Genomic DNA, 112,359 nt, shown 5'->3' on the forward strand with positions numbered 1-112,359 from the left:
GGCGCGGGCGCACTGGTGATGATCGCGACATGGGAAGTCATGACCCCGTACGCGTGAGCGTGGTGAGTCCTCAGCCGATCGTCGAGGCTGGTGTCGTCGGCTTGCTCTCGCAGCACCGCGACCGGGTCGAGCTGGTCCCGGCACCTCGCGCGGGAGCCCAGGCTGACGCGGACGTCCCGGTCGAGCCCGACGTCGTGCTGTACGACGCCATCGGGTTGCTCCACGGGGACGCCGACGACTTCGACTACCTGGTCGACCACACCAAGGCCCACGTCCTGGTGATCTCGCGCGACCTGCGCCCCGACCTGGCCGGCCGGGCGCTGCAGCGCGGCGCGCAGGGCTACTTCTCCCTGGGCGTGGACAACGAGGAGCTCCTCGCCGCGGTCGACTCCGCGGTCACGGGATGGGTCGTGGGCGACCCGGGCGAGGACCCCACTGTCGGCTCCGGTGTCAGCGCAGCGGCCGCGCTCCGCAACGGCAACAGCGTGTCCTTGTCGGGTCGAGAGGCGCAGACGCTGGAGTTCATCGCGCAAGGGCTCAGCAACAAGGAGATCGCTGCGCGGCAGTACCTGTCCATCAACTCGGTCAAGACCTACATCCGGACGGCCTACCAGAAGATCGGCGTCGCGACGCGCGCCCAAGCCGTCAGCTGGGCGATCCAGAACGGCATCGACCCGGGACCGGGCGGCCGTCCCGCTGATGATCGCGAGAAGTAGCGCCGCCACGCCCGGCGGACCCGCTCGACACATGAACACCTGACCGTTCGGGCACCCCACAGTCACCACGCGCGACTTGGGTGATGTCTCACTCCATCTGGCCGGGTGGCTCGAGCTCGAGCTGGTCGTGACCCGTCGCCCGTCCAGGGAGGCGGGTCACGATGCGTTGGTGGTAACCAATTCGATACGGACCCGTTCCGTTTCGTGGTAGGTTCCCCGCGTGACGACGACCGGAGCCGACCTGGCGGAGGAGCCCCGACGGGGTCGTCCGCGGGACCCGAGCCGCGACGGCGCGATCATCCAGGCCGCGATCGACATCCTCGTGCGCGACGGATACGACCGGCTCTCGATGGAGGGCGTGGCCGCCGCAGCCGGTGTCGGCAAGGCCACGGTCTACCGCCGGTGGAGCAGCAAGGCCGAGCTGGTCATCGACGCGATGGCGACGCTCAAGCCCGCCATCGACTCCATCGACACCGGCTCGCTCGACGGCGACATCGAGCTGCTGGTCGCCGCCTCCTGCAGCCCGAGCTCCCAGCTGCTGCTCCAGGTGATGGTCAGCGTCTGCTCCGCCCTGCCTCGCGAGCCCGACCTGCTCGAGGCCTTCCGGACCCGCTTCACCGAGCCTCGCATCGCGCGCATCACCGCGATCCTCGAACGCGCACGGCGGCGCGACGAGCTCGGCCCCGACGTCGACGTGGCGATGGCCGCGAGCCTCGTCCCGTCGCTGATGCTGCAGCGCGTGCTCATGACCGGCCAGCCGGCCGGGCGCGCGTACGCCGAGCAGGTCGTGGGCAGCGTGCTGCTCCCGGTGCTCGGCCGACCCCCACGACCTGTCTCGACGACCGACACGGAGACCACCCCATGACCGATGCACCGCCCTCGAACGCGACCCGCAACGGCGGACTCGCCCTGGCCGTGATCTGCGTCGCGCAGCTCATGGTGGTGCTCGACGCCACCGTGGTGAACGTCGCGCTGCCGAGCATCCGCGCCGACCTCGACTTCTCGCTCGACAACCTGACCTGGGTCGTCACCGCCTACTCGCTGGCCTTCGGCGGGCTCCTGCTCTTCGGCGGACGTACCGGAGACCTCTTCGGTCGGCGGCGGATGTTCATGATCGGCATCGCGATCTTCGCGGGCGCCTCGCTGGTCGGCGGGTTCGCCACCAGCGAGACGATGCTGATCCTCGCCCGTGCCGCTCAGGGCGCCGGTGGCGCGATCGCGGCACCCACCGCGCTCGCACTGCTGGCCACCACGTTCACGGAGCCGGCCGCACGCGCCCGTGCCTTCGGGGTGTTCGCGGCCATGGCGGCGTCGGGCGGCGCGCTCGGCCTGCTGCTGGGCGGCGTCCTGACCGACTACGCCAGCTGGCGCTGGGCCCTCTTCATCAACGCCCCGATCGGGGTGATCGTGCTCCTCCTCACCCCGCGCGTGCTCAACGAGTCGCAGGGGTCGGGCACCAAGCTCGACCTGCCGGGCGCCCTCACGGTCACGGCCGGCATGTCGACGCTGGTCTACGGCCTGACCAAGGCCTCCACCGACGGCTGGGGTTCCACGACCACCGTCGTCACCCTCGTCCTCGCCGCGGCCCTGCTCGTCGCGTTCGTGATCATCGAGCACGTCTCGAGCCACCCCCTGATGCCGTTCCGGATCTTCGCCGACCGCAACCGCACCGGCGCCTACCTGATCATGCTGTTCCTGGCCGGGGCGCTCTTCACGACGTTCTACTTCCTGGCCCAGTACCAGCAGAACGTGCACGGCTGGAGCCCGTTCCACACCGGAGTCGGCTTCCTGCCCATGCCGGCGACGATCATGTTCATGTCCATCGTGGTGGTACGACGGCTGGTCCCGGTGGTCGGCATCCGTCCGTTCCTGACCGTCGGCCCGATCCTCGCGATCGCCGCGATGTACAGCTTCACGCAGCTCGACGCGAGCAGCAGCTACTGGCCCTTCCTCGGCTCGATCCTGCTCCTCGGCCTCGGCATGGGCTGCGCCTTCGTGCCGCTGACCATGACCGCCGTCAACGGTGTCGCGCCGCACGAGACTGGCCTGGCGTCGGCCCTGCTCAACACCGGCCAGCAGATCGGCGGGGCGATCGGCCTGGCCGCCTTCGGCACGGTCTTCGCGCACGCCGCGGCCGACCGCGCCGCCGATCTCGGAGCCGCGGCCGGCACCGCCGCGGGACAGGCCGACATCTTCGTGGCCGGTCAGCACCACGCCTTCCAGGCGGCCATCGTGGCGGCGGTGCTGGCGCTCGTCGCCTCGTTGGCACTGATCCGCGTCAACAAGGTGGCGCCGGCGGCGCCGCCGGCCCCTGCTGCGGCGCCCGCCCTCGCGGACTAGGTGTCGTCGGCCCCGTGACGAGCGACTGGGAGTTCGCCGACGCCTGGGTGTTCGCGGCGATCGCGGTCTACGACCGCCCGTGCTCGCTGGTGGAGGTCATCGGCGCGGCCGACTGGATCAACCACGCGGTCCTGCTCGAGGACGAGGTCGAGAGCGCGCTCGGCAAGCTCACCGGCTCGGATCTCGTGCGCGTCTACGAGGGCTGGACCTTCGAGCTGACGGACGAGGGGTCGAGCATGTGGTCCGGCGGGGTCCGGGACCTGCAGGCCCACCTCGACCAGATCGAGGAACGGCTGGCGGTCATCGAGCCGGGGCGGGGGAGCGTCAGGCTCCCTCGAGGCGTGATGGATCGAGCGCTGGCTGAGTATCGGAGTCGCTGACCGTCGACGCGTCCGTTCCCGCTGAGGACAGCAGGAGTTCCGGGTCCAGCTCCAGGTCGTGCGCGACAGCGTCGAAGATCGGGGAGGAATCCATGGTCCAACTTCCATCTGGGGACTTCGTCCGAGAATCCGTGAGTATGTGTCCTGTTCGTTGCCGAGCGAAACGTGGATTGGACCACACCGGCCGGTCAGCGCGCGACGCTCGCGTGGGCGTCGACCAGTGATGGCCCGTACCAGGTCAGCAGCCGGCCGCTGACGAGCTCCGTCGGCGTCCGGGCGAACGCCTCCGGGCCGTCGTCCGAGGTGAACACGTAGGGCTCGTCGGGCAGCAGGACGGCGTCGGCTCCCGCGCCGTCGACCTCGGCCACGTCGACCTGCGGGTAGCGGCCCTCGTGGGTCGCGAAGACGTTGTCCCAGCCGAGCCGGCGGGCCAGGTCGCCGGTGAACGTGCAGCCGCCGACGACCATCCACGGGTCGCGCCAGATCGGGATCGCCACCCGGCGCTCGACCGGCGGCAGCGAACGGCACCACAGGCCGCGGGCCTCGGCGAGCCAGTCCGGGCGCGGCCAGCCGAGGACGTCGCCGAAGAGCTCGTCGTACGCCGCGACCGCCTGCGGGACGGTCTCGATCTCGCAGACCCAGACCCGGACGCCGGCGTCACGCAGACGGCGTACGTCGAGCTCGCGGTTCTCCTCCTTGTTGGCGACGACCACGTCGGGGGAGAGGGCGCGGATGGCGGCCAGGTCGGGGTTCTTCGTCCCGCGGACCCGCGTGACGTGCAGGTCAGCGGGGTGCGTGCACCAGTCGGTCGCACCGACGAGCGCCTCCGACCGGGCTGACGCCAGGGCCTCGGTGATCGAGGGGACGAGGCTGACGACGCGATCGGCGCTCATACGTTGCGACGGTACTGGCCACCCACCTCGAAGAACGCCTCGGTGACCTGGCCGAGCGAGCAGACCCGGGCGGCGTCCATGAGGACGGCGAAGACGTTCTCGCCGGAGACGGCCGCCTCCTTGAGGCGCGCGATGGCGGCGGTCGCCTCGTCGGTGTGCGTCGCCTGGAAGGCGTGCACCCGGTCGAGCTGCGACTGCTTCTCGGTCTCGGTCGCGCGGGCCAGCTCGACGTGGTCGGGCGTGCCGTCGCCGGAGTCGGGCTTGCGGAACGTGTTGACGCCGATGATCGGCAGCGAGCCGTCGTGCTTGCGGTGCTCGTAGAGCATCGACTCGTCCTGGATCCGGCCGCGCTGGTAGCCGGTCTCCATGGCGCCGAGGACGCCCCCGCGCTCGTTGATCGCGTCGAACTCGGCCAGCACGGCCTTCTCGACCAGGTCGGTGAGCTCGTCGATGATGTAGGAGCCCTGGAGCGGGTTCTCGTTCATCGCCAGGCCCCACTCGCGGTTGATGATCATCTGGACCGCGAGCGCGCGGCGCACCGACTCCTCGCCGGGCGTCGTGACGGCCTCGTCGTAGGCGTTGGTGTGCAGCGAGTTGGCGTTGTCGTAGATCGCGATCAGCGCCTGCAGGGTGGTGCGGATGTCGTTGAAGTCCATCTCCTGCGCGTGCAGGGAGCGGCCGCTCGTCTGCACGTGGTACTTCAGCTTCTGCGAGCGCTCGTTGGCGCCGTACTTCTCCTTCATGGCCACGGCCCAGATGCGACGGGCGACGCGGCCGATGACGGAGTACTCCGGGTCCATGCCGTTGGAGAAGAAGAACGACAGGTTGGGCGCGAAGTCGTCGATGTCCATGCCGCGCGCGAGGTAGGCCTCGACGTACGTGAACCCGTTGGCCAGGGTGAACGCGAGCTGGCTGATCGGGTTGGCCCCGGCCTCGGCGATGTGGTAGCCGGAGATGCTCACCGAGTAGAAGTTGCGCACCTGCTGCTGGATGAACCACTCCTGGATGTCGGCCATCATCCGCAGCGAGAACTCGGTGGAGAAGAGGCAGGTGTTCTGGCCCTGGTCCTCCTTGAGGATGTCGGCCTGGACGGTGCCGCGCACGGTCCGCAGCGCCACCTCGGGGTCGAGGCCACGCTCGCGGGCCTGGTCCATCGCGGTGTTGAGGAAGAACGCCAGCACGGTCGGGGCCGGCCCGTTGATGGTCATGCTCACGCTGGTGGTCGGCGACAGCAGGTCGAAGCCGTCGTACAGCTCCTTCATGTCGTCCAGGGTGGCGACGCTGACGCCGGAGGTGCCGACCTTGCCGTAGATGTCGGGGCGCTCGTCGGGGTCGCGGCCGTAGAGCGTCACCGAGTCGAACGCCGTGGAGAGGCGGGTCGCCGGCTGGCCCTCGGACAGCACCTTGAAGCGTCGATTGGTGCGCGCCGGGTCGCCCTCGCCGGCGAACATCCGGGCGGGGTCCTCGTTCTCGCGCTTGAAGGGGAAGACGCCGGCGGTGAAGGGGAAGCGGCCGGGGACGTTCTCGCGCCGCCAGTACTTCACCAGCTCGCCGTGGTCGACGTACGACGGCAGCACGACGCGGGGGATCTGGTTGCCGGAGAGCGACTCGCGGGTCGGCTTCTCGGCGTACTCCTGGACGACGGAGGGCCACTCCTCGAGCTGCTGCTTCGTCTCCACCGGCAGCGCCTCGCGCGCCTCGGCGAGCTTCGCGAGCACCCCGCCCTGCTCGTCGTCGGCGAGCTCGGCGGAGACCTCCTCGAGGCGCTGCAGCCGGCGGGCCGCGTCGACGAGCTGCTCGGTCTCGGCGTGGTAGCCGCGGACGGTCTCGGTGATCTCGGCCAGGTAGCGGACCCGGTCGGTGGGGACGACCTGGCGGATGCCGGAGGAGTGGCGTACGTCGACCGGCGTCAGGACGCCCTCGCTCGTGGCGAGTCCCCGGTCGGCGAGCAGGTCGCGCAGGTGCTGGTAGAGCGCGGTGACGCCGTCGTCGTTGAACGTCGCGGCCGAGGTGCCGAAGACCGGCATGTCGGCGGGCTGCTTGCCGAAGGCCTCCCGGTTGCGCACCAGCTGGCGGCCGACGTCGCGCAGTGCGTCCTTGGCGCCGCGGCGCTCGAACTTGTTGATCGCGACCACGTCGGCGAAGTCGAGCATGTCGATCTTCTCGAGCTGGGAGGCGGCGCCGAACTCGGGCGTCATGACGTAGAGCGAGGCGTCGACGTACGGCAGGATCCCGGCGTCGCCCTGGCCGATGCCGGGCGTCTCGACGACCACCAGGTCGAACCCGGCCGACTTCACCACCGCGATCACGTCGGCGAGGTGGTCGGGCACCTCGTGGGCGCCGCGGGTGGCGAGGGAGCGGAAGAAGACCCGGTCGCCGTCGAGGGAGTTCATCCGGATCCGGTCGCCCAGCAGCGCGCCGCCGCCCTTGCGCCGGGTCGGGTCGATCGCGATCACGGCGATGCGCAGCTTGTCCTGCTGGTCGTTGCGGAAGCGGCGGACCAGCTCGTCGGTGAGCGACGACTTGCCCGAGCCGCCGGTGCCGGTGATGCCGAGGACCGGGGTGGTGTGCGCGGCGGCGGCCGAGCGGAGCGCGGCCAGCATGTCGTCGGGGAGCCGACCGGTCTCGGCGCCCGTCACGGCGCGGGCGACCGCGAAGCGGTCGCCGCTGATCACCTGCTCGGCGGTGACCTGGCGGGTGTCCCAGAGGTCGAAGTCGCAGTCGGCGACGACCGAGTTGATCATCCCGACGAGGCCCATCCGCTGGCCGTCCTCGGGGGAGAAGATCGTGACGCCGCTCGCGCGCAGCCGCTCGATCTCGTCGTGGACGATGACCCCGCCACCGCCGCCGACCACCTTGACGTGGCCGGCGCCCTGGGCGCGGAGCGACTCGACGAGGTACTCGAAGTACTCGATGTGGCCGCCCTGGTAGGACGACACCGCCACGCCCTGCGCGTCCTCCTCGAGCGCCGCGCTCACGACCTCCTGGACGGAGCGGTTGTGCCCGAGATGGATCACCTCGCACCCCTGGCTCTGGAAGATCCGCCGCATGATGTTGATCGAGGCGTCGTGCCCGTCGAACAGGCTGGACGCCGTGACCAGGCGGATCGGGTGCGTGGGGACGTGGAGATCGGGCATGGGCGGGGTCTCCCGGTGGTCGACGAGCGCGATTAGTAGGACGTCCTACTACTTGGATACTAGGACGTCCTACTAAATCCGTCACGTCGGCGGCCCAGGGCGCGGTGTCGACGGACGTGGTCCGTCCCCCAAGCCGGCTCCCAGTCCGCCCCAAGTGCCGGGCCGCAAGGTGCTCCCGAACCGAACATCGATCCCGGGAGCATCCTCGTGAACACCACCCTCCGACGCCGGTCGACCACCACCGTGGTCGCCACCGTCGCCCTCGCCGTCGCCCTCGGCACGGCTCCGAACCCCGCCGCAGCCCTCGTGCCGGACGTGCCGGTCACGATCATCGCGTCGCCGAGCACGCCTGCCGTCACCGACCTGGTCACCACCGCGGACGGGACGCAGTACGCCGGCATGTACAGCTCCAACGGCACGTACGGCATCTCCCGGGTCGCCCGGCACGCGCCGGACGGCGACTGGGAGCCGCCGGTCGAGCTGTCCCACCCGACCGTCCATGCGTCGGGCGCGGCCCTCGCCGTACGTCCCGACGGCGGTGTCGCCGCCGTGTGGGCGGAGTTCCCGGTCGGCAACCCGTCGGTCTGGTACGCCGACCGCGCCGCGGACGGCGCCTGGTCGACACCGGTCCGGCTGACCGCCGACGGACGTGACCCGAGGGTGGCCGTCGCCACCGACGGCACCGCCCTCGTCGTCTGGCGCACCGGTTCGACCTACCGGATCGCCAGCGCCGTGCGCCCGCCCGAGGGGGAGTGGTCGGCCCCGACGACCGTCTCGGCGGCCGACGGCTCGGCCGCCAGCGATCCCGAGGTGGCCTTCGACGGCGCCGGCAACGCGGTGGCGGTCTGGCAGAAGATCGCCGGCACCGGTCCCGGGATCTACAAGGTCCAGTCCGCTCGGCTCCCCAGTGGTGGCGCGTGGAGCGACCCGTTCGACGTCTCCGTGCCCCAGGCGGAGACCGCCAGCGAGAGCACGGTCGTGGTCGATCAAGCCGGGCTCGCGACGGCCGCGTGGGTGCAGTACTCCGCGGTCGACGAGCAACACCACATCGGACGGATCCAGTCCGCCGTGCTCGCGCCCGACGCCCAGACCTGGACCGCAGCGGTCGACCTCTCCGACGCGGACGCCGACGCCCGCACCGTCTCGGTGGACGTCGCTGCCGACGGCGTGGTCACGGCGGCCTGGCCGGAGGTGGCCGACGGTTCCACGACGATCCGGTCGGCTCGCCGTACGACGGGCGCCTGGTCGCCCACGGCCAGCATCGGCGCCGCCGAGCAGGCGATCACCGGTCGCAGTGAGGGGATCGCCCTCGACGTCGAGCCCGGCGGCCGGGCCGTCGCGAGCTGGATCCGAAGCACCGCGGACGGCCCGTGGGTCGTCCAGGTCGCCACGGCCGGCGCCGACGGCGCCTGGGCGACAGCCCGGCCGGCCACCACGGGAGGGATCGCAAGCCGTCCCTACGTCGCGGTCGACGGCGACGGGGACGTCGACGCGGTGTGGACCCACCTCGAGTCCGGCTACCGCGTGGCGGCCGCGTTCCTGGACCGGACGGCGCCCGTCATCGGCCAGGTGACGATCCCCGAGGCCGCAGGCACGGACGCCGAGGTCGCCTTCGCCGTCGAGGCGAGCGACCGGTGGACCGACATCGCCGGCGTCAGCTGGGACTTCGGAGACGGCGCGACCGGCACCGGCACCGAGACCAGCCACGCCTACGCGGCCGGCGGCAGCTACCCGGTGAGCGTCACGGTGACCGACGGGTCGGGCAACACCGCGTCGCGCTCCGGCACCGTCGTCGTCATCGACCCGACGCCCACGCCGACCCCGACGCCCACGCCGACCCCGGGGGCGACCGCGCCGAGCATCGAGTCGGCCACGCTCACCAGCACCCGGATCCGCGCCCTCGGCGCTCGGGTGAAGGCGCCGCGTCGCACCCGCCTCGAGCTCGAGCTCAGCGGACCGGCGACGGTCACGGTCACGGTCGCCGGCAAGCGCCGCGGGCTGCCGACCGCCACCGTCACCCGCTCGCTGCGGGCGGGCAGCTCGAGCATCGCCATCAGTGCCCGGATCGGGAAGCGCACCCTCCGCCCCGGTCGGTACCTCGTGACCGTCGTCGCTGCCAACGCGACCGGTGCGAGCAAGCCTGCGCGTGTCGTGCTGAAGGTGGTCAGGTCACCGCGTCGATGAGCGGGCGGGGGTCGGGGTCGTGCTCGGTTGCTTGCAGGATGACCGTGTCGGCCCCGGCGTCCGCGAGCTCGGCCACCCGGTCCGACACGACGGCGGGGTCGCTGATCTCGGTGTAGACCGCGACCTGCCGGTCCGGACCGACCAGCTCCCGCGCGCGGCGTACGACGGCGGGGTCGACGACCGAGTCGAGCAGGACGCCGTCGGAGACCTCGCCGGCCAGCGCCACCGATCTCGGCCCGCGGGCGCCGATGAGCAGCGTCGGCGGGGTCGCGGGAGGCCAGTCGAGCGCGACCCGGTCGAGGTGGACGTAGCGGCCGGAGACGTCGACCGTCTCACCGGCGAGGAGCGCGCGTACGGCGACGGTGTGCTCGCGCAGCAGCGTCATCGGGGACTCCACTGCGGCGCCGACCTGCGCCATCCAGTCCTGGACGCCGTGCCCGAGCACCATCGTCAGCCGGTCCGGGAAGACGCGCGCCAGGGTCGCGATCTCCATCGCGGCCAGCGCCGGGTTGCGCAGCGGCACCGGCAGCAGGCCGACGCCGACCCGCAGCCGGGTGGACCAGGCGAGGGCCAGTGCCGCGGCGGTCAGGCCGCCCTCGAGGAAGCAGTCCTCCCACAGCCAGAGCTCGGCGAGGCCGGCCTGCTCGGCGTACTCCACCACCGAGCGGAGCTCCTCGGGCGGTGACTGCGGTCGGAAGACGACGCCGACCGCGGTCACGACGCGACGATGTCCGGGACGACCCCGTCGTCGCGGGCGGCCGTGCGGGCGCGGTTCTCGGCCCGCCGGTCGACGAACTTCGTCGCCTGGGCGTCGAGCGCCTCGAGGAAGGCGGCGAGCTCGGTCCGCGCCTGCTCGCCCTCCGGGCCGAGATCGGTGCGGTCGAAGACGTTCCAGTGCCGCAGCACCGGCATGATCACGTCGTCGTGGTGGAGCCGCAGGTCGTAGATGCCGGCCTTCGCGATCATCATCGAGCTGCGCCGGAAGCCCGCCATCGTGGCGCCCGGCATCTCGAAGCCGATGACCTCCTTGGCGATCGCCTGCATCGTCGCGTCCGGCGCGATCTCCAGCGCCGCGGCGACGATGTTGCGGTAGAAGACCATGTGCAGGTTCTCGTCCTTGGAGATCCGGGCGAGCATCCGGTCGGCGATCGGGTCGCCGGTCACCTTGCCGGTGTTGCGGTGCGAGACCCGGGTGGCGAGCTCCTGGAACGACACATAGGTGACCGCCTCCAGCGCGGTCTTGTCGCCGGAGTCGTAGCCGGAGGTCATGTAGTCCATCCGGGCCCGCTCGAGCTCGACCGGGTCGACGCCGCGGGTGACGACGAGGTAGTCGCGCATGGCGATGCCGTGGCGGTTCTCCTCCGCGGTCCAGCGTCCGACCCACGTGCCCCACGCGCCGTCGCGGCCGAAGCGCGTGGCGATCTCGCGGTGGTACGACGGCAGGTTGTCCTCGGTCAGCAGGTTGGTGAACATCGCGGCCTTCGCCGTCTCCGAGAGCTGCGACTGCTCGGGCGCCCAGTCCTCGCCGCCGAGGAACGCGAAGTCGCGGCCCTGGCTCCACGGGACGTAGTCGTGGGGATGCCACTCCTGGGCGATCGCCAGGTGGCGGTCGAGGTTCTCGGCCACGACGGGCTCGAGCTCCTCGAGCAGGTGCTCCGGTGTGTTCACGTGGTCTCCCTCGGATGCTCGGCCCCGTCCTCGGAGACTAGCGCCCGGTCAGCGTGCCGGCACCCACCGCTCCAGGACGGAGCGCACCTCCGCGGGGGAGATCGGCTTGGAGAGGTAGTCGTCCATGCCGGCGGCCAGGCAGCGTTCGCGATCACCCTCGACTGCGCTGGCGGTCATCGCGATCACCGGGGTGTGCCGGTGATCGCCCTCGAGGACCCGGATCCGGCCGGTCGCCTGCAGTCCGTCCATCCCGGGCATCTGGACGTCCATCAGCACGGCGTCGTACGTCGTGACGGCGACCGCCTCGAGCCCGGCGGCGCCGTCGTCGGCGAGGTCGACCACGAACCCCAGGCTCTCGAGGATCCCGGCGGCGACCAGCTGGTTGATCTCGCCGTCCTCGACCACGAGGACGCGACCCCGCTGCGCGACCGGGCCGACGTCGTCCGACGGCGCCTCCGCGGGCGCCGCGGTGGCGAGCGCACCGACCAGCGTGGCGCGCAGGCGGGACAGCTGGACCGGCTTGGTCATCCGGGCCGCGATCCCGGCCGCGGCGGCCTCGGCCGGGTCGACGTCCGGTCCCGACGTCAGCAGCACCAGCGCCAGGTCGGCCGCCTCGGGGGTCTCGGTGATGCGCCGGGCGAGCTCCAGCCCGTCCATGCCGGGCATGCAGAGGTCGAGGACGCCGAGCTGGTACGGCGTACCTGCGGCCGCCGCTCGGTGGACGGCGTCCAGGGCCGCGACCCCGCCGTCGACGACGTCGACCGCCAGGCCCCAGGCCGTCAGCTGGTCGTGCAGGATCAGCCGGTTGGTCTCGTTGTCGTCGACCACGAGCGCGCGCAGGCCGCCGAGACCGCCGACGTCCGGCCGCGGGGCGGTCTCGACCTCGTCGCTCACGCCGAGCGGTACGGCGAACCAGAAGGTGCTGCCCTGCCCGGGCGCGCTCTCCACGCCGAGGGCCCCGCCCATCGCGGCGACGAGACGCCGGGAGATCGCCAGCCCCAGACCGGTGCCGCCGTAGCGGCGGGTCGTCGAGGAGTCCGCCTGCGAGAACGGCTCGAAGAGTCGCTCCGCGTCGGCGGGGTCGATGCCGATGCCGGTGTCGGACACCTCGAAGCGGACGACCGCGGTGTCGTCGGTCCGGTGGTCGAGGAGGACCCGGACGACGACCTCGCCGTGCTCGGTGAACTTCACGGCGTTGCTGGCGAGGTTGAGCAGCACCTGCCGCAGCCGGGCCGGGTCTCCGCGCAGACCCAGCGGGACCTCGGGTGAGGAGTAGGCCAACAGCTCCAGGCCCTGCTGCTGCGCCGGGTCGGCCAGGATGTCGGCGACGTCCTCCACGACGCGGACCGGGTCGAAGTCGATCGACTCCAGCTCGAGGTGACCGGCATCGATCTTGGAGAAGTCGAGGATGTCGTTCAGCACGGTCAGCAGGGCGCCACCGGCCGTCTGCACGCCCTCGGCGTACCGCCGCTGCTGGGCGTCGAGCTCGGTGGACAGCAGCAGACCGGTCAGGCCGATCACGCCGTTCATCGGGGTGCGGATCTCGTGGCTCATCGTCGCCAGGAACTCTGACTTGACCCGCGACCCCTCGAGGGCGGCGTCGCGGGCCGCCGCGAGCTCGATGCGGACGGCGCTCTCGGAGCGGAGGAGCCGGGCCGTCCGCACGAACGCGATGCAGATCAGCGCCAGCATGCCGACGAGCACCGCCACGGGCTTGACGTCCCGGCCGCGCGCCTCGTCGACGAGCAGCACCAGGGGCGGCACCAGGAGGGGTCCGATGGCGATGCCGAGCTTGCCGTACGGCGCCTGCCGCTGGACCTCCGAGGGCGACTCGGCCTCCGGGGGTGCCTGCGGCCGCAGCGTGGAGGACGCCATCAGCATCCCGCCGAGCATCCAGCCGACGTCGAGGACCGCCGAGACGTTGCCCGCCACGGTGAGGACCAGGTAGCCGAGGTCGGAGAGCAGCCAGCACGAGACACCGGCGGCGAAGCGGATCCCGATCGCCTCGCGAGCGCGCCGTACGCTCAGCGCCCGCAGCACGAGCGCCAGCAGCACCGCGTCGAGGACGGGGTACGCGGCCCGGACGACGCGGGTCAGGGTGGACAGCGTCGGGTCGGCGACGATGTCGTGGATGGAGAACGTCCAGAAGAGCAGCAGGATCAGGACGACCACGGTCAGCGCGTCGATCAGCGCGTCGGGGTCGAGATGCGTGGTCCGGCCCCGGCGGACGGTGGTGACGACCAGGACGGCCGCGCCCAGCCCGAGGTAGCTCGCGAAGTAGGGGAGGTCGGCCAGGGAGACGTCGGGCTCCCGGCCGCTCCACGAGTACAGCAGCCAGACCAGGTCGCCGACCGCGGAGCTGGTGAGCCCGGTCGCGACGAGTGCCGGGACGAGGCGGCGCTCGGAGGGGGCGGTGAGGGTGCCGATCCATGCCAGGGCGGGCGCGGCCCAGACCCCGAGCAGGTACGTCGTGTCGCCGAAGGGTCCGGTGGGCTGGACCAGGTGCAGGGCGATCAGCAGCCCCGTGACCGACCAGAGGGTCACGATCACGTGCGTACGCCGGTCGAGCTGCACCCGCGGCTCCCTTCCCCTGCGCGCAGCGTATCCGGGCCGCCGGGTATCGGTGGGTACCTACGACCGGTACCTAGAATCGGTGCCATGAGCAGCAAGCTGCGTCCCGGCGTCCGGGCACTCGACACGTTCCTGAAGGCGAACCCGGCGATGTCGGTGGCCCGGATGACCAACGAGCAGCTGCAGCGGGCCCAGACGGCCGTGATCCCGGACGGCGGGGTCACCTCGCTCTTCCTCGGGAAGCTGCAGAAGGGCGTCGACGTACGCTCGACCACCTTCGCGGCGCGGCACGGCGACCTCCCGCTGCGGATCTACACCCCGCAGGCCTGGTCGCGCACCGCGCGCCCGGTGGTGCTCAACTTCCACGGGGGCGGCTTCGTGCTCGGCAGCGCCCGCCAGTGTGACTGGAGCTGCAGCATCGTGGCCAAGGAGCTGGACGCGATCGTGGTGTCCGTCGACTACCGCCTGGCGCCGACGCACCGCTACCCGGCCGGTCTGCTCGACTGCGTCGACGCCCTGCAGTGGGTGGCCGAGCACGCACCCGACCTCGGCGGCGACCCCGGCCGGATCGGCGTGATGGGCGACAGCGCCGGCGGCAACCTGGCCGCCGTCGTCGCGATCATCGCCCGCGACGACTCCGGACCAGCGGTGGCGCACCAGGCGCTGATCTACCCGGTCACCGACATGACCGAGGCGCTGGCCGAGGACGCGTCGTACCTCGACAACACCGACCGCGGGATCGTGCTGTCCAACGAGGACATGGAGGTCTTCCAGGACTTCTACGTCACCGAGGCGGACGACCTCACCGACTACCGGCTCTCCCCGATCCTGGCGCCGGACCTCTCCGGGCTGCCGCCGGCGGTCATCGTGGTCGCCGGCCTCGACCCGCTGCACGACAGCGGCGTGCGCTACGCGCAGGCGCTGGCCGACGCCGGCAACGAGGTGACCGTGGAGGACTTCCACGTGATGCCGCACGGGTTCGTCAGCTTCCCCTACTTCAGCGTCAGCGCCCGACCCGCGATGGACGCGATCGTGGCCTCACAGCGGGCTGCCCTCTACTAGGACGGCCGCCCACCGCTCGAGCGCGGCTGCCACCGCCGCCCTCGAGATCGGCTTCGACACGTAGTCGTCCATCCCGGCGGCCAGGCATCGCTCCCGGTCGCCGTCGACCGCGCTCGCCGTCATCGCGACGACCGGGGTGCGCCTGCCGCCGGTCTCCCGGGACCGGATCTCGCGCGTCGCGGCGAGCCCGTCGAGGACCGGCATCTGCACGTCCATGAACACCACGTCGTAGTCCCGGACCGCCATGGCTGCCAGGGCGGCGGCGCCGTCGTCGGCCAGGTCGACCTCGTAGCCGCACGCGCGGACGATGCCCTCGGCGACGATCTGGTTGATCTCCCCGTCCTCGACGACCAGGACGCGACCGCGGAGGGGGACCGGCTCAGCAGCCGGAGGGGGTACGACGGGCGCGACTGCCGGGGTCGGGACGGCGGGTGCGTCGGCGCCGACGCCGAACGGCACCGCGAACCAGAAGCTGCTGCCGCGGCCGAGCTCGCTGTCCACGTCGAGGGTCCCGCCCATGGCGCCCACGAGCTGGCGGCAGATCGCGAGGCCCAGCCCGGTGCCGCCGTACCGGCGCGTGGTGGAGGAGTCCGCCTGCGAGAACGGCTCGAAGAGTCGCGCCCGGTCCTCGGCGTCGATGCCGATGCCCGTGTCGGTGACCTCGAACCGGACCGTCATGGTGTCCGCGTCGCCCGCGGGGACACCGGTGCCGTCCCAGAGGGTCGTGCGCGCCGTCGGCCGCGCACTGATGGTGACCTGGCCGCTCTCGGTGAACTTGACCGCGTTGCTGGCGAGGTTGAGCAGCACCTGCCGCAGCCGCGCCGGGTCGCCGCGGAGCCGGTGCGGCAGCGCCGGCGAGCAGGTCACGACCAGCCCCAGGTCCTGCGCGCCCGCCGACTCGGCCACCAGCATGGCGACCTCGTCGACCAGCCGGACCGGGTCGAAGTCGATGGTCTCCAGCTCGAGGTGGCCGGCCTCGACCTTCGAGAAGTCGAGGATGTCGTTGATGACCGTGAGCAACGCGTCCCCCGCCGTCCTGACGCCCTCGGCGTAGGTGCGCTGCCGCGGGTCGAGGTCGGAGGCCAGGAGCAGACCGGTCAGGCCGATCACGCCGTTCATCGGCGTGCGGATCTCGTGGCTCATCGTCGCCAGGAACTCCGACTTCGCGCGGGAGGCGTCGAGCGCGGCGTCGCGGGCGGCGGCGAGCTCGGAGCGCGCCTCGCTCTCGGACCGCAGCAGGCGCGCGGTGCGCACGAAGGTGAGGGCGACCAGCGCCAGCGTGCCGAGGAGCATCGTCGACGGGTTGATGTGCAGGCCGACGCCTGCCCCGAACGACCACAGGGCGGTCGGGACCAGCAGCGGCACGATCGCGATGAGCAGCTTGCCGAGGGTCCGTCGGTGCTCCGGGTCGAGCGGCGCCGCCGCGACGGGCGGCACCGGCGGGCGCAGGGTGGCCGTGGCGAGGACCATCCCGCTGAGCATCCAGCCCGCCTCGACGAGCGCCGAGTAGGTGCCCTCGATGGCGAGCAGGTAGTAGCCGAGGTCGGCGGCCAGCCAGCACCAGATGCCGACCGCGAGGGGCACGCCGACGGCATGCCGGGTCCGGGCGTGCACGAGGGCCCGCACCGCGAGCCCGATCAGCAGCGCGTCGAGGACCGGGTAGGCCACCCACGCGAGCCGGGCGAACTCCCGGTCGGTGTCGCCGGCGGCGAGCTGGTCGACCGTGCAGGTCCAGACCACCAGCACGCTGACCACGGTCACCGTGACCACGTCGAGCAGCGCGTCGGGTGCGTAGCGGCGGTCGCCGCGTCGGCCGACGGTCATCGCGACCAGCGTGCCGACCAGGCACAGGTAGCCGAGCAGGTACGGCGCGTCCGCGACCGCTCGGTCGCCGTCGTCGCCCGTCATCCAGGAGTGGACGACGAGGGCGGCGTCGCCGATCACGGCCAGGGTGAGGCTCGCGGAGAGCAGCGCGGGCACCAGCCGGCGACGAGGGGCGGCGCTCAGGGTGCCGGCCCACGCCAGGATGACCGGGATGACGTTGCCGAGGAGGTACGTCGCGTCGGCGGCCGTCCCGGAGGGCCCGGCCAGGTGGGTCGCGGTGACGAGGAGCTCGACCGCCCACAGGCAGCGCACGATCACGACGCGGTGGAGTCTTCCCACAGCGCACCCCCCCTCCCCGCGCACTTCCCCCATGACGAGGTGCCCTTCAGCGGCACCACCCAAACTCTTCGGCGCTGGCGCGCCTCACTGCTCAGCCGAGGACTGACGCATGTGGGCGGGGACGACGGCCAGGGCGGCGACGGCCAGCAGGGCGGCGCCGGCGAACACGTAGAAGCCCCACGGGTAGGCGATCCCGGCCGTGACGAGAGCACCGGTGATGGACGGGCCGACGATGGCGCCGACGCGGCCGATGCCGGCGGCGAGGCCGAGGGCGGTGCCCCGGATCTCGGGCGGGTAGAGGTGCCCGACGAACGCGTAGACCAGCACCTGGGCGCTGAAGACGAAGATGCCGGTGAGCAGCACCGCGGCGTACACGAGCAGCTCGTTGTGCATCTTGATGCTCAGCAGGGCGAGGAAGAGCGCCGCCAGGCCGAACCACAGGAGCACCGTCGGCTTGTTGCCGCGGGCGTCGGAGATGGTGCCGGCGAGCAGCAGGCCGATCACCGCGCCGATGTTGAGCAGCAGCAGGAGCGTGGTGCCGGCCTTGATGGAGTAGCCGGCCTCGCCCATCATCTTCGGCAGCCAGGTGTTGAGGCCGTAGACGAGCAGGAGCCCCATGAACGACGCGACCCAGAGGCCGAGGCTGACCCGCAGGTAGCCGCCGCGCACGACGTCCGCGAAGGTGGCCGACGGCTTCTCGCGCGCCTCGAGGAAGGTCTCGGACTCGGGGAGCTTCGCCCACATCACGGGCAGTACGGCGAGGCCCGCGACGCCGCCGATCACGAACATCGCCTCCCAGCCCCACGCATCGATCACCCAGAGCGCCAGGAGCGCGGTGACGACGGCGCCGACGTGGTAGCCCGTCATCACCCGGGTGACCGCCTTGCCGTTGCTGCCGGACGGCGCGTACTCCGACATGAAGGTCAGCGCGATCGGCAGGCACGCGCCGAGGCCGAAGCCGGCGAGCAGCCGCAGCGTGATGAAGGTGTTGACGTCGGGCGCGAACGCGACCGCGATCGTGAAGACGGAGAACCACGCGATGCAGGCGATCAGGGTCCGACGGCGTCCGACCCGGTCCGTGACCGGACCGATCAGGGCGGCGCCGATGCCGACGCCGACCAGGCCGATGGTGGACGCCGTGGTGAGGGAGGCGTCGGTGAAGCCGAGGTCGCCCGACTTGCTGAGCGTCGGGATGACGGCGCCCATCACGACGAGGTCGAAGCCGTCGAGCGCGACGGCGAGCCAGCAGAGGGCGACGGGCCAGAGGCCTCCGGCCGACGGCGTACGTCGGGCCGTGGCGGCGGGCCTGGTGGAGGTGGACATGGCGGAGCCTTTCCCGAGAGGTGTGTCCACACGGTGTCCCGAACGAGACGCCGCTCACACGCGACGCTTCCGCTGACCGGAAGTCGTGACCGATGGGTAACCTTCGTCACTTCTCGCGGTCGCGACATGCGAGGATCGCGCTCGTGAGCACGAGTGCGGAGACCAGTGACGTCATCGTGGTGGGCGCCGGCCTGGCCGGTCTTGCCGCCGCGGCCGAGGTGGCGGACGCCGGCAAGAGCGTCCTCCTGCTGGACCAGGAGCCGGAGCAGTCCCTCGGCGGCCAGGCCTTCTGGAGCCTGGGCGGGCTGTTCTTCGTGGACAGCCCCGAGCAGCGCCGGATGGGCATCAAGGACTCCCGCGACCTCGCGATGCAGGACTGGCTGGGCAGCGCCCAGTTCGACCGCGAGGAGGACCGTTGGCCGCGCCGCTGGGCCGAGGCGTACGTCGACTTCGCGTCCGGCGAGAAGCGCGCGTGGCTGCGCGAGATGGGCCACCGGACCTTCCCGATCGTCGGCTGGGCCGAGCGCGGCGACGGCCGTGCCGACGGCCACGGCAACTCGGTCCCGCGCTTCCACATCACCTGGGGCACCGGCCCCGGCGTGGTCGACCCGTTCGAGCGGCGGGTGCGTGAGCACGCGGCGACCGGGCGCCTGCGCTTCGGCTTCCGGCACCAGGTGGACGACCTGCTGATCGAGGACGGCGCCGTGGTCGGCGTCCGCGGCACCCTGCTGGAGCCCTCCGCGATCGAGCGCGGCAAGGCCAGCAGCCGGGTCGCCGTCGGCGAGTTCGAGCTCCGTGCGCAGGCCGTGATCGTCACGAGCGGCGGCATCGGCGGCAACCACGACCTGGTCCGCAAGACCTGGCCCAAGCGGCTCGGCTCGCCCCCGAAGACGATGGTGGCCGGCGTCCCGGCCCACGTCGACGGGCGGATGCTCGGCATCACCGAGGCGGCCGGCGCCCGGGTCATCAACCCGGACCGGATGTGGCACTACGTCGAGGGCATCCGCAACTGGGACCCGATCTGGGCCAACCACGGCATCCGGATCCTGCCCGGCCCGTCGTCCCTGTGGCTGGACGCGACCGGCAAGCGCCTGCCCGCGCCGTACTTCCCGGGCTTCGACACCCTCGGCACGCTGACCCACCTGCGGTCGACGGGCCACGACTACTCGTGGTTCGTGCTGACGCAGAAGATCATCGAGAAGGAGTTCGCCCTCTCGGGCTCCGAGCAGAACCCCGACCTCACCGGCAAGGACATCAAGCTCCTGCTCAGCCGGGTGAAGAAGGGAGCGCCGGGGCCGATCGAGGCGTTCAAGCAGCACGGCGACGACTTCGTCGTGGCGGACAACCTCGGAGACCTGGTGCGCGGCATGAACCAGGTCGGCGACAGGGCGATGATCGTCGAGGCCGAGCTGCGCGAGCTGATCGAGGCGCGCGACCGCGAGATCGACAACACCTTCACCAAGGACGCGCAGGTCACCGCGATCCGCGGCGCCCGTACCTACCGCGGCGACAAGCTGATCCGGGTCGCCACCCCGCACAAGCTGCTCGACCCGAAGGCCGGCCCCCTCATCGCCGTACGCCTCAACATCCTGACCCGCAAGACGCTCGGCGGCCTGGAGACCGACCTCGACGGCCGCTGCCTGACGTCCGACGGCACCCCGTTGCCCGGGCTGTACGCCGCGGGTGAGGTCAACGGCTTCGGCGGCGGCGGGATGATGGGCTACAACGCCCTCGAGGGCACCTTCCTCGGTGGCTGTCTCTTCTCGGGGCGTACGGCGGGCCGCGCGGCCGCCCGGGCGGTCTGAGCCGGTCCGTCGCTCAGTGCGCGCCGGTCAGGTTGAGGCCGACGACGCCGGCGACGATCAGAGCCAGGGAGGCCGCCTTGACCCAGGTGAAGGACTCGCCGAGGAAGACCAGCCCGACGACGGCCACGAGCGCCGTGCCGGCTCCGGCCCAGATCGCGTAGGTCACCGACACCGGCAGGGTCCGCACGATCACCGTGAGCAGCCAGATCGACCCCGCGTAGCCGGCGACGACGAGCACCGTCCAGCCGGGCGACGTGAAGCCGTCGGTCCGCGGGAGCAGGGCGGTGGCGACGACCTCGACGACGATGGCGAGGCCGAGGAGCACTGCGGTGAGCACGATCTGAACCTTTCGAGACGACGTAGCAGTCGCTACGTTTCGAGATCAAATGTAGCACTCGCTACGCTGGTCGGGTGAACCGTCGCGACGAGCTGCTGGACCAGGTCACCGACCACGTCCTCGAGCACGGGCTCATCGGGCTGACCCTGCGCCCGCTCGCAGCGGCGATCGGCACCAGCGACCGGATGCTCATCTACCACTTCGGCAGCCGTGACGGGCTGGTGTCGGCGGTCGTCGCCTGCGCGGGGGACCGCAGCGTCGTCGCCGTCGACGCGCTCCCCGCTGCCAGGTCGGTCAGGGCCGCGGTGAACGCCCTCTGGGCGGCGTACGGGACCGCACCGCTCAACGGGTGCATGGACCTCTACGTGCAGGCGGCCGCCACCGGGCTGTTCGGCAGCGAGCCCTACCTCAGCGAGGCGCGCGCCAGCAACGCGCGCTGGGCCGCCGCGCTCGGCGACTACCTCGTGCGCAGCGGTGCCCCGCGTCGGAGGGCGGGCCGGATCGTCACGCTGGTCGACTCGGCGCTCTACGGCTTCCACCTCGACCTCGCCACCGACCGCCCCGACGAGCTGGCGCGGGGCGTCGACGACCTGGCCGTGGCCGCCCAGCGGCTGGCGGACTGACGCGACCGGCAGGCGGTGGACTGCTCAGGCGTCCGGCGTGGCCGCTCGGCGTCGCCGGGACGTGGTCGACCGCGGCGGCCGGGCGCGCATCCGCTCGAGCACCGGCTCCAGCAGCGCGGTGAGGGCCGTGACGTCGTCGTCCGAGAGGGTGGCGAAGAGCAGGTCGCGCAGCACCTCGACGTGTCCGGGCAGGGCCTCGGTCAGCCGGGTCCGGCCGGCGGCGGTGATCGTCAGCGTGACGCCCCGGTCGTCGTCGGGCGACGGGCTGCGCTCGACCCAGCCCGCCTTCTCCATCTGGCCCGCCTGGTAGGTCAGCCCGCTGCGGCTGTAGACGACCTCGTCGGCGAGCTCGGTCATGCGCAGGCTGCCGGTGGGGGAGTCCAGCCCGAGGCGGGCCAGCACCTTGAACTGCACGTAGGTCAGGTCGGCGGCCTCGCGCAGCTGCTGCTCGACGTGGTGCCGCAGCAGGCCCGCCACGTCCATCAGCCCGAAGTAGGCGCGCAGCTGGGACTCGTCGAGGGGGAGGTCGTCGTACGGCTCGGCGAAGGTCACGCCTGCACCCTACGGTCGAATGTTCACATTCGAAACACTTGCTTCGAATTCAAAGCACGAGTACCGTCGGACATGTGCTTCGGATTCGAAGCATCTGGAACCCACTGAAGGAGCAGACCATGAAGGCGATCCGATTCCACGAGTACGGCGACCCGGAGGTGCTGCGCCTCGACGAGGTCGACCTGCCGCAGCCCGGGACGGGCCAGGTGCGGGTGCGCGTCGCCGCCACGTCGTTCAACGGCGTCGACGGCAACATCCGGGCCGGGCGCATGCAGGGCCCGATGCCCATGGCGCTGCCGCACGTCCCCGGCCTCGACGTGGCCGGCACCGTCGACGCGCTCGGCGAGGGCGTCGAGACGCTGGCAGTGGGCGACCGCGTCATCGGGTTCCTGCCCTTCGGTGACGACGGTGCCACGGCCGAGTACGTCGTGGCGGCAGCCGACGGCCTCGCCGCCGCCCCGACCTCCATCCCGCTCGCCGACGCGGCCGCCCTGCCCGTGGTCGGGCTCACCGCCTGGCAGGCGCTCTTCGAGCACGGCGACCTCCAGGCGGGGCAGCGGATCCTCGTCAACGGTGCCAGCGGCGCCGTGGGTGGCTATGCCGTCCAGCTGGCCAAGGCGGCGGGCGCGCACGTCATCGCCACCGCGAGTCCCCGCACCCGCGGGCAGGTCGAGAAGCAGGGGGCGGACGAGGTCGTCGACCACACCTCCGGGGACGTGAGCACCTCGGTCCGCGAGCCGGTCGACGCGCTGCTCAACCTGGCCCCGGTCAGTCCCGACCAGCTCAGTGCGCTCGCCGGCGTCGTCCGCGACGGCGGGGTCATCGTCAACACCACGGTCTGGATGCCGGCCCCGTCCGACGAGAGCCGCGGCGTGCGCGGCATCGACCTGTACGTCCGCAGCGACGCCACCCAGCTCGCCGAGCTGGCCGCCCGGGTCGACCGGGGTGAGCTCACGGTCGACATCGCCGAGCGCGTCCCGATGACGGACCTGGCGTCCGTCCACACCCGTGCCGCGGACGGCACGCTCGGCGGCAAGGTCATCGTCCTGCCGACGCTGGACCGGTGACCCCACCGCAACACTGAGCGGCCACAATGGCGGCCGTGACCGACCGCCTCGCCGCCGTACCCCTCGAGCGCATGCACCTGTGGCTGATGCTCGTGCTGACCTTCACCACGGGGATCGTGGACGCCGTCGGCTACCTCGGCCTCGACAAGGTCTTCACCGGCAACATGACCGGCAACGTGGTGATCCTCGGCATGGCGCTCGCCGGCGCGGCCGGCCTGCCGATCGTCGGCCCGGTCCTGGCGCTGCTCGGCTTCATGGCCGGTGCCGCGCTCGGCGGCCGGCTGCTGCGCCGGGCCGGCGGCGCCTGGACGCACCTGACCACCGGCCTCTTCGCCGGTGTCGGCGTGCTGATGCTCGCGCTGGCGGTCACGCTCATGGTGGCGGGCGAGGACCCGGAGCGTTGGCTCGCGCTGATCGTGACCACGCTGCTCGGTGGGGCGATGGGGGCCCAGGCGGCGACGGCGCGGTTCATCGCGGTCAAGGACGTCACCACCGTGGTCGTGACGTCCACGATCACCGGTCTGGCCGCCGACTCGGCGCTCGGCGGCGGCAAGGGCAGCGGCAGCGGGCGCCGCGCCCTCGCCGTGGTGCTGATCCTCGCCGGAGCCGCCGTCGGTGCGGCCCTGCTGCGCTGGCACACCGGAGCGGGCCTGGTGCTCGCGGGCGTGATCGTGCTGGTGGCCACCGTGGTCGGCTCCCTGCACGCGCAGGCCCACGTCCGCGTCGGCTGATCCGGTCGGGTCAGGCCGGTCGGGGGACCCGCTTCACGAGCCGGCCGATCTTGTCGATCCGGTGCTCGGGGTTGCCGTACCGGTCCGTCCAGTAGTTGCCGCGGGCGTGGTCCTCCGGGGTCGCGCAGGTGGAGATGGTGATGTAGGCGTGGTGCGGCTTCTTGCCGGGCTTGCCCGGCACCGCCGCCCGCTGGGCCCGCAGCGACTTCGCCGACCGGAAGGAGACCCACCGGGTCCCGACGATGCGGTAGACGTAGCGCCACTTGCCCATGTCGACCAGCACCCGGTCCCCCTTGCGCAGCGACGGGGTGTTGTGGAAGATCCCGCCGTGCGACGTCCGGTGCGCGGCGACCTGGTAGTTGCCGAGCCCGCCCGGACCGGTGCCACCCTCGGGTCCGTGGGAGCTGGCCGCGATGCCCCGGTTCTGGATTTTCGTCCCCGGCCCGTCGTCGGTCTTGCCGCGGTAGGCGACGACGAGCAGGCGGTGGATCCGGGGGAGCTTCGGGATCGTGAGCCGCGCGTTGTAGGGCTTGCCGCTGCTGTAGTGCGGCTCCCGGGTCTCGTGCGGTGCGGCCTGGGCGACGCTCGGCGTACCGACCAGGACGCTGGCGACCGCGGCCACCACCCCGATCGCGATCCGGTGGGGAGTCAGGTGCATACGGGGCTCGTACCCACCCCGCGACACCGAGAACCTTCCCGGGCCGCCCGCGCTAGCGGTCGGCGCTGAGCCCGAACCGCGTCAGCACCAGGCTCTCGCAGAGCTGGGCCACCATGTAGAGGACGACCGACACCAGGGTGACGACCACGAGGAGCGCCCAGACCAGGTCGTACTGGTAGAGCGCGAGCGCCTGGTTGATCGCCTTCCCGACGCTGTCCGGGGTCGTGTAGAACTCGGCGATCAGCGCACCGGTGACCGCGCCCGGCACCGAGATCCGGATCGCGGCGAAGACGGACGGGACCGCCGTCGGGTAGGCGACGCGACGCAGCACGTCCCAGGTCGAGCCGCCGTACACGTGCACGACGTCGCTCATCTGCGCGGTGACCGAGCGCAGCCCGTAGGAGATGGTCACCAGCGCCGGGAAGAACACCACGATCCCGCTCATCACCGCCACGGTCGCGAAGCCGTTGCCGAAGACGAGGGTGATGATCGGCGCCAGCGCGACCAGCGGGACGGTGCGCACGATCATCGCGACCGGCATGGTCGCCGCCTCGACACCGCGGGAGAGGTACGTCGCGGTCGCGACCGTGGTCGCCGCCACCAGGCCCGCCACGAAGCCGATGCCGGCGTCGAGGAGGGTCTGCCACAGCGGGTGGAGGACGGAGGACCGGTTGTCGGACGCGCCCTTGTCGCTGAAGAGGAAGTGGAGGACGTCGCTCGGCCTGCGGACCACCAGGGGGCTCACGTCGGAGACCTCGAGGATGACCAGCCAGAGCACGACCAGGCAGGCCAGCACGAAGAGCAGGTTGAGCAGCGGCCGGACCGCCGGCCGGAGGAGCTCGAGGGCCTTCATCACGGGGTTCCCTTCGACCAGGGAGTGACGGCCCGACCCATCAGCCCGATGATGAAGTAGGCGAGGCCGGAGACGATCGCGCAGCTGAACCCGAGGGTCCACACCAGCGCGGTCTCGCGGTTGTTCTGGGCGAGGTAGAGCGACGGGCCGACCCCGATGACGAGGTGCTTGTCGAAGTACTCGCCCAGCAGGGCGCCCAGGAACGCAGCGGGCGCTGCGATCTGGAGCGTGGTGAAGAGCGCGGGCAGCGAGGCGATCACCCGGACGCGGGTGAACTGCTGCCACCGGCTGCCGCCGTACACCTCGACCACGTCCAGGCTGGTCTGGTCGGCGGAGCGGAAGCCGAGCACGGCGCCGACGACGGTGGTGAAGATGACCGAGATCGCGGCCAGGTCGGTCGCGGTGGCGGACGTGCCGCCCTCGACCGGGATGTCGTTGACGACGATCAGGATCGGCGCGAGCACGACGATGGGCAGGCAGTAGGTGATCACCGCGAACTGCATGATCACCGGCGCCAGCCGCGGCACCAGCATCACGACCACCGCGAGCACCAGGGCGATGGCGACGCCGTACAGGTAGCCCTTCGCGGCCTCCTCGAGGGTGACCGAGAAGATCTTGCGGTAGTAGCCGAAGCCGCGCTCGTGGAACTTGTCGACGACGTCGACCGGCGTCGGGATCTGGTGGCCGGCGAGGAACGTGGTCGCCGCCAGCCACCAGAACGCGAGCAGCACGACGATGCCGAGCACGCCGACCCCGATGGTGTGCAGCCGCTCTCGGGAGAGACGCATCAGCTGTTCTCCTCCACGGCGGCCCCGCCCGCACCGAAGAGCAGCTCGGAGGCCTGGTCGTGCAGGGCGTGGAACTCCGGTGTCCGCATCATCTCGCGCGTCCGCGGCCGGGGGAGGTCGACCGTGATGATCTCCTTGACCCGACCGGGCCGAGGGCTCATCACCGCCACCTCGTCGGAGAGGAAGATCGCCTCGCTGATGCCGTGCGTGACCATCAGCGTGGTGGCGGGCTTCTCCGTCCAGATCCGGAGCAGCTCGAGGTTGAGCCGCTGCCGCGTCATGTCGTCGAGGGCGCCGAAGGGCTCGTCGAGCAGCAGCACGCTCGGCTTGACCACCAGGGAACGGGCGATCGACACGCGCTGCCGCATGCCGCCCGAGAGCTGCCCGGGCTTGGCCTTCTCGAAGCCTTCGAGGCCGACGAGCTTGATCAGCTCCTTGACCAGGGCCTCGTCCGGCTTCGTGCCGGAGACCTGGAACGGCAGCCGGATGTTGGACTCCACGCTGCGCCAGGGGAGCAGGGCGGAGTCCTGGAAGGCGATGCCGAGCTCGTGGTCGCGGCGCAGCTCGTGCGGCGTCTTGCCGTCGACGATGGCGGTGCCCGAGGTCGCCTCCTCGAGCCCGGCGAGGATCCGCAGGATCGTGGACTTGCCGCAGCCCGAGGGGCCGAGGAGCGAGAGGAAGCTGCCCTTGTCGGTGTAGAGGGTGGTGTCCTGGAGGGCCTCCACCTTCTTGCGGCCGACCGAGAACGTCTTGCTGAGGCTGTCGATCCTGACGCCGGTGCCAGTGCTGGCCGGCACCGGCGTCAGGGATTCGTCGTGGAGTGTCACGAGTTCGTCGTACCTCAGCCCTTGAGGGACGGGTCCTCTTCGTACACCGCGTCGATCAGCGACGTGTCGAAGAGGTCATCGGCACTGATGTCGATGCCGGCCGCCTTGATCGAGGTGATGTTGGCGTCGATCATCTCCGGGCTCATCGTGAACAGGCCGTTGGTCTCGGTCTCGTCGCTCTTGACCAGCAGCTCGCACTGCTGCTTGGCCTGCTCGACCTCCTTCTCGAGCTCCAGCGGCGGGTCGATCTCCTTGCCGTAGGTGTTGACCGCCAGCTCGGCGCCCGCCTTGTAGCCGGCGTCGCCGTCGCAGGCGTCGGTCCAGCCCTGGATCTCGGCCTTGAGGAACGCCTTCACCTCGTCGGGGTTGTTCTTGATCATGTCGTCGGTGGTGATCACGGTCTCGGCGACGAACGGCAGGCCGTTGTCGGCGAACGGCAGGTCGACGGTGTCGAAGCCGTGGCCCTTCACCAGCAGCGACTCGTTGGTCAGGTAGGCGACCAGGCCGTCGATCTGCTTGTCCTCGAGCGGCGAGACGTCGAACGAGTTCGGCACGATCGTCAGGCACTTCGGGTCGATGTCGTTGGCGCTGAGGAAGGCGTTGAAGAGGCTCAGGTTGGGGTCCTGGACGCCGATCTTCTTGCCGCACAGGTCGGCCGGGGTCGCGATGTTGCCCTTGTCGCCCAGCGACAGGATGCTGAACGGGTTCTTCTGGTACGTCGCGCCGACGATCTTCAGCGGGAACTTCGAGTTGGCGACGGCCGCGGCTGTCGAGACCGCGTTGCTCAGGCCGAACTCGGCCTTGCCGGTCGCGACGATCTCCTCCTGGGCGACCGGGCCCGGGAGCAGCGTGACCTTCGAGAAGCCGGCGTCCTTGTAGTAGCCCTTCGAGTCGGCGAGGAACTCACCCGCGAACTCCGAGTTCTTGATCCAGGACAGCTGGACGCTGACGTCGCCGTAGTCCCCGCCGCCGGCGGCCGCGGAGCTGGAGCCGCCCGAGGAGCCCTCGGAGCCGTCGGAGTCGGAGCCGCAGGCCGCGAGGCCTAGGGTGGCGACGGCGAGGACGGCGGTCATGTGGAGCGCGGTGCGTCGGGCACCCCTGCGCGACAACCTGTTCGACCGGAACGGCAAGGTCATGTGAGTTTCTCCTAGGTTCTGGCGCGACGGGTTTCCCTCCCCGGGCGCGGATCACGGGTGTCCGAGACGCGCTGAACGTAGGAGCGCCACGTTGCGGAACTTCGCGACCGACGTAACGCGAGCGTTAAAACGTTCGTTTCAGGAGCTCGGGTGAGGAAAGGGGTTCTCGAGACCGGGTCGACCACTGTCGTACGGCGGCCGACCCGTTCGTGGCAGAGGTGAGAGGCCGCCCAGGACGGGCGTCCGCACCGTCACAGGAGATGAGACAGATGCCGCACCCGGAGCCGGTCGCCCGCCGACTGTTCGACCTCACCGAGCCGATCTCGCTGGTCAACTTCTTCTCCGACGAGCCCAACGAGGCGATGGCGTCGCTCGGCTTCCGCGACTACTGGGACGGCTACTTCGCCGGACGTTCGGCACCCCTCGGACGGGTGCCCGCTGAGGTCGTCGACGCGGCGTTCTACAGCTTCGCGGACGGCGAGGTGGCCCGCCACATCCCCCACGTCTGGGAGACGACGACGCCGGAGGCCGCGCACGCCGCGCGCCAACGGGGCTGCGTCGCGGCGCTGCGGCGCATCCTCGGCGACCTGGTCGGGTCTCCCGTGCTCGCGCGGGCCGCCGAGCTCCTCGCCGCGGCATCGACCAGTGCGCCGACCGAGGGACGGGTGATGTACGCCGGCCTGCGCGCCCTCCCGGTGCCCGAGGAGCCGGTCGCCCGGCTCTGGCACGCGGCCAACATGCTGCGTGAGCACCGCGGTGACGGCCACATCGTGGCCCTGATGGCCGAGCAGGTCGGCGGGACCGAGGCCCACGTGCTCAGCGCCCTCGACATGGGCGTCTACCCGGCCGAGTCCTTCGGCCGGATCCACCACCTCCCCGCGGCCAGGCTCGCCGCGGTCATGGACGGCCTGCGCGGTCGTGGTCTCCTCGATGCCGACGGCCGGCTGACCGATGCCGGTCGCGCGACCAAGGCCCGGATCGAGCTCCTGACCGATGCGCTCGCGGAGGCGCCGTACGAGGCGTTGACGCCGGTCGAGCTCGACGAGCTGGTCGGTGCGCTCGAGCCGATCGCGAGCAGGCTCAGCTGAGGATCACCAGCTGCTGGGTCGCGCGCGTCATCGCGACGTAGCGGTCGACGGCACCCTCGGTGCCGGTGCCGAAGGTTTCCGGGCCGACGAGGACGACCAGGTCGAACTCCAGCCCCTTCGACAGCTCGGGGGTGAGCGACCGGACGCGGGCCGTCGCGTCGTACGCGCCGTCGGTGCTGATCACGCACGCGATGCCCTCGTCGTGCTCGGCGAGCCAGCCGGCCAGGATCACGTCCAGCTCCGGCATGGACCCGTGGACGACCGGGAGGCCGCTGCTGCGGATCGAGGTGGGGACGTTGGCGTCGGGGAGCACCGCGCGGATGACGGGCTCGGCCTCGGCCATCACCTCCTCCGGCGTCCGGTAGTTGATGCTGAGGGACGCCAGCTGCACCTGGTCGAGGCCGGCGCGCTCGAGCCGCTCCTGCCACGACTCCGTGAAGCCGTGCCGGGCCTGGGCGCGGTCGCCGACGATGGTGAAGCTGCGCGACGGGCAGCGGAGCAGCAGCATCTGCCACTCGGCGTCGGTCAGCTCCTGCGCCTCGTCGACCACGATGTGCGCGAACGGGCCGGACAGCAGGTCCGGGTCGGTGGTGGGCAGGGCGTCCTGGTCCACGAGGGCGTCGCGGATGCCGCCCTGGCTGAGCTGGGCGTACAGGCCGTCCTCGTCCTCGAGCTGGAGGATGTCGTCGATCACCCGGTCCATCTGGGCGCGCTCGGCGGCGATCGCGGCGTCGCGCTGCCGCTTGCGCCGCGCGACCTCGGGGTCGCCCAGGCGCTGGCGCGCCGCGTCGAGGAGCGGCAGGTCGGAGACGGTCCACGCGTGGGGGTCGTCGCGCTGCAGCGCCCGGACCTCGTCGGAGGTGAGCCACGGGGCGCACTTCCGCAGGTACGCCGGGACGTCCCACAGGTCGCCGACCAGGTCGGTCGGCTCGATGAGCGGCCAGGCGCGGGTGAGGGTCTCGCGCAGGTCGGCGTTCGCGGCCAGTGACCGTCGGAGCAGCTCGGGGCCGACCTCCTCGTCGTCGTACTTGTCGACCAGGATCGTGAGCAGCTCCTCCCAGATCTGGTCGCGCGCCTCGTTGTGCGGTGTGCCCGCCACCGACTCGAACGCCTCGACCCAGTCGGTGGTGCTCAGCCACAGGTCCACCCAGGGGGTCTCGACGTCCATGCCCTGGGTGGGCGGCTCCTCGTAGAGGCGTACGGCAGGCTCGATCGCGGCGACCATGCCCGCGGTCGCCTTGAGCCGCGCGACCTCCGGGTCCGTCTCGTAGGGCGCGGCAGCGCCCTCGGGCACGAGCTCTCGCAGCGTGCAGGTCTGCACCCCGTCCTCGCCGAGGCTGGGCAGCACGTCGCCGACGTACGCCAGGTAGGGCTGGTGCGGGCCGACGAACAGCACGCCGCCGCGGCGGTGGCCGAGCCGCGGGTCGGCGTACAGGAGGTACGCCGTGCGGTGCAGCGCGACCACGGTCTTGCCGGTGCCCGGGCCCCCGTCGACGACGAGGGTGCCGCGCGAGCTCGCGCGGATGATGGCGTCCTGGTCGGACTGGATGGTGCCGAGGACGTCGCGCATCCGCGGCGACCGGGTGGAGCCGAGGCTGGCGATGAAGGCGGACTGGTCGTCGAGGGCCGCGGCGTGGCCCTCGAGCCCGTCGGCCGTGAACACCTCGTCCCAGTAGTCGCTGATCCGGCCCAGGGTCCACCGGTAGCGGCGGCGGCTGGCGAGACCCATCGGCTGGGCGTGGGTGGCGCCGAAGAAGGGCTCGGCCGCGGGCGCGCGCCAGTCGAGCAGCAGCGGGTTACCGGCGCTGTCGGTGAGGCCCAGGCGCCCGACGTACACAGGGTCTCCGCCGTCCGCGGGCACCATGTGGCCGAGGCAGAGGTCCAGCCCGAAGCGGCTCAGCGCGCGCCGGCGGGCGGTCAGCCGGTGCACCTCCTGGTCGCGGTCCAGCGCGTCCTGCCCCTCGCCGACGGGCGCCTTGCGGAGCTCGTCGAGCCGGCCGGACAGGTCGGCCAGCGACTGCTCCAGGCTCGCGGCGACGGCGGCGAAGTGCCGTTCGTCTGCGGCGATCAGGTCGGGGTCGGCCTTGGCGGCGAGGCTGTCCGGCAGCGTGAACGCGCTGGTCGTCGAGGGAGGCACGTCGGGAGAGTCTGGGCCACGACCGGGGCCTTGCCGCAAGCCGGGGGGTCGGCTATACCTTGGAAGTGGAGAGACCCGGTCGGGCCTCTCCTTCTCTGTGTCAGTACGCCGTGCGCTCGGTGTTGCTGAGCCACGCGTCGAACGGCGCGAACGCCTCGGGATGCCGCCCGGCCTCGACCGCTGTCGGCCAGGTCGAGCGGTCACGGGCGAAGAGCTCGTAGAACTCCCGGTCGTCGAAGCCACCTCGCGCGGCGTCGTGGCGGTCGGCGGCGTAGACGACCCGGTCGAGGCGGGCCCAGAGCGCGGCGGAGACGCACAGCGGGCAAGGCTCGCACGACGTGTAGAGGACCGACCCGGCCAGCGAGAAGTCCCCGAGGTCGGCGCACGCGGTCCGGATCGCCAGCACCTCGGCGTGCGCGGTGGGGTCGTTGTCGCGGGTGACCCGGTTCTGCCCGGTCGCCAGCAGCGTCCCGTCCCGCACGATCACCGCGCCGAACGGACCACCTCCCTCGGCGACGTTGGCGACCGCGAGGTCGAGGGCCTGGGCGAGCCAGCGGTCGTCGGTCATGTGGCCTCCTGGTTGGCGAGTCTCCAGAGCCGGTCGCGGCTCATCGGCAGCTCGTGAGGGCGTACGCCGAGGGCGTCGCGCACGGCGTTGGCGATCGCGGGCGCCACCGGGTTGTACGGCGCCTCGCTCATCGACTTGGCTCCGCGCGGCCCGAGCTCGTCGTACGTGTCGGCGAAGAGCACCTCCGTCGGTGGCACGTCGGCCATCTGCGGGACCCGGTAGTGCCGGAAGGTGCGGGTGAGGACCTCGCCGTCGCGGACCATGATCTCCTCCTGCAGCGCGCTGCCGAGCGCCTGCGCGACGCCGCCCTCGACCTGCCCGCGCAGCTGCTCGGGGTTGATCACCCGGCCGGCGTCGACGGCGTGCACGGAGCGCAGCACGCGCAGCTCCCCGGTCAGCCGGTCGACCGCGACCCGGACGCCGTGGACGTTGAAGGCCACCGACCGCGGCGTACCGGAGTGATGCCCAGAACGGCTCAACGGTGGGGTTTCACCGGCATCGAGGGCGGCGCGGAGCGTTCGCGCCGCGCGGGCGACCGCGGTGCCGGCGACGACCGAGCCGGTCGAGCCGAAGGCCCCGGTGTCGTACGCCGCCGCATCGGTGTCCGAGGAGTGCAGCCGGACCCGCGCGGGGTCGACGCCGAGCTCCTCCGCGACCAGCTGCACGTGGACGGTGGCCGACCCGTTGCCGAACTCCGCGCTCCCCACGCCGATCGTCACGGTGCCGTCCGCGTCCAGGCTGACCGTCGCCTCGCTGTGGTGGCCACGCGGCGGGATCGTGGCGATCATCGACGCCGCGACGCCCTCGCCGATCGCCCACCTCCCGCCAACGGGCGCCGGGGCGTCGTCGGTCGCGGCCAGCGCGCTCTCGACCAGGTCGAGGCACTGGTCGAGGCCGTAGCTGCCGAACACCAGGTCGGTGTCCGGCTCGCCGTTGACGACGAACTCGTCGCCGGGGCGCACGACGTTGCGCCGGCGCAGCTCGACGGGGGAGATCCCCAGCTCGCGGGCCAGCTCGTCGAGCGCCGACTCGATCCCGAAGATCACCTGGCCGAGCCCGTAGCCGCGGAAGGCCCCCGACGGCACGTGGTTGGTGTAGACCGCCTCGGCGTCGACCCGCTTGTTGGCGCACCGGTAGAGCGCCACCGACTCGTGGCAGCCGTGGAAGAGCACCCCGACCGAGTGGTTGCCGTAGGCGCCCGCGTCGCTGAGCACGTCGACGACGAGCGCGGTCAGCACGCCGTCGGCGTCGGCGCCGGCTGTCACCGAGATCCGCATGGGGTGGCGGCTCGGCACGAGCGTGAACTGCTGCTCGCGGGTCAGCTCCAGCTGGACCGGTGCCTGCAGGCGGAGCACGGCGAGCGCGACCAGGTCCTCGACGAGCATCTCCTGCTTGCCGCCGAACCCGCCGCCCACGCGTGCCGCGATGACCCTGACCCGGTCCTCGTCCAGCCCCAGGACGTGGGCGAGCTCGGCGCGCACCAGGAACGGCACCTGGGTGCTCGCGCGGATCACCAGCCGCCCGTCCTCGTCGATCCAGCCGCGGGCGCCGTGGGTCTCCAGCGACGCGTGGGTGACCCGCGCGGTCCGCCAGGTCCCGGTCACGGTCGCGGCCGCCGCGGCCAGCCCGGCGGTCACGTCGCCGATCTCGCCGTGGGTCTGCGCGACCACGTTGCGGTCGGGTTCCGCGATGCGGGAGGTGTCCGACGCCTTGTCGCCGTGCAGGAGCGGGGCACCGGCCGTGCGGGCGGCCTCGGGGTCGAAGACGGCCGGCAGGACGTCGTACTCGATGTCGATGAGGGACGCCGCGTGCTGTGCGGCGCCGACCGACTCGGCCACCACGGCGGCGACCCGCTGGCCGCGGAAGCGCACGACCTCGTCGAGCATCCGGGTGTCGTCCGGGTCGTCGAGGCGGCTCTCGTGGCGGGCGGTGGAGTAGAGCACGTCGGGGACGTCGTGGTGCGTGAGGACGAGGCGTACGCCGGGGGCCGCCTCGGCCCTGCTGGTGTCGATGCGGGTGATCCGGGCGTGGGCGTGCGGGCTCTGCACCAGCGCCAGGTGCAGCACGCCGGTCGTCGGCAGGTCGAGCGTGTAGGGCTCGGTGCCGGTGACGACCCGCGCGGCGGCCGGCGCTCCGAGCGAGGCGCCGAAGGCCGCGCCGTCGGCGGTCGCCGGGCCGACGTTGACCGTGCCGGACAGCGCGTCGCGGATCGAGCGGTAGCCGGTGCAGCGGCACAGGTTGCCCTTGAAGCACCGCGCGACGTCGGTCGGTGCGCCGGCTCCGGTGGCCGTCATGATGAAGCCGGCGGTGCAGAAGCCGCACTGGAACCCCGCGGCGTCGGCGAACGCGCGCTGCACCGGGTGCGGGTCCTCCGGGGTGCCCAGGCCCGCCAGGGTCGTCACCTCGTGCTCGACGGCACGGGCGGCCGGGTAGAGGCAGGAGTGCACCGGCGCCCCGTCGACGTGGACGGTGCAGGCGCCGCAGTCGCCGGCGTCGCAGCCCTTCTTGACGTCCAGGCGCCCGGCCTCGCGCAGGAACGCGCGCAGGCACTGGCCCGGTGCGGGAGTCGCCTCGACCGGCTCGCCGTTGACCCTCATACCGGCCTCCGCGAGGCGGCGGTGAGCAGGCAACCGTTGGGGGTCGACCTCCGCGGGGCGGTGGTGAGCAGGCAACCGTTTCGGGTCGCATGGTGCTCGAGAACGGTTGCTGACTCACCGCTCGCCGGCCCCAACCCGCTCATGACAGCAGCTCCGCTCGCACTGGCGGCGGTGAGCAGGCAACCGTTTCGGCTCGCGTGGTGCTCGAGAACGGTTGCTGACTCACCGCTCCCCGGCGTCCACCCGCTCATGACAGCAGCTCCGCCCGCACCTCGTGCGCCAGCAGACCGGTGACGTGGGCGCGCCAGTCGGCGGGGCCGTGCGGGTCGTCGTACCAGCAGTCGACCGCCGCGAGCCCGTCGTCGAGGTCGTCCACGTCGAGGACGACCGGGCGGGTGGTCGCGGCGGTGACGGTGATCCGCCGGCCGCAGCCGATGACGACGGCGGCGGCGCGGCCGAGCGGGGTGAGGGCGGTACGCCGGAAGGCCGACGGCAGCGAGAGCGACGCGGTGGGTACGTCGACCGCGCGGATCACCTCGCCCGGCCCGAGGGTCGTCGTACCGGCGCCGGTGACGAAGTCGACGACGGGCTCCTCGCGCTCGCCGCCGTCGGGTGTCCAGATGACGACGGCGCCGCCGAGCGCGGCCGTCAGCGAGATCATCGCGCCGGCGGGCAGCGCCAGCGCGAGGTTGCCGCCGACGGTGGCGACGTGCTGCACCTTCCACGACATCAGGAACGAGTCGGCGCTCGCCCGGGCCAGCGCGTCCGCAGCACCCCACGGTGCACCGAGCGCCCGCAGGACCGTGCAGGTCGCCCCGATCCGGAGCACGCCGGGCAGCTCCTCCCAGTCGGGCCAGCCGAGCGTCGTGAGGTCCACCAGGCCGCTGACCTCCGGCTGCGGCTCCGAGAAGAGCCAGGACCCGCCCGCGAGCAGCGCCTCGCCGGGCCCGAGCGCCAGGTCCTCGCGGCCCCGGGCGAGCCGGTGGCTGGTGACGGTGTGGAGGTCCATCACTCGACCTCGGCGAGTCTTCCGTACGACGCGCTGATGTCTGCGACCCGGTCACGGGCCGCCCGGCCCAGGGTCGAGAGCACGCCGTCGGCGAGCACGCTGACCAGGCTCATCGCGGCCGCGTAGCTGTCGAAGGCGAGCGTGCTGCTCACCGGGCACTCCAGCCAGTACGCCGCCGAGGCCGCGTGCCGGCGCGCCGTCGGGTCGCCCAGCAGCACGACGGTCGCGCCGGTGGCGGCGGCCTCGGTGAGGAAGCCGCCGAAGTCGGCCGGACGCCGCCGGAAGCCGACCATCACCACCGCGTCACCGGCGGCGAGGTCGGCGAGCTCCTCGCTGATCACCTGGCCGGGCAGGGGCGCCAGGCGTACGTCGCCGCGCGCGTGGGCCAGCTGCTGGCGCAGGTGCAGCGCCACCGGGTGGCTGTTGCGCCAGCCGACGACCAGCACCCGACGGGCACCGGCCAGCAGGGCGACGACCTCGCCGAGCGCCGGGCTCTCCAGCGCGACGCGCAGCGACTCCTGCTCGTGCGCGAGGTGGTCGACGGTGGTCGAGGCGCCGTCCAGCCGCCGGGGCTCGCCGGCGGACCGCAGCGCGCGCAGGTGGTCGCGGACCTCGTCGAAATCGGAGAAGCCCAGGCTGCGGAAGAGCCGGCTCATCGTCGCCTTGGACACGCCGGCGAGGTCGGCGAGCTCGGCGGAGCGGTAGGTCGCCAGGTCGTCCAGGTGCTCCAGCAGCGTCTCGGCCGCACGCCGCTCCTGCGGCGAGAGGACGGCGTACCGCTGCGTGATCCGCTCGTCGATCCGGCTGTCCAGGCGCTCACTCACCTTGCTGCCCCGATCGTGGCCGCGACCTCGAGGACCGCTCGCTCCAGCGCGTCCAGCCCGGCGGCGACGTCGAGCTCGCGCACGTCCTCCTCCGGGTGGTGGCTGATGCCGTCGTGGCAGCGGACGAAGAGCATGCCGACATCGGTGGTCAGCCCGACCGCCATCGCGTCGTGGCCGGCCCGGCTCCACAGCCCCATCGGGTCGTCGTCGCCGGTGCTGCGGATGCCGGCCATCACTGCCTCCTGGAGCCAGGGTGCGCACGGCATCGCCGGCGCGTGGTGGGTCTCGCGGACCTCGAGCCGGAGCCCGCGGACGGCGCACGCCGTCTCGATCTCCCCGAGCAGCGACGCCCACATCTCGTCGCGCTCGGCGTCGGTCGCGGCCCGGAGGTCGAGGCTGATGTCGGCGCGGCCGGGGATGACGTTGATCGCGCCGGGCTGCACCTCGATCCGGCCGACGGTCGCGATGCAGTCGGAGTCCCGTGCTCGCCGCTCGATCAGGACGATCGCCTCGCTGGCGCCGACGAGAGCATCGCGCCGGCGGTGGTACGGCGTACCACCCGCGTGGCGCGCCTCGCCCACGAAGCTCAGGCGGAAGCGGCGCGCCCCGGCGATCGTCGTGACGTAGCCGAGCGAGCGGTCGGCGGCCTCGAGGTAGGGACCCTGCTCGATGTGCGCCTCGAGGTAGCCCACCAGGTCCCCGGGCGCGCGGGCGGTCTCGCCCACGCGGCGCGGGTCGAGGCCGAAGTCGAGGAACGCCTGGTGGAGCGTCATGCCGTCGCGGTCGCGGAGGTCCCACCAGTCCTCCTCCCAGACGCCGGCGAACGCCTGGCTGCCGAGCAGCGCCTTGCCGAAGCGGGTGCCCTCCTCGTCGCTGAAGCCGATCACCTCGAGGGCGAAGGGCAGCTCCCGGTCGCGGAGGCGCTCGGCGACGGCGATCGCCATCACCACGCCGAGCATCCCGTCGTACGACCCGGCGTCCGGCACGGTGTCGAGGTGGGAGCCGACGAGCAGCGCCGGCAGCCCGGGCTCGCGCCCCTCGCGGCGGCCGCACTGGTTGCCGGCCGCGTCCTGCCAGGTGCGCAGCCCGGCCTGCTCCATCCACCGTCCGGTGACGGCGTTGGCGCTGGCGTGCTCGCGGGAGAGGTAGACGCGCTCCAGCCGCGGCGGGTCGGCGGTGAACCGGTCCAGCTCGACGCAGCGGTCGAGGACCTCACGAGCGGTCGTCATGATGCGTACACCTCCTGGGCGGCCGTCACGCCGCCGGTGGTGCGCAGCACCTGCTCGAGAGCGGCCAGCGTCGTGAGCACGGCGTCGGTGCGGGCGTTGTAGCCCATGGTGCCGATGCGCCACACCTTGCCGTGGAGCGGGCCGAACGACGTGCCGATCTCGATGCCGAATTCCTCGAGCAGGACGCCGCGGGTGCGGTCGCCGTCGACCCCGTCGGGGATCTCGACCGCGACCACGTTGTGCATCTTGTGGTCGACGTCGCCGAAGACGCGGAGCCCCAGCCCCTGCACGCCCTCGAGCATCGCCCGGCCGTGGAGCGCGTGCCGCTCGACCGCGGCGGCGAGTCCCTCCTCGACCAGCAGCCGCGCGCACTCGCGGGCGCCGTACAACATGGTCGTCGCCTCGGTGTGGTGGTTGAGCCGGCGCGGTCCCCAGTAGTCCATGACCTGCGCGAGGTCGAGGTAGTTGCTGGCGATCCGCTCACCGTGGTCGACGTCGTCGTCGGACCTGATGCCCGCCTCCACGTGCTTGCGCGCGTTGATCACGTCGGCGGCGCGGTCGGAGACGGAGATGGGGGCGCTGCCGGACGGTCCGCCGAGGCACTTCTGCAGGCCGGCGGTGGCGACGTCGAGGCCCCACGCGTCCATCTCGAACTCGTTGCCGCCCAGCGAGGCGGTCGCGTCGCAGTAGAGCAGCACGTCGTGGCGCCGGCAGATCTCGCCGAGGTCGGCCAGCGGCTGGCACATCGTCGTGGACGTGTCGCCCTGGACCACCGCCAGCACCTTCGGCCGCACCCGTCGTACGGCGTCCTCGACCTGCTCGGCCGGGAACACCTCGCCCCACGGGACCTCGATGGTGTGGACCTCGGCGCGGCAGCGCTCGGCGATCTCCACCAGCAGGTGGCCGAACCGTCCGAAGACCGGCACCAGCACCCGGTCGCCCGGCTCGAGGAGGCTGACGAGGGCCGCCTCGATGCCCGCGCGCGAGGTGCCGTCGACGAGGAACGTCTGCTCGTTGCGGGTGCCGAAGACCTCGCGGTAGAGCTCCATCGTCTCGTTCATGGTGGCGGTCATCCACGGGTCGTACTGGCCGACGAGCTGGGCGGACATCGCCCGCAGCACGCGCGGGTCGGCGTTGATCGGGCCCGGCCCCATCAGCAACCGGGTCGGTGGGTCGATCGGACCGATCATGAGCCGGGCCTCCTCAGCTGTCGTCCCCACCGGTGGTCGGGATGCTCGACGTCGATCGCGTTGCCGCGCACCACGGAGCGGGTGATCCGGCCGCCGAAGCGGAGACCGTCGTACGCCGAGATCGGGTTGCGGTGGGCGAGCCGGGTGGCCTCGATGCGGAACTCGACGCCGCTGTCGTAGATCGCGAGGTCGGCGTCGGCGCCGACCTCGATCCGGCCCTTGGCGCCGAGACCGACGAGGTCGGCGGTGTTGCGCGACATCCACCGGCTGACGTCCGCGAGCGGGATGTTGCGGCGCCGCGCCTCCTGGGCGACCGCGCTGAAGCCGACCTGCAGGCCGGAGACGCCGCCCCACGCCTGCTGCAGGTCGCCGTCGCCCCGGCCCTTCTCCTCGGCGGTCGCGGGGGAGTGATCGCTGACGACCATGTCGATGACCCCGGCGCGCAGCCCCTGCCAGAGCTCCTCGCGGTTGCCGGCGTCGCGGATCGGCGGGCAGCACTTGAACTGCGACGAGCCGTCCGGGATCGTCTCGGCCGCGAAGCAGAGGTAGTGCGGGCAGGTCTCGACGGTGACCCGCAGCCCCTCGGCCTTGGCGTCGGCGATCGCGTCCAGCGCCCGGGCGCTCGACAGGTGCAGGACGTGCACCCGCGCGCCGGTCTCGCGCGCGCCGTCGAGGACGCGCTGGATCGCGGTCAGCTCGGCGGCGTCCGGCCGGGAGAGCAGGAAGTCGCGGTAGGCCCGGCCCGGGGTCGCGGGCGCGACCTCGAGGACCCCTGCGTCCTCCGCGTGCACGATCATCAGCCCGTCGAAGCGCGCGATCTCGCTGAGCGCCGCGACGAACTGGTCGGGGTCGAGCGGCGGGAACTCATCGACCCCGCTCGGCGACAGGAAGCACTTGAAGCCGAAGACGCCGCTCTCCCACAGGGGTTCGAGGTCGGCCAGGTTGCCTGGGACGGCTCCTCCCCAGAAGCCGACGTCCACCATGAGCTCGCCGTCGGCGGCCTCCTGCTTGAGCCGCAGGTGCTCGACGGTGGTGGTCGGCGGGATGGAGTTGAGCGGCATGTCGACCAGGGTGGTGGCGCCGCCCAGGGCTCCGGCCTCGGTCGCCGACACGAAGCCCTCCCACTCGGTGCGCCCGGGCTCGTTGATGTGCACGTGGGTGTCCACGATGCCGGGCACGACGTACGCCGTGTCAGGTGCGCGCAGCACCACCCCGTCGACCTCGTGATCGACCGCCTCGATCGCCTCGATCCGGCCGTGGTGGACGAGGACCGTGGCCGGCGTGAAGGCACCGTCGACCAGCACCCGCTGGGCCTGTACGGCGTCGATGCGCATCGACCTCAGGCCCTCTCGCGCTGGACCGTGGCCTCGATCAGGCCGTACGGGCGGTCCGCCGCGAAGAAGACCTCGCCCGGGTTGTCGAGCCCGAAGGGCTGCAGGTCGACCAGGAAGTGGTGCTTGTTGGGGCAGGAGATGTGGATGCGCGCGATCTCCGGCACGGCGTCGAGGGCGGCGGCCCCCATGGCGTGGATGGTCTGCTGGAGCGCGAGGCTGTGGGTCGAGGCGAACGCGTCGAGCATCGCCGTGCGGACGACGTCGTACGCCGCGTCGTAGTCGACCGGCGCGGGCACACCGTCGTACTGCCAGGTCGCGGTCACGCTGGTCGCCAGGACGCGGTCGTCGGTCTCGGCCAGCGTGGTGTAGCGGTCGCGCGGGAAGCCGTGGAACTCGCTGCCCGTCGACTTGAGGACCACCAGGTCGGAGAGCCCGGCGCTGACCGTGGTCTGCTCGCCGTCGGTCTCGACCAGCGCCGTGCGGGTCTCCTGGCCGCTGCGGACGAAGGAGTGCCCGTTGGCGGGCAGCCGGTGCCACGCGTACTGCTCGGCGGCGAGCCAGGTGCCGGTGACCCACGCCTGGGCACGCCAGTGCGCGGCGAGCGCGAGCAGGAAGTCCTCGGGCGACGTGACGCCGTGCTCGCGGGCCAGGGCGTAGACGGTGTTCTTCTGGGTGTCGGTCGCGTGCACGTGGGAGTTGTCGCCCTCGGTGTACGCCGTCTCGAAGTCGCCGCGCAGCTGGCTCGTCACGTTGAGGTCGTGCAGCACGTGCTGGTCGCCGGCGCGGTCGACCTTGACGAGCCGCACCTCGGCCTTCCCGTGCTGGAGGTCGGTCAGCGAGTAGGCCATCAGGACCCCCGGTAGGTGGTGTAGGAGTACGGGCTGAGCAGCACCGCCACGTGGTAGTGCGACTGCTCCGGGTCGACCGTGAACGACACCGCGACCTCGGGGTAGAAGGTGTCGCGCTGCGCCGCCGCGAAGTAGCCGCCGGTGTTGAAGACCAGCCCGTGCGTACCGGCACCGAGCTCGAGGTCGAAGGAGACCCGGCCGTCGGCGTCGGTCGTCGCCTCGGTGACCCGGCGGCCCTGCTCGTCGTACAGCATCACGTCGAGCGCGGCGGCGGGCACGCCGAGCACGGAGTCGAGGACGTGCGTGGAGAGGGTGCTCATGCGAAAAGTCCTTCCAGGCGGAGCAGGGCGATCTCGCGCAGCTGTCCGGACGTCACGGCGATCTCGGTCTCGGGGTCGTTCGCGAGGCGCTCCTCGAGCAGCCCCAGGATCTCCTCGGCGCTGCGGCCGGCCGCCCGCACCAGGTAGATGCGGTCGAAGCGCTCCTCGTACGCCGCGTTGCCCTCCGCCAGCCGGCGCTGGACGTCGGCGTCGTGCGGGTCGACGGCGGCCTGCTCGCTGCGGGACATCCGCGCGCTGGTGCCGGTCCCCGCGTGCCGCTCACCGATCCGCGGGTGGTCGGCGAGGGCCCGCTCGACCTCGGCCGAGGTCCAGGTGCGGGCCTGGGCGTCGGCCGCGGAGAGCAGCTCGTCGAGCCCGGCGTACGGCCGGCCCCGGACGATCGCGCGCGCCCACGAGTCGATGTCGACGCACGGGCGCACGACGGCGTCCGCGTCCTCGGTCGGCATCGCGTTGAACTCGTCGAGTCGCACAGTTCCTCCTCGGGCCGTGACACTAGGGATCCGATGTAAATCGGGACCGAAACAATCGTTTCAGTGACGTTACGGTCTACCCGGTGGGGCCCTCGGGTCAACGGCGGCTCAGGCGTAGGCCTTGGCCGGCGGGGTCGCGAACTCGCCGCGCTTGCCGGTGCGCAGGCCGAGGCGCACCAGCTTCTCCACCTCGAGCGTCGCCGCGGCCACGCCGTCGACCACGGGGACGCCCAGCTCGGCGGAGAGCCGCTGGCACAGGTCGGCCATGCCGGCGCACCCGAGCACGATCGCGTCCGAGCCGTCGCGGTCGAGCGCCGACCGGCAGGCGGCGAGGATCACGGCGTACGCCGCGGGGTCGGTCTCGAGCTCGACCACCGGGATCTCGCACGCGTGGACGCCGGCGCACGCGTCGGCGACGCCGTACTGGCGAGCGAGCTCCCACGTGTGCCCGATCGTGCGGGAGAGCGTCGTGACGACGCTGAACGTGCGGCCGAGGTACGCCGCGGTGCGCATCGCCGCCTCGGCGATCCCGACGACCGGCGCCGCCGCCAGCTCGCGCGACGCGAGCAGGCCCGGGTCGCCGAAGCAGGCGATGACGTGGCCGTCGTACCCGGCCAGCTCGGCGGCCGCGATCTCGGCGAGGACGCCCGGGACCGCCATCGCCTCGTCGTAGTGGCTCTCGACCGACGCCGGCCCGGTGGCCGGGTTGACCGCGTCGACGGTGACGCCCGGGCCGGCGACGGCCCGGGCGCACTCGCCGATCAGGGCGGTCATCGACGCCGTGGTGTTCGGGTTGACGACCAGGATCCGCATCAGCCGGTCGCCGCCGCCCCGCCGGGGAGCTCGGCGCGGCTCATCGTCGCCTCGCCGGTGTTGATGGCGGCCAGCGCCGACACGCTCTCCTTGTCGGCGGCGGTCACGGGACCGGCGTGGCCGTCCGTCGGCTCGCCGAGGCCGGCGGCGCGGGCCAGGACGAGGTAGACGGTGAAGCCGAGACCGCAGCCCACGAACCACGCGTAGTTGGGCAGCCACTCGAGGACGTCGGTCTCGTTGGGGACGATCACGGAGGCGAGCGCGATGACACCGGTGATGACCACCGCCTTCACGGCGGCCATGTTGTATCCGTTGCGGTAGTAGTAGGTGCCCGCCTGGTCCATGGTGAAGAGGTCGTCGACGACGACCTGCTGCTTGCGCACCAGGTAGAAGTCGGCGATCAGGATCCCGAAGAGCGGTCCGATCAGGGCGCCGAGCAGGCCGAGCGTCCAGAAGATCGCGTCGGGGTTGTCGTACCAGTTCCAGGGCGTCAGCAGCACCGAGCCGACGGCCGCGATCATGCCGCCCATCCGCCAGCTGATCTTCTGCGGGTTGACGTGCGAGAAGTCGAACGCCGGCGAGATGAAGTTGGCGACGATGTTGATGCCGACCGTCGCGGTCACGAAGGTCAGGCCGCCCAGGATGATCGCGAAGGTGCTGTCGATCTGGTTGACCGTCTGGATCGGGTCGGTGATCAGCTCGCCGTACACCGGAACGGTCGCCGCCGCCGTGAGCACGGTGAGCAGCGAGAACATCACGAAGTTGACCGGCAGCCCCCAGAAGTTGCCCTTCTTCACCTGACCGAAGGTGCGGGCGTAGCGGGAGAAGTCACCGAAGTTGAGCATCGGGCCCGAGAAGTAGGCGACGACCACCGCGATCGCCCCGAGCATGGTGGAGACGAGGGTCCAGCCGCCGAGGTCCTTGTCGGAGAGGTTGAGGTCGATGTCGAAGTCCGCCTTGTAGAGCAGGTAGCCGCAGAGCAGCACCATCGCGACGTACACGGCGGGGCCGGCGAGGTCGATGAACCTGCGGATGGTGTCCATGCCGCGCCAGAAGAGCAGCGCCTGCAGGACCCAGAGGATCGCGTAGCTGACGTAGCCCAGGTAGGAGAGGCCGAGGAAGCCGTGGATGTCGACGTCCGCCCAGTCGGCCAGCCCGGGCCAGAGCTTGAGGAAGACGATGTTGAGCGACTCGGCGGCGAGGAAGGTCTGGACGCCGTACCAGGCGACCGCGATCAGGCCGCGGATGATGGCCGGGATGTTGGCGCCGAGGACGCCGAACGACGCGCGGCTGATGACCGGGTAGGGCACGCCGGTGAGCTGGCTCGGCTTGGCGACCAGGTTGCAGAAGAACTGGACGATGCAGATACCGACGATCAGGCAGATGAAGACCTGCCAGCTGGTGAGGCCGAGGGCGAACAGGCTGCCGGCGGTCAGGTAACCGCCGACGCTGTGCACGTCGGACATCCAGAAGGCGAAGATGTTGTAGGTGCCCCACGTCTGCTCCTTGAGCGGGGCGAGGTCCTCGTTGGTGAGCCGCGGGTCGTAGTCGCGCTTGGCGACGCCGCGGCCCGGTGGATAGCCGGCGGCCTCGACGAGGTCCGGCTCTGGTCGTCTGGCGCCCTGCTCGATGTCGGTCATGGGTTCTCCTCGGTCCTCGAGCGACACCCGTCGTCGCTGCCGTCCCGGGCGACGCTAGGAACCGGTTGTTTCACCGACCCTTGGCCGCGGTGAACCCGACGTCACGGGAAAGATATAGGGCTATAGGAAGACGTCGGGATCGTCGCGGAAGGACGCGATCCCGTCCTTGAGGTGGGCGAAGTGGAGCGCCGACTCGGCGACGAGGGCGTCGGCGTCGCGGGCCACGAAGGCCGCCAGCATCCGGTCGTGGTCGTCGTGGAACGAGCGCCGGCCGACCTCGTCGACGCGCGACATGGGCCGGGCGGGCTCGGTCATGTTCCAGGCGCCCTCGTACATGTGCAGCAGCCGCTGCATCCGCGCCGGCGCGATCAGCGCCATGTGGAAGCGCCGCGACTCCGCGTGGTAGGCGCGTTCGTCGTCGCGCTCGATGGCTCCCGCCATCGCCTCGTGCGTCTCCCGGACCACCTCGTCGTCGGCGGCGGTCGCCGTGACCACGGCCGCCCGCAGGGCCGCGGCCTCGAGCGCCTGGCGGACGTCGTACAGCTCGGCGAACTCGACGAAGCTGAGCTTGGCGACGCTGTAGCCGACGTGCGGGATGTGCTCGACCAGGCCCTCCCCGAGGAGCTCCCGGAGCGCCTCCCGGACCGGGATCTGGCTGACGCCGAAGAACTGCGCCACCGCCTCGATCGGGATCAGCGTCCCCGGTGGCTCGTCGCCGCCGAGGATCGCGTTGCGCAGGTCGTCGAGCACCCGCGGGGCGCGAGCCCCCGGCGTCGAGTTGACGAGCCGCGCGGTGAAGATCGAGCGGCGCCGGGGTGCTGACATCGCCTCACCTCACCCGAGGTCGACGGCGAGCTGGAGGAGGTCGCGGTCCCGTCCCGGTGCGGCGACCAGGCAGACCCCGACGGGCAGCCCGGCCGGGGTGCGGCGGGGGATGCTGACCGCGGGGAGGCCGGCCAGCCCGGCGAGGCAGGTGAGCGACATGGTGGCCGTGCGGACGGCGTCCAGGCCCTCGCCGACCAGCGGCGCGACCGAGGCGGCGGACGGCAGCACGAGCACCCGGTCGCGGACGAGCTCGCGGATGCGGTCCCGCGCCTCGTCGACCTGGTCCTGGGCGGCGACCGCGCGCTCGTCGTCGATCAGCGCCGCCGCCTCGAACCGACCGCGGACATCGGCGCCGAGCTCGTCGAGACGCGGCGCGATCCAGGCACCGCGCTCCTGCCAGGCCTCCCAGGCCTGCAGGGTCTGGAACGCCTGCAGCCAGGCCGGCAGGTCGGTGAGGTCCCAGGACTCGCGCATCGCGCCGTGCTCGGCGGCGTACCGGTCCACGACCGCGGCGACCTCCTCGCTGGCGATCGCGGTGAGACCCGGGACGCTGACCAGCTCGGCCGCCGGGTTGCGCGCGACCGGCGGGAGCAGCACGTCCCCGACCCGACGCAGCAGCTCGGCGCTGCGGGTCACCCAGCCGACGGTGTCGAAGGACCGGGAGAGCGGCATCAGGGCGTACGTCGACGCCGCGCCGTGGGTGGTGCGGATGCCGAAGAGACCCTGGTACGCCGCGGGCACGCGGATCGAGCCGCCGGTGTCGGTGCCGAGGCCGATGCTCGCGTGGCCGAGCGAGACCGCGCTCGACGAGCCCGACGTCGAGCCGCCGGAGATGCGCAGCGGAGCCTGGGGGTTCGGGGGAGTGCCGTAGTGCGCGTTGGTGCCGGCCAGGGAGTAGGCGAACTCGTCGGTGCGGGCGATCCCGCGGACCGAGGCCCCGGCCTCGAGCAGCTGCTCGACGGCCCGGGCGTGCACCGGCTCGGTCCGGGCGCCGGCCAGCCACGCGGGGTTGCCGGCCCCGATGCGCTGGCCCCGCACGGCGTACAGGTCCTTGACGGCGACGCTCTCGCCGTCGAGCGGACCGCTGTCGATCGGCGGGACGAGCGGGTCGCCGACGAGCCGCCAGATCCGGGTGTCGACCGCGGGTGCCGGGACGGAGACGTGGGCCGCGCTGACCCGCCAGCCGTCGCCCGTGCGGACCCAGAGCTGGGTCTGCTGGCCGCGACCACCGCGCGCGAGCTCGGTGACCGCGACGACCAGCGCGTGGTCGTCGTCGACGGTCTGCACGTGGGTCTGCACGATCCGGCGCTGGGGGGCGCCGCCGCGGCTGCTGCGGAAGGCACTGATCTGGTCGTGGCCGACCAGGAGCCCGTTGGCGTCGCCGCGCAGGGTGGCCGGCCCGGGTGCGAAGAGGCGGTCGAGGGTCGGTACGTCGTCGGACATCAGCGCGCGCTCGTACTCCCAGAACGCCTCGACGAGCCCGTCGGGGACCGGTGCTTGGGTCATGGGTTCAGTGTGCCGAAGTCGGCCTTGCGGATGCGTGCGTGGACGCCCTTCACGACGTCGACGACCTGGGAGATGTCGAAGTCGGTGGCCGCCGAGAGGTAGGCGTAGGCCAGCGCCGGGTCCATCCCGTAGCGGCTCTGGAGCAGGGCGATCGCGGCGCGGACACAGTTCTGCACCGCGACGTCGAGGTCCTCGTCCATGCCCGTGGGCACGAGGTGCTCGGCGGTCTCGACGAGCGGCCCGGCGAGCTCGCCGAAGAGGCGTACGCCGTCCTCGCGCGGCACCACGTCGAGGCGGACGGTCGCCCGGAGGGAGGCCTCCATCGCGGTCAGCGACACCTCACCGTCGCCCTGGGCGAAGTGCGGGTCGCCGACGTACGCGAGCGCCCCCTCGACCTGGACCGGGAGGTAGAGCGTCGAGCCGACGGTGAGCAGGTTGACGTCGATGTTGCCGCCGTGCGGGCCGGGTGGCACCGAGTGCGGCCGCGCGTCCCCCGCGACGGCGACGCCCATGATCCCGAGGAAGGGGGCGAGCGGGAACTCGACCACGCGCTCGCCGCCCTGCCGGAGCGGCAGCTGCCCGTGGGTGCCCTGCTGGTTGACAGAGGCGAAGGCGCTGAAGACGTCGCCCTCGCGGGGGTACTCCCCGGGCAGCGCGCCCTTCCCGTGACGGTTGGAGATCACGCCGTACGGCACCCGCTGGAGGGTCTCGACCACCGTCATCGCGAGCAGGTCACCGGGACGCGCCCCCTCGACGCGGACCGGTCTGCTGACCACGTGCGGCCCGTCGACGCCGAACGTGTGCGGCAGCTCGCCGGCGGCGATCTCGATGGCGTCGTCGAGCACCCCGGCCACGTCGTACCGCCCGAAGAACGCCTTGGGGTCGCGCCCCTGGTCCTCGAGGATCCCCTCGTGGCTGACCGTGTCGAACGTGACCTCGGTGCCCGGCTCCACGGTCAGCACGGCGTCGTCGGTGGCGCACGGCAGCCGCCCCCACAGCACGTGGTCCGGCGTCGAGGGCAGGTACGCCGACCCGCGGATCGGGCCCGACCCGGGCTGCAAGACGTCGCTCATGCCGGCCGAGGCTAGGCAACGCTTGTTTCAGGCGTGTTCCACGCCGGGTCCCGCGATCAGCTGTAGAGGCGGTCCACCACGTCGGAGTACTTCGTGTTGACCACGCGCCGCTTGAGCTTGAGCGTCGGGGTGAGCTCCTCGGACTCGGCGGTCCACTCGACGCCGAGCAGCTCGAACGACTTCACCTGCTCGGGGCGGGAGAGCCGCTCGTTGGCGGCGTCGACGGCCTGCTGCACCATCGCCCGGATCTCCGGCTTCTCGGCGAGGTCGGCGAGGTCGGTGAACTCAATGCCCATCTGCTGCGCCATGATCGGCGCGATCTCGCCGTCGAGGGTGAGGATCGCGACGACGTAGGGGCGGCTGTCGCCGATCGCCATGGCGTGGCCGATGAGCGGGGACTCCTTGAGGAAGTTCTCGATGTTGGACGGCGCGACGTTCTTGCCGGCGGAGGTGATGATCAGCTCCTTCTTGCGGTCGACCACGGCGAAGAAGCCGTCGTCGTCCAAGGTGCCGATGTCGCCGGTGTGCAGCCAGCCGTCGTCGTCGATGAGCGCGTGTGTGGCCTCGTCCTGCAGGTGGTAGCCCGGGGTGTTCACCGGACCGCGGACCAGGATCTCGCCGTCCTCGCCGAGCGTGATCTCCATGCCCGGGTTGGCCCGGCCGACGGTGCCGAGCTTGAACCCGCCCGGGCCGTTGGCGGTGACCGCACCGCAGGTCTCGGTCATGCCGTAGACGTCGTAGACCTTGAGCCCGAGGCCGGCCATGAACTTCGCGACGTCGAGCGGCATCGGCGCGGCGGCGGAGCCGGCCCACGTCACCTGGTCGAGCCCGAGCAGCAGCTTGAGGAACCCGAGGATCCCCTCCTCCGCCTGGCGGTAGCCCTCCTCGATCTCCGGCGTCATCACGCCACCGACCTCCTGGGCCTCGACCCAGGCGAGCGCGGCCGCCATGGCGGTCTCCACCATCTCGCGGTTGTCGGGATCGGCGGCGAGCTTGGCGGACAGCCCGGTCTTCATCTTCTCCCACACCCGGGGGACGCCGAAGAACATCGTCGGGTGCACCTCGCCGAGGGTGGCGAGCAGCTGCGCCGGGTCGCCGATCGCGTGCACGTGCCCGCCGATGACCTGCGGACCGTAGAGCCCGAGGACCCGCTCGGCGATGTGGGCGAGCGGCAGGTAGCTGACGCCCGTCTGCGGCTCCGTCAGGCCGGACGACTCCTGGGTGCTGACGGTCTCGAAGAGCACGTTGTGGTGGGTCAGCACGACACCCTTGGGACTGCCCGTCGTGCCGGAGGTGTAGAGGATCGTCGCGGGAGACTCCGGGGTGAGCTCGGCGGCCCGCTCCTCGACCACGCGCGGGTGCGCGGCGCGGTACGCCGCCCCGGCGGCCACGAGACCGTCCCAGTCCTCGTCGATCATCACGACCGTGCGGACGCTGTCGACCTCGTCGAGGGCCTTGGCCCAGCGGGCCTTGTGGTCGGCGTTCTCGAGGAAGATCACCGTCGGCCGGGCCTGGCCCGCGATGTAGGCGATCTGCTCGGGGGACAGCGTGTTGTAGATCGACATCGGCGTCGCCGCGGCATGCACGGCACCCATGTCGGCCAGGAAGTGCTCCATCCGGTTGTTGGCCATGATCGCGACCGTGTCGCCCGTCTGCACCCCCGCCTCGATCAGCCCGGCAGCGAGGTCGAGGGCGAGCTCACGCGTCTCGGTCCAGGTGAGCGTGCGCCAGGTCTCGCCCTCCGGCACGTGGTGCTTGTCGGAGTACGCCGGCTGGGCGCCGTACTGCGCAACGGTGTCGGCCAGGGCGTCGACGAGGGTGCGGCCCTCGACCTCCGCCTGGATGCGGGCTCGCTCGGTGAGTACGGCGTCGGACATGGAGCATCTCCTCGGGGAAACGACAGCTCAGTGGCGTGCGTCACAGGGTAGCGGCGGATCAAATTCCGAGGGAGCGTCCGATGATCTCCTTCTGGATCTCGGTCGTGCCGCCGTAGATCGTCTGGATCCGGCTGTCCGTGAAGGCCTTCGCGATCGGGTACTCCATCATGTAGCCGTAGCCGCCGTGCAGCTGGACGCCGGCGTCGACGACCTGCTTCTGCAGCTCCGTGGTCCACCACTTCGCCATCGACGCCAGGGCGGGGTCGACCTCGCCGGCGTTGAGCTTGAGGATGCAGTCGTTGATGAAGACCCGCGCGATGTGGGCGTGCGTCGCCATCTCGGCCAGCACGAAGCGGTTGTGCTGGAAGGACCCGATCGGCTTGCCGAAAGCGGTGCGCTCCTTGGCGTAGGCCAGCGAGATGTCGAGGACGTGCTCGATCGCGGCGACCGCCATCGCGGCGATCGAGATCCGCTCCTGGCCGAGGTTCATCATCAGCGAGATGAAGCCCGAGCCCTCCTCGCCGAGGAGGTTCTCCTTGGGCACCTCGACGTTGTCGAAGAAGAGCTCGGCCGTGTCCTGGGCCTTCATGCCGACCTTGTCGAGGTTGCGGCCGCGCTCGAAGCCCGGCATGCCGCGCTCGACCACGAGCAGGCTGATGCCCTTGTGGCCCGCCTCGGGGTCGGTGCGACAGACCACGATGACCAGGTCGGACAGGATGCCGTTGCTGATGAACGTCTTCGAGCCGTTGAGCACGTAGTGATCGCCCTTGTCGACGGCCGACGTGCGGATGCCCTGCAGGTCGCTGCCGGCGCCGGGCTCGGTCATCGCGATCGACGAGATGATCTCGCCGCTGACGAGGCCGGGCAGCCAGCGCTGCTTCTGCTCGTCGGTCCCCAGTGCGGAGATGTAGGGGACGATGATGTCGCTGTGCACCGGGAAGCCGGGGCCGCTCGCGCCGACCCGGGCCATCTCCTCGGCCACGACCGTGTTGTAGCGGAAGTCCTTGACCCCGGCCCCGCCGTACTCCTCGTCGACGTCGAAGCAGAGCAGCCCGGCCTCGCCCGCCTTGGTCCAGACCTCGCGGCTGACCTGGCCGTCCTTCTCCCACTGGTCGTGGAAGGGGACGACCTCCTTCTCCAGGAAGGTGCGGACGGAGGAGCGGAAGTCCTCGTGCTCCTGCTCGTAGATGCTCGGTCGAGTGCTCATCAGCTGACCCATTCCTTGATCTGCGCGACGGTGGCCACCGGGTCGTCCGACACGGGGGAGATCTGCAGGTTGGTGACGCCGGCCTCGCGGAAGGCGGCGATCCGCTCCTGGACGTACGACGCCGGGCCGACCAGGTTGCCTGCCTCGAGCCACTCGGTGGGGACGAGGGCCTCGGCGTCGCGCTTGTTGCCGTCCAGGTAGAGGTCCTGGATCTGCTTCGCCTCCTTCTCGTACCCGTAGTGGCAGGCGAGCTCGTTGTAGAAGTTCTTGCCGCGGGCGCCCATGCCGCCGACGTACAGCGCGTACATCGGGCGCATGAAGTCGAGCAGCGCCTTCGTCTCGGGACCCTCGCCGATCGCGACCATGCCGCCGGCGGAGATCTCGAGCGGGGCCAGGTCGGCGGAGCGCTTGGCGGTGCCCTTGGCGAGCGCGTCCCCCCAGACGGTCGTGGCCTTCTCGGGCAGGAAGAGGAAGGGCAGCCAGCCGTCGGCGACCTCGGCGGTCATCGCCACGTTGTTGTCGCCGAGCGACGCGACCCAGATCGGGATGGTGTTGCGCTCCACCTTGGTGAGGATCTTGAGCGGCTTGCCGAGGCCGAGGCCCTGGTCGGCGGGGAGCGGCAGGGTGAAGATCTTGCCCTGGTGCTCGAGGCGCTCGCGGCGCAGGCCCTGGCGCAGGATCTGGATGACCTCGCGGGTGCGGCCGAGCGGCCGGTCGTAGGGCAGGCCGTGGAAGCCCTCGATCACCTGCGGGCCGGAGGCGCCGAGGCCGATCACGGCGCGGCCGCCGGACACGTTGTCGAGGCCGGCCGCGGTCTGCAGCAGCGCGCTCGGCGTACGCGAGAAGACGTTGAGGATGCCGGCGCCGATCTCGATGGTCTCGGTCTTGGCGGCCAGGTAGCCCATCAGCGTGGGGGAGTCGAAACCGTAGGCCTCGGCGACCCAGACGGTGTCCAGCCCCGCCTTCTCCAGGCCGACGACCTGGTCGGCGGCCTCGCGTGGGTTGCCGGAGTACAGGAGCGGTGTCGAGAGCTTCATTGTGACAGCATAACTGTCACGGTCGTGCCGGGGTCAACGGCCCGTCTCGACCATCCTGCCGATCTGGATGTGGACGATGCGGAAGACCCCCTGCTGGTCCCGGCCGAGGGTGAAGGTCGCCTCCCGCCCCGTAACGCGCTGGAGGTGACGAAAGGTTGTCAGCCGGGTCCCGCACGACACGCCGCTTGCTCCCGGCGAGTCGTGCGGGTTTCGGCGGCCAGCCGGTGAAACCCGCGGCCAGCCAGGTGAAACCCGCGGCCAGCAAGGTGAAACCCGCGATCAGCCGCGCCCGTGCCAGCTGTCCCAGAGGGCGGCGTACGAGCCGCCGGCGGCGACCAGCTCGTCGTGCGAGCCGAGCTCGGCGATCCGGCCGTCCTCGACGACGGCGACCCGGTCGGCGTCGTGGGCCGAGAAGAGCCGGTGCGCGATCGCGATGACCGTGCGGCCCTCCAGTACGGCGGCCAGCGACCGCTCCAGGTGCCGGGCGGCCCGCGGGTCGATGAGCGACGTGGCCTCGTCGAGCACCAGCGTGTGCGGGTCGGCGAGCACCAGGCGGGCCAGCGCGATCTGCTGGGCCTGGGCGGCGGTGACCGCGCGACCGCCGGAGCCGACCTCGGTGTCGAGCCCCTCGGGCAGCGCGTCGACCCAGTCGAGCGCGTCGACGGCGTCGAGCGCGCCGCGGACGTCGTCGTCGGTGGAGCCGGGCCGGGCGAGCACGAGGTTCTCCCGCACGGATCCCACGAACACGTGGTGCTCCTGGGTCACCAGCGCGACGTGGCCGCGCAGGTCGTCGAGCGGCAGCTCGGTGAGGCCGACCCCGCCGACCGTGACCGCCCCGGTGCGCGGCGGGTGGATGCCCGCGAGCAGCCGGCCGAGCGTCGACTTGCCGGCGCCCGACGGGCCGACCATCGCGATCCGCTCACCGACCCCGACGGTGAGGTCGACGCCGTGCAGCACGTCGCGACCCTCGACGTACGAGAAGCGCACGTCGTCGGCTGCGATCTGCTCGCCCACGGGCTCGCGGCCGCTGACCTCGCGGTCGTCGGGCACCTGGGCGACGCCGAGCAGCCGGGCGAGCGACGCGGCACCGAGCTGGATCTCGTCGAGGATCGAGACGATCCGGTCCACCGGGTCGATCAGCATCTGCACGTAGAGCGTCGCGGCGGTCACCGCGCCCAGCGACACCTGCCCCTGCGTGTAGAGGTAGCCGCCGAAGAGCAGCGTCGCCACCGTCGGGATCAGGTAGGCGATCTCCATGTTGGGGAAGAAGACGGTGCGCAGGTAGAGCGTGTAGCGCTCGGCCCAGTACGACGTCCGGATGTCCTCGTCCATCGCGTCGATGCGCCGCTGGCCGAGGCGGAGCGCCTCCACCGTGCGGGCGCCCTCGACGGTCTCGGTGAGGGTCGCGTTGATGGTCGAGTACGTCGCGCTCTCGCGCAGGTAGCCGTCCTTGGCGCGGGCGAGGTACCAGCGCAGCCCGATCACCAGCGGAGGTACGCCGAGCAGGCAGGGCAGCGCCACCCACCAGCCGACGCTGATCGCGGCGACGAACGTGAGGATCGCCGTGACGACCGCGATCGTCCACTCGGGCAGCGCCATCCGCACCGACCAGCCGAGCTGGTCGACGTCGCGGCTCGTCCGGGTGAGCAGGTCGCCGGAGCCGGCGTCCTCGACGACGCCGACCGGGAGGGCGAGCGTGTTGTCGACGAAGTCCTCGCGGAGCTCGGCCAGCACCTGCTCGCCGAGCACCTGGCTGAGGTAGCGGGCGAAGCGGGTGAGCACGGTCTGCGCGACCAGGAACGCCGCGAGCAGGCCGATGATCCGGTCGACGTGGCCCACGGTCGTCCCCTGCTCCACGGCCTCGACCAGGCCGCCCAGCAGGCGCGGTGCGGCGAGGGCGGCGAGGGCGGCGGAGACGTGCAGGGCGAGCGCGCCGTACAGCATCTTCGGGTGCCGGCGGGCCAGCGCGGCGACGTACCGGCGGACCGTGCGGGTGTCGGCGACGGGGAGGTGCGTCGTCATCGGGGTCCCTGCGGCGTTGTCTGCGGAGGAGCGAAGCGGAGGAGCGGGGAACGTCGTGGGGTGATCATCGCGTCGTCACCTCCAGCTCGGACTCGCGGGTGACGACGCGGCGGTACGCCGGGCTGGTCTCGAGCAGCTCGGTGTGGGTGCCGACCGCGACGATCCGCCCGCCGTCGAGGAGCGCGACCGTGTCCGCGGCGTCGAGCATCAGCGGGCTGGTGGAGGTGACCACGGTCGTGCGCCCCTCGCGGTGGCCGCGCAGCCGGGACGCGATCCGGGCCTCGGTGTGGGCGTCGACGGCCGAGGTCGGCTCGACGAGCACCAGGATCTCGGGGTCGGTGGTGAGCGCCCGGGCCAGCACCAGCCGCTGCCGCTGGCCGCCGGAGAAGGTGCGTCCACGCTCGGCGACCACCGTGTCCAGGCCGTCGGGCAGTGCCTCGAGCACGTCGGCCGCCGAGGCGGTGTCGAGGGCGCGGGCGACGTCGCCACGTCCCGACAGGTCGAGGCCGTCGCCCAACCGGCCGGAGAAGAACATCGCGGCGGTGTCGGAGACGACGATCCGCTCGCGGACCTCGGTGGGGTGCAGCGAGGTGAGGGGTACGCCGCCGAGCCGCACCTCGTCGTCGACCGGGGACGCGGCCATCCCGAGCCGGTCGGCGAGCTCGGCGGAGTCGTCCGGCTGCTCGCTGACGATGGCGGTCAGCAGCCCGGCGCGTACGACGAGCCCGGTGCGGGTGTCGACCAGGTCGGAGCCGGCGGCCGGCGACGGCGCGATCTCGGCGGGCACCGTGACCTCGGGCTCGAGCGAGAGCACGTGCACGATCCGGGTCGCCGCGACCCGGGCGCGGATGACCTTGTTGGCGTACTCCGTCGCGGTGCGCAGCGGGATCATCAGGAAGGCCGAGTAGCCGTAGAACGCGACCAGCTCGCCGGGCGTGATCGAGCCCTCCACGGCGTACCTCGCGCCGATCCAGACCACGACCACGACGAAGAGGCCGGGCAGGAAGACCTGCAGGGCGTCGAGCACCGACTGCAGCTTGGCGACCTGGACGCCGGCGGTCCGGGTGGTCTGCGACTCGCGGCGGTAGCGGTCGGCGAAGACCTGCTCGCCGCCGATGCCGCGCAGGACGCGGAGGCCGCCGACGATGTCGCTGGCGGTGTTGGAGAGCCGGCCCATCAGGTGGCGCTGGTGGGCGGCGCGGCGCTGGAGCGGGCCGAGGATCGGTGCGACCCCGAGCATCAGCAGCGGCACGCCGACCAGCACGACGAGGCCGAGCGTCACGGAGGTGTTGAGCAGGATCACCGAGACCACGAAGAACGACACGACCGCACCCGCGAACCGCGCGGACACGTCCATGACCTGTCCGACGTGCGACAGGTCGTTGGTGCCGATCGCGACGACCTCGCCGGTCGACACCTTGCGCGGGAGCGTGCCGCCGAGGCGGGTGGCCTGGCGGGTGACGAGCTGGACGACGCGGTACGCCGCGATCAGCCAGTTGGTCACCGCGAACCGGTGCCGCATGATGCCGGCGACCGCCTGGACCAGCCCGATCGCGAAGAGCACGGCGGCCCACTCGAGCAGCTGCCCGCGGTCCTTGGCGGCGATGCCGTCGTCGATGGCGTGACCGATCACGGCCGGCATCACGGCCTGCGCGCTCATCCAGACGATGCCGAAGAACATCCCGCCGACGAGGGTGCGCCACTGCTGCCGCGCCATCCACCACAGGAAGCCGCCGGGTGTGCCGGTCTCCGCTTCACCGGGATGGTCGAGGGGGAGTCTGCGCACTCCAGGACGCTAACGACTCAACCCCTTCGTCAGCGAATTGTTTTCGCGGTGACGGGCGTCACCCGCTCGTGATCGTCTCGAGCATCCCGCAGGTCGCCCGCGCGAAGTCGATCGCGTTCTTCGCCCCCGGGACGCTCATCCGCAAGGTGATCTGGCCGGGCCTGCCGTCGAGGTGCAGGGCGATCTTGAACGCCGTCGCGCCGCCGGACTCCTGGAAGGCGTGGGCATCGCACCGGTTGGGCTTCAGCGGCAGCTCGATCCGGCTGGGGGCGTCGGTGCCCCTGATCGTGGCGTCCGGCCGCCAGGCGTCGGAGCCCACCGGGGCGAGCACGGGAGTGCCGGACACCGTGTCGATGGTCAGCGTGGCGCCCGCGACACCGGTGGGGCGTACGACGAGGGTCAGTGTGCTCGGGTCGCCCACCTTGCCGTCGAACGGCACCTGGTCGTCCCACGAGAGGTCCGCGACCTTGGCCACGGCGATCTCGAGGCACCGAGACGTCGCGTACCGGCCGGCCACGTTGGTCTCGTCCGCGACCGGGACGGTGACGGACGTCCCGCCGTACTCGACCGTGACGGTGCCGGACCCCTTCGGGTGCCCGCACGCGGGCCGGGACGGGAGGTAGAGCGGGAAGCCGCGCTCGGACTGCGACGGGATGAAGCGCCCCTCGAGCCGGGTGCCGGTCAGCGTCGTCCGGTAGCGCGGGTCGCGGTAGGTGATGCGGGTCGGGGTGATCCGGTCCGCGGTGTCGTTGTCGATCCACACCTCCATCCGGCCGGCGGCGGCGTCACGGGAGGACTGCCGCATGTCGGCGACCAGCTTCCCCGTGGGCGGCGGCTGGGTCGGCATCGGCAGCGGGCTCAGCGTGCGGATCGACCTCGACGGCGATGGCTCGGGAGAGCTCCCCGAGGTGCTCGAGGTGCCGGAGCAGGCGGACAGCGCCACCAGGAGGAGCCCGACGGCGACCGCCGCGTTCCGGCGTGGCCTCGTCACGTTCATCGGCGTCCTCACGCCGCCATCGTCGCGCACGTCGGACCGCGACGTCCTGCGAAGCCGCTGAGGGGTTTCGCGGCGGTCCCTCGGGTCAGACTGCCCTGATGATGAGACATCGGGCCGCGGTCGTGGTCGCCGCCCTCCTCGTCGGGCTGGCGGCGGGGTGTGGTGGTTCGGACGACGTCGAATCCGCGGGCCAGCCGAGCGGCACTCCCGCCGCCACCGTCAGCCTCGCGCCGCCGTCGTCCTTCGCCGACCTCTGTGACCGGGTGACCCAGGCCGATCTGTCGGCGGCCGCCGGGGTGGAGCTGTCGCCGGTCGCGTCCGACGATCCGGGGCAGACCTGCACCGCCGAGCCCGGCTCGGAGAGGCTGGCCGTGTCCTGGCGGCTGACGGTGCCGGCCGAGTCGCTCGACCAGGTCGCCACCGACCTCCAGCTCGACCTGGACCGCCGGCCGGTGGAGTTGCCCGGCCACGTGGCGGCGGTGCTGCTGACCGGCGACCTGATGGACCAGCGGATCGCGCGGGTGGTCACGGTCACCGGTGGTCACACGGTCATGGTCGACGCCACGGCGAGCCGGCTCGACGACCGGGCCGCGGACGACGCACGCCTCGAGCGAGTGGCGCGGGAGGTGGCGGCGGCGTACGCCAGGTGAGCTCAGCCGGCGAGTCCGTCGACGACCTCGGCACCCGGCAGCTCGGCGGCGAGCCGGCCCGGGATGAGCAGCTTGGACCTGCGTACGCCGGAGCCGATCACCGCGACCTCGATGCCGAGGACCCGGGTGTCGACCAGCAGTCGCCACCCCTCGGGCAGCCCGACCGGTGTGATCCCGCCGTACTCCATGCCCGACTCCTCGACCGCACGGTCCATCGACAGGAACGACGCCTTGCGCACGTCGAGCGTCCGCTTCACCAGGTTGTTGACGTCCGCGCGGGTGTCGGCGCGCACCAGGCAGGCGGCGACCCGCTCCTCGCCGTCGCGCCGACCTCCGACCACGACGCAGTTGGCGCCGGTGTCGAGGCCGAGGTCGTAGGCCTCCGACATCGCCGCGGTGTCCGCGATCGCGGGGTCGATCTCGACGACGCCGACCTCGCCGGCGTACGCCCAGCCGCGCAGCGCGGCTGCCACCGAGGGGGCCAGCAGGTCGGGGCGGTCCAGGGCGGGCACGGTCTCGAGTCGGCCCAGGGTGGGGGTGCTCATGGGGTCCATCTTGATGCACGGCCGGGAGCCCTCGCCGGTTATGCTCGCGAGCGAGAAGGACCGGCACACCAGGGGCACACGAGGGGCGGACGACGGCATGGCACGCGGTGACCATGTCTACGTCCATCGCGGCCGCTACAGCCACCACGGGATCGACTGCGGTGACGGGACGGTGATCCACTACGTCCGGCCGCGGGTCGGCGTCCGCCGGGTCGCCCGGACCGCCTTCCAGGAGCTCGCGGGCGACGCGAAGGTGCACGTTCGCGCGTACGACGAGCGCGTGAGCCCCGACGAGACGATCCGCAACGCCGAGTCCCGCCTCGGTACGGCGAACTACCACCTGCTGCGCAACAACTGCGAGCACTTCGCGGCGTGGTGCTGCACCGGCCGCGCCGTCAGCGCGCAGGTCCGGCGGTGGCTGCTGGGCGCCCAGGGTGCGCTCGCGTCGTTCGTGGCGGCCGAGTCGATGGGCGCCCACCTCGCCCTGCTGGGCGCCGGGGCCGGCCTGGTAGCCGTGGTGCGGCCGATGGGCCGCCGGCGACGGTGGCAGCGGGCGACGTTCGTGGCCGAGGGTGTCGACGCGCACCCGATGGCCTCCTAGTGCCGACCGCCCCCGGGGTCGGCCTCACCCGACGCCTCCTCGGTGAGGTCCTCCGCTTCCTCGCCGTCGGTGGCCTCGCCACCGCGGTGTCGCTGATCGGCTTCAACGCCCTGGTCCACGGGACGCTGGTGCACGCGGCGCCGATGCACGACCAGCCCCTCGCGGCGTACGTCCTGGTCAACGTCCTCGCCGGCGCCGTCGCCTACGTGGGTATGCGGCTGTGGGCCTTCGGCCAGCGCGAGACCGCGGACCCGATGGAGAGCCTGGTGCGGTTCTTCGTCCTGGGTGCCGCGACGATGCTGATCCCGGTCGCCTGCCTGGCGGTCAGCCGCTACGTGCTGGGGCTGAGCGGGGCGCTGGCCGACAACATCTCGGCCAACGTGATCGGCCTCGGCCTGAGCACGGTGGCCCGGTTCTTCGCCTTCCGGCGCTACGTCTTCCTCGACGTCACCCCGCCGGTGGTCGAGCCCCGCGGCGCCTGACCGGGACTAGCTCGACCGTGGCGTGTCGGAGTCGGGGCGGGCCGGCTTGTCGTCGGCGGAGATCTCCTCCTTGAAGATCCGCAGCGCCCGGCCGCTGCCGCGCGCCAGCTCGGGCAGCTTCTTCGCGCCGAAGAGGAAGACCAGCACGACCAGCAAGATCAGCACCTCGGGTGCTCCCACGTCCACGCTCGCACGCTACTCCCGCCGGCCAACCCCCGAATGACCTTGCGCTGGTCACCGGGCGTTCACGTCGCTCGTGCCGTGCGGTCACGACCGCGGGCTGTGCTCGCAGCATGCGGCAGGCTGACCCTCTCGTCATTGCACACCGTGGCGCATCGGGCTACCGCCCGGAGCACACGCTCGCGTCGTACCGCCTGGCGATCGCGCTCGGCGCCGACTACGTCGAGCCCGACCTCGTGTCCACGAAGGACGGCGTCCTGGTCGCGCGGCACGAGGCCGAGATCAGCCGGACGACGAACGTGGGGCGGCGCGGGGAGTTCGCGGACCGCCTGACCACCAAGGAGATCGACGGCCGCGCCGTGTCGGGCTGGTTCGTCGAGGACTTCACGCTCGCGGAGCTCAAGACGCTGCGTGCCGTCGAGCGGCTGCCGGAGCTGCGACCGCAGAACACGCGGTTCGACGGGCGGTACGACATCCCGACGTTCGACGAGATCCTCGGGCTGGTGGCGGTCGAGTCGGAGCGGCTCGGCCGCGAGATCGGCGTCTACCCGGAGACGAAGAGCCCGGCGCACTTCGCCGGCCTCGGCCTCGCGCTGGAGGAGCCGCTGCTGGACACGCTCTCCGTCCACGGGTACGGCGCACCCGAGGCCCCTGTCTTCATCCAGTCCTTCGACCCCACCAACCTCCAGTGGCTGCGGTCACGCACCGGGCTGCCGCTGGTCCAGCTGGTCGAGGCCACCGGTCGGGTCGACCTGGTGACCTCGACCGGCCTGCGGCGCGTGGCGCAGTGGGCCGATGCCGTCGGCGTGGCCAAGGACCTGGTCCTGCCGCGGCACCCGGGGACCGGCACGATCGGCGACCCGTCGTCGCTGGTGGCCGACGCGCACGCGGCCGGCCTGCAGGTCCACGTGTGGACCATGCGCGACGAGAACGCCTTCCTGCCCACCGGCTACCGACGCGGCGAGAGCCCGTCCGACCCCGGTGACTCGATCGAGGAGACGCAGGCGTTCCTCGACGCAGGGGTGGACGGGCTCTTCACGGACCAGCCGGACACGACGCTCGAGGCCAGGCGGCTTCACGCCTCCGGCATGAGGATCCAGGCGGCGATGTAGGCCAGGGCGGCCGTGCCGCCCGTGAAGATCGTCGCGACGACGACGAGGAGCCGGACCAGGGTCGGGTCGAGCCCGAGGTAGTCGGCGATGCCGGAGCTCACCCCGCCGACCATCCGGTCGTCGCGGCGGCGGGTGAGGCGCTTGCTGGTGATGGCGTTCATCGGTTCTCCTCGTCGGTCTCGGTCTCCAGGACCGAGGTGTCGGTGGTGGTGTCGGTGCTGGTGTCAGGGGTGCTCGGGGAGTCGGCCGGCGGGATCCAGCCGACCTGGCGGGTGGTCCAGCGCTTGCTGCCGGACAGGCCGATGACGAGCAGGCCGGCGAGGCCCGCCAGCACCCACGGCAGCGGCAGCAGCCAGCGCACGTCGCCGTCGCCGACGACGTCACCCTGGATCAGGGCCCAGACGCCGACCAGGCCGAGGAAGGCGATCCCCATGACCAGGTGGCCGACGTTGACGGGGTGGCGTGCCGACTCGCGGTCGGTGGAGATGACGTTCATCGGTGCACCTCGATCTGCCCGACGCTGAGCTGGGCGTTGATGGTGATCGCGGGGTCGGTGGCCGACCCGTTGAACTCGTTCTGCGAGATGTCGATCCCGCCGTGCTCCTGGCCGAAGAGCTCGATGTTGCCCGGACCGTTCACGTCGGCGTTAACGGTGGCGGCGAGGCCGCGCGGCAGGATCACCTCGAGGTGCCCGAAGTCGGCGTCCAGCTCGATGGTGCGTCCGTCCAGCGCCGCCACGTCGGAGACGTCGCGCAGGTCGAGGACGATCTCGCCGGCATCGATGCGGTAGCTGTCCCGGAGGCCCGCGGACGAGGTGGGCGTCGGGGTGAGCGTCTCGCCGTCCCAGCGATCGGCGGCTGTGGTGCCGGCCAGGACGACGGACGCGACCAGGCCCACGGCGATGATGCCGCCGGCTCGGCCGAAGAAGGAGCCGACCAGCAGCATCACGCCGCAGATCGCCACCGCGAGGGCCGGGTACGCGGGGCTGGCGATGTTCGCGCCGGCCAGGTCGGCGATGCCGAGGATGCCCTCGGCGAGCGCGATCAGGGCGAGCGTGAACCAGAAGAGGATCGGCCCGCGCTTGCGGGGGTTCGGCACCCGCTGGATGACCGGCGGCGCGACGTACGGCGGCGGCTGCGGCGGGTAGTAGGCCGGCGCGGGCGCGGCGGCGTACGGGTTCGCCTGCTCGGGAGCGGCGTACGTCGGTGCGTACGTCGGGGGGTACGTCGGCGCGCCGGGAGGCACCGGTGGGGTGGCCGGGTTGCTGCTGTTGCGGGTGAGCAGCCACAGGGCGATCAGCGCGACGACCGCGAGCGGCCAGGGGAACCAGAAGGCACCGCCCCAGCTGTTGCCGATCAGCGCGAGGGCGGCGAGCCCGCCGACGACGACCAGCACGATCGAGCGGGTGCGCTCGTCGAGGTTGATCGCCGCGCGCTGGTCGTTGTCGCCGGGCACCAGCAGCCAGCAGGCGCCGTACAGGATCAGGCCGGCGCCGCCGAAGAAGACCAGCACCACGAACGCGACGCGCAGCACGAGCGGGTCGATGTCGAGGTGGCGTCCGAGGCCGCCTGCGACACCGGCCACCTTGCGGTCGGTGATGGAGCGGCGCAGCCTGCCGAGGTCGCGGATCTGTTCTCCGCTGACCCGGGGGCCGCTGTCCCCGGTGGGGTCCTGCGGCGGCGGGCCGGATGGTGCTTCGGGCGGTGTCGTGGTCATGCCTCAACAGTGCTGTCTCAACGGCCGCGGCACCATCGGGGTCGCCCCTGATCCTCGCCGGGGTGGCGACCCCGGTGGTCAGGGTCCGGCCGGGGTCAGCCCTCATGGTCCGGGGCCCTTCGCTGTGTGACGATTGACCCCACAATGAGCAGCGCACGTGCCACCGCCGACGCAGGCGCGTCGGTCCCGACGGGGACTCGGCGCGCCTACCGCGACACGCAGGAGCCCATCCTCGGCGGCGTCGCCGCGGGGCTCGCCCGGCACCTCGGCTTCCCGGTGCTCTGGGTGCGGGCCGGCTTCGTGCTGGCCGCGCTGCTCGGCGGCTTCGGCATCGCGCTGTACGCCGGGCTCTGGTGGATGCTGCCGTCCGACCAGCGCTTCGAGACCGCCGCGCCGGGCATCGAGAGCGCCAGCCGCGGCGGCCGCCGCCCCGGGCGGATCCGGCGGCTCGGCGACGTCGGCCCGGCGATCGCCCTCGCGGCGCTCGGGTTCGGCGGGATCCTGCTGCTCGAGGCGGTGCTCGGCCGGGGCGCGGTCTTCTGGCCACTGGTGATGGGCATCGTCGGCGTGGCGCTGCTCTGGCGGCAGGCCGACGAGGCGCAGCGCGAGCGCTGGCTCGACGGCACCGGCCGGATCGAGCCGATGCGCGTCGTCTTCGGCAACGGCGGCTGGGCGTCGTACGCCCGGGTCGCCGCCGGCGTCGGGCTGATCGTGATGGCGCTGGTCCTCTACTCGGCGCACGGCGGCTCGATCTCCCTGGCGCGCGACATCATCGTCGCGGCGCTGCTGACCGTCGTCGGGCTGGCGATCGTGATCGGGCCCTGGGTCTACCGGCTCGCCGCCGACCTCTCCGACGAGCGTGCCGAGCGGGTGCGCACCCAGGAGCGCGCCGACGTCGCGGCCCACCTGCACGACTCGGTCCTGCAGACGCTCGCCCTGATCCAGAAGAACGCCGACGACGGTGCCACCGTCGCCCGGCTGGCGCGGGCGCAGGAGCGCGACCTGCGCGGCTGGCTCTACGCCGGGGAGTCGACCGACGAGCGCACCGTGGCCAGCGCGCTGCGCGGCGCCGCGGCCCGCACCGAGGACGAGTACGGCGTCTCGGTCGAGGTCGTCAACGTCGGCGACTGCGACGTCGACGAGGGACTGCGCCCGATCGTGCACGCGACCGGCGAGGCGGTCACCAACGCCGCCAAGCACGCCGGCACCGGCAAGGTCGACGTCTACGCGGAGATCACGGACGGGGCGGTCGACGTGTTCGTGCGTGACCGCGGCCGCGGGTTCGACCTGTCGACGGTGCCGGCGGACCGGTACGGCGTCCGCAACAGCATCATCGACCGCATGCAGCGACACGGAGGCTCGGCCGAGGTCCGGTCGGAGCCCGGCGACGGGACCGAGGTGCGGCTGCACCTCGCTCGTCAGCCCCGACAGGAGGACGACCATGAGTGAGCAGCGCGGCCCGGTGGGCATCGTCATCGTCGACGACCACGCGATGTTCCGCAGGGGTGTGCGCGCCGAGCTGGAGACCGTCGGCCGTGGCCTCGTCGACGTCCGGGCCGAGGCCGCCGACGTCGACGAGGCGATCGCGGCGGTCACGCAGCACCGGCCGCAGGTGGTGCTGCTCGACGTGCACCTGCCGGGTGGGGGTGGCGTCGAGGTGATGCGGCGGATGACCCTCACCGGCGCCTCGCCGGACACCCGCTACCTCGCGCTCAGCGTCAGCGACGCCGCCGAGGACGTCATCGGCACCATCCGCGGCGGCGCCCGCGGCTACGTCACCAAGACGATCACCGGCCCCGAGCTGGTCCAGGCGATCGGCCGGGTCGCCGAGGGCGACGCCGTCTTCTCGCCGCGGTTGGCCGGCTTCGTGCTGGACGCCTTCTCCGGCTCCATCGACGTCGCCGCCGTCGACGAGGACCTGGACCGCCTCACCGAGCGCGAGCGGGAGGTGATGCGGCTCATCGCCCGCGGCTACGCCTACAAGGAGGTGGCCAAGGAGCTCTTCATCTCCATCAAGACCGTCGAGACCCACATGTCGAGCGTGCTCCGCAAGCTGCAGCTCTCCTCGCGACACGAGCTCACGCGGTGGGCCTCGGACCGCCGCCTCCTGTGAGGCCTGCCGTTTCGCCTGGGGTGCCGGGGGTACGTACGGGCGGTGACTGCCACCGCTGACCATGAGCTGGACAAGCACGGCGAGAGCGAGCTGACGAGGTCGATCACCGGCCGCCTGCTCTTCTTCTACGTGCTCGGCGACGTGCTGGGCTCCGGCATCTACGTGCTGATCGGCCTGGTCGCCGGCGCGGTGGGCGGCGCCTTCTGGCTGGCGTTCGCCGTCGGAGTCACCGTCGCCACCATGACCGGGCTGGCGTACGCCGAGCTCGTGACGAAGTACCCGCAGGCTGCGGGGGCGGCGCTCTACGTCAACAAGGCGTTCGGCAACCGGTTCCTCACCTTCCTGATGGCCGTCTGCATGCTCTCCGCGTGCTTCGCGGCCGCAGGATCCCTCGCGACCGGCTTTGCGGCGTACTTCGAGGAGATCTGGGCCCTCCCGCCGGCGCTGCTGGTGTCGCTGGCGTTCATCGTCGTGCTCAGCATCGTCAACTACGTCGGCATCACCGAGTCGGCGGTCGCCAACATGGCGATGACCTTCGTCGAGGTCGCCGGCCTGCTGCTCATCATGACCATCGGCATCGTGTACGTCGCCCAGGGCAAGGCCGACTTCGGGACGCTCACCGAGCTGCACACGGACGCCAACCCGGTCCTCGGCGTGGTCGCCGGTGTCGCGCTCGCCTTCTTCGCGATGACCGGCTTCGAGAACGCCGCCAACGTCGCCGAGGAGACGGTCGACCCCCGGCGTACCTTCCCCCGCGCGCTGGTCGCCGGCATGGTGACCGCCGGCGTCGTCTACGTCCTGGTCGCGGTCACGGCAGCGCTCGTGGTCCCCATCAGCACGCTGGCCGACTCCGACGCCGCCCTGCTCGAGGTCGTCAAGGCCGACGTGCTGCCGTTCCCGGTCGGGTTCATGACCACGCTCTTCGCCGTGGTCGCGATGGTGGCCATCGCCAACACCACGCTGGTCTCCGTCGTCACCCAGTCGCGCATCCTCTACGGCATGGCCCGCGAGGACGTCGTCCCGGGCGCCTTCGCCCGGGTCCACTCGAGCCGGCGCAGCCCGTGGGTGGCGCTCTGCTTCGCCGGCCTGGTGGTCTGCTCGCTGCTCGTGGTCGGGTGGCTCCTCAACCAGGCCGGGGTCGGGCTGGACGTCGTCGCCCGGCTCGCCACCGTGACGGTCGTGTTCACCCTCTTCATCTACGCGTTGGTCATCCTGGCCTGCTTCCGCCTGCGTGGCACCGACGAGGACGGCGACCACTACCGGGCGCCGACCGTGCTCCTCGGCGTCGGGCTGGTCGGCAACCTCGTGCTCCTCGCGTACGTCGTCTACGACGACCCGCACTCGCTGCTCTGGTGCGCCGGTCTGCTCGGGCTCGGGCTCGCGCTGTACGCCGCGGAACGGCTGGTCGGCACGCGCGACGCGCCTGTCACCGAGGCCGCCTGACGCGCCCTAAGATGCGCGCATGGAGTTCCTGCGGCACCTGCTGCTCGTCATCCATCTGCTCGGCTTCGCCGCCCTCTTCGGTGGCCTGGTGGCCCAGGCCCGCCGTCCGGAGAAGTCCGTCAACGGCGCGATGCGGGACGGGGCGGGCACGGCGTTCGTCGCCGGCCTCCTGCTCGTCGGCGTGATCGAGGCCGACGACGGCTCGCTGGACCACGCCAAGATCGCGGTCAAGACCCTGATCGGGCTGGTCATCCTCGTGCTGGTGATGGCCAACCTCCGCAAGGAGCGGATCGCCAACGGCCTGTGGGCGCTCCTCCTGCTGCTGACCGTCGCCAACGTGTGCGTCGCGGTCTTCTGGGCGCCCGCCCACACCTGATCCCTGCGCCGTCCGCACTGGGGGTCGGCCCACGTAGGCTGGGCCGGAGATGAGTACGTCGATCCCGCTCCCCGGCCTCGAGTCCGTCGCGCCCTCCGATCCGCCACCGCGCCGGGGACCGAGCCGCGACGAGCTCCTCGAGGGACTCAACGAGCCGCAGCGCGCCGCCGTGATGCACGACGGCGCGCCCCTGCTGGTGGTCGCGGGTGCCGGCTCCGGCAAGACCCGGGTGCTGACCCGTCGGATCGCGTGGTTGATCTCCGAGCGGCGCGCGCACCCGGGCTCGATCCTCGCGATCACCTTCACCAACAAGGCCGCCGCCGAGATGAAGGAGCGCGTCGAGGAGCTGGTCGGCAAGCGGGCCCGGATCATGTGGGTGTCGACGTTCCACTCCGCCTGCGTGCGCATCCTGCGCAAGGAGTCCGACAAGCTCGGCTACAAGTCCAACTTCTCGATCTACGACGCCGCCGACCAGAAGCGGCTGATGACGCTGGTCTGCAACGACCTCGACCTCGACCCCAAGCGCTTCCAGCCGGGCGCGATGCTGCACTGGGTCTCCAACCAGAAGAACGAGCTGCGCGACCCCGACGACGCCGCCAAGGACGCCCGCAACAACCTCGAGGAGACGTACGCCGCCGTCTACGCGACGTACCAGCGCCGGCTCCGCGAGGCCAACGCCCTCGACTTCGACGACCTGATCATGGGCACGGTCCACCTCCTGCAGACCTACCCGGAGGTGCGCGAGACCTACCGGCGCCGGTTCCGGCACGTGCTGGTCGACGAGTACCAGGACACCAACCACGCGCAGTACGCCTTGATCCACCAGCTCTGCGCCGACAACCCTGAGGAGACCGGCGACGCCGAGCGGGTCGAGGCCGCGGAGCTGATGGTGGTCGGCGACGCCGACCAGTCGATCTACGCCTTCCGCGGCGCCAACATCCGCAACATCCTCGACTTCGAGCAGGACTTCCCCAACGCGACCTCGATCCTGCTCGAGCAGAACTACCGCTCCACGCAGACCATCCTGAACGCCGCCAACGCGGTGATCGGCCACAACAAGGGCCGCAAGGAGAAGCGCTTGTGGTCCGACGCCGGCGACGGCGAGCGGATCGTCGGGTACGTCGCCGACGACGAGCGCGACGAGGCGCGGTTCGTCTCCGAGGAGATCGACCGGCTCACCGACAAGGGCGAGCTCCGGCCGGGCGACATGGCCGTCTTCTACCGCACCAACGCCCAGTCCCGGGTGTTCGAGGAGGTGTTCATCCGCACCGGCCAGCCCTACAAGGTCGTCGGCGGGGTTCGCTTCTACGAGCGCCGCGAGGTGCGCGACGCGCTGGCCTACCTGCGGATGCTGGTCAACCCCGCCGACCAGGTGTCGCTGCGCCGGATCCTCAACACTCCCAAGCGCGGCATCGGCGACCGTGCGGTCGCCTGCGTGCAGGCGCTGGCCGACCGGGACCGGACGACCTTCTGGGAGGCGCTGCGGCGTGCCGACGAGGCGCCGGGCCTGGCGACGCGGTCGTTGACCCAGATCCAGGCGTTCGTGGCGATGGTCGAGGAGCTCCAGTCGATGGTCGATGCCGGCGAGCGTGCCGACGTCGTGCTCGAGAGCGTGCTGGCGCGGTCCGGCTACCTGACCTGGCTCGAGGAGAGCGACGACCCGCAGGACGAGACCCGGCTGGAGAACCTCGCCGAGCTCGTCGCCGTGGCCCGCGAGTTCGCCGAGGACCCGCTCGCCGGGCCGTCCGCGGACCCGACCGACGTGGAGGCCGGGATCGTCGCGCCCGGCCTCGGCGACTTCCTCGAACGGGTCGCGCTCGTCGCCGACACCGACCAGCTCCCCGACGACGACCCCGACGACCAGGGCGTGGTCACGCTGATGACGCTGCACACCGCCAAGGGCCTGGAGTTCCCGGCGGTCTTCCTGACCGGCCTCGAGGACGGGGTCTTCCCGCACTCCCGGGCCCTGGGCGACCAGACCGAGCTGGAGGAGGAGCGGCGGCTCGCGTACGTCGGCGTCACCCGCGCCCGCTCCCGGCTCTACATCTCCCGCGCGGTCGTGCGCTCGGCCTGGGGCGCGCCGTCGCACAACCCCGGCTCCCGGTTCCTCGACGAGCTGCCGGTCGACCTGGTCGACTGGCGCCGCACCGAGGCCGCCCAGACCCAGTGGGGCCGTCCCGACCTCGCCAGCGGCTCGGCCGCCCGCCTCGGGGCGCCGACTGCTGCCGGCCGGCGCAACTTCTCAGCCGCCGCCGTCCGCGCCGACGCTGCCGCCCGGGCCAAGCCCGCGCGCGCGATCCCCAGCCTGGAGCCGGGTGACCGGGTGCTGCATGACTCGTTCGGCATGGGGACCGTGGTCGCCCTCGAGGGCGTCGACGAGAAGACCGTCGCCTCGATCGACTTCGGCTCCGAGGGCGTCAAGCGCCTGCTGCTCCGCTACGCGCCGGTGGAGAAGCTCTGAGTCGAGTCGGGACCTCTGACGGTCGAATCCGGACTTCTGGTCACGACAGCTGACCGAAACCCCCGACTGAAGCGTCAGAAGTCCCGACTCGACCTGTGGGTCAGGGCTGGAGCCCGTGCACCACGAGCGCGGCGTACGGGTCGACCGGGTCGCCGCCGCCGGGGCGCACCTCGAGGTGCAGGTGCGGGCCGGTGACGTTGCCGGTCGAGCCGACGTAGCCGATCAGCTGGCCGCCGGTGATCTGGTCGCCGACGTTGACGACGTACGACGTCTGGTGGCAGTACCAGAGCTCGGTGCCGTCTTCCAGGGTGATCACGGTCTTGTTGCCGTAGGCGCCGTCGTAGCCGACGGACGTCACGACGCCGTTGGCGACCGCGTGGATCTCGGTGCCGCTGGGCGCCGCGAAATCCAGGCCCGTGTGGAAGTGCGCCCACAGGCCGCTGTAGTCACCGAAGCGGGCGGTGAGGTGGTAGCCGGAGACGGGGAGCTGCCACTGGTTGAGCTTGAGCTTGGCGGCCTGCTGCTCCATCTGCTGGGCGTACTTCGCGAGGGCGGCGTCACGCTGCTTGCTCTGCGCCTCGGCCTGGTTGACGAGCTTCTCGTCGGCCGCGTCGGCGAGCGCGTCGCGGCGGGAGTCCCGGCTGACCGTGCGCCGGTCCAGGAGGTTGACGCTGCCGATGCTGCTGGCGCCGCTGAGGGCGCTGGCCTGGCTGAAGCGGGGGGTGTCGTCGTCCTTGAGCCCGCCGGCCGCCGTGACCGCACCGCCGGCCGAGATCGCCAGCGCCGCGAGGCCCAGCATCATCGGGGCGCCGGGGACACCGCGGAAGAGCGGCGCGCGGGAGGAGCTGCGGCGGGCACCGGGCTTGGACGGGCCGGTGCGCGGGGTGTGCGCCGCGCGGACGCCGCCGATGCGGGAGGTCTGGTAGACGACCGGACGTTCGGCGAGCTCGGGAGGTGGGTACACCGTGACCGGCAGGACCAGGGTCTCCTCGTCCTCGCGGAGGACGACGGGGGCCGTGGAGGCAGCGGACGGGGCGGACCGGCGGCCGGGCTTCTCAGCTCGGCGCTTCCCGACGACCTGGGTCGGGGGGTCCGAGGGACGGCGGCCGTGGCCGCGACGTTCCGCTCGGTGGTTACCCATACGTTTGTTTCTCCGCTGCTCGGGGTTCAGACGGCGAGGCCCGACTGTAACGGACTGATCACGGTGCCGCGAACTGAACGCCGGGAACTTGTGGACGATTTTGGTCGGGACGACCCTCTCACGACTTGCGCCAGAAGCGACATCGGCCAGATGGACCCGCCTGAAACGACTCACCGCGACCGGGCGGCGGTGGTCTGTACCGGGGCCGGTGACCGAGCCGGGTCCGTGCCGGACGTCACGTTGCCACGGCCTCGTCGTACTCCGTCACGCCGGACTAAGGTGCCAAGGACACCCCCGAGCGTGTGGCGGGCGTCTCGCGCGCCTGCCCGCTCCGACAACGAGGACTTGGTGGATCAGTGGATCTGATGGAATTCCAGGCGAAGGAACTCTTCGCCAAGCACGGCGTACCGGGCACGCCCGGCATCGTCGCCAACACCCCGGCCGAGGCCCGAGCCGCCGCCGAGCAGCTCGGCGTCTGCGTCGTCAAGGCGCAGGTCAAGGCCGGCGGCCGCGGCAAGGCGGGAGGCGTCAAGCTCGCCAAGACGCCCGACGAGGCCGAGCAGCACGCCACCGCGATCCTCGGCATGGAGATCAAGGGCCTCACGGTCAACCGGGTCCTCATCGCCCCGGCGGCGAGCATCGAGGAGGAGTACTACTTCTCCTTCCTGCTCGACCGCTCCAACCGGTCCTACCTCTGCATCGCCAGCGTCGAGGGCGGTGTCGAGATCGAGGAGGTCGCGAAGACCAACCCGGACGCCGTGAAGCAGATCCCGATCGACGCCGGCACCGGTGTCGACGAGGCCAAGGCCCGCGAGATCGTCGCGGAGGTCGGCTTCCCGGAGGCGCTCACCGACCAGGCCGTGCAGACGGTCCTCGCCCTGTGGACGACCTTCGTCGAGGAGGACGCCACGCTCGTCGAGGTGAACCCGCTGGCCCGCCTGGCCGGTGACAAGCTCGAGGCGCTCGACGGCAAGGTCTCGCTCGACGAGAACGCCGAGTTCCGCCACCCGGAGCACGCCGAGTTCGAGGACAAGGCCGCGGCCGACCCGCTCGAGGCGAAGGCCAAGGAGAAGGGCCTCAACTACGTGAAGCTCGACGGTGCCGTGGGCATCATCGGCAACGGCGCGGGCCTGGTCATGTCGACGCTCGACGTCGTCGCGTACGCCGGTGAGGCGCACGGCGGGGTCAAGCCCGCCAACTTCCTCGACATCGGTGGCGGCGCGTCCGCCCAGGTGATGGCCGACGGCCTCGACGTGATCCTCAACGACCCGCAGGTCAAGAGCGTGTTCGTGAACGTCTTCGGCGGCATCACGTCCTGCGACGCGGTGGCCAACGGCATCGTCGGCGCGCTCGAGATCCTCGGCGACGAGGCGAGCAAGCCCCTCGTCGTACGCCTCGACGGCAACAACGTGGAGGAGGGCCGCCGCATCCTCGCGGAGGCCAACCACCCGCTGGTGACGCTGGTGGACACCATGGACGGTGCGGCCGACAAGGCTGCCGAGCTCGCGAACAAGGCAGGGGCCTGAACATGTCGATCTTCCTGAACAAGGACTCCAAGGTCATCGTCCAGGGCATCACCGGCGGTGAGGGCACCAAGCACACCCGCCTGATGCTCAAGGCGGGGACCAACGTCGTCGGCGGCGTCAACGCCCGCAAGGCCGGCACCACCGTCACGCACCAGGACGCCGACGGCAACGACGTCGAGCTGCCCGTCTTCGCCTCGGTCGCCGAGGCGATCAAGGAGACCGGCGCCGACGTGTCGGTCGCCTTCGTGCCGCCGGCCTTCACCAAGGACGCCGTGATCGAGGCCATCGACGCCGAGATCGGCCTGCTGGTGATCATCACCGAGGGCGTGCCGGTGCAGGACAGCGCCGAGTTCTGGGCCTACGCCCAGGGCAAGGCCACCCGCATCATCGGCCCGAACTGTCCCGGCATCATCACGCCGGGCGAGGCCCTCGCGGGCATCACGCCCGCCACGATCGCCGGCAAGGGCCCGGTCGGCCTGGTGTCGAAGTCGGGCACGCTGACCTACCAGATGATGTTCGAGCTGAAGGACTACGGCTTCTCGACCGCCATCGGCATCGGCGGCGACCCGATCATCGGGACGACGCACATCGACGCCCTCGAGGCCTTCGAGAACGACCCCGAGACCAAGGCGATCGTGATGATCGGCGAGATCGGTGGCGACGCGGAGGAGAAGGCCGCGGCGTACATCAAGGAGCACGTGACCAAGCCGGTCGTCGGCTACGTCGCCGGCTTCACCGCTCCCGAGGGCAAGACCATGGGCCACGCCGGCGCCATCGTCTCCGACGGCGCGGGCACCGCGCAGGGCAAGAAGGAGGCCCTCGAGGCCGCTGGGGTCAAGGTCGGCAAGACGCCGTCCGAGACCGCCTCCCTGATGCGCGAGATCCTGCAGAACCTCTGATCCACCGCCGAGCCGGGCGAGAGTTTCGTCGGCCGGCCGATGAAACTCCCGCTTGGACGATGAAGCTTCGTCGTCCAGGCGGGAGTTTCGTGTTTTCAGCAGGGGTCGGCGGAGAAGGCGCACATCGCCTCGACCACCGGCTGGGAGCCCTCGGTGAGCCGGGCGGTCTCGCTGTCGACGACCTGCGGGCCGCCTGCGCTCGTGTGGCTGGTGACGACGTAGACGGCGTTGCCGTTGCGGACGACCACCATCGTGGTCAGGTCGGCGAGCAGGTCGGCGTCTATCTGGGCCTGCTGGGTGACGACCAGCGACGCGTCGCCACCCAGGGAGCCCGGGCCGACCGCGTTGACGAGCGGGGCGCCGGTGCCGTTCGGGTCGGTCGGGCAGCCCGAGACGAGGTCCTCGAGGGCGTTCGTCGCCGCAGCCGCGGCCGCGTCGTCGTCGTACAGCGTGAGCGTGCGGGTCTCGGTCCCGCCGTCGGTGCCCTGCTCCGAGACGCTCGCGCCGGAGGTCGCACCGGCGCCGGCGCCGGACGACGCGACCGCGCCGGGGTCGGTGCCGCACGCCGTGATGCCGGTCGGCGCCGCCTTCGACCCGACTCGCGTGCCGTCGGGCAGGCCGTCGGTCAGGGGGAAGTCGGCGGGGATCTGCGTCACCCACGTGACCGTCGGCGACGGCTTGACCGGCTGCGGGTCCGACGACGTCGTGCGGTTGGCGGCCAGCGCGATCGGGGTGGCGATGATCGCCACGGCGGCGGCGCCGCCGATCGCCGCGAGGGCGTGGTTGCGCCGGCGCAGCCGAGTGCCGCGACGGCGTACCTCGGAGGCGGGGAGCGGGTTCATGGTCGGTCCTGGGTCGGTGAAGTGGTCGAGCTCGTCCAGAGGGTCACGCATGGCGGAGTCCTTCCTCGTCGGCGAGCAGTGCGGCCAGCGCCGCGCGGCCGCGGCTGAGCCGGGCCTTGATGGTTCCTTCGGGGACGCCGACCTCGCGGGCGACGTCGTGCACGGGCATGTCGGCGATGTGGTGGAGCACCAGCGCCTGTCGCTGGGCCTCGGGCAGCTGCTTGAGTGCCGCCACCAGGGCGACGTGGGCCTCGCTGGGGGCCGCGCTCTCGACCGCCAGGCCCACGGCCCGGTCGACCGGTCGGCGGCCGCGCACGGTGCGCCGCCAGCGGCTCACCGCCAGGCGGTACGCCGTGGTACGCACCCAGGCCTCCGGGTGCTCGGCCCGGTCCAGCTTTCTTCGGTGCGCCCAGGCGCGGACGAACGCCTCCTGCACGCACTCCTGCGCCTCGTCGCGGTTGCCGATCATGGCGTAGACCTGGCCGGTGATCCGCTGGAACGACGCGGCGTAGAAGTCGTCGAACTCGCGTTCGTCCATCGACTCTGGTCCCGTCTCGTCAGGTCAGCTGGGTTGCTGATCGTGAGGGATACGCCCGAGCAGGACCCACGGTTGCACGCGGGGACGGAAAAGTTCAGCGTTGTCTCGGGGGCGGCATGGCGGCGAGTCGGTCCAGCGCCCGCTGGGTGAGGGCGTCGAACGCCGCCGGCGCGATGGTGACGCCCTTGACCGGCACGAAGCCGACCTGGGCCACGGCGGTCCCGTCGCGGACCACGCCCATGAGGAAGCTCAGGGTCTTGTCGTCGGTGACCTCGGTGGTCACCCGCCACACGGACAGGTCCGTGTCGCCCTTGCGTACGTCGCGCAGCCGGGTCACCTTGGTCCCCATCTGCTTCTTCGAGCAGCGGGACAGCTTGTCGCGCACGTCCGCGACGAATGCCTGCGCCCGCTTGCGTGGCAGCGTCCCGACGGTCTCGGTCAGGCCGAACTCGGCCGGCAGCTTGGCCTCCGGCACCAGGAACGTGCGGGTCAGGTTGTTGCTCATCGGCGGCCCCGTGAACACGGTCTCGTCGCAGTGGGTGGCGGCGGCGTTGTCGAGCGCGCGCCGTGCCCCGGTGCCGACCCACGGCTTGGCGACGCCGGGGACCGGGGGCAGGTCGATCTCGGCGAGCATGCCAGGGGCTGCGGCGGCCGGCACCGGCGCCGTGGGCCTCGGCGTGGAGCTGGTCGAGCAGGTCCCGCCCTCCGGCAGCGCGCACAGCTGGTCGACGCCGCGGGCGAGCAGCCGGGCCATCGCGCCGGTCCCGGGAGTGCCGGAGCCGTGCCGGGTGCTCACGGTCGTCGTGGTGAAGCTGCCGGTGCGGGCCACGCCGGCGATGATCGTCGAGCCGGGCTTCGACCACGTCTTGAGCACGAACACCTGCGCCTCGTCGCCGACGCCGGGCAGGTCGTAGGTCGCGATCAGCTGGACCCGGTCGTCGCGGCACCCGGCGAACCAGCCGACCGCGTTGTCGTAGCTGCGGCCGGCGACCCGCTCGGTCCGCAGCGCCTCGGCCGTCTGCACGACCGAGGGCACCGACTTCTGCGACGTCGTCGACGCGCTCGTCCGGGGGTCGAAGACCCGGACGTACGCCGAGTCGGGGTTGTTGCGCGGGGCGGCGTACCGGGTCTGCTGGCACGCCACGACCAGGCCGTCGCCCGCGGTGTTGTCGTCGGTGCGGGCGACCGTCCAGCTGCCCGGCGCTGCCTCGTCGACGTTCTCGGCCGTGAGCAGGGAGTCCTCCGGCAGGGCGACCACCCGGGGCTTCGGCGGCCCGGACGGACCGGCCTCGACGCGCTCGCCCGCGAGCGTGGGGCGCATCCCGTCGGCGTCGGTCACCAGGGTGCCCGCGATGACGAGTGCGGCCGCGGTGGCGGCGACCCCGATGACGGTGTGCGTACGGCGGCGGGTGTTGCCCGCCCGGCGCAGGATCGTGGGTCGGGGCCAGCGGTTGGTCTCGACGTGCTCGAGGACGGCCTCGAGCACGCCCCGCACCTCGGTCGTCGGGACCTCGCGGTGCAGCGAGAACGTCGCCGTCGCGGTCTGCAGCTCGCGCTCGGCCTCGGTCCGCGGGAGGCCGACCTCGCGCGCCATCGCGGCCAGCGAGCTGGTGGTCAGCTCGGTCACCAGCAGGACCCGGCGCTGGGTGATGCTCAGCCGGCCGAGCGCGTCGAGCGTGGCCTTGATCTCGGGGTCGAGGTTCTTCTCGCGGTGCCACAGCTTCGCGGTGTGACGGCGTACGGCGTGCCGGCACGCGTGCTCGCGCACCCAGGCCTCGGGGTCCTCGACCCGGGAGACCTTGCGCCAGTGGTGCCAGGCCACGACGAACGCGTCGCGCACGGCGGCGCGGGAGGACGGGAGGTCGCCCGTGAGGCAGTACGTCAGCAGCAGGAGGCGGGTGCGTACGTCCTTGTAGAACTGGTCGAACTCGTCGGACTCGGTCATAGCGCCGTCCACGGTAGCCCGATGCCCTGATCCGTGCCGATTCGGCGTGTGCGCCCGGATCCGGCGCCCGAGGCGGGCGATGATGGCCGCACCATGACGTCGCTGCTGCCCGGATCGTTCTCGGCCGGACCGACCTCGGCCGGACCCGGCCGGACCAGCACCGACCCCCGGCACCGCTCGCCGCTGGTCCCGGTGGCCCTCCTCGGAGGGGTGGCGGCTGCGGGGGCGACGCTCCTCGTCTGCCTGGCGGTCGGAGTCGTGGGCTGGTTCCTCGCCGACGCGGGCGCACACGGGACCCCACGCGACGGACTGCGCGTGGGGGCGCTCGGCTGGCTCCTGGCCCACGGCTCGGGGATCCGCGTCGACGGGGTGGCGATCACGCTCGTCCCGCTCGGCATCTCGGCGCTCTGCGCGTGGTCGGCCTGGCGGGTCGGCCACCGGGTCGGCGACGCCATCTCCGGACACGGGCCCGACGCCGACCGGATCGCCGACGGCGAGCGCGACTGGACCGTCCCGATCGCCGCCTCCATGTTCACCGCGGGCTACCTGCTCGTGGCGATCATCACCGGCGTGGTCGCCGCGACCCCCGAGACGGGCCTGTCGCTCGCGCGGGTCGTCGGCTGGTCGCTGGTGCTCTCGATGACCTTCGGCTGGACCGGGATCGCGGTCGGCGCCGGACGGCTCGCCATCTGGGCGACCGTGGTGCCGCCGTGGCTGCGCGCCGCGCTCGCGGGCGGCCTGCGCATCCTGGCGGCCTTCCTGGTCGTCTCCACCGCCGTCTTCCTGGTCGCCCTGGCCGTCGACTTCGGTACGGCGGTCAACGTGATGTCCCGGCTGCACACCGATGCCGGCGACGCCACCGTCTACACCGTCCTCACCGCGACGCTGGTCCCCAACGCGGCGATCTTCACGAGCAGCTACCTGCTCGGCCCCGGCTTCGCGGTCGGCGTCGGCACGGCCGTGTCCCCGGCGCTGGTCACGCTCGGACCGGTGCCGATGTTCCCGCTGCTCGCCGCGCTCCCCGACAACGGCCCCACGCCGGCCTGGACGGCGTACCTCCTGGCCGTGCCGCCCCTGGTCGCCGCGGTCGCCGCGGCCCGGGCGCAGCGGCGTACGCCCACCCTCCGCTGGGACGAGGGCGCCATGCGCGGCGGTGTGGGAGGCGTGACCGCCGGCCTGCTGCTCGGCATCCTCGCCGCCGTCTCCGGTGGTGCCGCCGGCCCCGGCCGGATGCGGATGGTCGGCCCCGAGTCGATGGACGTCCTGGTGCACGCCGTGACCGCCTTCGGGCTCGGCGGGGTCGTGGGTGGTCTGGCGATGACCTGGTGGCAGCGCCGCGCCGCTCGCTCGTCCTAGACTCCGACCCGTGCCCGAGCCTGCCGCCGTCGTCGTCCTCGTGTCGGGGTCCGGCACCAACCTCCAGGCGCTGATCGATGCCTGCGCCGACCCGGCGTACGGCGCCCGCGTGGTCGCCGTCGGCGCCGACCGCGAGGGCATCGAGGGCCTGGCCCGCGCCGAGCGGGCCGGCATCCCGACGTTCGCGCTGTCGGTGAAGGACTTCGAGACCCGCGAGGAGTGGGACGCCGCGCTCGCGGGCGCGGTCGCGGCGTACGACCCCGACATCGTCGTGCTCGCCGGCTTCATGAAGCTCGTCGGCAGCACCTTCCTCGGCGTGTACGGCGGCAAGGTGGTCAACACCCACCCGGCGCTGTCCCCGTCGTTCCCCGGGATGCACGGCCCCGCCGACGCCCTGGCGTACGGCGTGAAGGTCACCGGCGCGACGCTGTTCGTCGTCGACCCCGGCGTCGACACCGGCCCGATCGTGGCCCAGCGAGCGGTCGAGGTGGCGCCCGACGACACCGTCGAGAGCCTCCACGAGCGGATCAAGGTGGCCGAGCGCGGGATGCTCGTCGACTCCATCGGCGCGATGGCCCGGGAGGGCTTCGTGGTCGAGGGTCGCCGGGTCCGGATCGGCCGGCTGGACCCCCTAGACTGAGTCCACACGACTGGCGCAGGTGGGCGACCACCAGGGAGTGACGCCGGGAGCATCGACCGCCTGGGTGCTCCTCAACCGCCCGACCACCCAGCAGGAGTGTCCGTGTCCGACAACCGCATCCCGATCAAGCGCGCCCTGGTCTCCGTCTACGACAAGTCCGGGCTCGAGGACCTCGTCCGGGCCCTCCACGGCGCCGGGGTCGAGCTCGTCTCCACCGGCGGCTCCGCCGCGCTGATCGCCGGGCTGGGGCTGCCGGTCACGAAGGTCGAGGAGCTGACCGGCTTCCCCGAGTGCCTCGACGGACGGGTCAAGACGCTGCACCCCCGCGTGCACGCCGGCATCCTGGCCGACCGCCGCCTCGACTCCCACGTCGAGCAGCTGGCCGAGCTCGGCGTCGAGCCGTTCGAGCTCGTGATCTCCAACCTCTACCCCTTCGTGCAGACCGTGCAGTCCGGCGCGACGCCCGACGAGTGCGTCGAGCAGATCGACATCGGCGGCCCGTCGATGGTCCGCGCGGCCGCCAAGAACCACCCCTCGGTCGCGATCGTCACCTCGCCCTCCAGCTATGCAGATGTGGTCGCCGCCCTCGCGGACGGTGGCTTCACGCTCGACCAGCGCAAGCGCCTGGCCGCCGAGGCGTTCGTGCACACCGCGTCGTACGACGTGGCCGTGGCGTCCTGGATGAGCAGCGTCCTGACCGACACCTCCGACGGCGAGGGCTTCCCGGCGTGGGTCGGCGGCACCTGGGAGAAGGAGTCGACGCTGCGCTACGGCGAGAACCCGCACCAGAGCGCCGCTCTCTATCTCAACGGCTTCGGGACCGGCCTCGCGCAGGCCGAGCAGCTGCACGGCAAGGAGATGTCCTACAACAACTACCTCGACTCGGACGCGGCGCGGCGCGCGGCGTACACCTTCTCCGAGCCCGCCGTCGCGATCATCAAGCACGCCAACCCGTGCGGGATCGCGGTCGGCGCCGACGTCGCCGACGCGCACCGCAAGGCGCACGCGTGCGACCCGGTCTCGGCGTTCGGTGGCGTGATCGCCACCAACGTGCCGGTGTCGGTGGAGATGGCGACGCAGGTGGCCGAGGTGTTCACCGAGGTCGTCGTGGCGCCGGCGTACGACGACGGCGCGGTCGAGATCCTCGCCGCCAAGAAGAACATCCGGCTGCTGGTCTGCGAGCCGCTCGGCCGCGGCGAGGTCGAGATGCGCCCGATCTCCGGCGGCCTGCTGATGCAGCAGCGCGACTACGTCGACGCCGAGGGCGACGACCCGTCGACCTGGACGCTGGCGACCGGCGAGGCGGCCTCGCCCGAGGTGCTGGCGGACCTGGCGTTCGCCTGGCAGTCCTGCCGCTCGGTCAAGTCCAACGCGATCCTCTTGGCCAAGGACGGCGCCTCCGTCGGCGTCGGCATGGGCCAGGTCAACCGCGTGGACTCGTGCAAGCTCGCCGTCGAGCGGGCGGGGGAGCGGGCCCCCGGCTCGGTCGCCGCGTCCGACGCGTTCTTCCCGTTCGAGGACGGCCCGCAGGTCCTCATCGACGCCGGCGTGAGCGCCATCGTCCAGCCCGGCGGCTCCATGCGCGACCAGCTCACCATCGACGCCTGCAACGCGGCCGGCGTGACGATGTACTTCACCGGCACGCGGCACTTCTTCCACTGATCAGGACAGGATGACCTCTGTGACTGCACAGAAGCTGGACGGCTCCGCCACCCTCAAGGCGATCAAGGCCGAGCTCACCGAGCGCGTCGCCGTGCTGAAGGCGAAGGGCGTCGTCCCCGGCCTCGGCACCGTGCTGGTCGGCGACGACCCGGGCTCGCACTGGTACGTCGGCGCCAAGCACAAGGACTGCGCGGAGATCGGGATCGAGTCGATCCGGGTCGACCTGCCGGCGACCGCGACCCAGGCCGAGGTGGAGGCGGAGATCGACCGCCTCAATGCCGACCCCGCGTGCACCGGCTTCCTGGTGCAGCAGCCGACCGGTCTCGACGAGTTCCGCCTGCTGTCGCGCGTCGACCCCGACAAGGACGTCGACGGCCTGCATCCGACCAACCTCGGCAAGCTCGTCCTCGGCGAGGCGGGCTCGCTGCCCTGCACGCCGATCGGCTGCATCGAGCTGCTCCGGCGCCACGGCGTCGAGCTCAACGGCGCCGAGGTGGTCGTCGTCGGCCGCGGCCTCACGGTCGGCCGCCCGCTGGGGCTGCTGCTCACCCGGCGCTCCGAGAACTCCACGGTGACGCTCTGCCACACCGGCACCCGTGACCTCGCCGCGCACACCCGTACGGCGGACGTCATCGTGGCCGCCGCCGGCGTACCCGGGATCATCCGCGGCGACATGGTCAAGCCGGGCGCCGCGGTGCTCGACGTCGGGGTCTCGCGGGTCGACGGCAAGATCGCCGGCGACGTCGCGGACGACGTCTGGGACGTCGCGGGCTGGATCTCGCCCAACCCCGGCGGCGTGGGTCCGATGACCCGCGCGATGCTGCTCTCCAACATCGTGACGGCGGCCGAGCGCCAGGTGTCGTGAGCGACCTGGAGCCGCCGTCGGACGAGATCGAGCCGATCTCCGCCGAGGAGATGGGCGCCGAGGACCCCGGCGAGGGGGAGCCGCGCCGCTATCCGTCGACGATCGGCGGCGGCTTCTACCTCGTGGTCCTCGCCGTGGTGGCGATCGCGATCGGGATCATCACGTACGGCAACTGGCGCATCGGCGTGCGGTGGTTCGGCGGCGCGCTGCTCTTCGCCGCGCTGATGCGGGCCGTGCTGCCGGCCAAGGACGCGGGCATGCTCGCCGTACGCAAGCGCTGGTGGGACTGCTTCCTGCTGATCGCCACCGGGGTCGCGCTCATCGTGCTGGCCGCCTCGATCCCCGACCAGCCCGGCCCCTAACGCCGAGTCGGCGCCAGTTTGCAGCCTTCGCTGCAAACTGGCGCCGACTCGCATGCAAACTGGCGCCGACTCGGCTCAGATGAGGCCGAGCTCCGTGACGGCGGCGCGCTCGTCCGCGAGCTCCGCGGTCGAGGCGTCGATCTTGCCGCGCGAGAAGTCGTCGATCTCGAGGCCCTGGACGATCTCCCAGTTGCCGTCCTTGGTGGTGACCGGGAAGGACGAGATCAGGCCCTCGGGTACGCCGTACGAGCCGTCGGAGACGACCGCCATGGAGACCCAGTTGTCGGCGGGCGAGCCGAGCAGCCAGTCGCGGGCGGCGTCGACGGTGGCCGAGGCGGCGGACGCGGCGGACGAGGAGCCCCGGGCGTCGATGATCGCGGCGCCGCGCTTGGCGACGGTCGGGATGAAGGTGTCGGCGATCCAGGCCTGGTCGCCGACGACCTCGGCGGCGTTCCTGCCGCCGACCTCGGCGTGGAAGATGTCGGGGTACTGCGTCGCCGAGTGGTTGCCCCAGATCGTCATCTTCTTGATGTCGGTCACGGCGGCGCCGGTCTTGGCGGCGAGCTGCGAGATCGCACGGTTGTGGTCGAGGCGGGTCAGCGCCGAGAACCGCTCCTGCGGGATGTCGGGCGCGTTGGTCATCGCGATCAGCGCGTTGGTGTTGGCCGGGTTGCCGGTGACACCGATGCGTACGTCGTCGGCCGCCACCTTGTTGAGCGCCTTGCCCTGCGCGGTGAAGATCGCGCCGTTCGCGGACAGCAGGTCGCCGCGCTCCATGCCGGGGCCCCGCGGGCGGGCGCCGACGAGCAGCGCGAGGTTGACGCCGTCGAAGATCGTCTCGGCGTCGTCGCCGATCTCGACACCGGCGAGGTTGGGGAACGCGCAGTCGTCCAGCTCCATGACGACGCCCTCGAGCGCCTTCAGGGCCGGGGTGATCTCCAGCAGCCGCAGCTCGATCGGGCGGTCGCCCAGCAGCGACCCGCTGGCGAGGCGGAAGAGCAGGCTGTAGCCGATCTGACCGGCGGCGCCGGTGACGGCGACCTTCAACGGGGTTGAGCTCACGACGACTCCTTGGAGACACGATGGTGAGGAACGGTGGGTTTTCCGGCTGCCGACGCTAGCAGCGCTGGGACCCCCTGCGATGCTGGGGTCCATGACGGTGCGTGCCCTGATGGTCATCGCCCTCGTCGTCTCTCTGGCCGGCTGCGGCGGCGCGAACGTCCAGCTCCCCTCGAGCGGCACCGACCAGCTCGTGATCCCTACCCCCTCGCCCGATCCCGACGACTTCGTGCGCGGTGTCGACAACCCCTGGATGCCACTGCCGGACGGCCGCACGTGGACCTACCAGGTCGTCGGCGTCGACGGCTCCGACGAGCAGAAGGTGACGGTCGCGGCCGGCCCCGAGGTCGACGGCGTCCCGACGACGGCCCGCGTCACCACCGGGCCGGACACCGTCACCACCGACTGGTTCGCGCAGGACGCCGCCGGCAACGTCTGGTGGTTCGGGCGCGAGGGGGAGTGGACCGCGGGCACCGACGGCGCCGAGGCCGGGCTGGCGATGGCCGCCGACCCGCGCGTCGGCGACGGCTACCGCACGGCGTACCAGCGCGGCGTCGTCGAGGACGTCGCGACCGTGCTGGCGCTCGACGGGTCGGCCACGGTCCCCGCAGGGTCGTACGACGACCTGGTGGTCACCCGCGACACCTCGGAGACCGGATCCGTGGAGCAGTCCTGGGCGCGCGGCATCGGCCTGGTCGAGGCGACCCGCCCCGGCCAGACCGTCCGCTTGACGAAGGTGTCGAGCTAGCTCGGCGGGCGGATCTGGGTGTCGCCGGGGTCGGCCGGCGGCTGCTCGACGACCGGGTCGGCCGCCTGCTCCACCGGTGCCGGATCGGCGTACGTCGGCTGCGCGGCGGCGGGCGGTGCGGCGGCAGCTGCCTGCTCGGCGGCCTGCTGGGCCCGCCACTGCTCGGGGGTCGAGCCGACCGGGTGCCACTGCTGGCCGGCCGGGTCCCACTGCCACCCGTCCTGGACGATCGGCGCAGGTGCCGCGGCCACGGCGGCCGAGGTGTCCTGGTTCCACTGCTGCTGGTACTGGTCGGGGGCTGCGTAGCCAGGCACCTGGGCCGCCGTGCGCGGCCGGCTGAAGCTGATGCCGGAGCCGGGGACGACGTCGCCGACCCGGCCGAAGAGCAGCGGGTAGGCGAGTCCGGCGATCGCGGCGCCGACGAGCGGGGCGAGGATGAAGAGCCAGAGCTGCGTGATCGCGTCGGTGCCGGCGAAGAGGGCGGGGCCGATCGAGCGGGCCGGGTTGACCGAGGTGCCGGTGGCCGGGATCGCGACGAAGTGGATGGCGGCCAGGGTGAGGCCGATCGTCAGCGGTGCCAGCGACGGGTGCTCGTTGCGCTCGTCGGTCACGGCCAGGATGACGGTGACGAAGACGGCGGTCAGCAGCAGCTCGAGGAGGAACGCGGCCCACCAGGCGTAGCCGCTGCCGGCGTCGCCGAAGGCGTTCTGGCCCATGTGGCCCTCGGCGTCGAAGCTGTCGAAGCCCTGCATCAGGACGAAGAGCGCGAAGGCTCCGACGATGGCGCCGACGAGCTGCGCGACGACGTACAGCCCGACCTGGCGCCAGGCGAGGCGACCACTGATGGCGGCACCGACGGACACGGCGGGGTTGAAGTGCGCGCCCGAGACGCGGCCGAACGCATAGGCCATGACCGCGACGGCGAGGCCGAACGTGAGCCCGATCGTCGTCACGGTGAACGTGGCGCCAGCCGTGCTGGCGTACACCACGGAGCCGCAGCCGAAGAACACCAGGACGAAGGTCCCGATGAGCTCGGCGGTGAGCTTTTGCTGGATGGTCGAGTCGGCCATGCGTCTGCTCCTGTCGTCGAGCGTCCCCCGCGGACGCCCCGGGGCAGCACTCTAGTGCCGTTTGCCCCGACCTGTGACGGGTGCGAAGGTGGGTGGGTCGCGCGCGTCAGGTATCTTGACGTCAAGGAATCCAGTCCGCTGCCCACCGGAACAGACCAGCCTCAGGAGTCTTCGAGCATGGCCAAGATCATCTACACGCACACGGACGAGGCGCCGCTCCTGGCGACGTACTCCTTCCTCCCGATCGTGCAGGCGTACGCCGGCAAGGCGGGCGTGGACATCGAGACGCGCGACATCTCGCTCTCGGGCCGGATCCTGGCCCAGTTCGGGATCGTCGACGACGCCCTCGCCGAGCTCGGCGCGCTGGCGAAGACGCCCGAGGCCAACATCATCAAGCTGCCCAACGTCTCCGCGTCGATCCCGCAGCTCAAGGCCGCGATCACCGAGCTGCAGTCGCAGGGCTACGACCTGCCGGACTATCCCGAGAACGCGCAGACGGACGAGGAGAAGGCCGTCGTCGCGAAGTACGACAAGGTCAAGGGCTCCGCGGTCAACCCGGTGCTCCGCGAGGGCAACTCCGACCGCCGTGCGCCGCTGTCGGTCAAGAACTACGCGAAGACGCACCCGCACCGCATGGGCAAGTGGAGCCCCGACTCCAAGACCAACGTCGCGACGATGGGCAAGGACGACTTCTTCTCCAACGAGAAGTCCGTCGTCATCCCGAGCGACGACACGCTCACCATCAAGCACGTCGGCGCCGACGGCACCGAGACGGTGCTCAAGGACGGTCTGAAGGTCCTCGCCGGCGAGGTCGTCGACGGCACGTTCATGAACGTCGCGGCGCTGCGCCGCTTCCTGACCGAGCAGATCGCCCGCGCCAAGGCCGACGACGTGCTCTTCTCGGTGCACCTCAAGGCCACGATGATGAAGGTCTCCGACCCGATCATCTTCGGCCACGTCGTGCAGGCGTTCTTCCCGACCCTCTTCGAGCAGTACGGCGAGCAGCTGGCTGCCGCCGGCATCTCGCCCAACGACGGCCTCGGTGGCCTCCTCGGCGCGGTCGGCTCCCTGCCGGAGGGTGACGCCATCAAGGCGGCCGTCACCGCCGGTCTGGCCGACGGCCCTGCGATGGCGATGGTCGACTCCGACAAGGGCATCACCAATCTGCACGTGCCGTCGGACGTCATCATCGACGCCTCCATGCCGGCGATGATCCGCGGCGGCGGCCACATGTGGGGCCCCGACGGCAACGAGGCCGACACCCTGGCGGTGATCCCGGACTCCAGCTACGCCGGCATCTACCAGGCCACCATCGACGACTGCCGGACCAACGGCGCCCTCGACCCGGCGACGATGGGCTCCGTGCCCAACGTCGGCCTGATGGCCCAGGCGGCGGAGGAGTACGGCTCCCACGACAAGACGTTCGAGGCCCCAGCCGCGGGCACGATCCAGGTCGTCAACGCGGCCGGCGACGTGCTCATCGAGCACGACGTCGAGCCCGGTGACATCTGGCGCGCCTGCCAGACCAAGGACGCCCCGATCCGCGACTGGGTCAAGCTGGCCGTCACCCGCGCCCGCGCCTCCGGCTCCCCGGCGATCTTCTGGCTCGACGAGGCCCGTGCCCACGACGCCAACCTGATCGCGAAGATCAACGAGTACCTCCCCGAGCACGACACCGAGGGCCTGCACATCGAGATCATGGCGCCGGCCGCCGCGACGACGTACTCCCTCGAGCGCGCGCGCAAGGGTGAGGACACGATCTCGGTCACCGGCAACGTGCTGCGCGACTACAACACCGACCTCTTCCCGATCCTCGAGCTCGGTACGTCGGCCAAGATGCTCTCCGTCGTCCCGCTGATGAACGGCGGCGGCCTCTTCGAGACCGGCGCCGGCGGCTCGGCCCCCAAGCACGTCCAGCAGCTCGTGAAGGAGAACTACCTGCGCTGGGACAGCCTGGGCGAGTTCTTCGCGCTGGTGCCGTCGCTGGAGCTGTACGCCGAGCAGGCCGGCACCCCCGGCGCCAAGGTGCTCGCGGACGCCCTCGACCGGGCGACCGGCACCTTCCTCAACGAGGACAAGTCGCCGACCCGCAAGCTCGGCGGCATCGACAACCGCGGCTCGCACTTCTACCTGGCGCTCTACTGGGCCCAGGAGCTGGCGGAGCAGACCGAGGACGCCGACCTCGCGGCCGCGTTCAAGCCGCTCGCCGAGCGGCTCGTCGCGGACGAGAAGGCGATCGTGGACGAGCTGATCGCGGTCCAGGGCCACCCGGCCGACATCGGCGGCTACTACCGGCCCGACGACGCCAAGGCCGACGCGGTGATGCGCCCGTCAGCGACGCTCAACGCGGCACTGGCGTCCCTTGTCTGACCAGGACGGGACCGAGACGGACCCGGCGTACTCCCGCTGGGACCAGCAGCCGGCGATCGGTCGCCGCGGCCTGATCCTCGCGGTGGTCATCCCGGTGCTGATCGCGGCCGCCGGCTTCGGTGTCGTCACCCTGATCTCCGAGGGGACCGACACCGCGGCCACCGCGATCAAGGTGCCGACCGGTGACTGGATCCCCGGGCAGCCGACGGGCAGCAAGCCGATCCAGGGCACGCTGGCGGTCAACGCGCAGCACTGCGTCTACCTGAAGAACCCCTCCGGCGAGCTCTGGCCGGTGTGGCCGGCCGGCTTCCGGGCCCGGCTCGACAGCACCGGCAAGGTCAGCCTGTACGACGGCAAGGACCACCTGGTCGCCCGCGACGGCGAGGGCGTCCAGGCAACAGGCATGTTCACCTCGCCGGCCAACTTCGCCGGCGAGACCTGCCTGCCCGCCAACGACGAGGTCGCGGTCGTGCAGTCCGAGGTGTCGCGGGTCGGCTGAGGTCCTGGTGCGGGTTTCACCGGCCAGCCGGTGAAACCCGCACGACACGCCGACGACGTACGGCGTGTCGTCCGGGTTTCCCCGGCCAGCCGGGGAAACCCGCAGCCCCGTCGACGATGCGTCAGCCGGCCCCAGCCGCACATAGGCTGGATCACACCTGGGACCGGAATACGACCGCCCCGCCTCCGGGTTGGAGCCCGCGTGACGTCCGCACCCACCACCGCCCCCGCAGAGACGGCTCCGGCCACCGCTGCGCACTACCGGTTCGCGGTGCTGGCGCTCGGCCTCGGCGGCTTCGCGATCGGCACCACCGAGTTCGTGACGATGGGGCTGCTGCCCCAGATCGCCGGCGGGGTGGGCATCTCGATCCCGCAGGCCGGCCACCTGATCTCGGCGTACGCGCTCGGGGTGGTCGTCGGCGCTCCCGTGATCGCGATCTTCGGGGCCAAGCTGCCCCGTCGGGCGCTGCTGGTCGGGCTGATGGCGGCGTACGCCGTCTTCAACGTGCTCAGCGCGCTGGCCGGGAGCTACGGGGTGCTCTTCGTCGCCCGCTTCCTCGACGGCCTGCCGCACGGCGCCTACTTCGGGGTCGCTGCGCTGGTGGCCGCGAGCATGGCCGCTCCCGAGCACCGGGGCCGAGCGGTCGCGGGCGTGATGCTCGGGCTGTCCATCGCCAACGTCGTCGGTGTCCCGGCCGCGACCTGGATGGGCCAGCAGGTCGGCTGGCGCTCGGCGTACCTCTCGACCGCCGCCCTCGCCCTGGTCACCGCGGTGCTGATCGTCGCCTACGTCCCGGCGGTGCCGGGCAACCCGGCGGCGACCGGGCGCAAGGAGATGCTGTTCTTCCGCAACGGCCAGGCGATGCTCACGCTGCTCGCGGGCGCGGTCGGCTTCGGCGGCCTCTTCGCCGTCTACTCCTACATCGCCCCCACGGTCACCGAGGTCGGTGGGCTGCCCGACTCGGCCGTGCCGGTCTTCACCGCGGCGTTCGGCGTCGGCATGATCGCCGGCACCTGGCTCGCCGGCCGGCTCGCGGACTGGTCGGTCTTCCGCACCCTCATCTGGTCGGGCGTCCTGTCCGGCCTGGTGATGCTGCTCGTCTGGGCACTGGCGCCGTACGGCTGGTGGCTGCTGCCCGCGATCTTCCTGGTCACCGCCATCGGCTCGGTGCTGGTGGTCAACCTGCAGCTGCGCCTGATGGCCGTCTCCGGCGAGGCCCAGACCCTCGGCGCCGCCATGAACCACGCCTCGCTCAACATCGCCAACGCCCTCGGCGCCTGGCTGGGCGGCCTGGTCATCGCGGCGGGCCACGGCTACCGGGCTCCGGCCCTCGTCGGCGCCGCGCTCTCGGTCGCCGGGATCGCCGTGCTGTTCTGGTCGGCGGCCGTCGACCGCAGGGACACCGCCGAGGCGTAGCCCCGGTTGCCGGACCACCTCCCCGGATGGGTGAGAATGACCGTCATGTCCACCACGCCCGAACCTCGTCCGCGCGTGCTGTCCGGGATCCAGCCGACCGCCGACTCCTTCCACTTCGGCAACTACCTCGGTGCCCTGCGGCAGTGGGTGGATCTCCAGGACGAGTACCAGCCGTTCTTCTTCATCGCCGACCTGCACGCGATCACCGTCGAGCAGGACCCGAAGGTGCTGCGCGACCGCACCCTGCGGGCGGCCGCGCAGCTGATCGCGATGGGCATCGACCCCGAGCGGTCCGCGATCTTCGTGCAGTCCCAGGTGCCGGAGCACGCCCAGCTCGGCTGGGTGCTGCAGTGCCTGACCGGCTTCGGCGAGGCTCGCCGGATGACCCAGTTCAAGGACAAGTCGGCCAAGGGTGGCGAGGGCGCGGCGAGCGTCGGCCTCTTCACCTACCCGATCCTCCAGGCGGCCGACATCCTGCTCTACCGACCGGCCTACGTGCCGGTCGGTGAGGACCAGCGCCAGCACCTCGAGCTGACCCGCGACCTCGCCCAGCGCTTCAACAGCCGCTACAAGAAGACCTTCCGGCTGCCGGAGCCCTACATCCTCAAGGCGACCGCCAAGATCACCGACCTCCAGGACCCGACCGCGAAGATGTCGAAGTCGGCGTCCTCGCCCTCGGGCATCGTCGAGATGCTCGACGACCCGAAGGTGTCGGCCAAGAAGATCCGGTCCGCGGTGACCGACTCCGACGCCGTCGTCCGATTCGACCCCGAGACCAAGCCCGGGGTGAGCAACCTGCTCACGATCTACTCCGCCCTGACCGGCCGCCCGATCGACGACCTCGAGGCGGCGTACGAAGGACGGGGCTACGGCGACCTGAAGAAGGACCTCGCCGAGGTCGTCATCGACTTCGTGACGCCCTTCCTGGAGCGCACCCTCGAGCTGCTCGACGACCAGACCTACCTGACCGAGGTGCTGCGGCGCGGGGCCGAGCAGGCCGGCGCCGTCGCCCGGGCGACGTTGAGCGACGTCTACCAGCGGGTCGGCTTCGTCGCCGCGGGACAGTAGGGTCCTGAGAGTGCCGACGATTGGAGTGGCGGTCGCGATCCCGGAGCCCTGGGCGAGCGAGCTGCAGGACTACCGGACCGCCGTGGGAGACACCACCGCGGCGATGATCCCGACCCACATCACGCTGGTGCCGCCGACGGAGATCGACGACCTCCAGGTCGCCGACGTCGAGAAGCACCTGGAGGAGGCCGCGGCCGAGGTCGCGAGCTACTGCGTACATCTGCGCGGGACGGGTACCTTCCGGCCCGTGTCGCCCGTCGTCTTCGTGACCCTCGTCGAGGGCATCTCCCAGTGTGAGCAGCTCGCGGGCGCCGTACGCCGGGGGCCGCTCGACATCGAGCTGCAGTACCCGTACCACCCCCACGTCACCGTTGCCCATCACCTCGAGGACCCGCTCCTCGACCGGGCGTTCGACGAGCTGGCCGCCTTCGAGTGCGAGTTCGACGTGTCGGCCTTCCACCTCTACGTCCACGACGAGGACGAGGGCTGGCAGCCGACCCGCACCTTCACCCTCGACGGCCCTGCCGGCTGACGATGCCCTCGATCAAGGAGCGGCTCGCGGAGCTGCGCCGTCGCCGGCCGCTGGTCGACCACGTGCTCCGCATGCAGGAGCACTACGGCGCGGTCAACGCGGGCCAGCAGGCCGGTGCGGTCACCTACTTCGCGTTCCTGTCCTTCTTCCCGATCATGGCGCTGGGCTTCCTGGTCGTCGGGTGGATCGCCGTGGTCTACCCGCAGGCCGAGAGCAACCTGACGACCGCCATCAACAACCTGCTGCCGGGCATCATCGGGCCGGGCGACGACCAGATCTCGCTCGACGACTTCCACGGCGCGCAGACGACCGTCGGGGTGGTCGCCCTGGTCAGCCTCGCGGGTGTGCTGTACGCCGGGCTCGGGTGGCTCTCCGGGATGCGCGCGGCTCTCGAGATCGTCTTCGAGGTGCCCAAGAAGGACCAGCCCAACTTCGTCTTCGGCAAGCTCCGCGACCTGATCACGATGGTCCTGATCGGCGTCATCCTGATCGTCTCGGTCGGGGTGTCCGGCCTGGTGAGCAGCTACTCCACCAAGGTCCTCGACTGGGTCGGCCTCGACGACACGCTGTCGCCGCTCCTCCAGCTCTTCACGGTCGCGCTCGGCATCGGCGCGAGCATGCTGCTCTTCTTCTCTCTCTTCAAGCTCCTCGCCGAGCCCGCGACACCCACCCGCTCGCTGTGGTCGGGTGCGCTGCTCGGCGCGCTCGGCTTCGAGGTGCTCAAGCGGCTCTCCGGCCTCCTGCTGGCCTCGACGAAGGACCAGCCGGCGTTCCAGGCCTTCGGGATCGCGCTGATCCTGGTCATCTGGATCAACTACTTCTCGCGGGTCGTCCTGTACGCCGCCGCCTGGGCGCACACCTCGGCAGCCGCCCGAGCCGCCCGCCCGGCCCCGACCCCGGCGCCCGTCGAGGGTCCGCCCTCCCCGCCCCTGCGCCAGCAGGAGGTGCTCGAGTACCCCTGGGCTGCGACGTACGCCGCCGGCGCGGGCACCATGCTCGCTCTCGTTGCTCTGATCAGCAGGCTCGGCAGGAAGAAGTCATGAAGCTCGGACGCAAGCACGGCTGGCTCCTGGTCGGCATCGCCCTGTGGAACTTCGTCGTCTGGGGCACCTTCATCAAGAACCTCGCCGCGTCGCACGCGTCGGGGGAGGACCGGCCGGGCGGCTACTACGTCGCCCACTCCGTGCTGATCGTCGTCGACCTCGCGATCGGCGTGGTCCTCGGGCTCCTCGGGCTCAAGATCCTTCGCAGGAACTCGACGGAGACGTCGGACCGACGCACGCGTTGATCGCCGGAGCAGCCGCTCGCGGTGACTAAAGTGCTTCACGTGAAGTCTGACGGGAAGCGTCCTCACGCCACCATCTACGACGTGGCCAGCGAGGCGGGCGTGAGCATCGCGACGGTGTCGAACGCGATGAACAAGCCGGAGCGCGTCGGCGAGCGGACCCGACGGCGCGTCCTCGAGGCGGCCGACCGGCTCGGCTACGTCCCCAAGGCGGACGCGGCGAGCCAGGCGCGCAAGCACGTGGGACGCATCGGGGTGATCGCCCCGTTCACGTCGTACGCGAGCTTCATGCGCCGCCTCAGCGGCGTCCTCACCGAGGCGTCGAGCCGAGGGGTGGACGTCTCCGTCTACGACATGGAGTCCGCTGCCACCGCCACGTCGCCCGCGCTGGAGACCATCCCCATCCGGGGTTTCGTGGACGGCCTCATCGTCATGGGCGAGCCGCTGGAGCCGGCCGTCGAGCAACGACTGGCATCACGCGGGATGCCGGTGGTGATCGTGGACGCGGAGAGCGACATCTTCCACGTGGTGAAGATCGACGACTACGGGGCCGGTCGGGTGGCGGCGCGGCACCTGATCGAGCTCGGCCACCGGCAGATCGGGTACCTCCTGGAAGGGCAGGTCGCCGACTACGAGTCGCAGGCGCTGCGCAGGTTGGGAGGCTTCCAGGCCGAGCTCGCGCAGCACCCCGAGGTGAGGCTGACCGTCAGCCAGACGACGGGCACCCTCGCGGCGGCCCGTGAGGCCGGGCGAAAGCTGCTCGGCGCGGATCCGCGGCCGACCGCGGTGATGGCGCACTTCGACGACCTCGCGATCGGGGTCGTGCAGGCCGCCAAGGACCTCGGGATCGAGGTGCCCCGTGACCTGTCGGTCCTTGGTTTCGACGACGGGCCGGTGGCTGAGGCGGCGGACCTGTCCACGGTCCGGCAGCCCTTCGAGGAGTCGGGGGCGCTGGCGACCCGGTTGCTCCTCGACGCCCTGGAGCGACCGAGCGGCCGGCAGGTGATCCTGCTGGACTGCCAGGTGGTGGCGAGGGCGACGACCGGCGTCGCGACGACGCTGATCGACCGGCCGGTGTCCCGCGCCCGGTAGGCAGGGCTGCCCCGGCCGGGGCTCGCCAGGTGACGAATTGAAGGGCTTTACACAAAGTGCTTGACGTCGTGTGATGATGGTTACTACTGTCAGCGGGGCCGCGATGCGGCGGATCGCGCCTCTCGGGTTCACCCACCAGACCGCAGGCGCTCGCGCCTCGACCAAGGAGACCTGTGTTCACCACGACAACCCGCTCGACCCGGCGGTACCTCGCCGTGCTCGCCGTGGCAGCCACGCTGACCGCGACCGCCTGCAGTGCGCCTGGTTCGGACAACTCGGACGGATCGGGTGCGAAGGCGGACAGCGACGTCAGCACCAAGCTGACCGATGAGAAGGTGACCCTGGACCTCTACCTCGAGACCGGGTTCCCGATCGTCGAGAAGCTCTCGAAGGAGTTCACCCGGCAGCACCCGAACATCACCTTCGACATCCGCAGCGACCAGTTCGCGTCGTTGGCCGAGAACGCGCCGCGGGTGATGGCCGGGGACGACGCTCCCGACCTCATCAGGCTGGCGACCATCGCCGACTCCGCGGACGATGGTCTGCTGCTCGACCTCGACCCCTACTACGAGGCCTACGGGTGGGACGAGTTCCCGGAGTCGCAGCTGGAGCAGATGCGGGTCAGCGATGACGGCACGCGCGGTTCGGGTCCGCTCTACGCCCTGGGCGTCGGCTACTCGGTGACCGGCGTCTACTACAACAAGGACATCGCCGCGAGGATCGGCATGGACGAGCCGCCGGCCACGATCGACGAGCTCGAGGCCGACATGGCCGAGGCGAAGGCCGCCGGCGAGCAGCCGATCATGCAGTTCAACGACATCGGCGGCGCCGCGTTCCCGTTCCAGGCGCTGCTGAACCAGTACGCCGACCCCGCCGTCGTCTCGGACTGGATCTTCCAGAAGCCGGACGCCACCATCGACACCCCGGCCGCCGTCGAGGCCGCGACCCACATCGCCGACTGGGCGAAGAAGGGCTACTTCCCCGACGACGTCAACAGCGTCGACTACACCACCATGGTGGGACGCTTCGCCAAGAACGACGGCCTGTTCATGTTCGATGGCGACTGGGAGTCGGCGAACCTCGGCAAGACGATGGGCGACAAGGTCGGGTTCTTCCTGATGCCGACCGAGGAAGCGGGTGGCACGCCCGTGGCCATGGGTGCGCCGAACACCTACATCGTGCCGGCCAAGGCCGAGCACCCCGACGAGATCGCGTACTTCCTGAACTGGATCCACACCGACGAGAAGGCGCGCCAGATCGTCGTCGACGACAGCGGTGCGGCCCCCGGCGGACCCGCGTCCCTCCCGGTGCCCGAGGTGCCCGAGACGTCGCTCACGCACCAGACGCTGGAGGCCGCGGCCACCATCGGCGAGTCGGGCGTCCTGGTCGACTTCGTCGCCAACGCCACCTCAGGCATCTACGCCAACGGCATCCGGCCCGAGCTGCAGTCGTTGATCGACGGCCGTACCTCCCCTGAGGACGCGGTGAAGGCGATCCAGGCCGAGTACGAGGCGGACCTCTCCTCGTGACCTGGACCCAGGACGCGGTGGTCCGCTCGGAAGACGAGCGGACCACCGCGTCACCCTCCGGCCGGACCCGGGATGCCCGGAGGCGGAAGCGCCCCTCCACGCGCTGGTCCCACCTGGTCTTCGTCGCGCCGGCGTTGGTGGTCTACGGCTTCTTCGTCATCAAGCCGCTCCTCACCTCGGTGCAGTACTCGTTCTACGACTGGAACGGCATCGGCGCGTCGACCTGGGTCGGGCTCGACAACTACCGCCGGATCCTGGGCGACAGCAGTCAGCTCGCGATCGTCGGTCACGCTTTCGAGCTCATCATCTTCTTCACGGTCGTCCCGGTGGTGCTGGGCCTGGTCGCCGCGGCACTCATGCACGGCCTGCCGCAAGGCTCGTTCGCCACGGTGTCCCGCACCGTGCTGTTCATCCCCCAGGTCATCCCGCTGGTCGCCGCCGGCATCGTCTGGGACTGGGTCTACTCCAGCGACGGCGTCGCCAACCAGATCCTGTCGGCGATCGGCCTCGGTGGCCTCACCCGCCCCTGGCTCGCCGACTTCAGCACCGCACTTCCGGCGGTCGGCCTCATCGGGTCCTGGGTGATGCTCGGGCTCTGCACGCTGCTCCTCCTGACCGGCATCAACAAGATCGACCCGTCCCTCTACGAGGCCGCCCGCATCGACGGTGCCAACCGTCTCCGGGAGTTCGTGCACGTGACCCTGCCCGGCCTGCGGCGTGAGATCGGTGTGTGCGTGACCGTGACGATGATCGCCGCGCTCGCGAGCTTCGACATCATCTACATCTCGACGCAGGGTGGACCCGGCCGCTCGACCATGGTCCCCGGTGTCGAGATCTACCGGCTCGCGTTCACCCAGCGCGAGATCGGCCAGGCGTCCGCCATGGCGGTGATCCTGATGGTCCTCGTGCTCGTGACCATCATTCCCATCCAGCGATTCACCCAGAGGACCGACTCATGAGCGCGCCAGCGCGGAGCCATCTCACCGGACGGGCCATGCTGGTCCTGTTCATGGTGCTGACGCTGATTCCGTTCGTCACCTTGTTCTCGACCGCCCTGCAGCCGCCGGGCACCATCCCGACCGGCGTCAGCTGGCCGTCGGACCCGCACTGGGGCAACTTCGTGGACGCGTGGCGCATCGCCAACCTCGGCCCTCTGCTCAGGAGCAGCCTGCTCATCGTCCTCGGGGTCGTCCCGGCCTCGTTGTTCCTGGCGGTGCTCGCCGGCTATGGACTGGCGACGCTTCGAGTCCCGTTCAGCAACGCCATCTTCGTGTTCTTCGTCCTGGGACTCACCATCCCGTTCGAGTCACTGATCACGCCGCTCTACTACCAGATGCAGAGCCTCGGACTCCTGAACTCGCGATGGGCGCTCATCCTCCCGCTGATCGCCCTGTACATGCCCTTCGGTGTGTTCTGGATGCGCGCCCACTTCCTGTCGGTGCCCGCTGAGCTCACCGAGGCCGCCACCATCGACGGCGCCGGCCCGTGGCGTGCCCTCCGACACGTCCACCTGCCGCTCGCGATGCCGGCGATGTCCTCGTTGGCGATCCTGCTCTTCCTGTGGACCTGGAACCAGTTCGTCCTCGCGCTCGTGCTGGTCGACGATCCGCTCAAGCGCACGATGGCCGGTGCGCTGGGCGCGTTCCAGGGCCAGTACGGCACCGACATCGTGCTCCTGTCCGCTGGTGCCCTGCTGATCATGGCGCCGACCGTGATCGTCTTCGTGATCTTCCAGCGTCAGTTCTCGAGAGCGCTGCTCCAAGGTGCCGTCAAGGGCTGAGTGCCTGGCTCGACCACGACCTCCATCCCGTCGGACGGCGCTCTGCAGCCCGTCCACCCGTCTCGACAAGGATCCACATGCCGCAGTACGACCTGCCCGAGGACGAGCTCCGCACGTATCGCACGCGAGCGATCGCGCCCGAGGACCTGACGACGTTCTGGACCACCACTCTCGCCGAGGCGCGCGCGTCGTGGTGGGCGCCGAAGGTCGAGCGGGTCGACACCGCGCTGACACTGGTCGACGTCCACGACGTCACCTTCAGTGGCTTCGGCGGCGACCCCGTCCGGGCCTGGTACCGCAGGCCCGCCAACGTGGAGGGCGACCTGCCGATCGTGGTCCGCTACCAGGGCTACACCGGCGGCCGCGGGCTGCCCCACCAGGTCGGGTTCCTCCCGCTGGCCGGCTACGCCACCCTCGAGATCGACAACCGCGGCCAGGGTTCCGGTGGTGGGTACGTCGGTGACACCGCGGACCCACACGGACACGGCCCGTCCTACCTCGGCGGGTTCATGACGCGGGGGGTCCTGGACAAGGACGACTACTACTTCCGGCGCCTCTACACCGACGCCGTCCTGGCCGTCGATGCCGCCAAGGCGCTCCCCGGGGTCGCGGCCGACCGGGTGGCCGTCCATGGCCTCAGCCAGGGTGGCGGGCTGGCGCTCGCGGTCGCGTCCCTCCGCGACGACCTGCGGGCCGTGATGGCGGACGTGCCCTTCATGTGCGACCTGCCCCGCGCCATCACGCTCGCCACCGCCGGTCCGTACCTCGAGGTCGGTGGCTATCTCGCCAGCCACCGCGACGAGGTCGAGCGCGTGCTGGCCACCCTGGCCTACTTCGACAGCGCGTTGCTGGTCGACTCGGCAACGGCGCCCGCGTTGTTCTCGGTCGCGCTCATGGATGCCGTCTGCCCGCCGTCGACCGTGTACGCCGCGTTCAACGCGTACGCCGGCCCCAAGGAGATGTGCACGTACCCGTTCAACGACCACGAGGGCGGCCAGTTCCACCAGGAGGCGGTCCAGCTCGGGTGGCTCGCGGAGCAGCTCCGGTAGCAGCCCTGCGTCTGCCCGGACTCAGGAGCGCCCGGCGTCGCTGACCCGCGAGCGCAGCGCGACCTTGGAGAACTTCCCGGTCGCCGTCTTCGGGATCTCGGGCACGATCTCCACCCGCTCCGGCACCCACCACGACGCCACCCGCCCCGCGAGGTGCTCGCGCAGGCCGGTGCGGTCGACGGTGCGCCCGGCGTGCACGACCACGAACGCCGCCGGGCGCTCGCCCCACTGGTCGTCCGGGACGCCGATGACGGCGGCCTCCGCGATGTCGGGATGGGACATGATCGCGTTCTCCAGCTCCACCGACGAGATCCACTCGCCGCCGGACTTGATCATGTCCTTGGTGCGGTCGACGATGCGCAGGTAGCCGAGCCGGTCGATGGTGCCGACGTCGCCGGTGCGGAGCCAGCCGTCGTCGGTGAAGGCGCCGTCGCCGGGTCCCACGCCGACGTACGCCGAGGCGATGGTCGGGCCGGCGACCTGGATCTCTCCCGGCGACTCGCCGTCGTGCGCGACCTCCCGACGGGCGTCGTCGACGACGCGGACCTGCACCAGGGGAGCGGTCGGTCCGGGGGTGGCGAGCACCGCCCGCCGCTCGTCGGGCCCGAGGCCGGCATGGACCGTGGCGAGCCGTGACGCCGCGACCAGCGGGCTGGTCTCGGTCATGCCCCAGGAGCTGGTGATCGGCACCCCGATCGCCTCCTCCCACGCGCGGGACAGCGACTCCGGCAGGGCGCTGCCGCCGCTGACGACCATCCGCAGCGCGGACAGGTCCGCGCCGGTGAGCAGCGGCTCGAGACCGCGCCAGATGGCGGGCACCCCGGCGACGAAGGTGACCCGGTGCCGTGACAGCTGGGAGAGCAGGGCCTGCGGCGACATCGCCGGGCCGGGCAGCACGATGTCGGAGCCGGCGACCAGGGCGGCGTACGGCAGGCCCCAGGCGTTGACGTGGAACATCGGCACGATGGGCATCACGACGTCGCGCTCGCTCACCGCGAGGGCGTCGGCCCCCAGCACCATCAGCGTGTGCAGGACGATCGAGCGGTGGCTGGACAGCACGCCCTTGGGGTTGCCGGTGGTGCCCGAGGTGTAGCAGAGGCTCGCGGCCTCACGCTCGTCGAGGTCGTCGGCCCAGGCGACCTCGTCGGCGGCTGACAGCAGGTCGTCGTAGTCCCGCACGCGTGGGTCGTCGGGAAGCTCGTCGTCGCCACCGTCGTCCATGACGACGACCCAGCGGACCGACTCCGCGGTCGCCAGCACCGGCCACACGGTCGCGACCAGGGAGCGGTCGACGAAGACCACGTCGTCCGCCGCGTCCGCGATGATGAACCGGAGCTGGCGCTCGAAAAGCCTGTGGTTGAGCGTGTGCAGCACGCGACCGCTCGCCGGCACCGCGAGGTAGAGCTCGAGGTGCCGCTGGGAGTTCCAGCCGAACGTGCCGACCCGCGCCCCGCGAGGGACCTCGAGGCGGTCAAGCACCCCCGCGAGCCGACGGGCCCGCGGGATGACCTCGCCCCAGGTGGACTCGATCTCCCCGTCGACCGTGGCGGTGATGATCCGCTTGTGCGCGAACATCGCCTCCGCCCGCTGGATCAGCGGAGGCAGGGCGAGCGGACGGTCCTGCATCAGGCCGATCACTCCGGGTGCCTCACGACCATCCGCAGGGCCAGGTCCCCGTTGAGCTCGCCGAGCTGCTCGGGGGAGTCGGAGCCGTCGCGCCGGTACCACCGGACGAGGTCGATGCCGAGCGACAGCATCGCCCGGGACACCCGGGGCACGTCGACCGGCGCGAAGGTGCCGTCGTCGACGCCGCGGGCGAGCGCGTCGCGGAAGACGGCGTTGGTCCGGTGCCGGATCTCGAGGATCTCCTCGTAGTGCTCGCCGGTCAGGCCGGCGAGCTCGTACTGGCAGACCCGGGCGGCGACGTGGTGCCGGGCGTGGAACTCGGTGTACGCCGCGATCAGCGCCCGCAGGTGCTCCGAGACGTCCTCGATGGCCTCGATGTCGGGTGCCGTGACCACCTCCAGCGCGCGCTGGTGCCCCGCGCGGATGATCTCGAAGAGCACGAGCTCCTTCGACGGGAAGTAGACGTAGAGCGCGGCCGGGCTCAGGCCGAGGGCGCCCGAGATGTCGCGCGTCGTGGTCGCGTGGAAGCCGTTGGAGGCGAAGCACCGGACCGCCGAGGTCAGCAGGTTGCGCCCCACGTCGGGGAGCCCTTCGGGCCACAGGGCGGGGGACTCGTCGTCGAGCTCGGGGAGGCCCTCCAGGTCTGCGGTGGTGAAGCGGGCCTGACGCGGTTTTGCCATCTGTTCGAGGCCGCCTTTCTGACTCCTGATCGGTGATGACACCCAGTGTGACGCTTGACACTGCCGTCACAGTTAGTGACTATGCGCTTAGTAACTCGGGACAAGGTACACCTCCCGGGGACCACGGGTCAGCAGATCTTCTCGCCGGCCCCAACACGACGGCTCGGGCCGATGGATGTCCTGCACTCATCGCGCACCAACTCGAAGGAGACACCATGATCCGGACCCGAACTCTTCGCGCCGCGGCGCTTGCCGGCGCCCTCGGGCTGACGCTCAGCCTCGCCGCATGCGGCGGCTCCGACGGCTCGGGCAAGGCCTCGGGAGGCGACGGCAGCGGGCCCGAGGGCAAGACCATCGCCTTCGTCGGCTACGGCAACGAGAGCCCGTGGGGCGCGGCGTACAACAAGACCTTCACGGCGGCGCTGAAGGACTCCGGGGTCAAGATCAACGACCTGACCTCGATGGACGCCGGCACCCAGATCCAGAACTTCAACCAGGCGGTCTCCCAGAAGCCCGACCTGATCGTGGCGCTGGTGCTCGACACCCAGGCCGCCGTGGTGCCGATCCAGAAGGCCAAGCAGGCGGGCGTCCCGGTCCTGCTCGTCGACGGCCGGCCCGACCCGTCCGTCGAGAAGGACGTGATGGCCGTGGTGTCGGACAACCCCAAGCTCGGCGAGTACGCCGCGCAGAACATCATCGAGGGCCTCAAGGCGCAGGGCCGCGACTCCGGCAACGTGATCGTGCTGATGGGCACGAAGTCGATGCTGGTCACCCAGGACCGCATGGAGGGCTTCGACAAGGTCATGGCGACCGCGCCGGAGTACAAGGTCATCGAGGAGCAGGACACCAACTGGGACCCGACGCTGTCCGGCAAGGTCGCCCAGCAGCTGTTCGCCAAGCACGGCTGTGACGGCGTGCAGGCGGCGTACGGCATGGCGGACTACATGGCCCTGCCGATCGTCCAGGCCGCCAAGCAGGCGGGCTGCAAGGTCGGCGGCGACGACGGTCTCGTGGTGACCGGCGGCAACTGCTTCAAGGCCGGCATCGACTCGATCCGCGCGGGCGAGCTCTACGGCACGGCGACGGAGGACCCGATCACGATCGCCAAGCAGTCGGCCGACTACATCGAGCGCTACTTCAGCGGCAAGAACCCACCGCAAAGTGAGCTCGTCCCCGAGGAGCGGGTCACCGCCGCCAACCTCGACGAGCTCGCCGACCAGTGCAGCCAGGCATGACAGGAGCTCCTCCACCGCGCGTGAGCGTGGAGAGGCTGGTGCGGAGCTTCGGCGGTGTGCCGGCGGTGAAGGAGGTCTCCTTCACCGTCGGCGCCGGCGAGATCCACGCCATCTGTGGTCACAACGGGGCAGGCAAGAGCACGGTCGTGAAGATGCTCTCGGGGCAGCTGGCGCCGGATGCCGGCCGGATCCTGATCGACGGGTCCGACGTCGAGCTGCGCAGCCGCCAGGTCGCGCAGCAGCACGGCGTCGCGCTCGTCGACCAGGAGCTCAGCGTGGTCCCGGCGCTGACCGTGCTGGAGAACATGGGGCTCGGCGACATCCGCGCGCCGTTCGTACGCCGGCGCAAGGCGGCGGTCGAGCAGTGCCGCCGCGTCCTCGACGAGATCGGGCTGGAGCGGGTCCGTCCCGACCAGCTGGTCTCGTCGCTGAGCATCGGCGAGCGGCAGCTGGTCGAGATCGCCAAGGCGCTGAGCCAGCAGGCGCGGGTCGTGATCCTCGACGAGCCGACCGCGACGCTCAGCGACGTCGAGAGCGAGCGGGTCTTCGCCGCCGTACGCCGGGTCGCGGCCCGCGGCTGCTCGGTGCTCTTCGTGTCGCACCGGCTCGCCGAGGTCCTCGAGCTCTGCGACCGCGTGACGGTGCTGCGCGACGGGGCCACCGTCACGACGAGCCCGACGGCGGACCTCACGGTCGACGAGCTGATCGTGCTGATGCTGGGGGAGGCGCCGCGGCGCCTGGAGGCGGCCCGCCGTGCCGATCCCGACCGCGCCCACGCGCTCTCGATCGAGGGCCTCTCGGTGCCGGGTCGGCTCGCGGACTTCTCGCTGACCGCCCCGGCCGGACGGATCTACGCGCTGGCCGGCCAGCTCGGCAGCGGGGCGTCCGACGTGCTGCGCGCGGTGGCCGGCCTGCACTCCCAGGCCACCGGCAGCGTCCGGCTGCGCGACGAGGACGTGCCCTTCCGGGACGCGGTCGGCGTCGGCCGGGCGGGCATCGCGTTCGTCTCCAACGACCGCAAGACCGAGGGCCTCTTCCTCGACAAGACCATCGCCACCAACCTGGTCGCGACGCGGCTGCCGCGTCTCGGTCGCGGTGGGCTGCTGAGCCCGCGGCGGGAGCGCCAGGAGTCGAGGTCCCTCGCGTCGCTGGCCGGGCTGCCGGCCGCGCGCCTCGGCGAGCCGGTGCTCGCGCTGAGCGGTGGCAACCAGCAGAAGGCCTTCGTCGGGCGCTGCCTGGGCCGCGACGACGTCTTCGCGCTGCTGCTGGACGAGCCGACCCGGGGCGTCGACATCGGCGGCCGGGCAGCGATCCACCATCTGCTGCGCGAGGCGGCCGACGCCGGGCTCGTCGTCGTCTTCGCCTCGACCGAGCTCGAGGAGCTGCTCGAGCTCGGCGACGTGATCGTGACGATGCACGACGGGCGGGTGGTCGGTCGCTACGACGACGAGGTGGACGGAGCGGTGCTGATGCGTGACATGACCAAGGGGGACGCCGCGTGACCACCACCGACGACGAGCCGCGCGGCCAGGTCGCCGTGGCCATGCCCGGCGCGCCCGCCGCCCGCGGCTGGCGACCCGACCCCCTCGGCGTTCTGTTGCTGGTGGTCGTGGTCGCACTGGTCCCGGTGGCCGTCACGACCGACCGCTTCCTGACCCTCGACAACGCGCGGGCCATCCTGGCCGCGACGGCCTTCGTCGGGATCACGGCGGTCGGCGCCACGCTCGTCATGATCGCGGGGTCCGCCGTGTCGATGGCCGCCTCGCAGACCGCCACGGTGGTCGCGATGGTCTTCCTCTCGACCCAGGACCTCGGGCTCAGCGTCGCGCTGCTCCTCTCCCTCCTCTGCGGCATCGCCATCACCGCCGTGCAGGGCGTGGTGATCGGCTACTGGGAGGCCAACCCGATCGTGCTCACGATCGCGGCCGGCTTCGCGATCGGCGGCACCGCGACCTGGCTGAGCGGCGGCACCACCGTCTACGCCGAGGACGACGCGTACGACGTCCTGAACTCGACCGTCCTCGGGCTGCCGGTCGCGGTCTACGTGCTGCTGGTGGTCGCCCTGGTCGCCGAGTGGGTGCTGCGCCGTACGACGCCCGGACGGCAGATGTTCCTGGTCGGGGAGAACCGCGGCGCGGCGCGCGCGGCGGGCCTGCCGGTGGGCCGGGTGATCGGCGTTGCGTGGGCGTTCTTCGGCCTGTGCATCGCGATCACCGGCGTCTTCCTCGCGTCGTTCAACACCAGCGCCACGGTCTCCCTCGGCGGCACGCTGACGCTGGACGCGATCGCGGCGGTCCTCGTCGGCGGCACCGCGATCACCGGCGGCCGAGGGTCCGCGCTGCGCACCCTCGGCGGGGCCGTGCTGATCTCGGTGATCGCCAACCTGCTGCTCATCCGGGGCTACTCCACCGGTGCCCAGATCCTCGTCAAGGGAGTGCTCGTGCTCGTCGTCGTGGTCCTCGTCCACCTGCGGTCGACGCGAGGACATCGATGATCCGCCGTGTCCTCGCCCGTCCGGAACGGGTCACGCCGCTCGTCGCCCTGGCGCTGGTGATCGTCGCCTTCGCCGCGACTCCGCTGCGCACCGGCACCCCGATCGCGACGTTCGACATCTACAACGCGCTCCAGGGCTTCGCCCAGATCGGCCTGCTGGCCCTGGCGATCGGGCTCACCATGATCGCCGGCGAGTTCGACCTGTCGGTCGTCGGCACCTACGCGCTCGGCGGCATGGTGGCCGTCCAGGCGGGGCAGGACTCCCCGCTGCTGGGTGTGCTGGCGGCGGTCGGGTGCGGCGTCGCGATCGGGGCCGTCCAGGGCCTCCTCATCGCCCGGCTCCGGATCCCGTCGATGCCCGTCACGCTGGCGACGTACATCGCCCTGCTGGGCCTGACCTATGCGATGTCCGGTGGCCTGAGCGTCAGCTACACCAACTTCGACGCGACGCTGTGGGTCGACCAGACGATCGGGGGCTACTTCTCGCCGCGCAGCCTGATCACCCTGGCGGCGTTCCTGCTGGCGGCCCTGCTCCTGGTCGGCACCCGGCTCGGGCCGGAGCTGCGCGCGATCGGCGGTGACCGTCGCGCCAGCCGGGTCGCCGGCGTCCGCGTCGAGCGCACCCTGGTCGGGCTCTTCACCGCCTCCGGTGCGCTCGCGGCGCTGGGTGGCGCGCTGCTGGCCTACAGCTACGCGTCGGCCAACCCGGATCCCGGTCTGCGGCCGCTGCTGATCGCGGTGGTCGCGGCCCTCCTGGGGGGCGTCTCGCTCGCCGGCGGGAGGGGTACGCCGCTCGGTCTGCTCGCGGGCGCGCTGTGCGTCGCGCTCCTGGCCCAGGTGGTCGCGGTGTCGTACCTCCCGGACTACACCATCCAGCTCTTCTACGCCGCCCTGCTGGCCGTCATCGTGGCGATCGACTCGCCCGGGCTGCACCGCTCCGTCGACCGGCTCCGGGCCAGAGGGGTGCTCCGGCCGTGGCGAACCTGACCTTCGACTTCAGCGGACGCACGGTCCTGGTCACCGGCGCCGCGCGCGGTGTGGGACGGGCGATCGGGGAGCACTTCCGGCTGGCCGGGGCCACCGTCTACCTGGTCGACCTGGAGGCCGACGCGGTGATGGCCGCCGCGAGCGAGATCGGGGCCGTCGGCCTGACCGCCGACGTGGGGGACAGCGAGCAGGTCGCGAGCGTCGTCGACCGGGTCGTCGCCGACACCGGGCGCCTCGACGTGCTCGTCAACAACGCCGGCATCCTGCGCGACGGCGTCGTCTGGAAGCTCACCGACGACGACTACGAGTCCGTGATGGCCGTCCACGCCGGTGGGACCTTCCGCTTCACCCGTGCGGCGGTGCCGCACTTCCGGCACCAGGGCCGCGGGCGGATCATCAACGTCACGTCGTACACGGGGCTGCGCGGCAACGCCGGCCAGTCCAACTACGCGATGGCCAAGGCGGGCATCATCGGCTTCACGAAGACCACGGCGAAGGAGCTCGCGCGGTTCGGGACCACCGTCAACGCGATCTCGCCCAACGCCGCCACCCGGATGATCGAGTCGGTGCCGCCGGACAAGCTGGCCGCGCTGACCGCCGCCATCCCGATGGGCCGCTTCGCCGCGGCCTCCGAGATGGCGGCCGCGGTCGCCTTCCTCGCGTCGGACGAGGCGGCGTACATCACCGGCGTGGTGTTCCCGGTCGACGGAGGCCTGTCACTGTGAGAGCGAAGCCCAACCCCAGGAGGACACCATGACCGCAGCACCCCGGACGATCGTCAGCGACGCGCACTTCCTGGAGGCGCCGCGCTGGCACGACGGCCGGCTCTGGTACTCCGACTTCTACGGCCACCAGGTCCACTCGGTGCGGGAGGACGGCTCCGACGACCGGGTGGAGGCTGAGGTGCCCGGGCAGCCGTCCGGGCTGGGCTGGCTGCCGGACGGTCGCCTGCTCGTCGTCTCGATGACCGACCGCCGGCTGCTGCGCCGCGAGGCCGACGGCAGCCTCGTCGTGCACGCCGACCTGTCCGCCTATGCCACCGGGCACGCCAACGACCTGGCCGTGGACGCCGCCGGCCGGGCGTACGTCGGCAACTTCGGCTTCGACCTGATGGCCGGCGACCCGATCGAGACGGCCTCGCTGCACCGGGTCGACCCGGACGGCACGGTCACCGAGGTGGCCGACGAGCTGTGGTTCCCCAACGGCGCGGTGATCACCCCCGACGGCGTGCTGCTGGTCGTCGAGACCTTCGGCAACCGGGTGACCGCCTTCGACCTCGGCGACGACGGGACCCTGGGCAACCGCCGGGTGTGGGCCGAGTTCGGCCCGCTGCCGTCCGACCGGGACGTGGCCGCTGCGCTGGGCGGGCTCAGCGTCGCCGGGGACGGCGCCTGCCTCGACGCGGAGGGCGCGCTCTGGATCGCCGACGCGATCGGCGACCGGGTCGTGCGCGTGGTCGAGGGCGGCACCATCACCGACGAGATCAAGCCGGGCTCGCCGGTCTACGCCTGTGGCCTGGGCGGGGAGTCCGGCCGCACCCTCTTCATGTGCGCCGCACCCGACTTCCACGCCGAGGCCCGCGCCGCGGCGACCGAGGCCCGGATGCTCGCGCAGGAGGTCGCCGTACCGGCGCCCTAGCCCGCTGCCTTCTGCACCAGCGTGCGGATGAGCTTCTCCTCCACCTGGCCGATCCCGGTCACGGCGTACGACGTCACCCACATCGCGCCGTCGTCCAGCTGGGCGGCCTCCTCGAACCCGAGGGTGGCGTAGCGGGACTTGAACTTCGACGCGGGCTTGAAGAAGACGACGACCTTGCCGTCGCGGGCATAGGACGGGAAGCCGTACCAGGTCTTCGGGTCCAGGGCCGGGGCGACGTCGAGCACGATCCGGTGGATCGCCTCGGCGAGCCCGCGGTCGGGCTGCGGCAGGGCGGTGATCGCCTCGACGCACGCCTCGGCCTCGTCCGCCTTCTTCGCGCCGCCCTTCTTCTCGGCGCGCAGCTCGGCGGCGCGCTGCTTCATCGCCGCCAGCTCGTCCTCGGAGAAGCCGGAATCAGATGTGGTGTTCGTGGTAGCCATGGCCACACGCTAGGCCGGGTCGGCAGGCGGAGACTTCTCGATTCCTGACCGCTTGTCGCCGAGCCCGGGTCAGGCGTCGATCACGATGGGGATGATCAGGGGGTTCCTGCGGAACGCCCGGCCGGCCCAGCGGGCGACGTCGCGGGCGAGCATCTGCTCGAGCTGGTGCGGGTCGCCGATTCCTTCGGCGGCGGCGCGCGCGAGGCACTTCTCGACGACGGCGACAGCGGGGTCGAAGGCGCCGTCCTCGTGGACGAAGCCGCGGACCAGGAAGTCCGGCGGGTCGGCCAGCCTGCCGGTGTCCGCGTCGACGATGGCCAGCACGGTCACGACGCCCTCCTCGCCCAGCGTGCGCCGGTCCTTGAGGGTGGCCTCGGTGACGCCTCCGACGGTCTGGGCGTCGACGTAGATGTTGCCTGCGCGTACCTTGCCGGTGATCTTGGCCTGCCCGTCGACGAGGTCGACGACGACCCCGTCCTCGGCGAGCACGACCCGCTCCTTCGCCAGGCCGGTGCTGATCGCGAGGTCGGCGTTGGCCCGCAGGTGGCGGTACTCGCCGTGGACCGGCATCACGTTCCTGGGCTGGACGATGTTGTAGCAGTAGACGAGCTCGCCGGCGCTCGCGTGGCCCGAGACGTGCACCTTGGCGTTGCCCTTGTGCACGACGTGGGCGCCCCAGCGCGTGAGGCCGTTGATCACGTTGGAGATCGCGTTCTCGTTGCCCGGGATGACCGAGCTGGCCATCAGGATGGTGTCGCCCTCGCCGACGCGGATCTTGTGGTCGCGGCTGGCCATGCGGGACAGCGCGGCCAGGGGTTCGCCCTGCGAGCCGGTGCAGATCAGCGTGGCCTTGTTGGCCGGCATCTTCTCGAGCTGGTCGAGGGGGACGATCAGGTTGGGCGGCACGTCGAGGTAGCCGAGCGCCTGGGCGACGCCCATGTTGCGCACCATCGAGCGGCCGACGAAGGCGACCTTGCGGCCGTGCGCGTGGGCCGTGTCGAGGACCTGTTGGATCCGGTGCACGTGGCTGGCGAAGCTGGACACGATCACGCGGCGCGGGGCGTCGCGGAAGACCTGCTCGATCGCGGGGGCGAGCTCACGCTCGGAGGTCGTGAAGCCCGGGACCTCGGCGTTCGTGGAGTCGGTGAGGAAGAGGTCGACCCCCTCCTCACCCAGGCGCGCGAAGCCGCGCAGGTCGGTGATCCGGCTGTCGAGCGGGAACTGGTCCATCTTGAAGTCGCCGGTGTGGAGAACCATGCCGGCGCCCGTACGGATCGCGACCGCGAGGCCGTCCGGGATGGAGTGGTTGACGGCCAGGAACTCGAGGTCGAACGGGCCGTACGACGAGCTGTCGCGGTCGCCCTCCTTGACCTCGTGGGTCACGGGACGGATCCGGTGCTCCTTGAGCTTCTCGACGATCAGGGCCAGCGTCAGCCGGGAGGCGATCACCGGGATGTCCGCGCGCTCGCGCAGCAGGTACGGCACGCCGCCGATGTGGTCCTCGTGGCCGTGCGTGAGCACGATGCCGACGACGTCCTGGATCCGGTTCCGGATGTAGCTGAAGTCGGGAAGGATCACGTCGACCCCCGGCTGGTGCTCCTCCGGGAAGAGGACGCCGCAGTCGACCACGAGCAGCTTCTTGCCGTACTCGAAGACGGTCATGTTCCGACCGATCTCTCCGAGGCCGCCGAGAGCGACGATGCGAAGACCGTGCGCTGGGAGGGCCGGCGGCTGCTTGAGGTCGAGATGGGGATGGCTCACGAAGATCCGTTCAGAAGTGTTGCGAAGTGGGGGTCCGGTGCCGGCTCATCTCTGCCCGACGATCTCGACACGGGTCTGTCTGCCTCACGGACCGATGCCACCGTATCCGTGATGCGACCCGACGAGCACGCTCAGGGTCCCGAGTCGCGCATTCGACGCCACCCCGAACCGTCAGGTCCTGGGGTCGTCGACGACGTCGCGGACAGTGCGAGGACGTCATGCGGACGGAGCAAACGGATGCACTTTCCGTATGACCTCATGGGGTTCGCCCCGCGCACTGTCAGCGGCTGGTCCGGGTCAGCCGGGAGTGTAGGTGTAGGCCACGGAGCCAGCGCCGAACCGGCGCACGTTCTGCAGCACCAGGTCCACCGGTCCACCGAAGAGCCTGTAGCCCTTGCCGAAGGCGATGGGGTGGACGTTGATGCGGTACTCGTCGACGAGCCCGAGCCGAGTCAGCTCTTGGGCGAAAGTGGCGCCGCCATAGGTGAGGATCGGCCCGCCTTCCGTCGCCTTGAGCTCGGCCATGCCGCTCTCGAGGTCTTCATAGATCGTCGTCTCGGGCCAGGTCGCCTCGGTCAATGTTCGTGAGAAGACCGCCTTGGGAATCTCGTTCATCGGCTTGGCCAAAGCGTCGGTCGAGGACTGCCAGTACGGCGCCATCTCCAGGTAGGCGCCACGGCCCATCGCGTGCACGCCCGCACTGCTGATCAGGTCGAGGATCTCGGCGGCGAACTCGTCGTCGTAGAAGTTCATCGGCCACGCCGGCACCTCGCCGGGCTGCCCCACGAAGCCGTCCAAGGACATGTCCATCTTCAGTATCAAAGATCGCATGCAAGGACCGACCACCCTCCTCGCTCAAAGTCATCGGGGACGGCGCGGGCCGGTGCTGGATCGGTCAGCGGGGGCGGAACAGGCAGTCGTGCTGCAGCCGTTCAGTCGGAGCACAGGCAGAACGGGTGTCCGGCCGGGTCGAGGAAGACGCGGAAGCTCGTCCCCGGCTGGTGCTCGTGTTTGGTCGCGCCCAGCCCGAGGACAGCCGTCTCGGCGGTGTCCAGGTCGTCCACGGCAACGTCGATGTGCATCTGCTGCGGGACGTCCTGGCCTGGCCACTGGGGAGGGTGGTAGCCCTCGACCTTCTGGAAGCCGATGCCGTCGCCGTATTCCGCGCGGACGAAGCACATGTCTGGGTCGTTGCTGGCGATCGGCCAGTCGAGCAGCGCGCTGTAGAACTCTGCGAGGAGCTGAGGGTCGGGGCAGTCGAGGACGACGACAGGAAAGCGTGCGATAGCCATGGCCTGCACGCTAGGGATGATCCCGGACGGAATGCTTCCGCGATCGTCATCTCCCGGGCGTACCCGCGTCAGCGGCCGCCGAGTGCGTCGAGGGTCGCCATGTCGTCGTCGGTCAGGCTGAACCCGGCGACGTCCGCGTTCGATCGGATGCGGTCGGCGTGAACGGACTTCGGGATCACGATCACGTCGTGCTGCAGGTGCCAGCGGATGATGACCTGGGCCGGCGAGCGCCCGGTCCGCTCAGCGATCTCCAGGATCGCAGGATGCTCGAGGGTGCCACCCCGAAGGGCGCTGTAGCCCTCGAGTGCGATGTTGCGAGCGCGGTGCTCGGCCAGCGTCTCGGCGTCGAAGAGGAGCGGGCTCCACTCGATCTGGTTGACCGCGGGCGCCGCTCCGGTGGCATTCGTGATCTCGTCGATCAGGGGGATGTCGAAGTTGCTCACCCCGATCTCACGGGCCAGGCCCGCCTCCCGGGCCTCGACGAAGGCGTGCCACATCTCGGTGTTGGCGGAACCGTCCGCGGGCCAGTGGATGAGCCACAGGTCCACGTGGTCGGTCTGCAGCAGCTCGAGGCTCTCCCGAAGAGTGCTGAGCTCCTGGCCGGCCCGGTTGGGCGGGCACTTGGTGGTGACGAAGACGTCGTCGCGGGGGATCCCGCTCTCGGCCAGTGCGCGGCCGACCTCGCGCTCGTTGCCGTAGACCGTCGCGGTGTCGAGGTGGCGGTAGCCGGTCTCGAGCGCCGTCGAGGTCGCGCGCACCGCGTCAGGGCCCTTGATCTGCCAGGTGCCGAAGCCGAGGAGCGGGATCCGAGTGCCCTCGGTGAGCGAGACGGTGTCGTCGGGAAGTCGGGGGGTGTCGTCGGTCATGTCGCGATGCTAGTCACCACCTGCACGCCGCCACGTCGGCCAGACCGGCCACCACGTCGGCGACAACCGGGCGGTCAGTGCCTCCGCAGACGACCACTAGGCGTGGTGGCACGGATGAGGTTCACTGAAGAGATGACCGCGCCGGGAGCGGGCAGGGGAGCTGTCCTCATGTGGTTGTGCCTCGCCGTGCTGGTCCTCGCCTCGTGTGCCGACGACTCCGACGGCAAGGACTCTGCATCGAGCTCGGAGGGACCCACCGGCACTCCCCGCCAGTCGCCGAGCGGCGCAGCACAGGGCGCAAGCTTCACGGTCGACGGGAGGGAGCTCCTCCTCGACTGCACGGGTGAGGGCGCACCCACGATGGTCCTGGAGGTCGGCGAGGGCGCTCCTCGCCAAGCTCTCTCCGGCATCGGTGACGCCTACCGATCGCAGGTCAGGGTGTGTTCCTACGAGCGCGCCAGCACCGACAGGAACATCGTGTCCGACCTGCACGGCCTGCTCGAAGCCGCCCACGTGCCCGGCCCGTACCTGCTGGTCGGTCACTCGGCCGGGGGCCTCCTGGTCCAGGCGTACGCCGCCGCCTACCCGGACGAGACCGCTGGCGTGGTGGCCATCAACCCGGTGCCTGCCTGGCAAGCGTGGTCGACGCTCGCGTTCAACGAGATGACCAGCCGCGAGCGGAAGGACGAGGCCGCCTACTACGGGGGCGCCAACGGCGAGTCGCTGGACTACCGCGACATCAGTCGACTGATCGCCGAGTCCCCGGCACCGCGCACCATCCCGCTGCACGTCCTGATCTCGACCGCGGCCCAGTGCGACAGCCCGAAGGACATCTGCGCACGCACGTACCCGGCGTACGAGCAGATCTCCCGGGCCGTCGCCCGGCGATGGGGAGAGGGCCGTTTCAGTGAGGTCGAGGCACCCCATGAGATCCCGGTCGCGGACGTGCAGCCCGCCATCGACGACGTGATCTCGCGCGCCCGTCAGTGACGTCGGCCAGGCTCGCGGCAACCGAGCGGTCAGGCGTCGGCCTCGGTCAGTGACGTGGGCGGCAGCCAGTCGGCCCCGAGGAGCTCGGCGAGGTCGGCGAGGCCGGTGGTGTCGCCGCCGACCGTGTCGGACGCGGCGGCGATGCGCTCCACCATCACCTTGCCGACCTGCTCCTCCACCGTGCCCTCGGCGTACGCGATGTGCCACGGCGAGACCTGGTGGTCGCGGTGGGTGCGGCCGGTCACCTGCCGTCCGGCGATGCCCGAGAAGCGGGCCTGGTGGAAGACGCCGACGCGCGGTTCGGTGCTCGCCCGGTGGCCGTCGGGGAGGGTCTCGCCGGCGTGCAGGCTGATCGAGGCGACCGTGGTGAAGACGCAGACCCTGGCCTGACCGGTCTGGAAGCGGAGCCGCTCGGCCTCGGGGTCGAACCGGTCGCGGCCGTAGATCGTGGCGACCTCGATGCCGGAGTCGCGCAGCCGGTCGGCGATGGGGTCGGCAGCGGTCCCGACGAACTCGACCGAGCACGCCACCTGCCGCTCCGCCTGGACCTGCTGGTCGATCCAGGCGACCGTCGAGTCGACCCGGATCAGGCCCGCCTTCTGCCGGAAGCGCAGCAGCGCGGCGCGGCCCTTCGCGACGTTGCGGCCGCGACGCGCGATGTCCATCTCGCGACAGAACTCGCCCCACTCGGCCTCGTACGCCGCGCGCTCCGCCGGCGTGAGCGCCACCGGCATGCCGGAGATCGGCACCGGCCCCCACGGTGCGGCCCGGTGCAGCATGGCCGGGGGCCGCTCCTCGTCGAGCCAGCCGCGCACCAGCTTGAGGTCGGCGGCGCGGCGTGCCGGATCGGTGGTCCAGGCCGCGCCGTACCGTCCCTGCTCCACCCCCACGCCGTGGCGCTCGAGCGCGGCGGCGAACGCGGCCCCGGGCTGCGTCGCCGAGGTCCACTCCTTCATCGGCTCGCCGAGCACCTGCGCGTACGCCGGGGCGAGGTAGGGCAGCTCGAGCGGCGTGTGCCCCGGCGTCGCGGTCGTCGCGATGACGAACGGCGCCTGGTCGTGCGGCCGCCCGTGGCCCGAGATCCTGGCCCAGAGCTTCCACCGCTTCGTCGTCGTACGCCGCAGCGCGTGGGCCTCGTCGGCGATGATCACGTCCCACGCGTGGTCCTTGATCTTCTCCAGCCGGTCCCAGGTGATCACGACCCACTCGAGACCGCCGTCGCCGAGCGCCGCGATGGTGCGGCACCAGTGACCGATCGTGATCGCGGCGGGCCGGTCGGCGACGACGAGCACCCGTCGCGCGTCGCGGAGGTCGCCCACCGCCGTCGCGCCGAGCACCGCCGAGATCGTCTTGCCCACGCCGGGCTCGTCGGCCAGCAGGAAGAGCCGCCCGCCCGCCTCCGCGCGCGCCGCGATCGCGTCGGCCGCCTCGAACTGGATCCTCCGCGGCTCGAGCGCATCGGTCGGCTCGGGGGAGGGCGCCGGATCGTCGGGGTTGAGGGTGTTCTCGATGAACCGCCCCAGCGTGTACGGCCCCGGTGCGTACGGCGCGAGGTGCGCCGGCAACCCGCGCCCGACGTACAGGTGGGTCTTGACCGCCGGGTGCCAGGCGGCGCCGTCGACCTGGGTCCCGTACGGCACGTCGAGCACCCACAGCCGCTCGCCCGGCCCGGCGACCGGCAACGCCCGCGGCGGCTGCCGCTTCCCGCCCCGACGCGGCGGCCCGCTACGTCGACGAGCGCCGGTACGACGAGGACTGGCCACCCCCGGACGCTATCCGCGACCCACCTGGGATCAGAGCTGCCTCGCCCACGCTGGCGCGCGGCGCTTGGCCCGAGGCCTAGATTCCGGACGCACGAGGCGTCTAACGTGGGTGGCGCGGCATTTGTCGACGCAGGACGCAGCAGGGCGATGGTGTCCATCGTTCGCCTCACTTGACCTCGAGATATCGGTTGGGGGGAGGGGACAATGGGGTCCCGATTCGGATGGCGAAGGTCCTCAGACGCTGGCAGCGCGTCTGTGGACGGTGCGATCGAGCGGATGCTGGCGGGACGGGTGCCTCCCCCGCGCCGCGAGGAGCCGCCGTCGGACGATCCGGTGGCCATCGCCGACGCCGCGGTCGACGGCGTCGCGGACCTCCTTGCGTCGGACCTCTCTGAGCTGAAGGACGACCGCGCGGGGGCCGGGCTCCGCCAGGTCGGCCGCAACCTCTCCTCGGCGATGACCGCCCTCGCTCCCTATCGGGACAGCGCTGATGGTCGGCTCCGTGCCGCCTACGCGGCGGTCCACGAGGCGATCACGGACCTGGCGGGGGTCTACGCCTGGCTGACCTTCGGCCAGGGCCGGGCACAGCATGTCCAACGAGCGCGCGATCGGCGCGGGCAGCGGGACGAACGCGACGCCCACGACTGAGGCAGCGGGACGTCTCGCGGAGCCAGTGCGACCCGGCTGGCCCGCTGCTGGATTGGCGCAAGATGAGCCCGACGAGGCCGTTCACGCAACCCACTCCGGCTTTTGCCTTGTACGTTCGTGAATACCGCTTCTGTGCCGTGGCTCCGTCGGAGTCTCGTGCCCAGGCTTCGTTCTTGGGTTTCTTCTTCGAAGGTGGCAACTTCCTTGGAGGAATCACGACATGCACACGCTCGACGAGGCATCCGTCCTGTCCGCACCCCGGGCCCGGCAGCTGAGCGACCGGGCCGATGAGTTCCGGATCATCCTGAGTGCACGTCAGGAGGCGGACGCGATCCTCGCGGACGCGCACGTCGTACGTCTCGACGCAGTCCTCCAGGCCGAAGCCATCGTGGCTGCGGCCCAGGCGTCAGCCGACGAGATCCGGCGGACCGCTCGTGCTCAGGTGGCCGACACCAACGAGGAATCGTCGAGACGTCACTTCGCCCAGGCCTCGTACGCGGCACTGTCGTCGACACGCCGGCAGGCGGCCACGACCGAGCCGACCGCCGTCGCGTCCCCGACCGGGCAGGCGGAGGACCGCACGGAGCTGCGGCCCCTCGGGTGGCTCTTCCGCGCCGACCGGTCGTAGCGCACACCGCTGCCGGAAGCGATGGCCGGACCCGCCCGGGCCCGGCCATCGCCGCGGGTCAGTGGACCTGCGCACCCAGGGCGAGCTCGAAGCCGGCACCGTTGCGGGCCAGGCCCATGAGCAGGAGA

At 71.6% G+C, this 112,359-nt stretch carries 106 protein-coding genes and 1 riboswitch (1 of these 107 only partly in view); of the genes, 50 read left to right on the forward strand and 56 right to left on the reverse strand.

What is annotated here, in order from left to right:
* Positions 1–62 precede the first annotated feature (62 nt).
* The 4 genes from ABEA34_RS17045 (at position 63) to ABEA34_RS17060 (ending at position 3,436) form a co-directional block, all read left to right on the forward strand.
* On the forward strand, positions 63–716 hold the full coding sequence (locus tag ABEA34_RS17045; RefSeq protein ID WP_345522595.1) for a helix-turn-helix transcriptional regulator: 654 nt from the start codon (positions 63–65) through the stop codon (positions 714–716).
* Positions 717–936: 220 nt separating this feature from the next.
* A complete protein-coding gene (locus tag ABEA34_RS17050; protein WP_345522596.1) occupies positions 937–1,581 on the forward strand; it encodes a TetR/AcrR family transcriptional regulator in 645 nt (214 codons plus the stop codon).
* Positions 1,578–3,056, forward strand: coding sequence for an MFS transporter (locus ABEA34_RS17055; protein WP_345522597.1), 1,479 nt, complete (start codon positions 1,578–1,580; stop codon positions 3,054–3,056). The genes ABEA34_RS17050 and ABEA34_RS17055 overlap by 4 nt, the downstream gene beginning before the upstream one ends.
* 14 nt (positions 3,057–3,070) lie before the next feature.
* Positions 3,071–3,436 (forward strand): hypothetical protein, encoded by a 366-nt coding sequence (locus ABEA34_RS17060; protein ID WP_345522598.1) that lies wholly within the window; start codon positions 3,071–3,073, stop codon positions 3,434–3,436.
* A gap of 188 nt (positions 3,437–3,624) precedes the next feature.
* On the opposite strand, the gene ABEA34_RS17065 is transcribed toward ABEA34_RS17060, so the two are convergent.
* Complete coding sequence (locus tag ABEA34_RS17065) at positions 3,625–4,329, reverse strand: helical backbone metal receptor (RefSeq protein WP_345522599.1); 705 nt, start codon at positions 4,327–4,329, stop codon at positions 3,625–3,627.
* Entirely contained in the window at positions 4,326–7,466 is a 3,141-nt protein-coding gene (gene icmF, locus ABEA34_RS17070) for a fused isobutyryl-CoA mutase/GTPase IcmF (protein WP_345522600.1), read from the reverse strand. Before icmF ends, ABEA34_RS17065 begins: the two co-directional genes overlap by 4 nt.
* A 207-nt stretch (positions 7,467–7,673) precedes the next feature.
* Here icmF and ABEA34_RS17075 point away from each other — a divergent pair, with 207 nt between their 5' ends.
* A complete protein-coding gene (locus tag ABEA34_RS17075; protein ID WP_345522601.1) occupies positions 7,674–9,650 on the forward strand; it encodes a PKD domain-containing protein in 1,977 nt (658 codons plus the stop codon).
* Here the strand turns inward: ABEA34_RS17075 and ABEA34_RS17080 are convergent.
* From ABEA34_RS17080 to ABEA34_RS17090, 3 genes are read right to left on the reverse strand one after another with little or no spacing between them, the layout of a single operon-like run.
* Positions 9,631–10,368 carry an LLM class flavin-dependent oxidoreductase gene (locus ABEA34_RS17080; protein ID WP_345522602.1) on the reverse strand — a complete coding sequence of 246 codons (738 nt, stop codon included), beginning with the start codon at positions 10,366–10,368 and terminating at the stop codon, positions 9,631–9,633. The two genes, ABEA34_RS17075 and ABEA34_RS17080, sit on opposite strands and share 20 nt — an antisense overlap.
* Entirely contained in the window at positions 10,365–11,318 is a 954-nt protein-coding gene (locus ABEA34_RS17085) for an acyl-ACP desaturase (RefSeq protein ID WP_345522603.1), read from the reverse strand. Before ABEA34_RS17085 ends, ABEA34_RS17080 begins: the two co-directional genes overlap by 4 nt.
* 48 nt (positions 11,319–11,366) lie before the next feature.
* On the reverse strand, positions 11,367–13,892 hold the full coding sequence (locus ABEA34_RS17090) for a hybrid sensor histidine kinase/response regulator (protein ID WP_345522604.1): 2,526 nt from the start codon (positions 13,890–13,892) through the stop codon (positions 11,367–11,369).
* Positions 13,893–13,976: 84 nt separating this feature from the next.
* Between ABEA34_RS17090 and ABEA34_RS17095 the strand changes: the two genes are divergently transcribed.
* On the forward strand, positions 13,977–14,951 hold the full coding sequence (locus ABEA34_RS17095; protein ID WP_345522605.1) for an alpha/beta hydrolase: 975 nt from the start codon (positions 13,977–13,979) through the stop codon (positions 14,949–14,951).
* Here the strand turns inward: ABEA34_RS17095 and ABEA34_RS17100 are convergent.
* Both ABEA34_RS17100 and ABEA34_RS17105 read right to left on the reverse strand, forming a co-directional pair.
* Positions 14,928–17,114, reverse strand: a complete 2,187-nt coding sequence (locus ABEA34_RS17100) for a hybrid sensor histidine kinase/response regulator (RefSeq protein ID WP_345522606.1) — start codon at positions 17,112–17,114, stop codon at positions 14,928–14,930. The genes ABEA34_RS17095 and ABEA34_RS17100 overlap by 24 nt on opposite strands.
* A gap of 84 nt (positions 17,115–17,198) precedes the next feature.
* Positions 17,199–18,437: an MFS transporter gene (locus ABEA34_RS17105; RefSeq protein ID WP_345522607.1), complete on the reverse strand. Its 1,239-nt coding sequence runs from the start codon at positions 18,435–18,437 to the stop codon at positions 17,199–17,201.
* A gap of 143 nt (positions 18,438–18,580) precedes the next feature.
* On the opposite strand from ABEA34_RS17105, the gene ABEA34_RS17110 reads away from it, so the two are divergent.
* Positions 18,581–20,242, forward strand: coding sequence for an FAD-binding dehydrogenase (locus ABEA34_RS17110; protein ID WP_345522608.1), 1,662 nt, complete (start codon positions 18,581–18,583; stop codon positions 20,240–20,242).
* Between the two features lie 13 nt (positions 20,243–20,255).
* Here ABEA34_RS17110 and ABEA34_RS17115 read toward each other — a convergent pair whose 3' ends face one another.
* Positions 20,256–20,579 carry a DMT family transporter gene (locus ABEA34_RS17115; protein WP_345522609.1) on the reverse strand — a complete coding sequence of 108 codons (324 nt, stop codon included), beginning with the start codon at positions 20,577–20,579 and terminating at the stop codon, positions 20,256–20,258.
* A gap of 74 nt (positions 20,580–20,653) precedes the next feature.
* Between ABEA34_RS17115 and ABEA34_RS17120 the strand changes: the two genes are divergently transcribed.
* Positions 20,654–21,202: a TetR family transcriptional regulator gene (locus tag ABEA34_RS17120; protein WP_345522610.1), complete on the forward strand. Its 549-nt coding sequence runs from the start codon at positions 20,654–20,656 to the stop codon at positions 21,200–21,202.
* A gap of 24 nt (positions 21,203–21,226) precedes the next feature.
* Here ABEA34_RS17120 and ABEA34_RS17125 read toward each other — a convergent pair whose 3' ends face one another.
* Entirely contained in the window at positions 21,227–21,754 is a 528-nt protein-coding gene (locus tag ABEA34_RS17125) for a MarR family winged helix-turn-helix transcriptional regulator (RefSeq protein WP_345522611.1), read from the reverse strand.
* Between the two features lie 119 nt (positions 21,755–21,873).
* Between ABEA34_RS17125 and ABEA34_RS17130 the strand changes: the two genes are divergently transcribed.
* Positions 21,874–22,821: an NADP-dependent oxidoreductase gene (locus ABEA34_RS17130; protein WP_345522612.1), complete on the forward strand. Its 948-nt coding sequence runs from the start codon at positions 21,874–21,876 to the stop codon at positions 22,819–22,821.
* Positions 22,822–22,847: 26 nt separating this feature from the next.
* Positions 22,848–23,552, forward strand: a complete 705-nt coding sequence (locus ABEA34_RS17135) for a DUF1275 family protein (protein ID WP_425576880.1) — start codon at positions 22,848–22,850, stop codon at positions 23,550–23,552.
* Positions 23,553–23,562: 10 nt separating this feature from the next.
* On the opposite strand, the gene ABEA34_RS17140 is transcribed toward ABEA34_RS17135, so the two are convergent.
* From ABEA34_RS17140 to ABEA34_RS17160, 5 genes are read right to left on the reverse strand one after another with little or no spacing between them, the layout of a single operon-like run.
* Positions 23,563–24,210 (reverse strand): sortase domain-containing protein, encoded by a 648-nt coding sequence (locus ABEA34_RS17140; protein WP_345522614.1) that lies wholly within the window; start codon positions 24,208–24,210, stop codon positions 23,563–23,565.
* Positions 24,211–24,262: 52 nt separating this feature from the next.
* Positions 24,263–25,063, reverse strand: a complete 801-nt coding sequence (locus ABEA34_RS17145) for an ABC transporter permease (protein WP_345522615.1) — start codon at positions 25,061–25,063, stop codon at positions 24,263–24,265.
* A complete protein-coding gene (locus ABEA34_RS17150) occupies positions 25,063–25,851 on the reverse strand; it encodes an ABC transporter permease (RefSeq protein ID WP_345522616.1) in 789 nt (262 codons plus the stop codon). The genes ABEA34_RS17145 and ABEA34_RS17150 overlap by 1 nt, the downstream gene beginning before the upstream one ends.
* Positions 25,851–26,678: an ABC transporter ATP-binding protein gene (locus ABEA34_RS17155; RefSeq protein ID WP_345522617.1), complete on the reverse strand. Its 828-nt coding sequence runs from the start codon at positions 26,676–26,678 to the stop codon at positions 25,851–25,853. The genes ABEA34_RS17150 and ABEA34_RS17155 overlap by 1 nt, the downstream gene beginning before the upstream one ends.
* A gap of 14 nt (positions 26,679–26,692) precedes the next feature.
* The gene (locus ABEA34_RS17160; protein WP_345522618.1) at positions 26,693–27,814 is read right to left on the reverse strand and encodes an ABC transporter substrate-binding protein; all 1,122 of its coding nucleotides are present in this window, start codon (positions 27,812–27,814) and stop codon (positions 26,693–26,695) included.
* Positions 27,815–28,074: 260 nt separating this feature from the next.
* Between ABEA34_RS17160 and ABEA34_RS17165 the strand changes: the two genes are divergently transcribed.
* The gene (locus ABEA34_RS17165; protein WP_345522619.1) at positions 28,075–28,902 is read left to right on the forward strand and encodes an SCO6745 family protein; all 828 of its coding nucleotides are present in this window, start codon (positions 28,075–28,077) and stop codon (positions 28,900–28,902) included.
* On the opposite strand, the gene helR is transcribed toward ABEA34_RS17165, so the two are convergent.
* The 22 genes from helR to ABEA34_RS17275 form a co-directional block, all read right to left on the reverse strand.
* Positions 28,895–31,039 (reverse strand): RNA polymerase recycling motor ATPase HelR, encoded by a 2,145-nt coding sequence (helR, locus tag ABEA34_RS17170; protein ID WP_345522620.1) that lies wholly within the window; start codon positions 31,037–31,039, stop codon positions 28,895–28,897. The two genes, ABEA34_RS17165 and helR, sit on opposite strands and share 8 nt — an antisense overlap.
* A 100-nt stretch (positions 31,040–31,139) precedes the next feature.
* Positions 31,140–31,607: a nucleoside deaminase gene (locus ABEA34_RS17175; RefSeq protein WP_345522621.1), complete on the reverse strand. Its 468-nt coding sequence runs from the start codon at positions 31,605–31,607 to the stop codon at positions 31,140–31,142.
* A complete protein-coding gene (locus ABEA34_RS17180) occupies positions 31,604–34,204 on the reverse strand; it encodes a molybdopterin-dependent oxidoreductase (RefSeq protein ID WP_345522622.1) in 2,601 nt (866 codons plus the stop codon). Before ABEA34_RS17180 ends, ABEA34_RS17175 begins: the two co-directional genes overlap by 4 nt.
* A gap of 247 nt (positions 34,205–34,451) precedes the next feature.
* Complete coding sequence (locus ABEA34_RS17185) at positions 34,452–35,213, reverse strand: FAD binding domain-containing protein (protein ID WP_345522623.1); 762 nt, start codon at positions 35,211–35,213, stop codon at positions 34,452–34,454.
* Entirely contained in the window at positions 35,213–36,037 is an 825-nt protein-coding gene (locus ABEA34_RS17190) for a MurR/RpiR family transcriptional regulator (RefSeq protein ID WP_345522624.1), read from the reverse strand. Before ABEA34_RS17190 ends, ABEA34_RS17185 begins: the two co-directional genes overlap by 1 nt.
* Positions 36,034–37,266, reverse strand: a complete 1,233-nt coding sequence (locus tag ABEA34_RS17195; RefSeq protein WP_345522625.1) for an allantoate amidohydrolase — start codon at positions 37,264–37,266, stop codon at positions 36,034–36,036. Before ABEA34_RS17195 ends, ABEA34_RS17190 begins: the two co-directional genes overlap by 4 nt.
* On the reverse strand, positions 37,263–38,456 hold the full coding sequence (locus ABEA34_RS17200; protein WP_345522626.1) for a pyridoxal-phosphate-dependent aminotransferase family protein: 1,194 nt from the start codon (positions 38,454–38,456) through the stop codon (positions 37,263–37,265). The genes ABEA34_RS17195 and ABEA34_RS17200 overlap by 4 nt, the downstream gene beginning before the upstream one ends.
* Positions 38,453–39,790, reverse strand: coding sequence for an allantoinase AllB (gene allB / locus ABEA34_RS17205; protein ID WP_345522627.1), 1,338 nt, complete (start codon positions 39,788–39,790; stop codon positions 38,453–38,455). Before allB ends, ABEA34_RS17200 begins: the two co-directional genes overlap by 4 nt.
* A 5-nt stretch (positions 39,791–39,795) precedes the next feature.
* Positions 39,796–40,638 carry a factor-independent urate hydroxylase gene (gene pucL / locus ABEA34_RS17210; RefSeq protein ID WP_345522628.1) on the reverse strand — a complete coding sequence of 281 codons (843 nt, stop codon included), beginning with the start codon at positions 40,636–40,638 and terminating at the stop codon, positions 39,796–39,798.
* Positions 40,638–40,958: a hydroxyisourate hydrolase gene (gene uraH, locus ABEA34_RS17215; RefSeq protein ID WP_345522629.1), complete on the reverse strand. Its 321-nt coding sequence runs from the start codon at positions 40,956–40,958 to the stop codon at positions 40,638–40,640. Before uraH ends, pucL begins: the two co-directional genes overlap by 1 nt.
* Positions 40,955–41,449: a 2-oxo-4-hydroxy-4-carboxy-5-ureidoimidazoline decarboxylase gene (uraD, locus tag ABEA34_RS17220; RefSeq protein WP_345522630.1), complete on the reverse strand. Its 495-nt coding sequence runs from the start codon at positions 41,447–41,449 to the stop codon at positions 40,955–40,957. The genes uraH and uraD overlap by 4 nt, the downstream gene beginning before the upstream one ends.
* A 108-nt stretch (positions 41,450–41,557) precedes the next feature.
* On the reverse strand, positions 41,558–42,262 hold the full coding sequence (locus ABEA34_RS17225) for an aspartate/glutamate racemase family protein (RefSeq protein WP_345522631.1): 705 nt from the start codon (positions 42,260–42,262) through the stop codon (positions 41,558–41,560).
* Positions 42,262–43,902 (reverse strand): NCS1 family nucleobase:cation symporter-1, encoded by a 1,641-nt coding sequence (locus tag ABEA34_RS17230; protein ID WP_345522632.1) that lies wholly within the window; start codon positions 43,900–43,902, stop codon positions 42,262–42,264. Before ABEA34_RS17230 ends, ABEA34_RS17225 begins: the two co-directional genes overlap by 1 nt.
* A gap of 120 nt (positions 43,903–44,022) precedes the next feature.
* Positions 44,023–44,727: a GntR family transcriptional regulator gene (locus ABEA34_RS17235; protein WP_345522633.1), complete on the reverse strand. Its 705-nt coding sequence runs from the start codon at positions 44,725–44,727 to the stop codon at positions 44,023–44,025.
* Positions 44,728–44,736: 9 nt separating this feature from the next.
* Entirely contained in the window at positions 44,737–46,233 is a 1,497-nt protein-coding gene (locus ABEA34_RS17240) for an AtzH-like domain-containing protein (protein ID WP_345522634.1), read from the reverse strand.
* The gene (locus ABEA34_RS17245) at positions 46,230–47,306 is read right to left on the reverse strand and encodes an acetamidase/formamidase family protein (RefSeq protein WP_345522635.1); all 1,077 of its coding nucleotides are present in this window, start codon (positions 47,304–47,306) and stop codon (positions 46,230–46,232) included. Before ABEA34_RS17245 ends, ABEA34_RS17240 begins: the two co-directional genes overlap by 4 nt.
* A 56-nt stretch (positions 47,307–47,362) precedes the next feature.
* On the reverse strand, positions 47,363–49,183 hold the full coding sequence (locus tag ABEA34_RS17250; protein ID WP_345522636.1) for an AMP-dependent synthetase/ligase: 1,821 nt from the start codon (positions 49,181–49,183) through the stop codon (positions 47,363–47,365).
* 58 nt (positions 49,184–49,241) lie between these two features.
* Entirely contained in the window at positions 49,242–50,390 is a 1,149-nt protein-coding gene (locus ABEA34_RS17255) for an acyl-CoA dehydrogenase family protein (protein ID WP_345522637.1), read from the reverse strand.
* Positions 50,390–51,427 carry an LLM class F420-dependent oxidoreductase gene (locus ABEA34_RS17260; protein WP_345522638.1) on the reverse strand — a complete coding sequence of 346 codons (1,038 nt, stop codon included), beginning with the start codon at positions 51,425–51,427 and terminating at the stop codon, positions 50,390–50,392. The genes ABEA34_RS17255 and ABEA34_RS17260 overlap by 1 nt, the downstream gene beginning before the upstream one ends.
* Before the next feature lie 279 nt (positions 51,428–51,706).
* Positions 51,707–53,449, reverse strand: coding sequence for an ABC transporter ATP-binding protein (locus ABEA34_RS17265; RefSeq protein WP_345522639.1), 1,743 nt, complete (start codon positions 53,447–53,449; stop codon positions 51,707–51,709).
* Between the two features lie 64 nt (positions 53,450–53,513).
* Positions 53,514–55,235 (reverse strand): ABC transporter ATP-binding protein, encoded by a 1,722-nt coding sequence (locus tag ABEA34_RS17270; protein WP_345522640.1) that lies wholly within the window; start codon positions 55,233–55,235, stop codon positions 53,514–53,516.
* A 58-nt stretch (positions 55,236–55,293) separates the two neighbouring features.
* The gene (locus ABEA34_RS17275) at positions 55,294–56,040 is read right to left on the reverse strand and encodes a hypothetical protein (protein WP_345522642.1); all 747 of its coding nucleotides are present in this window, start codon (positions 56,038–56,040) and stop codon (positions 55,294–55,296) included.
* On the opposite strand from ABEA34_RS17275, the gene ABEA34_RS17280 reads away from it, so the two are divergent.
* Complete coding sequence (locus ABEA34_RS17280; protein WP_345522643.1) at positions 56,039–56,293, forward strand: hypothetical protein; 255 nt, start codon at positions 56,039–56,041, stop codon at positions 56,291–56,293. The genes ABEA34_RS17275 and ABEA34_RS17280 overlap by 2 nt on opposite strands.
* Before the next feature lie 37 nt (positions 56,294–56,330).
* Positions 56,331–56,882 (forward strand): hypothetical protein, encoded by a 552-nt coding sequence (locus ABEA34_RS17285; protein ID WP_345522644.1) that lies wholly within the window; start codon positions 56,331–56,333, stop codon positions 56,880–56,882.
* 2 nt (positions 56,883–56,884) lie between these two features.
* On the opposite strand, the gene ABEA34_RS17290 is transcribed toward ABEA34_RS17285, so the two are convergent.
* Positions 56,885–57,427, reverse strand: a complete 543-nt coding sequence (locus ABEA34_RS17290; protein ID WP_425576881.1) for a YbaK/EbsC family protein — start codon at positions 57,425–57,427, stop codon at positions 56,885–56,887.
* A 97-nt stretch (positions 57,428–57,524) separates the two neighbouring features.
* Here ABEA34_RS17290 and ABEA34_RS17295 point away from each other — a divergent pair, with 97 nt between their 5' ends.
* On the forward strand, positions 57,525–58,028 hold the full coding sequence (locus tag ABEA34_RS17295; protein ID WP_345522646.1) for a lecithin retinol acyltransferase family protein: 504 nt from the start codon (positions 57,525–57,527) through the stop codon (positions 58,026–58,028).
* Positions 58,028–58,510: a GtrA family protein gene (locus tag ABEA34_RS17300; RefSeq protein WP_345522647.1), complete on the forward strand. Its 483-nt coding sequence runs from the start codon at positions 58,028–58,030 to the stop codon at positions 58,508–58,510. The genes ABEA34_RS17295 and ABEA34_RS17300 overlap by 1 nt, the downstream gene beginning before the upstream one ends.
* Positions 58,511–58,516: 6 nt before the next feature.
* Here ABEA34_RS17300 and tatA read toward each other — a convergent pair whose 3' ends face one another.
* A complete protein-coding gene (gene tatA, locus ABEA34_RS17305) occupies positions 58,517–58,696 on the reverse strand; it encodes a twin-arginine translocase TatA/TatE family subunit (RefSeq protein ID WP_345522648.1) in 180 nt (59 codons plus the stop codon).
* A gap of 107 nt (positions 58,697–58,803) precedes the next feature.
* Here tatA and ABEA34_RS17310 point away from each other — a divergent pair, with 107 nt between their 5' ends.
* Positions 58,804–59,802, forward strand: coding sequence for a glycerophosphodiester phosphodiesterase (locus ABEA34_RS17310; protein ID WP_345522649.1), 999 nt, complete (start codon positions 58,804–58,806; stop codon positions 59,800–59,802).
* Here ABEA34_RS17310 and ABEA34_RS17315 read toward each other — a convergent pair.
* Genes ABEA34_RS17315 through ABEA34_RS17325 form a run of 3 tightly spaced genes read right to left on the reverse strand, consistent with a single transcriptional unit; the run spans position 59,766 to position 61,518 of the window.
* Positions 59,766–59,963: a PspC domain-containing protein gene (locus tag ABEA34_RS17315; protein ID WP_345522650.1), complete on the reverse strand. Its 198-nt coding sequence runs from the start codon at positions 59,961–59,963 to the stop codon at positions 59,766–59,768. The two genes, ABEA34_RS17310 and ABEA34_RS17315, sit on opposite strands and share 37 nt — an antisense overlap.
* Positions 59,960–60,298 (reverse strand): hypothetical protein, encoded by a 339-nt coding sequence (locus ABEA34_RS17320; RefSeq protein WP_345522651.1) that lies wholly within the window; start codon positions 60,296–60,298, stop codon positions 59,960–59,962. Before ABEA34_RS17320 ends, ABEA34_RS17315 begins: the two co-directional genes overlap by 4 nt.
* Positions 60,295–61,518 (reverse strand): PspC domain-containing protein, encoded by a 1,224-nt coding sequence (locus ABEA34_RS17325; RefSeq protein ID WP_345522652.1) that lies wholly within the window; start codon positions 61,516–61,518, stop codon positions 60,295–60,297. The genes ABEA34_RS17320 and ABEA34_RS17325 overlap by 4 nt, the downstream gene beginning before the upstream one ends.
* A 144-nt stretch (positions 61,519–61,662) precedes the next feature.
* Here ABEA34_RS17325 and ABEA34_RS17330 point away from each other — a divergent pair, with 144 nt between their 5' ends.
* From ABEA34_RS17330 to pcrA, 5 genes are read left to right on the forward strand one after another with little or no spacing between them, the layout of a single operon-like run.
* Positions 61,663–62,967 (forward strand): ATP-binding protein, encoded by a 1,305-nt coding sequence (locus ABEA34_RS17330; RefSeq protein ID WP_345522653.1) that lies wholly within the window; start codon positions 61,663–61,665, stop codon positions 62,965–62,967.
* The gene (locus ABEA34_RS17335) at positions 62,960–63,631 is read left to right on the forward strand and encodes a response regulator (protein ID WP_345522654.1); all 672 of its coding nucleotides are present in this window, start codon (positions 62,960–62,962) and stop codon (positions 63,629–63,631) included. Before ABEA34_RS17330 ends, ABEA34_RS17335 begins: the two co-directional genes overlap by 8 nt.
* 42 nt (positions 63,632–63,673) lie before the next feature.
* Positions 63,674–65,074 (forward strand): APC family permease, encoded by a 1,401-nt coding sequence (locus tag ABEA34_RS17340; protein ID WP_345522655.1) that lies wholly within the window; start codon positions 63,674–63,676, stop codon positions 65,072–65,074.
* Between the two features lie 19 nt (positions 65,075–65,093).
* On the forward strand, positions 65,094–65,450 hold the full coding sequence (locus ABEA34_RS17345; protein WP_345522656.1) for a hypothetical protein: 357 nt from the start codon (positions 65,094–65,096) through the stop codon (positions 65,448–65,450).
* A gap of 49 nt (positions 65,451–65,499) precedes the next feature.
* Complete coding sequence (pcrA, locus tag ABEA34_RS17350) at positions 65,500–67,911, forward strand: DNA helicase PcrA (RefSeq protein WP_345522657.1); 2,412 nt, start codon at positions 65,500–65,502, stop codon at positions 67,909–67,911.
* A 100-nt stretch (positions 67,912–68,011) separates the two neighbouring features.
* Here pcrA and ABEA34_RS17355 read toward each other — a convergent pair whose 3' ends face one another.
* Positions 68,012–69,052, reverse strand: coding sequence for a M23 family metallopeptidase (locus ABEA34_RS17355; RefSeq protein WP_345522658.1), 1,041 nt, complete (start codon positions 69,050–69,052; stop codon positions 68,012–68,014).
* Positions 69,053–69,408: 356 nt separating this feature from the next.
* Between ABEA34_RS17355 and sucC the strand changes: the two genes are divergently transcribed.
* Entirely contained in the window at positions 69,409–70,578 is a 1,170-nt protein-coding gene (sucC, locus tag ABEA34_RS17360) for an ADP-forming succinate--CoA ligase subunit beta (protein WP_345522659.1), read from the forward strand.
* Positions 70,579–70,580: 2 nt separating this feature from the next.
* Positions 70,581–71,477, forward strand: coding sequence for a succinate--CoA ligase subunit alpha (sucD, locus tag ABEA34_RS17365; protein ID WP_345522660.1), 897 nt, complete (start codon positions 70,581–70,583; stop codon positions 71,475–71,477).
* A gap of 95 nt (positions 71,478–71,572) precedes the next feature.
* Here sucD and ABEA34_RS17370 read toward each other — a convergent pair whose 3' ends face one another.
* The 3 genes from ABEA34_RS17370 to ABEA34_RS17380 form a co-directional block, all read right to left on the reverse strand.
* On the reverse strand, positions 71,573–72,370 hold the full coding sequence (locus ABEA34_RS17370; protein ID WP_345522661.1) for a hypothetical protein: 798 nt from the start codon (positions 72,368–72,370) through the stop codon (positions 71,573–71,575).
* On the reverse strand, positions 72,363–72,857 hold the full coding sequence (locus tag ABEA34_RS17375) for an RNA polymerase sigma factor (RefSeq protein ID WP_345522662.1): 495 nt from the start codon (positions 72,855–72,857) through the stop codon (positions 72,363–72,365). The genes ABEA34_RS17370 and ABEA34_RS17375 overlap by 8 nt, the downstream gene beginning before the upstream one ends.
* Before the next feature lie 94 nt (positions 72,858–72,951).
* Positions 72,952–74,802: a SigE family RNA polymerase sigma factor gene (locus ABEA34_RS17380; RefSeq protein ID WP_345522663.1), complete on the reverse strand. Its 1,851-nt coding sequence runs from the start codon at positions 74,800–74,802 to the stop codon at positions 72,952–72,954.
* A gap of 93 nt (positions 74,803–74,895) precedes the next feature.
* Between ABEA34_RS17380 and ABEA34_RS17385 the strand changes: the two genes are divergently transcribed.
* The 5 genes from ABEA34_RS17385 to ABEA34_RS17405 all read left to right on the forward strand — a co-directional run bounded on the left by ABEA34_RS17385 (position 74,896) and on the right by ABEA34_RS17405 (position 79,687).
* Positions 74,896–76,158, forward strand: a complete 1,263-nt coding sequence (locus ABEA34_RS17385; protein ID WP_345522664.1) for a cell division protein PerM — start codon at positions 74,896–74,898, stop codon at positions 76,156–76,158.
* Positions 76,159–76,168: 10 nt separating this feature from the next.
* The gene (gene purN / locus ABEA34_RS17390; protein ID WP_345522665.1) at positions 76,169–76,798 is read left to right on the forward strand and encodes a phosphoribosylglycinamide formyltransferase; all 630 of its coding nucleotides are present in this window, start codon (positions 76,169–76,171) and stop codon (positions 76,796–76,798) included.
* Positions 76,795–76,871: riboswitch (ZMP/ZTP riboswitch) on the forward strand. Its footprint overlaps the gene before it by 4 nt.
* Before the next feature lie 29 nt (positions 76,872–76,900).
* Complete coding sequence (gene purH, locus ABEA34_RS17395; RefSeq protein ID WP_345522667.1) at positions 76,901–78,460, forward strand: bifunctional phosphoribosylaminoimidazolecarboxamide formyltransferase/IMP cyclohydrolase; 1,560 nt, start codon at positions 76,901–76,903, stop codon at positions 78,458–78,460.
* Positions 78,461–78,479: 19 nt separating this feature from the next.
* Positions 78,480–79,325 (forward strand): bifunctional methylenetetrahydrofolate dehydrogenase/methenyltetrahydrofolate cyclohydrolase, encoded by an 846-nt coding sequence (locus ABEA34_RS17400; protein WP_345522668.1) that lies wholly within the window; start codon positions 78,480–78,482, stop codon positions 79,323–79,325.
* Entirely contained in the window at positions 79,322–79,687 is a 366-nt protein-coding gene (locus ABEA34_RS17405) for a DUF3017 domain-containing protein (protein ID WP_345522669.1), read from the forward strand. Before ABEA34_RS17400 ends, ABEA34_RS17405 begins: the two co-directional genes overlap by 4 nt.
* A 75-nt stretch (positions 79,688–79,762) precedes the next feature.
* Here the strand turns inward: ABEA34_RS17405 and ABEA34_RS17410 are convergent, their stop codons facing one another.
* Entirely contained in the window at positions 79,763–80,749 is a 987-nt protein-coding gene (locus ABEA34_RS17410) for a malate dehydrogenase (RefSeq protein WP_345522670.1), read from the reverse strand.
* A gap of 91 nt (positions 80,750–80,840) precedes the next feature.
* On the opposite strand from ABEA34_RS17410, the gene ABEA34_RS17415 reads away from it, so the two are divergent.
* A complete protein-coding gene (locus ABEA34_RS17415; RefSeq protein WP_345522671.1) occupies positions 80,841–81,494 on the forward strand; it encodes a hypothetical protein in 654 nt (217 codons plus the stop codon).
* On the opposite strand, the gene ABEA34_RS17420 is transcribed toward ABEA34_RS17415, so the two are convergent.
* A complete protein-coding gene (locus ABEA34_RS17420; RefSeq protein ID WP_345522673.1) occupies positions 81,491–82,564 on the reverse strand; it encodes an MIP/aquaporin family protein in 1,074 nt (357 codons plus the stop codon). The genes ABEA34_RS17415 and ABEA34_RS17420 overlap by 4 nt on opposite strands.
* Positions 82,565–82,741: 177 nt before the next feature.
* On the opposite strand from ABEA34_RS17420, the gene ABEA34_RS17425 reads away from it, so the two are divergent.
* The 12 genes from ABEA34_RS17425 (at position 82,742) to ABEA34_RS17480 (ending at position 95,184) form a co-directional block, all read left to right on the forward strand.
* Positions 82,742–84,934: an NADP-dependent isocitrate dehydrogenase gene (locus ABEA34_RS17425; RefSeq protein ID WP_345522674.1), complete on the forward strand. Its 2,193-nt coding sequence runs from the start codon at positions 82,742–82,744 to the stop codon at positions 84,932–84,934.
* Positions 84,927–85,433 (forward strand): hypothetical protein, encoded by a 507-nt coding sequence (locus ABEA34_RS17430; RefSeq protein ID WP_345522675.1) that lies wholly within the window; start codon positions 84,927–84,929, stop codon positions 85,431–85,433. The genes ABEA34_RS17425 and ABEA34_RS17430 overlap by 8 nt, the downstream gene beginning before the upstream one ends.
* 201 nt (positions 85,434–85,634) lie before the next feature.
* A complete protein-coding gene (locus ABEA34_RS17435) occupies positions 85,635–86,849 on the forward strand; it encodes an MFS transporter (protein WP_345522676.1) in 1,215 nt (404 codons plus the stop codon).
* Between the two features lie 45 nt (positions 86,850–86,894).
* The gene (gene trpS / locus ABEA34_RS17440; RefSeq protein WP_345522677.1) at positions 86,895–87,917 is read left to right on the forward strand and encodes a tryptophan--tRNA ligase; all 1,023 of its coding nucleotides are present in this window, start codon (positions 86,895–86,897) and stop codon (positions 87,915–87,917) included.
* A gap of 10 nt (positions 87,918–87,927) precedes the next feature.
* Positions 87,928–88,449 carry a 2'-5' RNA ligase family protein gene (locus ABEA34_RS17445; RefSeq protein ID WP_345522678.1) on the forward strand — a complete coding sequence of 174 codons (522 nt, stop codon included), beginning with the start codon at positions 87,928–87,930 and terminating at the stop codon, positions 88,447–88,449.
* Between the two features lie 2 nt (positions 88,450–88,451).
* Positions 88,452–89,492: a YihY/virulence factor BrkB family protein gene (locus ABEA34_RS17450; RefSeq protein WP_345522679.1), complete on the forward strand. Its 1,041-nt coding sequence runs from the start codon at positions 88,452–88,454 to the stop codon at positions 89,490–89,492.
* A complete protein-coding gene (locus ABEA34_RS17455) occupies positions 89,489–89,737 on the forward strand; it encodes an SCO4848 family membrane protein (protein WP_345522680.1) in 249 nt (82 codons plus the stop codon). Before ABEA34_RS17450 ends, ABEA34_RS17455 begins: the two co-directional genes overlap by 4 nt.
* A gap of 39 nt (positions 89,738–89,776) precedes the next feature.
* Complete coding sequence (locus ABEA34_RS17460; protein ID WP_345522681.1) at positions 89,777–90,826, forward strand: LacI family DNA-binding transcriptional regulator; 1,050 nt, start codon at positions 89,777–89,779, stop codon at positions 90,824–90,826.
* Positions 90,827–90,999: 173 nt separating this feature from the next.
* Positions 91,000–92,355: an ABC transporter substrate-binding protein gene (locus ABEA34_RS17465; RefSeq protein ID WP_345522682.1), complete on the forward strand. Its 1,356-nt coding sequence runs from the start codon at positions 91,000–91,002 to the stop codon at positions 92,353–92,355.
* Complete coding sequence (locus ABEA34_RS17470) at positions 92,352–93,314, forward strand: carbohydrate ABC transporter permease (RefSeq protein WP_345522683.1); 963 nt, start codon at positions 92,352–92,354, stop codon at positions 93,312–93,314. Before ABEA34_RS17465 ends, ABEA34_RS17470 begins: the two co-directional genes overlap by 4 nt.
* A complete protein-coding gene (locus ABEA34_RS17475; protein ID WP_345522684.1) occupies positions 93,311–94,135 on the forward strand; it encodes a carbohydrate ABC transporter permease in 825 nt (274 codons plus the stop codon). The genes ABEA34_RS17470 and ABEA34_RS17475 overlap by 4 nt, the downstream gene beginning before the upstream one ends.
* Before the next feature lie 77 nt (positions 94,136–94,212).
* Positions 94,213–95,184 carry an acetylxylan esterase gene (locus tag ABEA34_RS17480; RefSeq protein ID WP_345522685.1) on the forward strand — a complete coding sequence of 324 codons (972 nt, stop codon included), beginning with the start codon at positions 94,213–94,215 and terminating at the stop codon, positions 95,182–95,184.
* Positions 95,185–95,205: 21 nt separating this feature from the next.
* Here ABEA34_RS17480 and ABEA34_RS17485 read toward each other — a convergent pair whose 3' ends face one another.
* Positions 95,206–96,822 (reverse strand): long-chain fatty acid--CoA ligase, encoded by a 1,617-nt coding sequence (locus ABEA34_RS17485; protein WP_345522686.1) that lies wholly within the window; start codon positions 96,820–96,822, stop codon positions 95,206–95,208.
* Positions 96,819–97,490: a TetR/AcrR family transcriptional regulator gene (locus ABEA34_RS17490; RefSeq protein ID WP_345522687.1), complete on the reverse strand. Its 672-nt coding sequence runs from the start codon at positions 97,488–97,490 to the stop codon at positions 96,819–96,821. The genes ABEA34_RS17485 and ABEA34_RS17490 overlap by 4 nt, the downstream gene beginning before the upstream one ends.
* A 215-nt stretch (positions 97,491–97,705) precedes the next feature.
* Between ABEA34_RS17490 and ABEA34_RS17495 the strand changes: the two genes are divergently transcribed.
* From ABEA34_RS17495 to ABEA34_RS17520, 6 genes are read left to right on the forward strand one after another with little or no spacing between them, the layout of a single operon-like run.
* Positions 97,706–98,725 (forward strand): sugar ABC transporter substrate-binding protein, encoded by a 1,020-nt coding sequence (locus ABEA34_RS17495; protein ID WP_345522688.1) that lies wholly within the window; start codon positions 97,706–97,708, stop codon positions 98,723–98,725.
* Between the two features lie 20 nt (positions 98,726–98,745).
* Entirely contained in the window at positions 98,746–100,227 is a 1,482-nt protein-coding gene (locus tag ABEA34_RS17500; RefSeq protein ID WP_345522689.1) for a sugar ABC transporter ATP-binding protein, read from the forward strand.
* Complete coding sequence (locus ABEA34_RS17505) at positions 100,224–101,219, forward strand: ABC transporter permease (RefSeq protein ID WP_345522690.1); 996 nt, start codon at positions 100,224–100,226, stop codon at positions 101,217–101,219. The genes ABEA34_RS17500 and ABEA34_RS17505 overlap by 4 nt, the downstream gene beginning before the upstream one ends.
* Positions 101,216–102,205, forward strand: a complete 990-nt coding sequence (locus ABEA34_RS17510; RefSeq protein ID WP_345522691.1) for an ABC transporter permease — start codon at positions 101,216–101,218, stop codon at positions 102,203–102,205. Before ABEA34_RS17505 ends, ABEA34_RS17510 begins: the two co-directional genes overlap by 4 nt.
* Positions 102,193–102,930, forward strand: a complete 738-nt coding sequence (locus ABEA34_RS17515; RefSeq protein ID WP_345522692.1) for an SDR family NAD(P)-dependent oxidoreductase — start codon at positions 102,193–102,195, stop codon at positions 102,928–102,930. Before ABEA34_RS17510 ends, ABEA34_RS17515 begins: the two co-directional genes overlap by 13 nt.
* Before the next feature lie 28 nt (positions 102,931–102,958).
* The gene (locus ABEA34_RS17520) at positions 102,959–103,843 is read left to right on the forward strand and encodes an SMP-30/gluconolactonase/LRE family protein (RefSeq protein WP_345522693.1); all 885 of its coding nucleotides are present in this window, start codon (positions 102,959–102,961) and stop codon (positions 103,841–103,843) included.
* On the opposite strand, the gene ABEA34_RS17525 is transcribed toward ABEA34_RS17520, so the two are convergent.
* From ABEA34_RS17525 to ABEA34_RS17545, 5 genes are all read right to left on the reverse strand, one after another.
* Positions 103,840–104,283 carry an iron chaperone gene (locus tag ABEA34_RS17525; protein ID WP_345522694.1) on the reverse strand — a complete coding sequence of 148 codons (444 nt, stop codon included), beginning with the start codon at positions 104,281–104,283 and terminating at the stop codon, positions 103,840–103,842. The two genes, ABEA34_RS17520 and ABEA34_RS17525, sit on opposite strands and share 4 nt — an antisense overlap.
* A gap of 69 nt (positions 104,284–104,352) precedes the next feature.
* A complete protein-coding gene (locus ABEA34_RS17530; RefSeq protein ID WP_345522695.1) occupies positions 104,353–106,044 on the reverse strand; it encodes a ribonuclease J in 1,692 nt (563 codons plus the stop codon).
* A gap of 297 nt (positions 106,045–106,341) precedes the next feature.
* A complete protein-coding gene (locus ABEA34_RS17535) occupies positions 106,342–106,875 on the reverse strand; it encodes a dihydrofolate reductase family protein (protein WP_345522696.1) in 534 nt (177 codons plus the stop codon).
* A 101-nt stretch (positions 106,876–106,976) separates the two neighbouring features.
* Entirely contained in the window at positions 106,977–107,336 is a 360-nt protein-coding gene (locus ABEA34_RS17540) for a VOC family protein (RefSeq protein WP_345522697.1), read from the reverse strand.
* Positions 107,337–107,404: 68 nt separating this feature from the next.
* Positions 107,405–108,202 carry an aldo/keto reductase gene (locus ABEA34_RS17545; RefSeq protein WP_345522698.1) on the reverse strand — a complete coding sequence of 266 codons (798 nt, stop codon included), beginning with the start codon at positions 108,200–108,202 and terminating at the stop codon, positions 107,405–107,407.
* Between the two features lie 132 nt (positions 108,203–108,334).
* Here ABEA34_RS17545 and ABEA34_RS17550 point away from each other — a divergent pair, with 132 nt between their 5' ends.
* Positions 108,335–109,192 carry an alpha/beta hydrolase gene (locus tag ABEA34_RS17550; RefSeq protein WP_345522699.1) on the forward strand — a complete coding sequence of 286 codons (858 nt, stop codon included), beginning with the start codon at positions 108,335–108,337 and terminating at the stop codon, positions 109,190–109,192.
* A gap of 29 nt (positions 109,193–109,221) precedes the next feature.
* On the opposite strand, the gene ABEA34_RS17555 is transcribed toward ABEA34_RS17550, so the two are convergent.
* The gene (locus ABEA34_RS17555; protein ID WP_345522700.1) at positions 109,222–110,955 is read right to left on the reverse strand and encodes a DEAD/DEAH box helicase; all 1,734 of its coding nucleotides are present in this window, start codon (positions 110,953–110,955) and stop codon (positions 109,222–109,224) included.
* Between the two features lie 255 nt (positions 110,956–111,210).
* On the opposite strand from ABEA34_RS17555, the gene ABEA34_RS17560 reads away from it, so the two are divergent.
* Positions 111,211–111,603, forward strand: a complete 393-nt coding sequence (locus ABEA34_RS17560) for a hypothetical protein (RefSeq protein WP_345522701.1) — start codon at positions 111,211–111,213, stop codon at positions 111,601–111,603.
* Between the two features lie 220 nt (positions 111,604–111,823).
* Positions 111,824–112,231, forward strand: coding sequence for a hypothetical protein (locus tag ABEA34_RS17565; protein WP_345522702.1), 408 nt, complete (start codon positions 111,824–111,826; stop codon positions 112,229–112,231).
* 58 nt (positions 112,232–112,289) lie between these two features.
* On the opposite strand, the gene ABEA34_RS17570 is transcribed toward ABEA34_RS17565, so the two are convergent.
* On the reverse strand, positions 112,290–112,359 hold the 3' end of the coding sequence (locus tag ABEA34_RS17570; protein ID WP_345522703.1) for an NADPH-dependent F420 reductase. It continues 542 nt past the right edge of the window; 70 of the gene's 612 nt are visible here — the last part of the coding sequence; the start codon falls outside the window, past its right edge — the gene reads right to left on this strand; it ends in the stop codon at positions 112,290–112,292.

The organism is Nocardioides conyzicola (genome assembly GCF_039543825.1).
Classification (GTDB): Bacteria; Actinomycetota; Actinomycetes; order Propionibacteriales; family Nocardioidaceae; genus Nocardioides; species Nocardioides conyzicola.

What these genes read in the sequence shown, in the direction of transcription:
- ABEA34_RS17255 (WP_345522637.1), bottom strand. Translation starts at nt 50,390, where the DNA reads ATGAGCACTCGACCGAGCATCTACGAGCAGGAGCACGAGGACTTCCGC.
- ABEA34_RS17510 (WP_345522691.1), top strand. Translation starts at nt 101,216, where the DNA reads ATGATCCGCCGTGTCCTCGCCCGTCCGGAACGGGTCACGCCGCTCGTC.
- ABEA34_RS17240 (WP_345522634.1), bottom strand. Translation starts at nt 46,233, where the DNA reads ATGACCCAAGCACCGGTCCCCGACGGGCTCGTCGAGGCGTTCTGGGAG.
- ABEA34_RS17355 (WP_345522658.1), bottom strand. Translation starts at nt 69,052, where the DNA reads ATGGGTAACCACCGAGCGGAACGTCGCGGCCACGGCCGCCGTCCCTCG.
- ABEA34_RS17310 (WP_345522649.1), top strand. Translation starts at nt 58,804, where the DNA reads ATGCGGCAGGCTGACCCTCTCGTCATTGCACACCGTGGCGCATCGGGC.
- ABEA34_RS17105 (WP_345522607.1), bottom strand. Translation starts at nt 18,437, where the DNA reads ATGTCCACCTCCACCAGGCCCGCCGCCACGGCCCGACGTACGCCGTCG.
- ABEA34_RS17275 (WP_345522642.1), bottom strand. Translation starts at nt 56,040, where the DNA reads ATGCGGCAGTCCTCCCGTGACGCCGCCGCCGGCCGGATGGAGGTGTGG.
- ABEA34_RS17545 (WP_345522698.1), bottom strand. Translation starts at nt 108,202, where the DNA reads ATGACCGACGACACCCCCCGACTTCCCGACGACACCGTCTCGCTCACC.
- ABEA34_RS17320 (WP_345522651.1), bottom strand. Translation starts at nt 60,298, where the DNA reads ATGAACGTCATCTCCACCGACCGCGAGTCGGCACGCCACCCCGTCAAC.
- ABEA34_RS17475 (WP_345522684.1), top strand. Translation starts at nt 93,311, where the DNA reads ATGAGCGCGCCAGCGCGGAGCCATCTCACCGGACGGGCCATGCTGGTC.
- ABEA34_RS17420 (WP_345522673.1), bottom strand. Translation starts at nt 82,564, where the DNA reads ATGGCCGACTCGACCATCCAGCAAAAGCTCACCGCCGAGCTCATCGGG.
- ABEA34_RS17550 (WP_345522699.1), top strand. Translation starts at nt 108,335, where the DNA reads ATGACCGCGCCGGGAGCGGGCAGGGGAGCTGTCCTCATGTGGTTGTGC.
- ABEA34_RS17185 (WP_345522623.1), bottom strand. Translation starts at nt 35,213, where the DNA reads ATGGACCTCCACACCGTCACCAGCCACCGGCTCGCCCGGGGCCGCGAG.
- ABEA34_RS17095 (WP_345522605.1), top strand. Translation starts at nt 13,977, where the DNA reads ATGAGCAGCAAGCTGCGTCCCGGCGTCCGGGCACTCGACACGTTCCTG.
- ABEA34_RS17490 (WP_345522687.1), bottom strand. Translation starts at nt 97,490, where the DNA reads ATGGCAAAACCGCGTCAGGCCCGCTTCACCACCGCAGACCTGGAGGGC.
- ABEA34_RS17295 (WP_345522646.1), top strand. Translation starts at nt 57,525, where the DNA reads ATGGCACGCGGTGACCATGTCTACGTCCATCGCGGCCGCTACAGCCAC.
- ABEA34_RS17290 (WP_425576881.1), bottom strand. Translation starts at nt 57,427, where the DNA reads ATGAGCACCCCCACCCTGGGCCGACTCGAGACCGTGCCCGCCCTGGAC.
- ABEA34_RS17495 (WP_345522688.1), top strand. Translation starts at nt 97,706, where the DNA reads ATGATCCGGACCCGAACTCTTCGCGCCGCGGCGCTTGCCGGCGCCCTC.
- uraH (WP_345522629.1), bottom strand. Translation starts at nt 40,958, where the DNA reads ATGAGCACCCTCTCCACGCACGTCCTCGACTCCGTGCTCGGCGTGCCC.
- ABEA34_RS17455 (WP_345522680.1), top strand. Translation starts at nt 89,489, where the DNA reads ATGAAGCTCGGACGCAAGCACGGCTGGCTCCTGGTCGGCATCGCCCTG.
- trpS (WP_345522677.1), top strand. Translation starts at nt 86,895, where the DNA reads ATGTCCACCACGCCCGAACCTCGTCCGCGCGTGCTGTCCGGGATCCAG.
- ABEA34_RS17415 (WP_345522671.1), top strand. Translation starts at nt 80,841, where the DNA reads ATGACGGTGCGTGCCCTGATGGTCATCGCCCTCGTCGTCTCTCTGGCC.
- ABEA34_RS17375 (WP_345522662.1), bottom strand. Translation starts at nt 72,857, where the DNA reads ATGGACGAACGCGAGTTCGACGACTTCTACGCCGCGTCGTTCCAGCGG.
- ABEA34_RS17535 (WP_345522696.1), bottom strand. Translation starts at nt 106,875, where the DNA reads ATGCGATCTTTGATACTGAAGATGGACATGTCCTTGGACGGCTTCGTG.
- ABEA34_RS17150 (WP_345522616.1), bottom strand. Translation starts at nt 25,851, where the DNA reads ATGCGTCTCTCCCGAGAGCGGCTGCACACCATCGGGGTCGGCGTGCTC.
- ABEA34_RS17425 (WP_345522674.1), top strand. Translation starts at nt 82,742, where the DNA reads ATGGCCAAGATCATCTACACGCACACGGACGAGGCGCCGCTCCTGGCG.
- pcrA (WP_345522657.1), top strand. Translation starts at nt 65,500, where the DNA reads ATGAGTACGTCGATCCCGCTCCCCGGCCTCGAGTCCGTCGCGCCCTCC.
- ABEA34_RS17130 (WP_345522612.1), top strand. Translation starts at nt 21,874, where the DNA reads ATGAAGGCGATCCGATTCCACGAGTACGGCGACCCGGAGGTGCTGCGC.
- ABEA34_RS17230 (WP_345522632.1), bottom strand. Translation starts at nt 43,902, where the DNA reads ATGACCGACATCGAGCAGGGCGCCAGACGACCAGAGCCGGACCTCGTC.
- ABEA34_RS17370 (WP_345522661.1), bottom strand. Translation starts at nt 72,370, where the DNA reads ATGCGTGACCCTCTGGACGAGCTCGACCACTTCACCGACCCAGGACCG.
- ABEA34_RS17195 (WP_345522625.1), bottom strand. Translation starts at nt 37,266, where the DNA reads ATGACGACCGCTCGTGAGGTCCTCGACCGCTGCGTCGAGCTGGACCGG.
- ABEA34_RS17280 (WP_345522643.1), top strand. Translation starts at nt 56,039, where the DNA reads ATGTCGGCGACCAGCTTCCCCGTGGGCGGCGGCTGGGTCGGCATCGGC.
- ABEA34_RS17245 (WP_345522635.1), bottom strand. Translation starts at nt 47,306, where the DNA reads ATGAGCGACGTCTTGCAGCCCGGGTCGGGCCCGATCCGCGGGTCGGCG.
- ABEA34_RS17140 (WP_345522614.1), bottom strand. Translation starts at nt 24,210, where the DNA reads ATGCACCTGACTCCCCACCGGATCGCGATCGGGGTGGTGGCCGCGGTC.
- ABEA34_RS17200 (WP_345522626.1), bottom strand. Translation starts at nt 38,456, where the DNA reads ATGATCGGTCCGATCGACCCACCGACCCGGTTGCTGATGGGGCCGGGC.
- ABEA34_RS17160 (WP_345522618.1), bottom strand. Translation starts at nt 27,814, where the DNA reads ATGACCTTGCCGTTCCGGTCGAACAGGTTGTCGCGCAGGGGTGCCCGA.
- ABEA34_RS17330 (WP_345522653.1), top strand. Translation starts at nt 61,663, where the DNA reads ATGAGCAGCGCACGTGCCACCGCCGACGCAGGCGCGTCGGTCCCGACG.
- ABEA34_RS17055 (WP_345522597.1), top strand. Translation starts at nt 1,578, where the DNA reads ATGACCGATGCACCGCCCTCGAACGCGACCCGCAACGGCGGACTCGCC.
- ABEA34_RS17285 (WP_345522644.1), top strand. Translation starts at nt 56,331, where the DNA reads ATGATGAGACATCGGGCCGCGGTCGTGGTCGCCGCCCTCCTCGTCGGG.
- ABEA34_RS17260 (WP_345522638.1), bottom strand. Translation starts at nt 51,427, where the DNA reads ATGAAGCTCTCGACACCGCTCCTGTACTCCGGCAACCCACGCGAGGCC.
- ABEA34_RS17520 (WP_345522693.1), top strand. Translation starts at nt 102,959, where the DNA reads ATGACCGCAGCACCCCGGACGATCGTCAGCGACGCGCACTTCCTGGAG.
- ABEA34_RS17385 (WP_345522664.1), top strand. Translation starts at nt 74,896, where the DNA reads ATGACGTCGCTGCTGCCCGGATCGTTCTCGGCCGGACCGACCTCGGCC.
- ABEA34_RS17335 (WP_345522654.1), top strand. Translation starts at nt 62,960, where the DNA reads ATGAGTGAGCAGCGCGGCCCGGTGGGCATCGTCATCGTCGACGACCAC.
- ABEA34_RS17525 (WP_345522694.1), bottom strand. Translation starts at nt 104,283, where the DNA reads ATGGCTACCACGAACACCACATCTGATTCCGGCTTCTCCGAGGACGAG.
- ABEA34_RS17250 (WP_345522636.1), bottom strand. Translation starts at nt 49,183, where the DNA reads ATGTCCGACGCCGTACTCACCGAGCGAGCCCGCATCCAGGCGGAGGTC.
- ABEA34_RS17480 (WP_345522685.1), top strand. Translation starts at nt 94,213, where the DNA reads ATGCCGCAGTACGACCTGCCCGAGGACGAGCTCCGCACGTATCGCACG.
- pucL (WP_345522628.1), bottom strand. Translation starts at nt 40,638, where the DNA reads ATGGCCTACTCGCTGACCGACCTCCAGCACGGGAAGGCCGAGGTGCGG.
- sucD (WP_345522660.1), top strand. Translation starts at nt 70,581, where the DNA reads ATGTCGATCTTCCTGAACAAGGACTCCAAGGTCATCGTCCAGGGCATC.
- ABEA34_RS17380 (WP_345522663.1), bottom strand. Translation starts at nt 74,802, where the DNA reads ATGACCGAGTCCGACGAGTTCGACCAGTTCTACAAGGACGTACGCACC.
- ABEA34_RS17265 (WP_345522639.1), bottom strand. Translation starts at nt 53,449, where the DNA reads ATGACGACGCACCTCCCCGTCGCCGACACCCGCACGGTCCGCCGGTAC.
- ABEA34_RS17135 (WP_425576880.1), top strand. Translation starts at nt 22,848, where the DNA reads ATGGCGGCCGTGACCGACCGCCTCGCCGCCGTACCCCTCGAGCGCATG.
- ABEA34_RS17315 (WP_345522650.1), bottom strand. Translation starts at nt 59,963, where the DNA reads ATGAACGCCATCACCAGCAAGCGCCTCACCCGCCGCCGCGACGACCGG.
- ABEA34_RS17325 (WP_345522652.1), bottom strand. Translation starts at nt 61,518, where the DNA reads ATGACCACGACACCGCCCGAAGCACCATCCGGCCCGCCGCCGCAGGAC.
- allB (WP_345522627.1), bottom strand. Translation starts at nt 39,790, where the DNA reads ATGCGCATCGACGCCGTACAGGCCCAGCGGGTGCTGGTCGACGGTGCC.
- ABEA34_RS17540 (WP_345522697.1), bottom strand. Translation starts at nt 107,336, where the DNA reads ATGGCTATCGCACGCTTTCCTGTCGTCGTCCTCGACTGCCCCGACCCT.
- ABEA34_RS17165 (WP_345522619.1), top strand. Translation starts at nt 28,075, where the DNA reads ATGAGACAGATGCCGCACCCGGAGCCGGTCGCCCGCCGACTGTTCGAC.
- ABEA34_RS17565 (WP_345522702.1), top strand. Translation starts at nt 111,824, where the DNA reads ATGCACACGCTCGACGAGGCATCCGTCCTGTCCGCACCCCGGGCCCGG.
- ABEA34_RS17145 (WP_345522615.1), bottom strand. Translation starts at nt 25,063, where the DNA reads ATGAAGGCCCTCGAGCTCCTCCGGCCGGCGGTCCGGCCGCTGCTCAAC.
- ABEA34_RS17065 (WP_345522599.1), bottom strand. Translation starts at nt 4,329, where the DNA reads ATGAGCGCCGATCGCGTCGTCAGCCTCGTCCCCTCGATCACCGAGGCC.
- ABEA34_RS17175 (WP_345522621.1), bottom strand. Translation starts at nt 31,607, where the DNA reads ATGACCGACGACCGCTGGCTCGCCCAGGCCCTCGACCTCGCGGTCGCC.
- icmF (WP_345522600.1), bottom strand. Translation starts at nt 7,466, where the DNA reads ATGCCCGATCTCCACGTCCCCACGCACCCGATCCGCCTGGTCACGGCG.
- ABEA34_RS17345 (WP_345522656.1), top strand. Translation starts at nt 65,094, where the DNA reads ATGGAGTTCCTGCGGCACCTGCTGCTCGTCATCCATCTGCTCGGCTTC.
- ABEA34_RS17180 (WP_345522622.1), bottom strand. Translation starts at nt 34,204, where the DNA reads ATGAGGGTCAACGGCGAGCCGGTCGAGGCGACTCCCGCACCGGGCCAG.
- ABEA34_RS17225 (WP_345522631.1), bottom strand. Translation starts at nt 42,262, where the DNA reads ATGCGGATCCTGGTCGTCAACCCGAACACCACGGCGTCGATGACCGCC.
- ABEA34_RS17450 (WP_345522679.1), top strand. Translation starts at nt 88,452, where the DNA reads ATGCCCTCGATCAAGGAGCGGCTCGCGGAGCTGCGCCGTCGCCGGCCG.
- ABEA34_RS17235 (WP_345522633.1), bottom strand. Translation starts at nt 44,727, where the DNA reads ATGTCAGCACCCCGGCGCCGCTCGATCTTCACCGCGCGGCTCGTCAAC.